This is a genomic window from Celeribacter halophilus (assembly GCF_018860305.1).
GTDB lineage: Bacteria > Pseudomonadota > Alphaproteobacteria > Rhodobacterales > Rhodobacteraceae > Celeribacter > Celeribacter halophilus_A.
This window is the reverse complement of the sequence record NZ_JAHKPE010000031.1, coordinates 562,764-677,200: the sequence shown is the minus strand read 5'-3', so window position 1 is coordinate 677,200 and position 114,437 is coordinate 562,764. Positions and strand designations below refer to the sequence as shown.

Genomic DNA, 114,437 nt, shown 5'->3' with positions numbered 1-114,437 from the left:
CCCCGACGCGTCGATTTGCGGGGGCTGCACGAGAACCTGCTCGGTCACGGTTTCGATGATGGCAGGGCTCACATGGCGGGAGAAACAGCTCTCCGGATCCGCACCGGGCGGTGCGCCGGGGGTCTCGGAGGCGCGTAAAATCTCTGTCTCCGGTGTGGTCATCTGACAGGCGGCCATGAGGCCTGTTGCCAGAAAAAGCGCGATTGGCCTGCGCGAAAGGGATCCTGTCATCTGCTCTCTCGTTGCTTTTTGTCCGGTGTTCTGTCGGTGTTCCGGAATTTTGCCGCCATGCTACCCTGATCTGCGGGATATGCCAAAGAAGAATGCGCATGCGAGCGGTTTGCGCCTTGTGATCTGTGCCACAAAATATGGCATTTGACGTTTGCGGGCCGGCGGGAAGGGAGACTTGCGGCGCAATGGCTCTTTTCTCCACCTGACTGTCAGGATAAGCCTGTTGCAAAGCAAGACGAGCGAAAAAGGATAAGCCAATGGTCAAAATCACCTATGTCGAATTCGACGGGACCGAACATGTCGTGGATGTGCCGGTGGGGCGCACAGTCATGGAAGGGGCGCGTGACAATGGTGTTCCGGGAATTGATGCGGATTGCGGCGGGGCCTGTGCCTGTTCCACCTGCCATGTCTATGTCGCGCCCGAATGGGTCGAGAAACTTCCGGCGATGGATGACATGGAAGAGGATATGCTGGATTTTGCCTATAAGCCCGATCCTGCGCGCTCGCGCCTGACCTGTCAGATCAAGGTGACCGAAGACATCGACGGTCTGGTGGTCAACCTGCCCGAAAAGCAGATTTGATGTTGTTGCGGCTGGCCACATGCGTTGCTTTGGCGGCCAGCCCGCTTGCCGCCGCCGAGATCACGGGCGCGCGCTATGTGGAGCCGACGCAGGTCTATGGCCACGGCGCGGTGCACAATGGCGAATATGCGCGAATGGTGGTCACGCTTGATGATGGCACCACGCGTGCGGCGGCGTTCAAGAAAAGCGTGTTCGAGGACACAGCCCCGAGGCTCCATGATCTCGACGGAGACAGTGCGCCGGAGGTCGTCACGGTTGTGAGCGGCTTTGTCACCGGCGCTTGGGTGCAGGTCTGGGCGCTTGATGAAAAAGACCGCCTCATCCCCGTCAAGGCCAGCGCGCCCATCGGTCAGCGTCACCGCTGGCTGGCCATTGCGGGCATTGCCGATTTCGATGGCGACGGGGTGGATGAGATCGCTTATGTGGACCGGCCGCATCTTGTGAAAGAGCTGGTGTTCATGCCTGTCGATCTGGCCCGAGAGGGGATGCTGGTGGCCTCGGCGCGGGTTGGGGGGCTGACCAATCACCATCTGGGAGCGGCGGAGATCGAGGGCGGCGTGCGCAGTTGTGCGGGAGAAGCTCCTGTGGTCGTGACGGCCAATGCCGGCTGGTCCTCGGTCATGGAGACCCGCTTTGTGAATGGCGTGCCACAGACTGTTGCCGTGGCTCCCTATGACGGGCCGCAGAGCTTTGCGCCCTATCTCGTCTGCGAGTGACGCCTTTCGGAAACCTCTGTTTCTGAAAGTGACCGAGCGGCACCGGTAAACCCGTTCAAGCCGCCGTTTCGCGCTGGCATTCGTGCGGGTTCAGGACAAAACTCCGGCAAAACTCAAGAAAGCCCGAGGTTCCAATGAGCTCCCATGTCCTGACCGTTTCTTGCCCGTCCAAACGCGGCATTGTAGCCGCCATTTCCGGTAAACTGGCCGAGCTTGGCTGCAACATTACCGACTCCGCGCAGTTCGATGACACGAACACGGGGCAGTTCTTCATGCGGGTGAGTTTCGTCTCGGAAAAGGGCATGACACGGGCCGAGGTTCGGGATCATTTCTCTGCGCTTGCCAGTGATTTCGATATGGAATGGGCCGTGCATGATGCCGACAAGAAGATGAAAGTCGTGATCATGGTCTCCCGCTTCGGGCATTGCCTGAACGATCTCTTGTATCGCTGGCGGATCGGGGCGCTTCCGATTGATATTGTGGCTGTGGTGTCCAACCACATGGATTACCAGAAGCTCGTGGTGAACCACGACATTCCCTTCTATCAGGTGCGTGTCACGAAAGAGAACAAGGCTGCTGCCGAAGCGCGGCTTTTGGAGATCGTCGAGGAGAGCGGCGCGGAACTGGTTGTTCTGGCGCGCTATATGCAAATCCTTTCCGATCAGCTTTGCCAGAAAATGTCGGGCCGGATCATCAATATCCACCACTCTTTCCTGCCGTCTTTCAAGGGGGCTAACCCTTACAAGCAGGCCTATGAGCGCGGGGTGAAGCTGATCGGGGCGACGGCGCATTATGTGACCGCCGATCTGGACGAAGGTCCGATCATCGAGCAGGACACCACCCGCGTGACCCATGCGCAAAGCCCGGAGGATTATGTGTCTCTTGGTCGCGATGTCGAAGCGCAAGTTCTGTCGCGGGCCATCCACGCGCATATTCACCATCGGGTGTTTATCAATGGCAACAAGACGGTGGTGTTTCCGGCCTCTCCGGGGTCTTATGCATCGGAGCGGATGGGGTGAGACAACTCACCCTGAATCTGCAATGTCGCGTGCCTTTTTCGTAAGAGGCGAGGCTCTCAATACTCCAGCGCGTCAAGCGTCTCTTTCAGCAGCCGCGCCGAAGCCCCGAGCGCCTCGTGTTCGCCGTCGTCCAGTTCCGGAAACAGGTCCGCGACCACACCTTGCGCGCCGACTATGCGGGGGATGGAGAGAGCGACGTCTTTCACCCCTTCGACTTTCGGCGCGACGATGGAGACCGACAGCACCGTTTGTTCGTCCCGCGCGATGGCCCGCACAAGCCGTTCCAGCCCTGCGCCGATCCCGTACCATGTCGCGCCTTTGCCGTTGATGATCGTATAGGCTGCGTTGCGCACCCCGTCATCAATCCGCGCCTTGGCCCCTTCGGTGAGGGGCACACGCATCTGGGCGGCGAAGTCTTTCACCGACAAGGCCCCTGCGCGTGCCGAGGACCAGCACAGCACTTCGCTATCGCCATGTTCGCCCAGCACATAGGCATGGACGGAGCGCGGGGACACGCCGAGATGCTCGCCGATCAGATGCCGGAACCGCGCGGTATCGAGAATGGTGCCCGATCCGATCACCCGTGACGGGGGCAGACCGGAAAGCCGTGTGGCGATCTGGGTCATGATGTCCACGGGGTTGGTGGCGACGAGCAGGATCGCATCCGGCGCGGCGTCAAGCACCTTGCCGATGATCTGGCGGAACACCTCTGCGTTGCGGGTCAGAAGCTCAAGGCGGCTCTCGCCGGGTTTCTGCCCGACACCCGCCGCGAGGATCACCACGCCCGCGCCCTCAAGGTCGCTGTAGTCGCCCGCCATGACCGCCGTCGAGGAGGCAAAGGGCACCGCGTGGGCAATGTCCTCGGCTTGTGCGCGGGCAAGGTCTGCGTTGTAATCGACAAAAACGACTTTGCTGGCCGTGCCTTTGAGCGCGATAGCGTAACCGGCGGCCGAGCCGACCATACCTGCGCCGACGATCCCGATTTTCATGTCATTCTCCAAATGTGGAAGGGGTTAAAGCCTCTTGCGAAACACTTTAGCGCTAGCATGTGGGGATTCCCTGTTTCGATCAATGACAGGGATCAATTCGAATTTTGCAATGTATTGGCGGAAGCCTTCGGCAAAACCCCGCTTTTCTGTGCGCCACAGGTCGGGGAAAGACAATCTGTAGTGGCGCAAAGCGAGAAAAACCGTTACTCTGGACAAATCAGATCCGGAAAACCGGACGAAAAATATGATAACGAGGCAGTAGGCGGTATCATGACAGAGATGGTGTATGGCTCGACGCCAGTGCGCGTGGGTGAGCCGATCTTGCCGCGTTGGTGGCGGACAATCGACAAATGGACTCTGTCCTGTGTCTTTATCCTGTTCGGGATCGGGCTGTTGCTCGGACTGGCCGCGTCACCGCCGCTGGCCGAGAAAAACGGCTTTGCCGATCTTTTCCACTATGTAAAACGTCAGGCTTTTTTCGGCTCTCTGGGCCTTATGGTGATGATTGGCGTGACCATGATGGACCCGGCACGGGTGCGGCGTCTGGCGGTTCTGGGCTTTGCCGCGACACTGATCTCGCTGTTCTTGCTACCCGCCTTCGGGACAGATTTCGGCAAGGGGGCGACGCGGTGGTTCTCCTTGGGCTTCGCCTCTGTCCAGCCCTCCGAATTTCTCAAACCCGCTTTCGTCATCACCTCCGCATGGCTCATGGCCGCAGGGCTTGAGATCGGTGGTCCTCCGGGGCGGCTCTATTCCTTCCTGATCACCGCGCTGGTTGTGATCCTTTTGGCATTGCAGCCAGACTTCGGGCAGGCTTCCCTTATCCTCTTTGCTTGGGGCGTGATGTATTTCGTCGCCGGTGCGCCTTTGACCCTGCTGGTCGGGATCGCAGGGCTTGTCGTCGCAGGTGGCACATTTGCCTACCATAATTCCGAACACTTCGCGCGGCGTATCGACGGGTTTCTGAACCCCTCGATCGACCCGACCACCCAGATCGGCTATGCCACGAACGCGATCCGCGAGGGCGGGTTCTTCGGCGTGGGCGTGGGCGAAGGGACTGTCAAATGGTCGCTGCCTGATGCGCATACCGACTTCATCATTGCGGTTGCGGCCGAAGAATACGGGCTGATCCTCGTGCTGATCATCATCGCGCTTTATGCCACGATCACCGTGCGCTCGCTCTGGCGTCTGCTCAAGGAGCGTGATCCGTTCATCCGCCTTGCGGGAACGGGGCTGGCCTGCGCGTTCGGCATTCAGGCCTTTATCAACATGGGTGTGGCTGTGAGGCTCTTGCCAGCCAAGGGCATGACCTTGCCTTTCGTGTCCTATGGCGGGTCTTCTGTGATCGCGTCGGGCATTGCGCTCGGGGCGCTTCTGGCCTTTACCCGCACCCGTCCGCAGGGCGAGATCGGTGACATCCTGATCCGCCGCGGTCGCTGAACCGGTCACGCGTCCGGCTGTTGACCCAAAAGAACAAGAGGTTCCAATGACCCACAAACTTCCCCTTCTCGTGATCGCTGCTGGCGGCACCGGCGGGCATATGTTTCCGGCGCAGGCGCTGGCCGAAGTGATGCTGGCACGGGGGTGGCGGGTGAAGCTGTCGACCGATGCCCGTGGCGCACGCTATACTGGCGCTTTCCCCGAGGCGGTCGAGATCGAAGTCATGCCATCGGCTACATTCGCCCGTGGAGGACTTGCGGCCAAGGCGATGGTTCTGCCGCGTATTATTGGCGGTGTGTTCAAGGCCATGTCGAAATTCCTGCGCGACAAGCCCTCGGTCGTGGTGGGGTTTGGCGGCTATCCGGCGATCCCTGCGGTGGCGGCGGCGACCTTGTTGAAACTGCCGCGCATGATCCACGAACAAAACGGTGTTCTGGGGCGGGTCAATGAGGTCTTTGCCAAACGGGTCGACAAGGTCGCCTGTGGCACATGGCCTACGACCCTGCCTGAAGGTGTCGAAGGTGTTTACACCGGCAATCCGGTGCGTGCCGCCGTCCTCGAAAAACACGGAGCGCCCTATATTCCGCCCGGCGATTATCCGATGGAAATTCTGGTCATGGGCGGCTCGCAAGGGGCACGCATCCTGTCGGATGTGGTGCCAGAAGCCATTGCGCGTCTGTCCGCACCGTTGCGGGCGAACCTGCGGATCAGCCAGCAGGCCCGCACCGAAGATCTTGATCGGGTGGTGGAGTTCTATCATGCGCGGGGCATTCAGGCCGATGTGCAGACCTTTATCCATGACGTGCCCAAGCGGATGAGCGAGAGCCAGCTGGTGATCACGCGTTCGGGGGCGTCATCGGTGGCGGATGTGTCCGTGATCGGGCGGCCTGCCATTTTCATCCCCTATGCTGCGGCCACGGCGGACCATCAAACGGCGAATGCACGCGGGTTGGTCGAAGCCAATGCGGCCATCATGATCCCCGAGAGCCAGTTGACGCCTGAAAGTCTGACCGAGCAGATCGAGAACGTGCTGGCGCATCCGCAAGGGGCCCTGATGATGGCCAATGCGGCGCTCTCTGTGGCGAAGCCGCAGGCCGCAGAAGAATTGGCGGCGCTGGTGGAAGATCTGGCGTTTAACAAGGTATAAGGTGGCCCGAACGGGTCCGGTAAAGAATAAAGAAAAGAAGAGACGAGTGAGATGAACGCGAGCGTAACCAAACTCCCCACCGAGATGGGACCAATCCATTTTGTCGGCATTGGCGGGATCGGCATGTCGGGCATTGCCGAGGTGCTGTTGAACCACGGCTATCGGGTGCAGGGATCGGATTTGAAAGCCTCGAAAATCACCGACCGGCTCAAGGAGCTGGGTGCGGTGATCTATGAGGGCCAGCGCGCGGAAAATCTCGAAGATGCCGAGGTCGTGGTGATCTCGTCGGCGATCAAACCGGGCAATCCGGAGCTTGACGCTGCGCGCGCCAAAGGTCTTCCGGTGGTGCGCCGCGCGGAGATGCTCGCGGAGCTTATGCGGTTGAAGTCCAACGTGGCGGTGGCCGGCACGCATGGCAAGACGACAACCACGACGCTGGTGGCCGAATTGCTGGTCGCGGGCGGGATTGATCCGACAGTGATCAACGGCGGTATCATCCATGCTTACGGCTCCAATGCCCGCATGGGGCAGGGCGACTGGATGGTGGTCGAGGCCGATGAGTCCGATGGCACCTTCAACCGTTTGCCGGCCACGATTGCGATTGTGACCAATATCGACCCCGAACATATGGAGCATTGGGGCTCTATCGAGAATCTGCGCCAAGGGTTTTACGACTTTGTCTCGGGCATTCCGTTTTACGGTCTTGCCGTGTGCTGCACCGATCATCCGGAAGTGCAAAGCCTTGTAGGCAAGATTACCGACCGCCGTGTTGTCACCTACGGGTTCAACGCGCAGGCCGATGTGCGTGCCGTGAACCTGACCTATAAGAAAGGTGTCGCGCATTTCGACATTATGCTGGCGGCCGAGGATATGGTGATCGAGGGCTGCACCCTGCCGATGCCGGGCGATCACAACGTCTCGAATGCTCTGGCCGCTGTGGCGGTTGCACGTCATCTCGGGATGAAGACCGAAGAGATCAAAGCAGCGCTGACGGCGTTTGGCGGTGTGAACCGCCGGTTTACCCGTGTGGGCGAGGTCAATGGCGTCACGATTATTGACGATTACGGTCACCATCCGGTGGAAATTGCCGCCGTGCTCAAAGCGGCGCGTCAGGCCACTGAAGGCCGTGTCATTGCCGTGCATCAGCCGCATCGCTACTCGCGCCTGCATTCCCTGTTCGAGGATTTCTGCACCTGTTTCAACGAGGCGGATGTCGTGGGCATTGCCGAGGTCTACGCCGCAGGCGAGGCGCCGATTGAGGGGGCGTCCCGCGATGATCTGGTGGCGGGGCTTATTCGTCACGGTCATCGCCATGCCCGCGCCGTGACCTCCGAGGATGATCTGGAGCGCCTTGTGCGCGAACAGGCCCGTCCGGGAGATATGGTGGTCTGCCTCGGGGCAGGGACGATCTCCGCTTGGGCGCATAACCTGCCGGAGCGCCTGTCAAAAGGGTGAGGTCATCGCCCGCTTTGTTCTGACGCAGAGACGGGCGCGGGTTAATGGTGTAAAGCGTCCTTCGAACACCTGAGCGACAGAGTTTCGGGACGCGCAGCGCAACGTCTTGACGCCGTATTTCTCCCGCAGTCTGTTTGTGATTCAGGTTCTGCGCGGAAGGCTTGCACCTGACCGCGCTCGCAATGGAGAGGCGCATGGCAGAGAAACTCAAACGCCGCATCGGCCCCGGATTGCTCACCGCTTACGGCGTGGGCGTGATGGTGGGCGCGGGGATCTATGTTCTGGTCGGAACGGTCGCGGCCCAAGCCGGACTTTACGCTCCCTTGGCCTTTCTGATTGCAGGTCTGATTGCGGCCCCGTCGGCGCTCTCCTATGCCGAGCTTTCCACCCGTATCCCCGAAGCGGCGGGGGAGGCGGCCTATGTCGAGGCGGGTCTCGGCTCGCGCCTCATGGGGTTGATCGTCGGTCTGGCCATTGTCGCAGGCGGCACGGTCTCGGCGGCGGCTGTGCTCAGAGGGGGCGCGGGCTATCTGACAAGCATCGTGGATATGCCGTTCAATCTCGCGGTGGTCGGCCTTGGTGTGATGCTTGTGGCCGTGGCGATTGTCGGGGTTCTCGAAAGCCTTGCTATGGCGGCGCTGTTCACCGTGATCGAGGTGACGGGGCTGGCGCTTGTGGTCTGGTCCGGTTGGCACGCGCCGGTTTCCCCCGATTTCGCAACCCCTGCGGCGCCCTATTTTCCGGGCATCGGGGTGGCCGCGACACTGGCGTTTTTTGCCTTTATCGGCTTCGAGGACATCGTGAACATGGCCGAGGAGGTCAAGCATCCCGAGCGCACGCTGCCCATTGCCATCATCGGCTCTCTCATCATCACCACGCTGCTCTATGCCGGTGTCACGGTGACGGCTGTGCGGGCGGTGCCGCTCGAAGATCTCGGCGCGTCGGAGCGCCCTTTGGCTCTGGTCTATGAAGCAGGGGGCGGGCATGTTGCTGTGCTTTCTGCCATCGCGGTGACTGCGGCGCTTAACGGGGTGCTGGCACAGGTTGTCATGGCCGCGCGCGTGATGTTCGGGCTGGGCAAGCGTGGCGGGGTTCTGGGTGTCTTCCGTCATGCGCATCCGCGTTTCGGCACGCCGGTGCTGGCGACCGTGCTGATCGGGGCGGTGGTGATCGGCGCGGCGTTGAGCCTGCCTGTGTCCAATCTGGCGGGGGTGACCTCGACCATCCTTCTGGTGGTCTTCACCTTGGTGAACGCCAGCCTCATCCTGCTCAAGCGTCGCTCCCCCCAAGCCCCCTTCAAGGTTGCGGGCTGGGTGCCTGTTGTGGGGCTGGTTTTCGCGCTTCTGGCGCTGGTCGCATTTACCTTGGGCGGGGTCTCTTGAATTTTATCGACAATCCTTTGACAGCATTAGCCATTTGGGCGCTTGCCACCATGGCGCTTGCTCCGTTACCTTTGCGCTACCAGATTCTCCCCGGTGTGGCGCTTTTGCTCGTGTTGCCCGTGTTGCTCGTCTGGGTCGGTCTGACCTATGGGGTCTGGCCGGTGTTAATCGGTTTAGCTGCTGCCGTGTCTTTGTTTCGCAAACCGCTGGGTGTGCTTTGGCGCCGCCTGATGCGGGGACTTCGATAAAGCCTTTCGGGATGGGTCTGTTTTACAGGCGGGTTTCGGGAGGTGCGCGATATCAATATGTTACACGGCGTTTCCTGACGATCTGCACCGCAGGTTGTCGTGAAACGCTTTCGGCTGACAGGAGAGCCCGATGACAGTTTCTCTCGCACTTGCTTGTGGCTGGGCGATATTGGCGAATGTGATCGCCATGTTCCCCTCCCGCCGCAACCATTGGCCCGCGGCCTATGTCCTGATCGCTCTGGGGGTTCCCCTTTTGGGCTATGTCACCTATGAGAACGGCCCGTGGGTGGGGCTTGCCGTCTTTGCGGCGGGCGTGTCCATCCTGCGCTGGCCTGTGGTGTATCTGGGCCGGTGGCTGAAGAGAACAATTATGCGAGGTTCTGCGGAATGATCTATCCCGACACACGCGGCAAGCTGACCGAGAACCGGCTGTTGTCCGAGTTGACATGGCTGCGTGTGGGCGGTCCGGCGGATGTACTGTTCCAGCCCGCCGATCTGGAAGATTTGCAGAGCGTCCTCGCCGCCCTTGATCCGTCTGTGGCGGTGTTCCCTATGGGGGTAGGCTCCAACCTCATCGTGCGGGATGGCGGCATCCGCGCCGTGGTGGTCCGCATGGGGCGCGGGTTCAACGGCATCGAGATCGCAGGCAATCGCGTGACTGCCGGTGTTGCGGCGCTGGACGCCCATGTGGCACGCAAGTCCGCTATGGCCGGACTTGACCTGACCTTCCTGCGCACCATTCCCGGCGCGATCGGCGGGGCAGTGCGGATGAATGCGGGCTGTTACGGCTCCTATGTGGCGGATCATTTTGTGTCGGCCAAGGCCGTGACGCGGACGGGAGAACTGGTGACGCTCACCGCCGATGATCTGAATTTTCAATACCGTCAGACCGATCTGCCCGAAGGGTGGGTGATCGTGGAGGCGACATTCGAGGCCGAAGCCGCCGATCCCGCCATGCTTGAGGCGCGGATGGAAGAACAGCTTGCCAAGCGCGACGCGACGCAGCCGGTCAAGGACCGCAGCGCAGGTTCGACCTTCCGCAATCCGGCGGGGTTTTCCTCCACCGGCAGGGCCGATGACACCCATGATCTCAAGGCATGGAAGGTGATTGACGATGCGGGGCTGCGCGGGTTTTCCATTGGTGGTGCGCAGATGAGCGAGAAACATTCGAACTTTATGATCAATACAGGTGAGGCTTCTGCGCACGATCTCGAACTTTTGGGAGAGACAGTGCGAAAAAAGGTATTTCAAAACGCGGGTCTCGCGTTACAATGGGAAATCAAACGCGTGGGCGAGTTTCTCGGGGATCCGATCCCTGACGGGCTTGCACAGGCGCAGACAACTGGCGCATAAGTCGGTATCCGGCTCACAAGACCGGAACTTGGCAAGGATTGGCCAGATCAACGTCCTGAGCAGGGCGTGACGACAGACCCCGAAAACGGGGCATTTTTCAAGGGATCGCAACAGACGGTCCCGAACATATTGAGGCGAGTGGACATGTCGAGCAGGCAGTCCCCGAAAATTGCGGTCCTCAAAGGCGGTCCCTCGGCTGAACGCGAGGTGTCTTTGTCTTCGGGACGTGAATGCGCCAAGGCGCTTCGGGGTGAAGGATTCGAAGTGATTGAAATCGACGCGGGCGAAGACCTTTGCGCGCAACTGGCCGCATGTCAGCCCGATGTCGTCTTCAATGCACTACATGGCCGGTTCGGCGAAGATGGCTGTGTGCAGGGCCTTCTCGAATGGCTGCGCCTCCCTTACACCCATTCCGGCGTTCTGGCCTCGGCCCTTGCGATGGACAAGGAAAAGACCAAAGAGGTCTACCGCGCAGCCGGGCTTCCGGTCGTGCCCTCGATTCTGGCGCCGCGCGAAGAGGTCGAAGCGGGTCATGTGATGGCCCCGCCCTATGTGGTGAAACCCTATAACGAAGGCTCCTCCGTCGGCGTCTATATTGTGCAAGAGAGGGCCAACGCCCCGCGCATGGCTGCGGACATGCCTGCCGTCGTGATGGTTGAAGCCTATGCACCGGGGCGGGAGTTGACCTGTTCCGTGATGGGCGACAAGGCCCTTTGTGTCACGGATATCGTCACGGATGGCTGGTATGATTACGAGGCGAAATATGCCGATGGCGGCTCCCGCCATGTCTGCCCCGCCGAGATTCCTGCCGAGATTGCTGCCGCGTGTCAGGACTATGCTTTGCGCGCCCACAAGGCATTGGGCTGCCGTGGCCTGTCGCGCACGGATTTCCGTTGGGACGAAGAGAAGGGTCTCGATGGCTTGGTGCTTTTGGAGACCAACACCCAGCCGGGTATGACGCCGACTTCTCTCTCGCCGGAACAGGCGCAGAAAAGCGGGCTCACTTTCGGTCAGTTCTGTAAATGGATGGTGGAGGACGCGTCATGCGACCGGTAGACCCGATCGAATTTGCCAAAGCGCCGACCGTTGGTGGCTCCGCCCGTGTGTCCGAGGCCGTAGCCCGTGCGATCCGCGCCCGCCGTGGCGAGAGCGATCCTGCGCCGCGCCCGCGTGATCCGGCACCGTCACGCGCCGCCTACCGGATGAACCGCCTCTGGCTGACACCTTCCTTTCGCTTTTGCCTGCGCCGCCTCGCTCCTGTCGCGGCGATTGTGGCCTGCATCGGGCTGTGGTTTGCGCAGCCGGAAAACCGCGAAGCCTTCACGGGGTATGTTCTGGCAATCAAGAACGAGGTGCAGAACCGTCCCGAGTTCATGGTCAAGCTGATGGCTATTGACGGAGCCTCGCCGGAACTCTCTGAAGACATCCGCGAAGTGATGGCGCAGGATTTTCCTGTCTCCTCCTTTGATCTCGATCTGCCCGGCCTTCTGGAACAAATCGAAAGCCTTGATGCGGTCGAAACCGCAGGGCTGCATGTGCGCGCGGGCGGGATCTTGCAGGTGGACATCACCGAACGCACCCCCGCCGTGGTCTGGCGTTCTGAACACGGGCTGGAAATGCTCGATGACGAGGGGCATCGCGTGGCGGCGCTCGACAGCCGGCTTGACCGTCCCGACCTGCCGCTTGTCGCAGGCGAAGGGGCGGATCGTGCTGTGGACGAGGCGCTTGCGATCCTGAGTGCTGCCCGTCCGCTGTTGCCGCGATTGCGCGGTCTGGTGCGTGTGGGCGAGCGGCGCTGGAACGTGGTTCTGGACCGCGATCAGGTGATTATGTTGCCGGAGCAGAAACCGCTGGGCGCCTTGGCACAGGTTCTGGCGCTCGATCAGGCCAAAGACCTGCTGGCCCGTGATATTGAAGTTGTAGATATGCGGCGGCCCACACGGCCGACGTTGCGATTGACCGAAGCTGCGCGAGAGGAAATGCGTCGGCTTCAAGGTGTGGAACTTGGAGTGTCTTATCAATGACCGATCTCTATGAAGCCCAACGGGCGATGCGGAACATGCGCCAAGCTGCGTTGCAACGCGGTGTGATCGCCATTCTGGATGTGGGCAGCTCGAAAATCGCCTGTCTGGTTCTGCGTTTTGATGGTGAACGCTTCATGGGCGGGGATGGTGTCGGCGCTTTGGCGGGGCAATCGTCCTTCCGTGTGATCGGTGCGGCAACGACACGCTCGCGTGGGGTGCGCTTTGGCGAGATCGACGCGATGGCGGAAACCGAACGCGCCATCCGGACCGCTGTTCAGGCGGCGCAGAAAATGGCCCAGACTCGTGTGGATCATGTGATCGCCTGTTTCTCCGGCGGGAGTCCACGCTCCTATGGCATCGCCGGTCAGGTCGATGTGGAATATGATACAGTGTCCGAACAGGATGTGGCCCGCGTTCTGGCCTCGTCTGATGTGCCGGATTACGGGGCGCATCGCGAAGTGCTCCATGCCCAGCCGGTGAATTTCCAGCTCGACCATCGCTCCGGTCTCAAAGACCCGCGTGGCCAGATCGGGCAGAGCCTGTCCGTTGATATGCACATGCTGACCGTGGACACGGCCGCGATCCAGAACCTTCTGTATTGTATCAAACGCTGTGACCTTGAAGTGGCGGGGCTGGCCTCCGGTGCCTATGTCTCCGGCATTTCGGCGCTTGTGGAAGACGAGCAGGAACTCGGCGCGGCCTGTGTTGATATGGGCGGCGGGGCGACGGATGTCTCGATCTTTATGAAAAAACACATGATCTATGCCGATAGCGTGCGCATGGGGGGAGAGCATGTGACCTCCGACATTGCGATGGGGCTGCAAATCCCGCTGTCGACCGCTGAACGGATCAAGACTTTTTATGGCGGCATTGTCGCGACCGGCATGGATGATCGCGAGATGATCGAAGTTGGGGGCGACAGCGGCGACTGGGACAAAGACCGCCGGACGGTGTCGCGGGCCGAACTCATCGGGATTATCCGCCCGCGTGTCGAGGAAATCCTCGAAGGCGTGCGCGATTGTCTGGATGCTGCCGGATTTGAACATATGCCTTCGCAACAGATCGTGCTCACCGGCGGGGCCTCACAAATTCCGGGGCTGGACACGCTGGCGCCGAAAATCCTCGGGCAGAATGTGCGGATCGGTCGGCCTTTGCGCGTGCAGGGTCTGCCGCAGGCCGCCACCGGCGCCGCTTTTGCCTCTGCTGTGGGGTTGTGCCTGTTTGCCGCCAACCCGCAAGACGAATGGTGGGATTTCGAGATTCCGGTCGACCGCTATCCAGCACGGTCACTCAAGCGTGCGATGCGGTGGTTCAAGGAGAACTGGTAAGATATTGCAGCCCACGCGCGGGCTGTGATAGGTTTCGTTCAGGCAGAAGACCTGAAGAAACGGGTTTCACGACACAGGCACGAGAGCAGTGCCCTGACATCGTTATATGGTTTGCGGCAGGTGATGCCGGTTTTGAGGTGATTCAGTGTCCTTCACCCCGCTCTGTAGGTGTGTCGGTGGTCTAACCCGCTAAATCTGGCCTTTTGCGCAAAATCCCGCCGAGTTTTGCCAATTTACCCCCTATATTTTGTGGCGAAACTCTGTTTTGGGGATGACGTGGCGATCGAAAACCCATAGAATTTAGGGTGAATAGGTAAAATTTGCCCCGATTCAGGGGCGGGGACATAAGGGCGACTTGGGCAGAATGTGCAATCGCCCCGGCACGAGAGAAAGCAGGCGGTACACTCATGGCTTTGAATCTGACGATGCCCGAGCGGGACGAGTTGAAACCGAAAATTACGGTGTTTGGTGTTGGTGGTGCAGGCGGCAACGCGGTCAACAACATGATCGAAAAGGCGCTTGAGGGCGTCGAATTCGTGGTCGCAAACACCGACGCGCAAGCGTTGCAACATGCAAAAGCACAAGCGCGCATCCAGATGGGTGTGAAAGTGACCGAGGGTCTGGGCGCAGGCGCACGGCCTTCCGTGGGCGCTGCGGCAGCTGAGGAAAGCATTGAGGCCATCGTGGACCAACTGGCGGGGGCGCACATGTGCTTCATCACCGCCGGTATGGGCGGCGGCACCGGCACGGGCGCGGCTCCGATCATCGCACAGGCAGCACGTGAATTGGGCGTTCTGACCGTGGGCGTGGTCACCAAGCCCTTCCAGTTCGAAGGCGCGAAACGGATGCGTCAGGCAGACGAGGGCGTCGAACAGCTTCAGAAGATGGTCGATACGCTGATCGTCATTCCGAACCAGAACCTGTTCCGCCTCGCCAACGAGAAAACCACATTTACCGAGGCCTTCTCAATGGCTGATGACGTGCTCTATCAGGGCGTCAAGGGCATTTCCGACCTGATGGTCCGTCCGGGCCTCATCAACCTCGACTTCGCAGATGTGCGTTCCGTGATGGACGAAATGGGCAAGGCGATGATGGGCACTGGCGAGGCCAATGGTGAGGATCGCGCCGTGCAGGCCGCCGAGAAAGCCATTGCCAACCCGCTTCTGGACGAGATTTCGCTCAAAGGCGCAAAAGGCGTGCTGATCAATATCACAGGCGGTCACGATCTGACCCTGTTCGAACTGGACGAAGCCGCCAACCGTATCCGCGAAGAGGTTGATCCCGACGCGAATATCATCGTCGGCTCCACGATGGACACGGATATGGAAGGCTCCATGCGCGTCTCCGTTGTCGCTACGGGTATTGATGCTACGGTATCCGTCTCCGAAGTGCCGGTGCCGCGCCGTCGTCTTTCCGAGCCGTTGCAAGCGCCGGAAGCTGTTGAAGAGAAGCTGGAACAGGCGGCACCTGCGGCTGTTGCTGCTGCGGCCTCTGTTGAAGCTGCGGCAGATGAACCGCGCCAGCCGACGCTGGATGTGTTCGATCCGCAGCGTTCGGCCGCACGTTCCGAAGCGTCTGATGATACGTTCCGCGCACTCGACGACGATCTGCCGCCGCCGGCCTATCAACCGCGTCCGCAGCCTACACCGCAACCGGCCATGCATGAGCCGCAAGCCGAGTCCTTCGTGGCGCCGCGTGCGTCCTCTGCGGGGAACCCGTCTCCGGAAGCGATGGCACGGCTTCAGGCCGCTGTCTCCAAGCAACCCCGCGCCGAGGCCCGTCAGGAACAACCTGCCGCCGATCCTCACGCTGGTAAGGGCGCACGTTTCGGCATCAACTCCCTGATCGGTCGCATGACCGGCCATGGCGGTGAAGAAGAAGCGCGCCCAGCGGCCCCGCAACCGCAAGCAGCCCAGCCGCAGGCCCGTTTCGGTGCCCAGCCGCAGGTCCGCCCGCAGGTGCATCAGGCCTATGACGAAGATCAGGATACCAATCCGGAAGCCGAAAAAATCGAAATTCCGGCCTTCCTGCGTCGTCAGGCAAACTGAAATAGTTTTGTGATCCTCGCAGTGGGGCAGAGGTTTTTGCCCGACTGCAGCGGATTACATCTACACGATATTACATATTTCAAAGGCCGCCTCGGGGCGGCCTTTTTCTTTTTGTTTCAGAGTGTTGCGTGGGCGGTTCGGCGCTGTGCGCGGGTTTTTGCCATTTGGTCAGGGAAGATGTTTCAAACGGTTACAAAGATTGAGTTGAGCCTTTAGGGGGGCATGGATTAATTATCTCTTAACACGTCCGGCATCGGTGCAATCCGATCTCGATGGACGGGACCAACAAAGATCAAACGATCAAAGAGGCAAATCGTGCAGAGCGCAGTCGCAAAACAAATTCGGTTCGATGGGGCAGGGCTTCACTCCGGTGCGCCCGTGCGTATGGTTCTCACACCTGCGCCGGTTGGTCATGGCATTGTGTTCCTGCGCTCTGATGTCGAAGCGGACGCCGCCGACACCCGTTCCGTGCGTATTCCGGCGCGCTGGGATGCGGTTGTGCCCTCGCAGCTTTGCACACTCATTCGCAACGAAGACGGGGTCGAGCTTTCGACCATTGAACATATCATGGCTGCTCTTGCAGGCTGTGGCGTGACCAACGTTCTGATCACTGTGGACGGGCCGGAAGTGCCGATCCTCGACGGATCTGCCGCGCCTTTCGTTGATGGTATCCTTGCGGCGGGCCTTGTGCGCCAGGAGGGGCCGACCCGCGCGCTCAAGATTCTTAAAACTGTCGAAGTGGAAACCGAGACTGCAAAAGCACGTCTTGAGCCTTCAGACACTATGGAGATCGATTTCCACATTGATTTCGCCGATCCGGCCATTGGCGTGCAGGACAAGCACCTCGTCATGGCCAACGGCGCTTTCGTGCGCGAACTCTCGAACTGCCGCACATTCTGTCGCAAGGCGGATGTGGATTATATGCGCGAACACGGGCTGGCTCTGGGCGGCACGTTTGAAAACGCCGTGGTTGTGGAAGGGGATGCCGTGCTGTCTCCGGGCGGGCTGCGTCATTCCGACGAACCTGTGCGTCACAAGATGCTCGACGCATTGGGCGATCTTTATCTTGCCGGTGCCCCGATTCTCGGCCGCTATGTCGGTGAGAAGTCCGGCCATGCGGTGACGAATGCGCTCTTGCGCAAACTTTTCGCAACGCCCGGCGCATGGGCGTATGTCACGGCGGATGCGAAAACCGCAAGCCGCCTGCCGGGAGCGGGCGTGAGCCATGCGGATCTGGCGGTTTGTGCGTGATCCGGCGTTTCTTTTGCCTGCTCTCCTGACCGTGACGACATTTCCCACGCAAAGGCGTTTTGCCTCGGATTTTTCTGTGCTAGGAGTGTGGTCACGTCCTATTGAGAAGGATGGTGAACGGTGAGGGTAGGGCCTTTCATGACGGCACGAAAAACAGGCAGTTTGGCGGTAACGCTCGGGTTTTCCATGGCTTTCTTGGTGGCCTGTGGGGATCATGCCCCGACACGCGATCTGGAAGGCTACCCGGCGGACGAGATTTACGCTCGCGCGGAATATGAGATCACGCAAAAAGACTACGACGATGCGGCACAGTATTTCGCAGAAGTCGAACGTCTTTACCCCTATTCCGACTGGGCCAAGCGCGCTTTGATCATGCAGGCATTCTCTTATCATCGCGCCCGCGATTATGAGAACGCCCGCGTTTCGGCGCAGAGATTCCTTGATTTCTATCCGGCGGATGAAGATGCGGCCTATGCGCAATATCTTCTGGCGCTGTCCTATTACGACCAGATCGACGATGTGGGCCGTGATCAGGGGCTGACCTTCCAGGCGCTTCAGGCGCTGCGGGTGGTGATCGAGCGCTATCCCGACACCGAATATGCGCGTTCGGCGATTCTCAAATTCGATCTCGCTTTCGACCATCTCGCGGCGAAGGAAATGGAGATCGGGCGCTACTATCTCAAGCACAAACATTACACTGCCGCGGCGAACCGCTTCCGCGTGGTGGTCGAGCAATTCCAGACCACGCAACACACCGCAGAGGCGCTGCACCGTTTGGTGGAAAGCTACCTCTCCTTGGGGCTCGTCGAAGAGGCGCAGACCGCAGGGGCGATCTTGGGTCATAACTACCGTTCTACCGAATGGTATGCGGACAGCTACAAGCTGTTGACCGGTCACGGGCTTGAGCCGAAAGCCTTTGAAAACAACTGGCTCGGTGCCGTGTATCGTCAGATGATCCGCGGCGAATGGCTCTGAGGCTCAGACACAGATGCTGAGAAGTCTCGACATCCGGGACATGCTTATCATTGACCGGTTGGAGCTTGAGTTCCAGCCGGGTCTCAATGTGTTGACCGGCGAGACCGGCGCAGGGAAATCCATCTTGCTCGACAGTCTGGGCTTTGTGCTTGGTTGGCGCGGGCGTGCCGATCTGGTGCGTGCAGGCGCGGCGCAAGGCGAAGTCACCGCCGTGTTCGACCTACCCAAAGGCCATGATGCCGAAGAGGTTCTGGCCGAGCTAGGCATGGACACGGACGATGGCGAGTTGATCCTACGGCGGGTCAATACGGCAGACGGGCGCAAGACCGCGTGGGTCAATGACCGCCGCGTGTCGGGCGATGTGCTGCGCCGTCTTTCTGAAGTTCTGGTCGAGTTGCACGGGCAGCATGATGATCGCGGGTTGTTGAACCCGCGCGGGCATCGGGTTTTGCTCGATACATTCGGCGGGCTTGAGCCGCAACTGGCGAAGACCCGTCGCCTCTGGAAAGAGCTGGCAGCGGCGCGCAAGGCGCTTGCGGCCGCCGAGGCGGAGCAGGCGGCCCTGAAAGACGAGGAAGAGTTCCTGCGCCATGCTGTAGGAGAATTTGACGCGCTGGCCCCAGAGCCGGGCGAAGAGGCTAGGCTCGACGCGGAACGCCGCCTGATGCAATCGGCGGAGAAGATCGCGGCAGATGTCGCCAAGGCACATCAGGCGATTTCCTATGACGGGGGCGAGGGGATGCTCTCCGACGCGCTCAAATGGCTCGAAGGGGCGGCGGAAAAGGCCGACGGACGGCTGGACAATGCGATCGAGGCTTTGGGGCGTGCGCTCAACGAGTTGGCCGAGGCGCAATCCGATGTCGAGGATTGTATCGAAGCCCTGCGGTTCAACCCGCATGAGTTGGAAGCGGTCGAGGAACGTCTTTTTGCCATTCGTGGACTGGCCCGCAAACACAATGTTCTGGCCGATGATCTGCCCGCGCTGGCCGATGATTTGCGCTGCAAGCTGGCTGCGCTCGATAGTGGTGCAGGTGACATTGCCGCCTTGGCCAAAGCTGTGGCAGAGGCCGAAGCTGCATATGATGCAGCGGCAGGGCGGCTGAGTGCGGCACGGGCGAAAGCGGCAAGCGAGCTTGATGCGCTCATGGCGCACGAACTGGCGCCGCTAAAAATGGAACGCGCGGTGTTTTCGACCGAGATCACAGAGGGCGAACCGGGCGCGGAGGGGCGCGATGCCGTGGCCTTTACCGTGGCAACCAATCCGGGCGCTCCGTCCGGCCCTCTGGGCAAGATCGCTTCCGGCGGGGAGCTGTCACGTTTTCTCTTGGCGCTCAAGGTGTGTCTGACCCGCGATCAGTCCGGTGTGACGATGATTTTCGACGAGATCGACCGCGGTGTCGGCGGCGCGACCGCCGATGCGGTGGGGCGTCGTCTCAAATCGCTTGCGGAAGAGGGGCAGGTCTTGGTCGTGACCCATAGCCCGCAGGTGGCGGCTCTGGGCGGGCATCATTGGCGCGTTGCGAAACGTGTGGAGAATGGTGTGACCCTCTCCGAAGTGATTTTGCTGGATGATGCGGCACGGGTCGATGAACTGGCGCGGATGCTCTCCGGCGACACGATTTCAGAAGCCGCAAGAGAAGCGGCGCGCTCCCTTCTGGCGGGATAATTCCTTCACCAATTCTTAACCCGCCCGCGCTAGGGTCAAGCTGTTGTGACTGCTCCAAGGTCTCGCGTTTGGCGCGAAAGGTGAAACTCTTTTGCGCCAAACGTTTTGCAAATTGCGTTTCGGAAAAGGCCTCAGCGGCGCTTCCCGCGTGGTTTACGGCACGAGTTTTCCGGGGTTGAGGATGTTTTTCGGATCCATCGCCGCTTTGATCTGTCCCATCAAGTCCCAAGCCGCGCCGTGTTCTTCGGGCATGAGGCTTTTCTTGCCCATTCCGATCCCGTGCTCGCCGGTAATGGTCCCGCCAAGCGCCAGCGCACGTTCGGCCATCCGGTGCGCGAGGCGTTTGCCCTCTTTGATTTCGGCTTCGTCATTGGGATCGACCAGCAAAATCGCGTGGAAATTGCCATCGCCCACATGGCCCAGAATCGGCCCGTGAAGCGGTGAGGCGGCAATGTCTGCGCGGGTTTGTTCGACAGCTTCGGCAAGTTTCGAGATCGGCACGCAAATGTCGGTGACAACGGCCTTTGTCCCTTTGCGGAGTGCCAGACAGGCCCAATAGGCGTGGTGGCGCATGGTCCAGAGCGCGGTGCGATCTTCGGATTTTGCGGCCCATTCGAAATCCGAGCCGCCGAAATCATGCACGATCTCGCCGAACATCTCGACCTGTTCCGCGACCGTGGCCTCCGAGCCGTGGAATTCCACGAACAGATGCGGTTTGAGCGGGAAGTTCGCGCCGGAATAGAGATTCACGGCATGGACGCTTTCGGCGTCGAGAAACTCGATCCGCGCCATCGGAAGCCCCACCTGAATCGTGGCAATCACCGCCTCGACCGCCGGACCGATCTCTTCAAAGGAACAGACCGCGGCGGAGATGGCTTCGGGCTGTCCGTGAAGGCGCACGGTCATTTCCGTGATCAGCCCCAACGTGCCTTCGGAGCCGACAAAGAGCGAGGTGAGGTCATATCCTGCGGCGGATTTGCGCGCGCGGCTTCCGGTGCGGATGATTTTGCCATCCGCGAGCACCACCTCAAGCCCTGTGACGTTTTCTTTCATCGTGCCGTATTTGACCGCAGTCGTCCCCGATGCCCGCGTCATCGCCATGCCGCCAAGGCTGGCATTGGCGCCCGGATCGACGGGGAACATCAGCCCCGTGTTGCGCAACTCGACATTGAGGGCCTCGCGCGTGATGCCGGGCTGTACCACGGCGTCCATATCCGCGTCATTGACGCGCAGCACCTGATTCATACGGCTGAAATCAACCACCAGCCCGCCGGATGTCGCAAGGGTTTGGCCCTCAAGCGAGGTGCCCGCGCCGAAAGCCGTGACGGGAATCCCGTGTGCATGACATATTTTCATGATTTCCGAAACTTCTGCCGTGGTTTCGGGATAGGCGACCGCCTCGGGCGGGGTGGGGGGAAACCATGTCTCGGACAGACCGTGTTGATCGAGTTCGGACTTGGATCGTGTGAGCCGACCCTCTAAAACGGAAGAAAGCTCGGCATAGGCTGTGTCAATCATGGGACTCACTCGTCTGTTCAGGTCCGATGACCATAATGGACGTGGGCAGGCAGGAAAAGCCGACAGGGCAACTACGCTGAAACACGAAGGGATCGCGCAAATGGCCGAGGAGAAGACGTCATATCCGGCAAAGGCTATGGCCGAGATTCGTGAAGGTCTCTCCGATGCGCTTGATCTGGTCCGCAGACGTGGTCCGAGTCAGATCCAGTTCTGGTTCATTGCGCTTTTGATCGGGATTGCCTCCGGCTTTGCCGCCTTGGGCTTCCGCAAGGGAATCGACCTTCTTCAGGGCATGTTGTACGGCACGCCCGACCTGCGCCATTTGCACACATTTGCCAGCGATTTGCCGTGGTATTGGGTCTTGTTCCTGCCGGTCTTTGGCGGGCTTGTGGTGGGCATCGTGTTGAACTGGTTCACGCCGGACGGGCGGGTGCGTTCGGTCGCGGATGTGATCGAGGGGGCCGCGCTCAATCAGGGGCGGGTGGAGAAACGTGCAGGTCTGGCCTCGGCCTTTGCCTCTTTGATCACGCTCTCGACGGGCGGGTCGTCGGGGCGCGAAGGGCCGGTGGTCCACCTCGCCGGTGTGATCTCCACATGGGTGTCGAACCGGCTTCATGCTGACGGGATCACGGGGCGCGACCTGTTAGGATGTGCGGTGGCGGCGGCGGTGTCCGCCTCGTTCAACGCGCCGATTGCGGGGGCATTGTTCGCGTTGGAAGTGGTGCTGCGCCATTTCGCGGTTCATGCTTTTGCCCCCATTGTCATTGCCTCTGCCGCAGGGACGGTGATCAACCGGCTGGAATTCGGGGGTGTGACGGAGTTCACGCTGGCCGCCGAAGGGGCGTTGAGTTTTTATGTCGAATTGCCCGCCTTCCTGATCCTCGGCCTGCTCAGTGGCCTCGTCGCCGTGTTGATGATGCGCTCGATTTTCATGGCGGATGATTTCGGCTCGTGGGTGCAGGAGAAACTGCACCTGCCGCCCGTGCTCAGACCGGCCTTCGCGGGGCTTTTGCTCGGCCTCATGGCCATCCAGTTTCCGCATATCATCGGGGTTGGCTATGAAACCACATCGGCGGCGCTGACGGGGCATCTGCTTTTGTGGCAGGCGGTGGTCTATACGGTGATCAAGGTGATTGCCGTTTCCATCACCATGGCGGGCCGGATGGGTGGCGGGGTGTTCTCGCCCGCGCTGATGGTGGGGGCTTTGACTGGGCTGTCTTTCGGCCTCGTGGCTACAGCGATTTTCCCGACCGTCTCCGGTACAGCCACGCTCTACGCTCTGGCCGGAATGGGGGCTGTCGCCGCCGCGGTTCTGGGCGCGCCGATTTCGACCACCTTGATTGTGTTTGAACTCACTGGCGACTGGCAAACAGGGCTTGCGGTGATGGTCGCCGTGTCTTTGTCCACGGCGCTTGCCTCGCGCCTTGTGGATCGCTCGTTCTTTCTCACGCTTCTGGAGCGGCGGGGCGTGCATCTGGCCGCAGGGCCGCAGGCCTATCTCTTGGCCACGGTGCGGGTGCATCAATGCTACCGCGCACCGGATGCGCCACGGGCAGCACCTGAGGCGGCCTGTCGCGAGTTGATTGCTCAGGGGATTTACCTGTCCCCCAATGCCACGCTTGAACGCGCCATGCCTTTGTTCGAGAAGAACAACCTGATCTTCATTCCGGTCGTGACGCTGCGCGAGGAGACGGGACCGGAACTGCATGGGGCGCTGTTTCACGTCGATGCGCTTCGGGTGTTTTCACGCAAACTGGCGGAAACGGCGGCAGAAGAACATTCCTGACATGACAAACGCGGGCCAGAGACCCGCGTTCATGTGTGTTTTTAAAGCGTTTTGTGCCAGCCCTGCGCCACGATTTCCACGAAGGCTTGAGGCTGTCGGACCAGCTCAGAGCTGTTCGACTGCGGCTTTCTGGGCATAAAAGGCGATGTGATCCTTGATCGCTGCGGCCACTTCATTGGGGGCCTCATAGGTCCAGGCCGCATTCTTGATCACCACGGATTTTGTGTGAATGTCGTAATGTTTGGCCGTGCCTTTGAACGGGCAGGCCGCGACCGTGTCGGTTTCTTCCAGAAATGCCATGGCAAGGTCTTCGCGCGGGAAATAGATCACCGGCGGGTAATCCCCTTCGGTCAGTTCCAGCGCTCTGGCGCTTTCACCAAGCACAGCGCCACCGGCGCGCACAACCCATTTTCCCGCGGCGGGGCGAATTGTAATATGGTCTCCCATGTCTTTGTCCTTCTTGTGTCATTATCGAGCACCCGAAGACGTTTTGCGAAAAATAAAATGGTTTTCGAAAAGCGTCCCGAGCGGGCGCCGATGGTGTGATCCTTTCAAAACGTGCGGTGCACGTTGATCTCGAAAGGGTTCTATCAGGGTTTTTGTATCAGGTATATGTCAGACGGGGGTCACGGCTTGTCGCAGCCAGATGCGGGCCTGTTCGGACACGCGGTCTTTGAGCTTTTCCCAGACGGTTTCGTGATAGTCGTTGATCCAGTCGCGCTCCCACGGGGCCAGTTCGTCCGCAAGGATCAGGTTGCGGTCGATGGGCACCCATGTCAGCGTTTCGAAGCTGAGCATGTCGCGCCCGTCCGCGCCTGCGATATCCGGCGCTTTTTGCGTGGCGATCAGGTTTTCGATCCGGATACCGAAGGCGCCTTCGCGGTAATACCCCGGCTCGTTGGAGAGGATCATCCCCTCTTGCAGAGGCAGCAGGGATGTCCGCGAAATCCGTTGCGGGCCTTCGTGGACCGAGAGGTAGGAGCCGACTCCGTGGCCTGTGCCGTGGTCATAGTCGCGCCCCATCCGCCATAGCGGCGCACGCGCCAGCGCATCAAGATGGCCACCAGCCACGCCACGCGGGAAAGCTGCGGTGGAGATGGCGATCATGCCCTGCAAAACGGCGGTAAAGGCCGCGCGTTCCTCAAAACCGGGATCACCCAGAGCAATGGTGCGGGTGATGTCTGTCGTGCCGTCCTGATATTGCGCACCGCTGTCGATGAGCAAAAGCTCCCCCTCACGCAGCGCGCGGTTGGTGTCTTCGGTCACGCGGTAATGCACGATGGCCCCGTTGGGGCCGGAGCCGCAAATCGTGTCGAAGGAAATCTCCTTGAGCTGATTGGTGGCGGCGCGGAAGGATTCGAGGGCTTTCACCACTTCGATTTCTGTCAGGTTCTCGGGCGGCTGTTCGGAGAGCCACGAAAGAAATTCGACCATCGCCGCTCCGTCACGCAGATGCGCCTCGCGGGTGCCTGCGATCTCTTCGGGTGTCTTGCAGGCTTTGGGTAGGATGCAAGGATCATCGCCTTCGACAATCTCGGCATTTTTCAGCATGGTTTTGACGGCGAAAGGTGCGGTGTTCGTGTCCACAAGCACGCGACAGGTCAGCTCTTCCAGAGCTGTGCCGAAGGCGGCGCGGGGCAGGATGGAGATGCGCGGGTCAGGGCCGAGATCGGCGTATTTCGCTGCATCATCAAAAAGCATCAGCCGCCCCGTGACGGTGAGGATGCCAAAGGCCTGCACCACCGGATTATGCGCAATGTCGGAGCCGCGTATGTTCAACAGCCACGACAGGCTGTCGGGCAGGGTGAGCACCGCGGCTTCGGCCCCTTGTGCGGCTACAGCGTCTCCGATCTCGGCGAACTTCTCCTCGGAGGTCTTGCCGGTCAGTTCCACAGGCTGCTTGCTCACCGGCGCACTGGGGCGTGCGGGGCGGTCGGTCCAGATACGGTCCACGAGATTGCTGGTGGCGATCATCTCCTTGCCCGTGCCGAGCAGGGTTTTACGCAGACCTTCCACCTCTCGAATGCTGTGCAGCCAAGGGTCGAAACCGATCTTCGCGGCATCGGTTTTCAAAAGCCATGTGCCCAGCAAGGTGGCGGGCCAGTCGATATAATCGAACAGTTTCGGGTCACATTGCGCCCGCACCTGTACCGTGTAGCGCCCGTCGGTGAAAATAGCGGCTTGGGAGGCGAGCATCACGGCAAACCCTGCCGATCCGGTGAACCCCGTCAACCATGCCAGACGTTCGTCACAGGGGGCCACATATTCGCCCTGATGGGCATCCGCACGAGGCACAAGAAACGCGTCCAGCCCCGCATCCAGCATCTCTTTGCGCAGCGCAGTCACGCGCGGGGCGGCCTGTTCGGGGCGGGTGGTCACATCAAAGCTTTGGAACATTTTGCAATGGTCCTTCCATGGTCATAATCGCGGATCATTCGACAGGCGCTCAGGAGGCGCGGCGCATTCCCATCACGCGGGCACGTGCCCGCGGGTCGCTGTCGAAAAGCGAGGCAAGTTGTTCTGTCATGGCGCCTGCCAGCTGTTCGGCATCGGTGATGGTCACGGCGCGATCATAGTAGCGCGTCACATCATGGCCGATCCCGATGGCCAGCAGTTCCACCTGTTTGCGTTTCTCGATCATGGCGATCACGTCACGCAGGTGTTTTTCGAGATAATTGGCGGGGTTGACGGACAGGGTGCTGTCATCCACGGGCGCGCCGTCCGAGATCACCATCAGGATCTTGCGCGCTTCGTGACGACCCACCATCCGGCGATGCGCCCATTCGAGCGCCTCCCCGTCGATATTCTCTTTGAGTAGCCCCTCTTTCATCATTAGACCCAGATTGGCCCGCGTCCGGCGCATGGGGGCATCGGCGGATTTGTAGATGATGTGGCGCAGATCATTCAGGCGTCCCGGCTGTTGCGGGCGGCCCTGTCCGAGCCACTCCTCGCGAGACAACCCGCCTTTCCATGCCCGTGTGGTGAAGCCCAGAACCTCGACCTTGACGTTGCACCGTTCCAGCGTGCGCGCCAGAACATCGGCGCAGATCGCGGCAATCGAAATCGGGCGTCCGCGCATGGAGCCGGAATTGTCCAGAAGAAGCGTCACCACAGTGTCGCGAAATTCCGTGTCTTTTTCGACCTTGAACGACAGGGGCGTTGTCGGGTTGGCCACCACACGCGCCAGACGTCCGGCGTCGAGAATACCCTCCTCGCGGTCAAATTCCCAAGACCTGTTCTGTTGCGCCTGAAGGCGGCGCTGCAATTTGTTGGCCAGCCGCGAAACGGCACCCTTGAGCGGTTCAAGCTGCTGGTCAAGATAGGCGCGCAGGCGTTCAAGCTCGGCCGGTTCGGCCAGTTCCTCGGCCATGATTTCTTCGTCATGGGCGGTGGAAAAGACCTGATAATTCGGGTCGGCATCGGACACAGGCGCGGGCTGGGGCGGTTCGACCTCGGCCTCGTCTTGCGGCAGCTCGACCTCTTCGGAGAATTCCTCGTCAGCCAGATCATCCGAAGACACTGTGGCCTCCTGCATGTCCTGTTGCTGCTCCTGCGTATCTTCCGCGCTGGCCTCGCTGTCGTCTTCCTGTTCCTGATCCTCGCCCTGATTTTCCGGCTCTTCGTCCTGCTCCTCGGTCTCGGCGGATTGATCCTCCTCGGGATCGGTCGCATCCGGATCATCGCCAAGCTGGTCCCCGTAACCCAGTTCCTCGATCACGCGACGGGCGAGGCGGGCAAAGCCTTGTTGGTCTTCCAGCAGGACGTCGAGATCCTCGAACGTGTCCTGTGTCTGCCCGTCGATAAAATCGCGCCAGAGATCGAGCACGTTTTCCGCCGCTTGCGGCAATTCGCGTCCGGTCGCCTTTTCGCGCAGGTAATAGCCCATCGCTTGCGCCAGAGGGGCGTCTTCGCGCTTGGTGATGCCGTCATATCCGCGCCGTGTGGCCTCATTGCCGATCTTGGCGTCGATATTCTTGCCGGTGCCGGGCATGTAGCGCGCACCTGCCGCTTCGCAGCGGGCGGTTTCCAGCGCGTCGTAGATTTCAAAGGCCATCTGCCCCGGAGGCGCATAGCGTTGGAAAGTGCTCTGGTCGTGAAACTTGTGGCGCAGAGCCAGCGCATCCGCCGTGCCGCGCGCGATCAGCACTTCCTCTTTCGACATCCTGCGCGAGACTTGTGGCAGGCGCACCGTGTCGCCGGAAATGCCCGCCGGATCCATAGAATAGGTGACAGTCAACTCGCCATCATCGGCGAGGACTTTCGTCGCTTCCGCGAGTGCTTTTTTGAATGGATCGGCCGGGTTGTCGCTGGGTTTGTTCATACCCTCGTTAAATCATGCGCGTGACAGTCGGGCAAGCGAAAGAGAAGCGCAGAAATGGAACAATGGCTGAGCGCGAGGTTGCACAGGTTCTGTGTTTTGGTGAACGTAAGTTGATCTTGAGTGTGCGATATGTGCGGAGTTAGGTTGCGAACAACAGCACAGACTACGTTTCCGACATTTGTCTGTGCGAAAATTGAAAAAGGAAATATGGTATGTCCAATCCGAAAATTGCTATTGTCATCGGCTCCACCCGTGACGCCCGTTTTGCTGACAAACCTGCCCAATGGCTTCTGGCCAAGGCGAAAGAGCTTTGCGCTGAGCTTGATTTCGATCTGGTCGATTTGAAAGACTTTGATCTGCCGATGTTCAACGAGATGGCGTCGAACCTCTATATGCCGTCCGCCGACCTCGCTGCGATCAAATGGCAGGAGAAAATGGCCGAATATGACGGTTATATCTTCGTGACGCCGGAATATAACTCGTCGATCCCGGCCTCGTTGAAAAACGCTCTGGATCAGGCCGGTAAGGAGTGGGTGCGGAAACCCGCTGCTGTGTTGGGGTATGGCTCCGTCGGGGCGGCTCGCGCGGTCGAGCATTTGCGTGCCGTGGCGGTGAATCTGCAAATGGTGCCGGTGCGCTCCGCCGTCTATATCTCCGGCTCCGATTTCTTCAAAGTCTCGCCGCTTGGGGCCAATGCGGCCATGTCCGAGATTGAAGCCGGCATCCTGCCGTCGCTTGAGGCCATGCTCAGTGATCTGACGTGGTGGACCAAGGCAACGAAAACCGCCCGCGAGGCATAAGCCCGCAGCGGATCACCCATTCAAAATAAACCCACGCACATTTCAGGTTAAGGGCCCGCCAGTTTGGTGGGCCTTTTCTGTGGGCTGTGTTCATCGTTTTCCTATCCGCCGAGCAACATCCCGCGACACTGGCGCATCTTTTCCTCGGCCAGTGCTTTGGCGCGTGTGGCTTCCTCTTCGTCAAAAGAGAAACGTGACACCGAGAGCAATGTGCTTTGCGCCACATGGCCCGCGATCCGCAGGTCTTCATAGGCGGGTGTGGCCTCTGGCGGGATCAACGCATCGAGCAAGGCCTGCATGGCCTGTTTGAGTGCGAAAATCTCCCGATCATCGTGATGTTGCGCCTCGGCGGACAGGCGTCCGGCGCAATAGGCGAACTGACGGGCGAGTGGATTGTCGGCGGGAAGTGGCGCTGCATGAAGCGGCAGAGGGGCGCACAGAGCAAGGCAAAAGACCGCAGCGGTGTAGGGGGCTGTGTCCTGTCGTCTCTCTTTGCGCGTCTGTTGTGTCATGGCCTTTGTCTGTCGCTGAACCAAAGCCGTTCGCGTGCCTGTGAGGCGGGATCAAGGTGAAAGACTCACGCGGTGAGAGCGGCTTGTTATAGTCAGGCTAGGCCGGTTTTCGGGTTCTGGCAATAAATTTGTATATACTGTGGATATACTTTGGCTATACCTTCCCGTGCGCAGGTCCGAGCCAATGACCTCTGCTGCTGATATTCAGGGCAGGGGCGTGCGGGAAACACACGCGCGCAAGAAAAAAGGCGGACCCGAAGGCCCGCCTTTGAATTCTCGGTCTTGAACAGTCTCAGCTTGCGACGGATGCCGCCGACTCGGGCAGTTCTTCGTCAAAGCAGCGCTGGTAGAACTCGGCGACGGTTTGCCGTTCCAGCTCGTCACATTTGTTCAGGAAGGTCAGGCGGAACGCATAGCCGATGTCGCGGAAGATCTCGGCGTTTTGCGCCCATGTGATCACGGTCCGCGGGCTCATCACGGTGGAGAGATCGCCATTCATGAAAGCGGTGCGGGTGAGATCGGCGACGGTGACCATCTGGCTGATCTGTTTGCGGCCTTTTTCGGTGTTGTAATGCGGTGCTTTGGACAGAACGATGTTCGATTCTGCATCATGGCTCAGATAGTTGAGCGTGGCCACGAGAGACCAACGGTCCATCTGCGCCTGGTTGATCTGTTGCGTGCCGTGGTAAAGACCGGTGGTGTCGCCCAGACCAACCGTGTTGGCGGTGGCGAAGAGGCGGAAATAGGGGTTCGGTGTGATGACCTCGTTCTGGTCCATCAGCGTCAGCTTGCCGTCATGCTCCAGCACGCGCTGGATCACGAACATCACATCGGCGCGACCCGCATCATATTCGTCGAACACGATCGCGCAGGGGTTGCGCAGTGCCCACGGCAGGATGCCTTCCTGAAACTCGGTGACCTGTTTGCCGTCTTTGAGCTTGATCGCGTCTTTGCCGATCAGGTCGATCCGCGAAATGTGGCTATCGAGGTTCACACGCACGGAGGGCCAGTTCAGGCGCGCGGCCACCTGTTCGATGTGGGTGGATTTGCCTGTGCCGTGATAGCCCTGGATCATCACACGGCGATTGTGGCTGAAGCCTGCAAGGATCGCCATGGTGGTGTCGGGATCGAATTTATAGGTGGGGTCGAGTTCAGGGACACGGTCGGTGGTTTCGGCAAAGCCTTTCACCGTCATGTCTGTGTCGATGCCGAACACGTCGCGCACGGAAATGGTTTCGGTCGGTTTTGCGTTCGCATCCATGATATTGCCCGCTCTATTCATCGCATTTCATTACTCACCTGACTTCGTGCCCTATCGCGCCGAGAGGTGCAAGAGGCAGAGCGCCGAGAAGACGTGCATTCTCTGTGTGCGGGCTGTGCACAAGATCACGCCAGCGTGAAGAGACGTGAGGACAAAAAGGTGATCCGCACCGTGATCCGGCCCGTAGACCTCATAACCTCGACACTGGGTTGAGGACCGAAAGGGAGATACACTTATGAAACGCACAATTTTTGCCGCAGCCACCGCCACGATCCTTGCGACCACGGCTTTTGCCGATGATTCCATGATGAAAAACCCGATGGTGGGCGGCGCTGAAATGTTCGCTGATAAAAATATCGTCGAGAACGCCGTGAACTCCGCCGACCACACCAAGCTTGTGGCCGCTGTGCAGGCTGCTGGTCTTGTCGAGACCCTGTCGGGCGAAGGTCCTTTCACCGTATTTGCCCCGACCAACGACGCCTTCGCCGCTCTGCCGGAAGGAACTGTCGAAACGCTTCTGAAACCTGAAAACAAAGATCAGCTGACCAAAATTCTGACCTGCCATGTGGTCGCCGCCGATGTGATGTCCGAAGCTCTTGTCGGTATGATCGAAGATGATGGCGGTATGCATGACGTGCCGACCGTGGGCGGGTGCACGCTCAAGGCGATGGTCAAGGACGGCATGGTGATGATCGAGGACGAGCAGGGCAATGCCGCCACGGTCACCATTGCGGATGTGGACCAGTCGAATGGCGTGATCCATGTGATCGACAAGGTTCTGCTTCCGGCGATGTAAGCCTTTCGGGCTTTCGCGTCTGTTAACGAGTGTTTTGGCGGGGTGTGCACAATGCATACCCCGCTTTTTTGTCGTCTTCACTTGGCCTCGGTAGGGGTTCGTGAGTAGATAGGGCCAGTGAAATTTAAGTGGGGACAACAGGATGAGTGGCCTTCTGGCGCTTTTGGACGACGTGGCAGGGATTGCGAAAGTGGCGGCGGCCAATGTGGATGATATTGCAGGGCAGGCGGCCAAGGCCTCGGCCAAGGCCGCGGGCGCTGTGATTGACGATGCGGCCGTGACACCGAAATATGTCCACGGTTTCGCGCCTGCGCGGGAATTGCCGATTGTGGGCAAGATCGCGCTTGGCTCTATTCGCAACAAACTGGTGATCCTGTTGCCACTTGCGCTGCTTCTGGCCAGCTTTGCGCCGTGGCTCATCACGCCTTTGCTGATGCTGGGCGGATCCTACCTTTGTTTTGAAGGGGCTGAAAAGGTTTATCACCTGTTCAAACCTCACGCGCCACATGCGGACGGACATATGCCGGAGGAAGGTGACCCGACCCACCTCGAAGAACAGAAGATTGCTGGGGCGGTGAAGACGGATTTCATTCTCTCGGCGGAGATCATGACCATCATTCTGGCCGCACTCGACGCCGATCAGTCGATCTGGTTTCAGGCGGGGGCTTTGGGGCTTGCCGGGATTATCATCACGGTCGTGGTCTATGGCAGCGTCGCGCTGATCGTCAAAGCCGATGACTTCGGCCTGTGGTTGGCGCGAGTCGGACAGCTTTCCGTGACCCGTGCTTTGGGGCGCGGGATTGTGAAATTCATGCCTGCACTGATGAAACTTCTGATGATTGTCGGCACGGCGGCCATGATCTGGGTCGGTGGCTCTATTGTAATCCACGGGCTGCATGAGTTGGGGATGCATCATCCTTATGAAGAAATTCATCACCTGGCCGAGCTTGCGACCGAGGTTGTGGCGCATTCCGTTGCAGATGCGGCCAGTTTTGCGGGCTGGTTCGTTACCGCCTTTTTCGATGGTATCTTCGGGCTGATCTATGGGCTGATCCTGATCCCCGTTGTGGGCAAGATCATCAACCCGCTGATCCGCGCCGTTCGGGGCAAACCTTCGGACGCCCACTGAACGGCAGGGCGCGCGCCTGAGTATTTGCGCCATTAGAAAGCCGGAGGCACAGACGCATGGCGGATGGCAGGGGCTGAAGGGCGAAAGTTTTTAGGATATGGTTTTCAACAAGTGAAAAGCCCCGCTGTTTGGCGGGGCTTTTTCTGTGTGACTGTATAGAGGAAGGCAAGGCGCTTACTTGAACCAGCGGCTTTCCTTGAGCTGGTCCCATGCCCAGACCACCTGTTGCAACTGTTCCTCTTGCGAGCGGTCGCCGCCGTTCACATCGGGGTGCAGCACCTTGATGAGCGCACGGTATTGCTTCTTGATCTCGGCCTTGGTCCAGTGGTCCTTGGCTTCCAGAATCTCGATAGCCTGACGCTCGACAGGGGGCAGTTTGCGGGTGGGAGCCCCCGGATCACCTTTGCCCGGATTGCGCGTGGCGTTTTCTCCCAGAACTTCATGAGCATCGTCGATGCCAAGGCGTTCCCACGCGCGTTGTTCGACCGACTTCTTGCCGAAAGGCTTGGTCGGACGGTCGCCGGTCTGCGACGATTTGTAGGCCGCATCCATTTCTTCTTCCGTAGCGGTGGCGAAGAAATTCCATTGCAGGTTATATTCGCGCACGTGGTCCTTGCAGAACCATTTATACTCGTCCAGATGGTCGGGCGAGCGCGGTGCGCGGTATTGGCCGGCCTCTTCACAGCCTTCCCATTCGCATTTGCGTTTGGAGGTTTCGAACGCGCCAGACATGCCTCTACGGCCGCCGCGTTTGTTCTTTTTTGCGGAAGATACCGAAATATCAAAACCGAAGGGGTCTTTCTTATCCATCTGCCTCAACCTTTTCGACTCGGACGCAGGACTTTAGATGAGAATGGCCGAATGGAAAAGGGTTGGATGATGACAATTGCCGATGAAATGCGCAAACGCCTGGAAAATGCCTTTGCGCCCAGTGAGTTGATCGTGGAGGATGACAGCGCCGCGCACGCCGGACATGCGGGCAATCCGGATGGGGGCGGGGAGACCCACTTCAATGTCAGGATTCGCAGCGCCGCGTTTGAGGGACAGTCGCGCATCGCCCGTCACCGGATGGTGCACAAGGCGCTGGGGGATCTGGTGCCACGCATTCACGCGCTTGCACTGGATTTGGATGTGTGACGCTCAGGATTCGCGGTCTTCGGCAATCTCCTCGGCCACGTCAGGGTCCAGCTTGCGCGCGTCAGCCCCTGCACCTTTTGCGGCTTGGGCCGGAAAGGGCACAGGCGGCGGCGGAGTATCCCGATCTGCGGCAAGGGATTTGCGGGCGGGGGCAGTGGTCTCCTCGGTCCGCAGGCTGGCTGCGATGAGGCGCGCCTCGTCCATTTCGCGGCGAAAGACGAGAACGGTGTGATAGTTCACGGTTTTCGAGGTGATCCCCGCACGTTCTTCCATCGGCAAAAGATCGGCGCGTAGATATTCCCATCCCTCTGCCCCTTTCGTATTCAGCAGGCTTTGCATGGCTTGTGCGATCCGGCCTTCGGAGGTTTTGATCCCTTTGGCTTTCTCACCTTTGCGCGGTGCGGGAATGGTCAGATATTCGTATCGGGGCATCGTGATCTCCTTGCGCTTTCGGGGATGGTGTAGCGCAGTGTCCGGTCGCGTCAATAGCATGCGCCGGAAGTGCGCGGGCATCGGCGGAGGATCACGCAGCTTTGTTCTTGAGCGAGATGGAGCGACCTGCTTGCGCGGGACAGGGCAGGTGGCTGTGTGCTTCTTTAAGTGCAGAGAGTTTTGCGGATATCTCTGGCGGAAAGGGCACGACGCACGGGCCTGACATATCGATATGCAAAAGGAGTTCTTCTGCCGTGGCCGCGATCCAACCGTTTTCGTGGTGGATTTCGTGGAACAGCACCATACGTTTGGTGTCGAAATCGAGTAGCCGGGTGTGGACCCGCACGCGGTCGCCCAGTTTCAACTCGCGTTTGTAGCAGATGTGCCCTTCCGCCGTGTAGGTCGTGTGGCGGGCGGTCTTGGCGTAGGTTTCGCCCAGACCGATATGCGGATAAATCTCGTCTCCGCCCTGATCCATGATAACGGCATAATAGGCCATGTTGATATGGCCATTGTAATCTACCCAGTCCGGGCGAACCTCTATGAGCGAGGAGATATGTGGCGCGGGTAGCGGCATGGACAAGCTCACATGAAAAAGCCGCCCCGTGGGGCGGCTTGATGGATCAATTTCGGCTCAAAGCCCGAGTTTTTCTTTCACCAGCGCGTCAACCGCTTTCGGGTTGGCCTTGCCTTGGGTGGCTTTCATCACCTGTCCCACGAACCAGCCCGCGAGTTTCGGGTTGGCTTTGGCCTTCTCGACCTGCGCGGGGTTGGCAGCGATGATTTCATCGACGGCGGCCTCGATTGCACCCGTATCCGTCACCTGTTTCATGCCGCGCTCTTCGACAATCTGCGCCGGATCGCCACCTTCGGTGTAGACGATCTCGAACAGGTCTTTCGCGATCTTGCCGGAAATCGTATCCGCCTTGATCAGCTTGACGATCTCGCCCAGTTGTTCAGGCGTCACGGGGCAGTCTTCGATGTCCTTGTCGTCTTTCTTCAGACGACCGAACAATTCGTTGATCACCCAGTTGGCAGAGAGCTTGCCATCTTCACCGGTGGCGACCACTTTTTCAAAATAGTCGGCATTCACCGTGTCAGCGGTCAACACGCCCGCGTCATATTCGGACAGGCCAAAGTCTTTGACGAACCGTGCCTTTTTCTCGTCAGGCAGTTCGGGCAGGCCCTTTTTGATCTCGTCCACCCATTCCTGTTCAATCTCCAGTGGCAGGAGGTCGGGGCAGGGGAAGTAGCGGTAGTCATGTGCTTCTTCTTTCGAGCGCATGGAACGGGTTTCGTTCTTGGCCGCGTCATACAGTCGGGTTTCTTGATCCACCTCGCCGCCATCTTCGAGAATGGCGATCTGGCGACGGGCCTCGTAGTCGATGGCCATCTGGATAAACCGCGTGGAGTTCATGTTCTTGATCTCGCAGCGCGTGCCGAGATGGGAGAAGTCCTGCGTTTCCTGATATTTCTCGTATTGGCCGGGACGGCAGACCGACACGTTCACGTCCGCCCGCAGGTTGCCGTTTTGCATGTTGCCGTCACAGGTGCCCAGATAACGCAGGATCTGGCGCAGTTTGAGGACATAGGCCGCGGCTTCTTCGGGGCCGCGGATGTCGGGGCGCGAGACGATCTCCATCAGCGCCACACCCGTGCGGTTGAGGTCGACAAAGGACATGTTGGGGTCCATGTCGTGAATCGATTTGCCCGCGTCCTGCTCAAGGTGGATGCGTTCGATCCGCACGAGACGCGCCACACCGGGTTCCATGTCCACAAGCACTTCACCCTCGCCCACGATCGGGTGGTAAAGCTGCGAAATCTGGTAGCCCTGCGGCAGGTCGGGGTAGAAATAGTTCTTGCGGTCAAAGGCGGAGAACAGGTTGATGTCGGCTTTCAGGCCCAACCCCGTGCGCACGGCTTGTTCGATGCAATATTCGTTGATGACCGGCAACATGCCCGGCATGGCCGCATCCACGAAAGACACGTTCGAGTTCGGCTCGCTGCCGAATTGTGTGGAGGCGCCGGAGAAAAGCTTTGCCTCGGAGGCAACCTGCGCGTGAATCTCCATCCCGATGACGAGTTCCCAATCCTCTTTCGCACCTGCAATGGTTTTTACCTTTGGTGCGGCATATTCGAGATGGTCGAGCATAGGCATGTCCCTGATCTGGTCGAACTTTCCCGCGTTCTAGGCGCTCTGTGGCCGATGGGCAAGAGGGCGGGCTTTGCAAAGACGGTGATGAACGGGCATATATAGGGAAATTATGAAGGGCTGTGTGCTGTGATAAGGTGTTCGAACGGGATCGTTGGTCTGGCTGCGGCTTTGGCATTGAGTGCAGGGCTGGGTACAGGCACAAAAGCCGCCGCCTCCGAAACCGCCTCCACCATGTCGGCTCCGGTCCCGCCCTTGACCGTCAGTGTGATTCCCAAGCCGCGCCCCTATGAAATCCGTATTCCGAAATTGCGCTGGAAGTCCCAGAACAAGGGGCCGGCATGGACCCGCGCGGCGATGAAAGCTGTGGCAGGTCACGGCCAGACCCTGATCAAAACCGTCCCTCACGACATCTCTTCGTGGTGTCCGGGCTATGCCACGCAGGACGAAAGCGGACGCGCGGCGTTCTGGGCGGGCTTGTTGTCCACCTTGTCCTATCACGAAAGCACATGGCGGGAGGCGGCGGTCGGTGGCGGCGGGCGCTGGTTCGGGTTGGTGCAGATATCCCCTGCAACCGCACGGCACTATAACTGTCGGGCAGGCACGGGCGAGGCGCTCAAGGACGGGGCGATGAACCTGTCCTGTGCGGTGCGGATCATGAACAAAACCGTGGCGCGGGATCAGGTGGTCAGTCAAGGCATGCGCGGCGTCGCGGCTGACTGGGGGCCGTTTCACTCCGCCCGCAAACGCGAAGACATGCGGCGCTGGCTCGCGGCCCAGCCCTTTTGCCGCCCCATGCTGAAAAGCTCTCCCCTGCCATTGCCGCGCCCTGTGTCGGCCAGCGGCGATCTGGCCTTTGATGTCGAGGCGGCACTTGAGCCGCAAAGCGTCACGAAAGAAAGCGTCACTATAGAGTGACAGGCCGAGTGAGGTGGGCAGGAAGTTTCCCGCAGCGCCCGCGCTGAAATTACGATTTTCGGGAGGCCCAGTCGCTCCGATATAACGCCTTGTTTTTTCGCACGTCCGGTGCTCTTTTGAGCCCGATACAGCCACGGCGCGCCCCGAAAACCTGCACTCGGGCTTTCGCGAAACGCTTTAAGGAGGACCCCATGACCGCATTGCGCACAGATATCGATCCCGACGGATTGCTCGAGTTTTCGGTGGTCTTCACCGACCGTTCCCTCAACCATATGTCGAAAACCTTTCAAAAGGTGATGACGGACATTCACGACACGCTTTGCGAGGTCTACGCGGCGGATACAGCCGTGGTGGTGCCCGGAGGCGGCACCTATGCGATGGAGGCCGTCGCGCGCCAGATCGCAGGGGGCGAGGATGTGATGGTGATCCGCAATGGCTTCTTTTCTTTCCGCTGGTCCCAGATTTTCGAGGCAGGCGATATTCCGGCCTCTCAGACCGTGCTGAAAGCCCGCCGCGTCGGCAATGAGCCGGATGCAGGGTTCCTGCCTGCGCCCTTGGAAGAAGCCATCGCCAAAATTCACGAAACCAAACCCGCCGCCGTTTTTGCCCCGCATGTGGAAACCGCCTCGGGGATGATCCTGCCCGACGCCTATATCCGCGCACTGGCCGAAGCGGTTCACGCCCATGGCGGTCTGATGGTGCTGGATTGTATTGCCTCGGGCTGTGCGTGGGTGGATATGAAAGACACCGGCGTTGATGTCCTGATTTCGGCCCCGCAAAAAGGCTGGTCCGCGCAACCTTCGGCGGGGCTCGTTATGCTGTCCGAACATGCGCGCGACGTGGTGAAAGCCCGCCAAAGCTCGTCCTTTGCCATTGATCTGGGGAAATGGCTGACGATCATGGAGGCCTATACGGGCGGGGGGCACGCCTATCACGCCACCATGCCGACAGATGCCCTGCGCGCCTTCCGCGATGCGATGCTTGAGACAAAAGCATACGGCTTTGCCAAGCTGTCGGACGCGCAGTGGGAGTTGGGACGCCGCGTGCGGGCGTTGCTGGCAGAGCGCGGCTTCAAATCGGTCGCAGCAGAGGGTGTGGAGGCTCCCGGTGTGGTGGTGTGCTACACGGATGACCCAGCGATCAAAACCGGCGCGGCCTTTGCCGCCCACGGCGTTCAGATCGCGGCGGGTGTGCCTCTGCAATGCGACGAGGGTGAGGGCTTCTCGACATTCCGGCTCGGGCTGTTCGGGCTCGATAAGCTCTATGACGTGGATGCAACCGTAGGTCGGCTTGAGACCGCTCTTGACGCGGTTCTGGGCTAAGCGTCCCTATTTCCTATGCTGCACATAAATACTCATAGGCGCGGGCCATTTGGCAGAACGTGTCTTTTGAGTATTTGGGGCAGCAAAGGAGACGGTCTTCCTTTGATGTGAAACCGGTCGGTGTCAGATCGGCCCCAGCCCCGCCTTCATCACCTTGCGTCGCACGGGGCGCAGGTCGTGGACGGCCTTGAGGCCCAAGAGGCGCACCGTGCGCAGGATTTCATCTTCGGAGCGCACAACCCGGTTGAACAGGTCCACCACTTTGGCCCGCGCGGCGATGTCGCGGTGGCGGGTTCTGGCAAAGGTGTCGAGCATCTCCTGCCCGCCCAGATCGCCGCGATGGTTTTCCGAGAGCGTCAGGAGTTCTGCGAGATCATTGAGCGAGGTGTTCAGCCCTTGCGCCCCGATGGGCGGCAAGACATGCGCGGCCTCGGCAATCACCGCCACGCGCTCGCCGGAGAGGCGGTCTGCCAGTTGTGTGATGATGGGGAAAATTCCCCGACCGGAGGCCAGTTTCAGTGAGCCATAGAGGCCAGCGGAACGGTCGGTCATGGCAGCGTTGAAGGCTTCGATATCCATGTTCAGCAATTCGGTCGCATAGGGGCCTTTGTTCATCCAGACGATGGCTGAGGCCGGTTTGCCGTCGATGTCGGGCAGGGGCACCATGGTGAAGGGACCGCCTTCGCGGTAAATTTCGGTGGAGACATTATGATGCGGCAATTCATGGGTGGCGGTGAAGGCCAGTGATTTCTGGCCGTAGCGTGTGGTTTTGACGCCGATGCCGGCTGCTTCGCGCACCGGTGAATTGCGCCCGTCGGCGGCGACCACAAGTTTTGCGCGGACCGTGGCACCATCGGAAAGGGTGACGCGCGCCTCGCTGGTGCGGGTCAGCATGGTTTTGAAGCCGACACCGTAGCGCAGTTCGACATTGGCAATATCCGGCACCGCGCGCGCCAGTTCGCGGCGGATGACCCAGTTGAGAAAGTTCCAGCCAAAGGGTTCGTCGGCGCTTTCTCGGCCCTCGAACTGACGTTCCGTGCGAATCTCGGGACCGGTCTCGCCGGACACGGTGTCCACAATGCGCAGGGCTTCCAAGGGGGTGGCATGAGGGGCAAGAGCTTCCCAGATGCCGATCTTTGCGAACAGGTCACGCGCGGGGCGCAAAAAAGCGGTGGAGCGCAGGTCCGAGCTGGCCTCGTGGCCCGTCACGACGGGCGGGGTGGGGTCGACCATTAGGGTTTTAAAACCTGAGGCCCCGAAAGCCGCAGCTGCGATCAGTCCGGCGATTCCGCCACCGGAGACCAGCACGTCGACGCTGTCATGTGGGAGAGAGGTTTCGGCCATGGGGGTCTCCTTTGCACCTCGGGTCGTGTCTGCTCGGCTCGTGTCCAAGAGATAGGTGCAAAAGAGAGGATTGTCCAAGGACAGTCTGTCTCATGTCGGAGACAGTGGGCCTTATTGCCCCATCGTGAGAAGGATCAGCACGACATAGATCACGGGAACTGTGGCCACGGCTGTTACGCCCAGAACCCACGGGCCAATGGCAAACATGCCGTAAATCACCGCCGCGATGACGACGACAACAGCGAGAAGAAACAGAACGACGCCACGGGTGGAGGCGATAAGCTCATCGTGCGAGGTATGGTCTGCGGCAGCTTCGGCCATGTGCGATCTCCGGATTTTGCGTGGTTGTTCCGGTCCTGATAGGAGGCGCGAGGCAACCGGTCACGGCGGCAGTTTGACGCAGGGGCGCGTTTAGGGGCAAGGCCGGGGCGGAAGAGGCGTGGTTCCGCTCAGGTGAGTGCGCGCAGGAATTTGGCCAGATCGCGGGTGTGATGTTGGATATGCGGCGCGGGCGGGTCCAGCGGGGCCGGTGCGACATGGACGGTTTTCATACCCAGACGGTGCGGCACTTCGAGATTGCGCGGGTCGTCTTCGAACATGGCGGCCACTTTGGGGGCAATCCCGTCACGGCTCAACACGGTGTCAAAAGCCAGCGGCTGCGGCTTCGGATGGAATTCGGCATGTTCGATTCCGTAGACCGCGTTGAAAATTCCGGTGAGACCGCGTGCCTCCAGAACCCGTTCGGCATAGGGGGCGGAACCGTTGGTATAGACGATCTTGCGCCCCGGAAGCGCGGTGATTGCGGCTTTCAGATCGGCATCGCGCGTCAGTCCGGAAAAGTCGATGTCATGCACATAGCTCAGATAGGGCAGCGGGTCGGTGCCGTGCTTGACCATCATGCCCGACAGGGTGGTGCCATAGTCGCGCCAGTATTCATGACGTAGCCTGTTGGCCTCTTCGGCTGTGACCTTGAGTTCGCGCGCGACCCAATCGGTCATCTTGACCTCGATCTGCGCAAACAGGGCCGCCTCAGGCGGGTAAAGCGTATTGTCGAGGTCGAAAACCCAGGTTTTCACATGCGAGAATTGATTGGCTACCATGGTCCCCGTGTTAGGCCTGCGCGACGCATTGTGCAAGCCGACAGACTGTCTGCGCTGATGTTAGCGCTTGATCGCAGGGGGATGCCCTGTCTATGGTTCGGGCCTGCGCCCGCGCACCCCTGTCGGTGCGTGACAGCCAGTCCGGAAACAGCCAGAGCGAGACATGAGGCCCGCGAGATGAATGACACGCGTATAAGTCAGAAAGATGCCTATCAGATGATCCTCGAGGCCATTGATACGGGCATTTACCGCCCCGGAGACCGGCTGGTCGAAAGCGAGCTGGCTGAACGGTTCGGGGTGTCCCGCACGCCCATTCGCGAGGCGTTGCAGCGGCTGGAAACCCAGTCGATGCTGACACGGGACGGACGTTCGTTGATCGTGGCATCGCTCGATCACAATCAAATGGCGGATCTCTATGTCGTGCGGACCGAGCTAGAAGGACTAGCGGCGCGACTGGCGGCGCGTCATGCGACGCCCGAAGAAGTGCGCGTGATGCGCGATATGGTGGAAGCCGACCGCACCCTCATCGGACAGCCCGAGGAAATGTCGCGGGCCAACCGCCGGTTTCACAAGCAGATCCACCTTGCCTCGCATAACAAATATCTCGTGCAGCAGCTTGATCTGGTGCACCGCTCTATGGCGCTGCTGGCGAGCACTTCTCTGGCGGCGGAGGGGCGTGGGGAAGAGGCGATCAAGGAGCATGATCTCATCGTGTCCGCCATTGAGGCGGGCGACGGGGAGGCGGCGCATAAGGCGCTGTCGGATCACATTTCGAAAGCCTTCGTCACCCGTTTGAAAATCGACGCCGAAAAGGTGCGATGAACCGCGAGCTATGCTTGCGCCATGTCGGGCCGTCAGGGATGCGCCGTCAGGTCCAGCCCGAAGGTCAGGCGTCTGCCCCGATAGAGGGGCAGGTCGTCGGCCTCTCTATCCTGAGTGTCAAAGGCATAGGGCTGTGCGGCTTCGGCTACTTCCCGCAAGTGTGGTCTGTCGCTCTTTGTATAGAGGATGAGCGGGGCGATGGCGCTTCGGGGTTGTTCGGGATGGTTTGCCGGTGTTTTGACCTCGACCTGTCCGGTTTGTGGAGTGCTTTGCGGAGCGGTGGCGTCCTGATCGTCATGAAAGCCCAGATCGTCGATCCCGTGCGCGGTCTTGTCCCAGTAATAGGGTTTCGACACCATTTCCCAGAGACCTTTGAGCGCGGCCAGCGTGGCAAGCGGATAGTAAAAATGCAGCGTCGGCACCCAAGGCCAGAGCCATTTGTGTTTGGGCGTTGAGGTCGCGACCATGCCCGCCGCAACGGTGATGGCTTCCGACAGAAGGAAAATCGCGCCGAGAACGATCACCAGTTCATGCGGCAATACGGCGCGCATCGGGTGCGGCAGTCCCAAGGGGAAGAGCCAGAAGGACCAGAGAAACGGCGCCAGAACGAATTGCGACAGGGCCCCCAGAAACAGGGCCTGCACGCCAAAGAACCGCCATGGCCCAAGATCGCGCAGGAGTTTGCGGGGGTGCTGCATATGCATTGCATAGGTCATCGCATAGCCCTTGAGCCAGCGTGAGCGTTGTTTGACCCACGGCCAGAGGCGGCAATTCGCTTCCTCCTCGGTCACCGTGTGCAAAAGCTCCGTGCGGTAGCCGTGACGGGCCAGACGAATGCCGAGGTCGGCGTCTTCGGTCACGTTATGGGCATCCCAGCCGCCGAGTTCCTCGATCGCATCGCGGCGGAAAAACAGAGTGGTGCCGCCCAAAGGCACGGTCAGCCCCATTCGCTCATATCCGGGCAGGATCACACGGAACCATGTTGCATATTCGACTGTGAAACAGCGCGACAGCCAGTTCGTGCGCGCATTGTAGAAGTCGAGAATCCCCTGAACACAGGCCACCTCCGGCCCCGCCTGCGCGAAATGCGCGGCGACCTTGTGAAGCTGTTCGGGCTCGGGCGCATCTTCGGCGTCATAAATGCCCACGATTGAGCCGCGGCAGAAATCGAGCGCGAAATTCAGGGCGCGGGGCTTGGTTTTGACCCCGCCGCGCGGCACGATGATCTGACGCATCCAACGCGGCAGTTCCGTGCCGGCGATGGCCTCTTGTGTCACGGTGTCATCCTCTTCGACGACCAGACAGACGTCGAGAAGCTCACGAGGGTAATTCAGGCGCGATATGCGTTTGATGAGACGAGTGGCGATCTCGCGCTCTTTGAACAGGGGCAGCATGACCGATATGGTGGGAAGGGACGTTTGCTTGCGGCTGCTAGCAAAGGTGGTCTGGCGGTGACGTGCGACTTTGGCCTGTGCGACGGCGGCGCTGATCTTGAGAGCGACGGAGATGACCAGAGTGATCACCGCCCATGACGTGAGCAGAATGCCTGCCGACAGGGGGGAGATCAGGGCGAGGATCACGCCGAGCACCGCCAGACCGGAGATCATGCGTGTCAGTTTGCGAATGTCCATCTCGCGGCAGCTTTCATGCGCGGCGACGCGGGTCTCTGCCTGTGTGGCCAGTTTGCGCTGGCGTGAGCGCAACAGGGCGTCATGCAGAGCGGTTTCCGATGTCACCGCCAGACGCACGGGGCCGAACAGCGCGGTTAAGCGCGGGCGCAGCTCGTCGAACTGTTCGGGACGGCAGGAGGCGATGAGAACGCTGCCTCCGACCTGCCGCCACGGCAAAATCCCGCGTCGCAAACATTCATCGGCCCCGATCCGGTCGATGAGGCGCACATCGGGCGGGAAACGGTCGAACTGCGCGATCTCGGCCTTGAACTGACGGGACAGGGCGGTGAAAAGCGCGTTTTCGCTGACCATATTATGAGCCAGAAGGATGTCCCCGATACGCGCATCCTCACGTTGGCGCATGGATGCGGCACGCAGCAGGTCGTCCGGATCAAGCGCGCCCATCTCCACCAGTATCTGGCCCACGGGTTTGCGTTTTGACCTTGCGGCGGGGCGAGGGGACACGCGCTGGGCCCTTGTCAGCACAAGCGGTGCGACAGGGGTGTCGAGGCTCTGCAACGCCGGTATCTGTTGGGGCATGTCAAAAGACATTCGTCACCTTGTTCTCGTCCGTGGGCCATGTTTCGGGGCGGATGCGCCGATGGCTGGACATTGGAACAGGCTTGGTTAACAGGACGTTAAAGTCTGACAATGAAAGTGCCGGATGATCGTAAAAGACAGCAAAAAGGCGGGAAACTTCCCGCCTTCTCGTATCCTCTGATCTGTGAACGCTGCGCGGCTCAGGCGTTTTCGCGTTCCGCCATTGCGGCTGCGAAGCGTTCGAACAGGTAGTAGCTGTCCATCGGACCCGGAGAGGCTTCGGGGTGGTATTGCACCGAGAAAACCGGTTTGCCTTCGACTGCGATACCACAGTTGGACCCGTCAAAGAGGGAGACATGGGTTTCCTTGACACCTGCGGGCAGACTTTGCGCATCCACCGTGAACCCGTGGTTCATGGAGGTGATTTCAACCTTGCCTGTGCCGAGGTCTTTGACCGGATGGTTCGCACCGTGGTGGCCGTGGTTCATCTTGATCGTTTTGGCCCCGAGTGCCAGCGCGAGCATCTGGTGGCCGAGACAAATCCCGAAGACGGGCAGGTCTTTGGCCAGCACCTCCTTGATCATCGGCACGGCATATTCACCCGTGGCCGCCGGATCGCCCGGACCGTTGGACAGGAACACGCCATCGGGATTGTGGGCCAGAACCTCTTCGGCGGTGGCGGTGGCCGGAAGCACGGTTACATCACAGCCCGCGCTTGCCAGACAACGCAGGATGTTGCGCTTTGCACCGAAGTCTACGGCGACAACCTTGAAGCCTTTTCCTTCGCGCTTGGGGAAGCCGTCGGGCCATGCCCACCGCATTTCGTCCCAATGATAGCTTTGCGCACAGGTGACGTCTTTCGCCAGATCAAGCCCGACAAGGCCGGAGAAGTCCCGCGCCTGTTTGACCAGAGCTTCGATATCGAAGTTGCCCTCGGGGTCGTGGGAAATTGCAACGTGGGGCGCGCCTTGCTGACGGATCGCGCGGGTGAGACGGCGGGTGTCGACGCCTCCCATGGCGATGCGGCCACGCTTGGCCAGCCACGGGCCAAGTTCTTCCTGCGCACGCCAGTTCGAGGGATCGGTCGGATCCCATTTGACCACCATGCCTGCGGCGACCGGATCGGCGGTTTCGTCATCCTCGGTATTCACACCGACATTGCCGATATGCGGGAAGGTGAAGGTGACGAGTTGGCCGGCATAGGAGGGATCGGTCATGATCTCCTGATAACCGGTCATTGCGGTGTTGAAGCACAGCTCTGCTGTGGTCGTTCCGGTGGCACCAAAGCCTCTTCCGTAGAAGATGGTGCCATCGGCCAAAGCCAGACAAGCGGTTGGATTTCCGGACTGTAGACCAGATGCCATGGCACGACTCTCCTGATAGGGGCAAAATTGGCCGGAACCTAAGGAATGGGACGCGCAGCGTCAAGGTTTCGTGTGTGTTTTTCCCGTGAAATATGAAGCCCTATTTTTTCAATGGGTTACGCGAAATGTTAGCGTCTGCGATGAGTGGTTGAGCTTGGGGGAGGCTTTCGCTATGTTGGCCTCTTGCAATGTGACCTAGGGGATGAGGCCCATATGGATATGCGAAGCCGGTTAAATGCCGCACTGAAAACGGCAATGAAGGAAAAGGACAGCGAACGCTTGACCACGCTGCGCCTGATCAACGCTGCCATAAAGGATCGTGAGATTGCGTCTCGTGGCGAGGGAGAAGAGGTGGTCGTCTCTGACGATGACGTTCTCGGAATTCTCGGCAAGATGGTCAAACAGCGTCAGGAAAGCGCGAAAGCCTTTGAAGAAGGTGCGCGTCTGGAACTGGCGGAAAAGGAACGCGCCGAGATCGCCGTGATCGAGGAATTCCTGCCGCGCCAGTTGAACGAAGAAGAAGTTGCGAAAGCGGTCGAAGAGGCAATCTCCGAGACCGGCGCGGAAAGCATCCGCGATATGGGCAAGGTGATGGGCGTCTTGAAAGCCAAATACACCGGCCAGATGGATTTCGGTGCTGCCGGCCCCTTGGTGAAGGCCAAGCTGGGCTGCTGAATACCTGCCGATTGAGACGATGAAAGGCGGCCTTTGGGTCGCCTTTTTCGCATTTAGGCTCGTGACAAGTGCCTTAGCCCTTCAACTGCCCGAGAACAAAGGCCAGATCATCGCGCAGTTTTTCGCGCTCCTCAGAGCTGAGAAACGCGCCAAGTTCGACTTCTCGCGCAGGCTCCGGCCCGCCGCCTTTCAGCGTCAGATATTGCTCGACCTTGCCGTGATCGGGATGCAGTGTGAGGCGCACCCAATAGGGGTTGGCTTCCCATGTTTTTGGTGCGCCCTTCGCGGGCCAGTGGGTGAGGCGAATGCGGTCCGGCCAGATTTGCATTTCTTCGCGCAACCTGTCGCGGTCGGAACGTCGCAAGGCGGTCCAGAGCGCGGCCAGCACGGTCATCATGAAGATCAGCAAGATCCAGAAAGCGATGGTGCCGATAAAGGGCACGACAGGGATCAGCCCGCCGAAGAACATGATCCAGATGGTTGCGGAAAACCCTTTGCCCTTGAGGCTGCGGTGCGGCCAGAGGTCAAGCCGCATCACGGGCGCAGCCGTGTCGGGCGCATCGGCATCTGGCATTGCGCGCGGCAGAGGTGTGGTATGTGCTGGCGTCCAGCGGTAGGGCATGGCTGTGCGTTTTCTGCGTTTGAAGCCTGTCGCAAGCCACTTGGGCCACAAGATGCCTGTGAAAGACCCGCTACATTTTGACGGTGCGCGGCACTTCCCGAAGATCTGTCGCGCAGGGCGCTCGCGAAAGGCTTTTGCTTAGTCTACGCAGAGGGCAGGTCGGCGCAAAGGAAAATCCGGATGTCTGTGCGTTGCCCTAGACCGTCAGACACATGTCGGCCTCGTTGTGATCCGCAATCATCCCGCGCGGCTCCAACCCCCCGATCCGTTTGCCGTCAAAAGCGTAATAGGCTTTGATCTGTTGGTTGCGGGTGGCATAGGAGCCGTTGCTGCCATGTTCCAGAATGGCCAGAAAGCCCTTCGAAGGATGTGCAGGAAAGAGAGATGCGGCTTGCGCGGCTTCCTGACTGGTCCATTTGTAGCGGGTGATCCGGTTGATCTCTGTCACCAAGGCGTCGATCCGGCGGTGGAAATCCTGTGCATCCGCGTCGAACAAAGGCTCCGGCGAGGTGATCAGCATCGCCACGCGGGTCTGACGGTCGTGTGGGTCGTAGATTTTCGAAAACTGCGGCGGGTGCCAGTGGTCCGACAGTTTCGTGGCCCGCGGAGGTTCACCCGTGTCCCGTAATTTGAAGAAAAACGCCATCATTTTTCTGCTCCTGCTCGTCTTGTGTGGTCAGGGTAAACCGGAAATCGGCGCAAAGCATGACGGCATAAGGGCAGGGGGTGCCCAATGTCTTAAAGGGTTAACGCAGGCGCATAAAAAAGGCCCCGCATCTCTGCGAGGCCTTTGATGGTTTAACTCGGGTCACTTAGTGCGAATGCTGGTGGTCCCAGTCTTCCTGCTTCGGAAGCGTCTCAAACGTATGTTCCGGCGGCGGGGAGGGGAGTGTCCACTCCAGCGTGTCGGCATATTCGTTCCAGTAGTTGTTCTCGGTCACGCGACGGCCCGCGAGGAGCGTGTAGAACACGATGCCGATGAACAGAACGAAGGACGCAAAGGACAGAAGCGCGCCGTAGGAGGAGACTTTGTTCCAGTAGGCAAAGGCTTCCGGATAGTCGATATAACGGCGCGGCATGCCCTGGCGGCCAAGGAAGTGCTGCGGGAAGAAGGTCAGGTTGACCCCGATGAAGAACATCCAGAAATGTAGCTTGCCTGCCCATTCGGGGTATTGGCGGCCCGACATCTTGCCGATGTAGAAATAGATACCGGCAAAGATGGTGAAGGCTGCCCCCATGGACATGGTGTAGTGGAAGTGGGCCACAACGTAGTAGGTGTCATGATAGGCGCGATCCACACCGGCTTGCGACAACACGATGCCGGTCACGCCGCCGATGGTGAAGAGGATCAGAAAGCCGAAGGCGAAAAGCATCGGCGTTTTGAACTCGATGGAGCCGCCCCACATGGTCGCGATCCAGCTGAAGATTTTCACACCGGTCGGAACGGCGATGACCATTGTGGCCATCATGAAGTAGCTTTGCTGTGTCAGCGACAGACCTACGGTATACATATGGTGCGCCCAGACGACAAAGCCCAGAACCCCGATTGCAATCAGCGCCCAGACCATCGGCAGGTAGCCGAAAACGGCCTTGCGCGAGAAGGTCGCGATGATGTGGGAGACAAGGCCAAAGCCCGGCAGAATCACGATGTAGACTTCGGGGTGACCGAAGAACCACAGGATGTGCTGGTAGAGGATCGGATCCCCGCCGCCACCCGGCTGGAAGAAGGACGTGCCGAAGTTGCGGTCGGTCAGCAGCATGGTGATCGCGCCGGCCAGAACCGGCAGGGACAGAAGGATCAGCCAGGATGTGACAAAGATCGACCATGCGAAGAGCGGCACTTTGAACATGGTCATGCCCGGAGCGCGCATGTTCAGCATCGTGGTGATCATATTGATCGCGCCGAGGATGGAGGACGCGCCCGAGACGTGAACGGCGAAAATCGCCAGATCCATCGAATAGCCGCCCTCAAGGGTCGACAGCGGCGGGTAAAGCACCCAGCCCACACCGGAGCCCATCTGGTTGTTGCCTCCCGGAGCAAGCAGGGACGCAACCCCGAGCGCCACACCACAGACATAGAGCCAGTAGGACAGGTTGTTCAGACGCGGAAACGCCATGTCCGGTGCGCCGATCTGGAGTGGCATGAAATAGTTGCCGAAACCGCCGAACAGGGCCGGAATCACGACGAAGAACATCATCAGCACACCGTGATAGGTGATCATGACGTTCCAGAGATGGCCGTTCGGGTCACAGTTTTCGGCACCAAAGCCCGAAATCAGACGGGCCGCAGATTCGCCTGCCTCGTTGAGACACATGAACTGCACACCCGGCTCCATAAGCTCAAGGCGCATGTAGACGGTGAAACAGACCGAGATGAAGCCCACGACTGCCGCCGTGAACAGGTATAAGATCCCGATATCTTTATGGTTTGTAGAGAGGAACCAACGGGTAAAGAAACCCCTGTTGTCCTCATGTTCGTGCCCATGAATGGCTGCGTCTGCCATGCTGTCCTCCCGACTAGTGCGTGGTCATGCGTGCTGTCTAAGCGCGTTTTCCGCCGCTCCCTTATCCGGGAGTCATATTGCGGAATACCCGTTTGTCTTAGAGGTTCACGAAGTCGAGAGCAATATTTTGGCGCATTTTGTCGCAATAAAAATGCGCGATGTGGGCTTGATGTTTCCGGTTTTGCTGTTCCACGGCATCAAGAGCGGTGGTTTGAGCCATCAAAAAACGCCCCACCTTTCGGTGAGGCGTCTGATTTTGTGCCGGTTTCCGGCGCTTATTCTGTGGCTGCGTCTTCGGCAGGGGCTTCGTCGGCAGCTTCTTCAGTTGCTGCTTCCGGTGCCGGTGCCACGGAGGCAAGGAAGGCGACGATGTTCGATGCGTCCTTGATCTTGAACGTCATCTTCGACCGACCGGAGCCGCCATGGGTGTCGATGAACTTGGTCGGGTCCATGGCATATTCGACGAGCAGCTCAGGCTCCCAAACCATGCCGGTCTCGCCCACGGCCAGAATACCGTCCCCGTATTTGAACCCTTCGACCGAAGCGACCGGACGACCGACAACACCATAGAGGTTCGGGCCGGTTTTGCCGCCTTTCACGATGGCATTGCCTTCATTATCCACAATCATGTGGCAGGCTTTGCACCGGTTAAATTCTTTTTCGCCCTTCTTCGGGTCGCCGTGGTGGCCATGGCCGTCAGCAAAGGCCGCAGCGGAGGTTGCCAACAGGGCGGCGGCTGTGAAGGCAAGAAATTTGGTCATAGGGTTCTCTCTCCCGAGTGTTTCATGTGTCCAATGCCCAGAATACTGAGTTTGCCCCGTGTTACCAGTCCATGCTTGTCGCACCTTGATTTTGCTCAAGTCGATGCAAAAATTTAGAACTGATATAAATCTATTTGTCGCCAAACGTCACGTCAAAGCTGCGCTTGAGTGCCATGTCCACATCATCCATCGTAACGGGCAGGCCCAGATCCACCAGAGACGTCACGCCGTGTTCCCGAATGCCGCAGGGCACGATTCCCTCGAAATGCGACAGGTCGGGATCGACGTTGATCGACAGTCCGTGAAACGACACCCATTTGCGAATGCGCAACCCGATGGCGGCGATCTTGTCTTCGGGTTTTTGCCCCAGAGCCGTCAGAGGCTTGTCCTCGCGGACGACCCAGACGCCGACACGCCCCTCGCGGATTTCTCCTTTGACATTGAATTCTTCCAAAGCGGCGATGACCCAGGCTTCCATATCCTGCACGAACTTGCGTACATCCTTGCCGCGCTTGCTCAGATCAAGCATGGCATAGGCCACCCGCTGTCCCGGACCATGATAGGTATACTGCCCGCCGCGCTTGCTCTCGTAGACCGGAAACCGGTCGGGATCGACGAGATCTTCGCGCTTGGCGGAGGTGCCGGCGGTGTAAAGGGGCGGGTGTTCCACAAGCCAGATCAACTCGTCGGCCTCACCCTTGGCAATGGCCTCCGCACGGGATTCCATCTCGGCCACGGCCGTGTCGTAATCGGTTAGCCCGTCAGTGATTCTCCATTCCACCATGCTGCGCCCTCCGCTGCGTTGTCGCCAGTTTCTCCTCTCTGCTCTATCCCTTGCACCCCCGCGCGAAAAGGGGGCGTTCCGTGTAGGCGCAGAAAATAAAATGATATTTCCTGATATTGTTCAGGATTTTTATCTTTCGACTTTAAAAAAACTAGGGGCGGGTCACAGAGCCGTGATAGCATGGGGTGTATTTAACGACGCAAGGGAGATCTCATGCAATTTAAACATTTCGTCTCCGCAGCTCTGGCCTCCGCCATGGTGCTCGGTACCTCGTCTCGTGTTCAGGCTGATGGCGGGGACTTCATTGCAGGGGCCGTAATCGGCGGTTTGCTTGGTGCAGCGAGCCAGCAGCAGAAAAAGAAAACGACGACGACGACCTCCTATCGTCCCCGCCTTCCGTCCACTCAGGAAGGCAAAGAAATTCAGGCGTCACTCAACTACTTCGGTTTCAACGCAGGCACAGTGGATGGTCAACTCGGCCAGAAAACCCGAAATGCCGTGTCCTCCTATCAGGCCTATCTTGGCTATCCGGTCACAGGGAAGCTTACGCCATTTGAGCAGGAGCTTTTGATCTCATCTTACACCCGTGCGCAAGCGGGCGGGGCGCAGACTGCGCAGCTTGCCGCGGCCAATCCGGAGGGGACGCGCGGATTGCTGAAACAATATCGCGCGGAAATGGCCTCCGGCGGGGCCACGATGGCGGGTGGTGCGGTGACCGCTGTTCCGGGGACCACTGTGGTGGTCAATCCGGCAGTGCCGCAAGGACAGACGACAGTAATGGCCGCAGCGCCCGCTGCGACGGCACCTGCGACAACGGGGTCTATGCCCGCATTTGCCGCAGCCCAACCGGACACAGGCGCGATGCCCAATTTCATGGGCAACGGAGCAACGGTCTCGCTGGCGTCGCATTGCAACAAGGTCTCTCTTTTGACGAACACCAATGGCGGGTTCGTGACAGAGGCATCCATGACCGATCCGAATCTGGCGTTGAACGAGCAGTTCTGCCTTGCACGCACCTATGCGATCAGCACCGGCGAGGATATGATCGCCAAGGTTCAGGGCTTTACGGCGGATCAGATCGCATCCCAATGTCAGGGCTTTGCTCCGACCATGTCCGCACAGGTGGCTGCGCTTTCGATCAAACCGCGTGATCAGGTGCTGACGGATACGTCCGCTTTTGTATTGAACTCCGGTATGTCGCCCGCACAGCTGGCTTCGACTGCGAAAATCTGTCTCTCCGTCGGCTACCGCACGGATGATATGGATGTGGCGCTTGCCTCGTCTCTTGTGTTGGTAGCTGTGGGGGAGCGGGCCTATGGCGAACTTTTGGGGCATCACTTGAGCCAAGGCGTTGGGGTGACCCGTCGTCCTGATCTGGCGCAGGACTGGTATGCGGATAGCCTGTCTGCAATCGACGCTGGAATGCCCGCTGTCTTTGCGCCGGGACAACCGGAACGTCAGGGGCTTTTGCGGAAGGCTTCCATGTCTTTGAACGGTGCGGTGATTCCGGAGCCTGCTCCGGTGGTGCCTGCCTCGACGTCCGCGCTTCCGAGTTTTTCTGTTTCGGAATAATTGGTTTTGAAATGCTTCGGGATTGGGCCGCCTTCGGGCGGCCTTTTTTATTTTGGCCTATAGGCGGGCGGAGCCGTTGGTGATCGCGCTTCTCGTCTTTTCTCCTTTTGACAGGGCCGGAAACCTTTTGTGAAAAAAAATGCAATTCGTGCGCAATTTCCTCTTTCCTTCCCCGAACCGCTTCGCTACATAGCCCCTCACCAAGCCTAGACAGTGCGGTCGTGGCGGAATTGGTAGACGCGCAGCGTTGAGGTCGCTGTGGGGTAACTCCCGTGGAAGTTCGAGTCTTCTCGACCGCACCATACTACTCTCCCGATAAGTTCCAGTGAGACCCAAGGTCCTGAAAAATAAGGGTTTTGTGTTTTCATGCGTCCCGATGTTTCCCCATGCTTCCCGTTGCTTTGACGGCATAGATTAAGGTATTTGCGATTCCATACCGTAAATCTCAAGGGATACTTGCGACGAGTATGCTCTTGATAATCTACAGGACCGTGAAGCCACATAGCATGGAATTTGAATAGAAATTTCTCGCATGGAATGTGTTGACTATCACATATAAAGTGACAATATCTTGGTTTAGGAGCTATTTGCTAAAGAGAAAATTTATGTCGACTGAAAAAATTACACACCCAGACTTTGCTGAACGTATGCAGCAAGCCTGTGACGGAAATCCTGACGTGCCTCCCCCGAATTACGGACGGCTTGGATGGTTCGTAAAACAGCTTGACGAGCGTTGCGGTTTGAATGTGACGGTTGAGACGGTTCGGAAATGGTTCGCTGGTGAATCTCGCCCCCGTCCCAAAATGATCGCCGGTTTGTCTTTGGTCTTGGGGGTTGACGAAGCATGGTTGTCACTCGGGCAGCAGCCTGAAATTAGCGATAAGGTGGTGAGGAAGCACACCCTCGCCAACGGGGGCGCTGTAAACGTGGTGGCAGGATTCATCCAGTTGCACGGCGGGCACCCGGCCTTCCCGACAGAAGGCGACAAGCGTGCCGAAGATGATAAGGTGGATCTTTATGCGATCATCAAGGGTGCGCAATATGCGTTCCATATCGCTGTGGCAGGACCCAAGGGGTTCATTGTCCCAACCGCTGCGGAAAAAACCGTGGTGATCGGCTTCGAACTCAAAGAGAATTTCGACTTCAATCTGGTAGAACTCGATTGGGAGCGCGTCACCGAGGTTGGACGCCGCATAGGTGGCGCTTACACAGTACCGCTTGAGGGTGATTGGAAGAAGATCGAGAATTTCAAAGAGAGGTTGTAATTTCACATTATGTGTTAAACGCTTCACTTTTTAAGTGAAAGTTTAAGACTCCTATACTAGGAGACCTTCATAACCTACTACGCGGAATTTCGACTATTCGACTGGCGCGTGGGTGCGCAAACACCCTGAGACTGACAAACTCGATAGCTTGTATCAGTTGATGTATGGGCAGCCGATGATAGGCCTCACCATGGCGGGGCATAGCTGTGAACACCTTGCCGCGCCATGCGCTCAGGTGAAAGCGGCTTTGCATGTGTTTTCAAGGGCTTGAGGCGGCTCTCTTGGCGTGTCATTTGAAAGGCATACAAGAACGAGAAACGGAATCCGAAAAATGTCAGACGCACATACGCCTGAAGGCATGGAACTTACTTTGCGCACTTTGGCGATGCCCGCCGATACCAATGCGTCGGGAGATATTTTTGGCGGTTGGGTTATGTCCCAGATGGACCTTGCCGCCGCAATCCGCGCCAATGAACGCTGCAACGGGCGCACTGTGACCATTGCGGCCAACGAGATTGTCTTCAAAAAGCCGGTGAAAGTGGGCGATACCTTGTGCGTCTATACGGCTGTGGATCAGGTCGGGCGCAGTTCTATGGTCATCCGGATCGAGGTTTGGGCGCGTCGGGCGTTTTCCGCACAGCGCGATCATGTGACCGAGGCGCGCTTTACCATGGTTGCCGTGGATGAAGCGGGCAAGCCGCGTCCGGTCGATGAGGCACCTGAGACAGGCGCTGCGGAGTAATCCGCAAGGCGTCCCAATCCTGCGCCGCAGGGCGGCAGGGGGCACAGTTCACCACATCTAACCACCACATCAAAAACGCCGCAGGGAGATCCCGTGCGGCGTTTTCGTGTTTAATCGCGTGATGCGGGGGGCTTGGGGCTCAGGCCACCAGAAGCTGCACCTCATGCGCTTTGAGGCATTGCCGCGCTGTGCTGCCATGCTGGTCCGGCATGGAACGCAGTTCGGGGAAGAGGGCGAAAAGCTCCTCGCGTGCGCCATCTGCCACACCCGTCAGCGAATAGTCGGAGACATGGAAGCTCTCCGAGGCGGCGCCTTCGGCAAAGATCACTTCATGCCGGTCGAACATCAGGTGGTAATAGGTCACAAATCCGCCCTGTGCCTCGCGGATCGTGGAGCCATTGACCAGATGTTTGGCCGCGGCAAAGACCTCTGATGTGTTGAACAGCATTTCCGAGCGCCAACCGTTCAACAACATACGGTGTTGCGGCGAGACGATAAGGTCGCGTTCGTTGCCCAAAGCGCCCTTGGTGATCTCGATGGGGGCGAAACGGCCCGTCGCCGGAACGGTGCGCGCGCCAACCCAGCGCAGCGGTTGCAGCCCGTTGTCCATGGTTAGAACCAGATCGCCGGGTTTGAGGTCTTCGACAGCCCGCGCGCCATAGGGGGTGGCGATCCGTGTGCCTTTGCCGAAGCAGATCACGGTTTCGATGCCGGAGAACGAGATGGTGGTGCCATCTGTGAGCGTCACCGTGCCGCTTTCGGGGTCGTCCTCGTTATAGGAGATGGGGTTACTTGACCAATCGAGGCCCACATTCGAAAGGTCGAGCACATCATTGTCCTCGCCGTCATCGTCCTCGGAGCCGGTGATGGTGATGGCATTGCCGTCGAGCAGGGAGGGATCAATGATGATCGTATCGCTGCCTTCGCCGCCTGTGACCGTATCGCCGCCCCCTGCGGTAATCGTATCATTCCCTGTGCCGCCGTCGATGTTATCCGCACCTGCGCCGCCGTCGATGGTATCGGCGCCCTGGCCGCCGAGCAGCGTGTCATTCCCTGCACCGCCATAGAGCGTATCATCGTCAATCCCGCCATCGAGCGTGTCATCGCCATCGCCACCGTAGAGCGTATCGGCATCGTCCTGACCGTAGATCGTATCGTCGCCGGCTCCGCCATAAATCACATCGGAGTTGTTCGCCGTATCAGTGTCGGCGGAGGTCGTCTCGCCGTGGTCATCTAGCTCGTAATAGCTGAAGGCCGCGTAGTCGTCACTGTCGGGGGACACGTCGCCGTAGATGATGTCGTTGTCATCTCCGCCATCAATGGTGTCGTTACCTTCACCCCCTTGAATCGTGTCATTACCAGCGCCACCGTAGACCTCGTCATCGTCAAAGCCCGCGTCGATGGTGTCGTTGCCATCCCCACCTTCGATATAGTCATTGTCGTCGCCGGTAAGAATCGTGTCATTGCCCGCGCCGCCATAGACCGTGTCCATGTCGTTGCTCGGGGCGCTGTCCGCGCTGTAGTCGAGGGCGGAACTGTCGGGATGGTCAAAGCCCGTGTCCGGTTGGCCCGTACCGGTCGAGGTGCGGGTGTTGATATAGTCGTCCCCGTCGCCGCCATCGACCGTGTCGGAGCCTTCGTAGCCATAGATCGTGTCGTCTCCATCACCGCCGAAGACGGTGTCGTTACCGGAGCCCGCGCTGATGTCGTCGGCGCCCGCGCCACCGTCGATCGTGTCGTCACCTGTGCCGCCGTCGATCGTGTCATCGCCATCGCCGCCGTAGATGGTATCGTTGCCGGCTTCGCCGTAAAGCTCGTCATCGCCGCCTGCGCCGTCGATATAGTCGTCGCCGTCACCGCCCCAGAACTGGTTCGTAAAGGCGTCGTCGCCCGTGCCCTCACTGTCAAAGCCGATCAGCGTGTCATTGAAATCGGAGCCGATGATCCCGTCGATGCCCGAACCGCTGTCGCCTTCGGCATCCCCGCCGGAGTAGCTGCCTGTGCTCAGATCGACCGACACCGCCTCATCAGATCCGGAGTAGTCGATTGTATCCTGACCGGAGCCGCCGGACATGCTGTCCGCGCCATCGCCGCCGATAAAGGTGTCGTCGCCCTCTTCGCCATAGAGCGTATCATCGCCAACACCGCCGTCGATGGTATCATCGCCCGTGCCGCCATAGACAATGTCGTCACCAAGGCCGGACGCAATCGTGTCATCCCCGTCGCCAGCTTCAACCGTGTCATCGTAATCGTTGTAAACCGCATCGAATTGGATGTCGGAGATATAGATTGCCTGCTCCGCTGCGCCATTATTGCCATAGTCGATGGTGACATTGGACACAGGCCCGGGAATCGTGACGAGCACCGCGCCATTCGCGTCATCAGCTTCAACGTACCGCGCATTTGAAGCTCCGGTTATCGCGTCTTCGGAAACGTCTACATTCCCTTCTGGGGTAATGGTGAGCGAGACCTTGTTTCCATCCGCGTCGGTTGCTGTGATGGTGACTGTGTCGGTGAAGGAATAATAGTCAATGTCGGAAATGCGGAAGGTGACGTTCTCCACCTCATCCGAGATTGTGCTGCTATCTGTCGAAGAAAAATCAATGCTGATCGAGGACGTCTTTCCAGAGTCTCCGGAGCCGTAAAGCTCCAGAGAGCTGTTGTCAGAGAAGTCATCGTTTTCGGTATAGATGGTCTCGTCAGAGATGGTTGCGGTGTTGTTGGTGTTGTTCTCTGTGTAGCTGACGTCAACTTGAACACCATTGATCACAGTGCTCGCGCCATCTTCGAGCGAACTACCGTCTTCGCCCAGATCTTCCCAGCTTAGCGTGCTTTCGACGGTGTATTCCTTATGGTCCACCATATCGCCATCGTCGTCACCCGTATAGCTGCTGTCGATTGTGTCATCACCTTCGGAGCCGGACACGATCCCGTCAGCGAGCGACGAACTGTCGACGTAGTCATCATAGGTGAAGGCTTCAGAAGCATTATTGCCCGTTCTTCCGGGTTTGTCATTATAGTCTGTCACTTCGTATTCGTGACCATCAATCAGGGGCTGTTCGGACAGGGTGTAAGTTCCAGCCGCCGAACCGCTGTCGACAACGAATTGTACGATCTCAAAGCTTTCTCCGGTATCCAGATCGGTGACGGTCCAGACGGCATTTGCATCGACGCTTGATCCGTAAGACGTGCCCTCGCCGATCGTGACATCTGCTGTGGCGGTTTCTGTTTTGCTGCTGTTCTTGAAATCGTCGTCTTTAAGCGTTCCATCCGAGTCGGTGACAGAGGCCGTGCCGCTAGGACCGCCTCCCGAATAAGTGACCGTGGTGCTGCTAGACGTTCCGAAGAGGTCTTCAGGGTCAAAATCATACAGTTCAAGATCGTAAACGGACATTTTGAATGGCTCTCGCTTTTATTCGGCATACTGCGAGTAACGGGCGCAGCATGTGGCTTGGGTCTTCTTTGTTAACCATGTGCCGTTCAATTGAGGCGGCAATGGGGCAAAAGCGGGCTAATCATGTGGAATGCTTCCCCTACGTCACTGACGCGGGGCTGTGTCGCGACAAGGCACTGACACTGTGGAGGTTTTCGGGGGAGGGCGACGGTCGAACCGGCTTTGTCAGGGCAGGATGGCGAGCCAGCACCAGATCGAGAGGATCGAAAGCCCTGTGCCCAGCAGCACGGAAGAGGCTGCCACGCGCTTGGCCACGCCATACATATTGGCAAAGAGATAGGCATTTACCCCCGGCGCCATGGCAGCGGTCAATGTGGCCGAGCGCAGCGAGCCTATGTCCAGCCCGAAGCCGAAATGCGCCAACCCGTAGGCAATCGCCGGATGCAGAACCAGAGAGGCAAAGACCGCCCATGCGATGATCCGCATGTCACCTTCCGGCTTGTAGCGCAGCAACACACCGCCCAGTCCGAACAGAGCCGCAGGAATGGCGGCGCGGGACATGAGCGAGACGGCGTCCCAGACGGGGACGGGCAGGGTGATCTGGGTGAGGTTCACGATCCAGCCCGCCGAGATGCCGAGGATCAGAGGATTGCGCAGCACCGAGCGCGCGATCTGGCCCATCAGGCCAAAGCCCGACAGGCCCAGCCCGCGTGTGCGCACGATTTCCATTGCGGCAATGCCGATGCCGTAGAGCAGGGGAGAGTGGATCGAGATGATCGCGAAATTCCCCGCCAGAGCCGCTTCGCCATAGGCGCGTTCGGTGATCGGAATGCCCAGCAGAAGCGAGTTGGAAAACAGGCCGATAAAGCCGATGGCCACTGCATCCGTCAGATCGCGGCCAAACAGGTAACGCGCCCCCAGAAAACAGAACAACCCGCCGGACAGGGCGCCTGCGTAAAAGGAGATCAGGATTGGCGGGTGGAAATTCTGCGCAAGATCCATCTTGGCAATGCCGGAAAAGAGCAGCAGGGGCACGGCGAAATTCTGCGCGAATTTCATGACGTTATCGACCAGTTCGTCGCTGACCCAGCCTTGTCTGCGGGCGATGTAGCCGTAGCCGATGACCAGAAACACCGGCAGAATGACTTCGATCAGCGCCTGCATCAGAGGTCTCCTGTGATCTCGAGCACCATGCCGTCATAGGCGGGACTGACATGATCCGGAGTCTCTGCGTCCACCGTCTCGTAGTCCATATCGATATGCATATTGGTCAGAACCGCACGGGTGGGCGCAGCGCGGTCGATCCACTCCATCGCTAGGTCCAGATGCGCGTGGCTCGGGTGTGGTTTGTAGCGCAGGGCATCGATCACAAAGGTGTCGAGCCCTTCCATCAGCGCCCATGTTTCTTCGTAGATTTCCAGCACATCGGGGATGTAGGCGAGATTTCCGACGCGAAAGCCCTTCGCCTCGATCTGTCCGTGATTGACCTGCAAAGGCGTCAGGGTCACAGGGCCACCGGGGCCGTGAATGGTGATCGGTCCGCGAATGGCATGAAGGTCGAGAATGGGCGGATAGTTCGAGCCCTTGGGCTGAACAAACGCATAGCCGAAGCGCGAGATCAGATCGTTTTCCGTCTCGCTATCGGCATAGACGTCGACGCGCTCACGCATGTTGAATACGATCTGGCGCAGGTCGTCGAGCCCGTGCATGTGGTCGGCGTGGGAATGAGTGAAGGCAACCCCGTCGAGCCGCGACACGCCCGCATTGAGCAATTGCTGGCGCATGTCCGGTCCGGTGTCGATCAGCACGGTCGTGGTGCCTTCGGGACCGTCGCGTTCGATCAGCGCCGAACAGCGCAGGCGTTGGTTTTTCGGGTTTTCGGGGTCGCACGCCCCCCAGATGCCGCCAATTCTAGGCACCCCGCCGGAAGAGCCGCAGCCCAATATGGTAAATCGCGCAGTCACAGCATGGCCTTTGTGAAAAGCCGTTCGAAATTGGCCTCTGTGAGCGCAGAAAATTCGGCATAGTCCATGCCAAAGGTTTCGGCGGCTTTCAGAGCGGTCTTTGCGGTATAGGCGGGTTCGTTGCGCTTGCCGCGATGGGGCGGGGGCGCGAGGTAGGGGCTGTCGGTCTCGACCAGAATGCGGTCTTTGGGCACCTCGCGGAAAATCTCGCGCAGGTCTTCGGATTTCGGGAAGGCCGTGATGCCCGACATGGACAGGTAGAACCCGAGATCAAGCGCGGCCAGCGCCAGTTCTTTCGACGAGGAAAAGCAATGCATGACGCAGGGATAGGCGCCGTTTTTGTATTCCTCGGTGAGGATCGAGGCCATGTCGTCGTCGGCGGCGCGGGCGTGGATGATCAGCGGCAACTGCGTCTCGCGCGCGGCGGCAATATGTATGCGTAGGCTCTCTTTTTGGATATCGGCGCTCTCGGCGGTGTAATGATAGTCCAGTCCGGTTTCGCCAATGGCGACGAATTTCGGGTGCTCGGCCAGAGCGACCAGCTCATCCACCGAGGTCAGCGGCTCTTCGGCGGCGGACATGGGATGGGTGCCTGCGGCCCAGAACACCGGATCGAAGCGTTCGGAAATTGCCTTGACCTGATCAACCTGCCGCAGCTTTGTGCAGATCGTCACCATCCGGTGCACCCCCGCCTGGACCGCGCGCGCGACCACTTCCGGCAGTTCTTCGGCAAAATCCGGAAAATCGAGGTGGCAGTGGCTGTCGGTGATGGGGGGAGGGAGGCTCATGGCAATACTGATCTGCTCTAATTTGGACGCTCCCGCACCTTAGCGCGTGATGCGGGTGGCCGTGTCGTTGATCTTGAATACCATATCAAGGATCAGCGCGGCAGGGTCAAGGTTGACGGCCCGCGCATGCTGGGCGCGTGCGGAAATCTCTTGTTGCAAAATGGCCCAGTCCCGTGCGGCAAAACTGTCGGGGGCCAGACGGGTCAAAAGCGCGGTCTCGCCGGGGGCTGCCTCGACAATCGGCGGACGGCCGGCTCCGGCGCGGGCCAGCCGGATCAGAAAGCGGTCGATCAGGCCCACGGTCAGATCAAAGCGATCGGCATTGGCCGCGCCGACACAGGCCTCGGCCAGTTTCAACGCGCGTCCACGATCCAGTTGCGGCAGGGTAGAGAACAGCCCTACCAGATCACGATAGGCATTCAGCCCGTCCAAATTTGTCAACCTGAGCGCCTCCCCCACTGATCCGGCGGAAAGTTCCGCCAATGCATCCGACTGATCTGCGGCATCGAACCCCGCCGCGTCAAGGGCGCGGGCCAGATCATCGGGGGCAAGCGCGCCGAGGCGCAACTCGCGGCAACGGCTGCGGATCGTCGGCAAAAGCCGCGAGGGCTGGTGCGAGATAAGCAGCAAAATGGCGTTCTTCGGCGGTTCTTCGAGCGTTTTCAAAAGCGCGTTGGCCGCAGACACATTCATCTCGTCGGCGCTGTCAACAATCACCACGCGCCGCCCACCGTCGGTGGCGGACATATGGAAGAAACTGTTGAGCTTGCGCACTTCTTCAACGGAAATCACCGTGCCGTGGCGGGACTTCTTGGCATCCCATTCGCGGCGGATAAGGCAGAGGCGCGGCTCGGCCAGTTGGGCGGAGCGGCGATAGACCGGATGGTCGTGGCCCAGTTCCAGCGTGTCGGGGGCAGGGGGTGTGTCTGCGAACATCCCGCCGTCGTCCTCGACCGGCTGGGCCAGCAAGAACCGTGCGATGCGCCATGCAAGCGTGGCTTTGCCGACACCACGCGGCCCCGTGATGAGCCACGCGTGATGCATCCGTTGCGAGTTGAACGCTTCGAGAAAATCCTGCTCGGCATGGGATTGACCGAACAGTGTTGCCGTCTGGCGCGGGTGCGGCGCACCTGGTGCGCAATCGGCCTCCGGTGCCATATCCATTTCGCCGAGACTGCTCATGATGCTAGCCGCTCTGTGACCAGAGCCAGCACATCTTTGGCGACAATCTCTATGTCGCGACCGGCGTCGATGATGGTGAACCGGTCATGATTTTGCGCCAGTTCCAGAAATGCCGCACGGCATTTCTCCTGAAACCCCTGTCCGAAATCCTCGAACCGCTCTTCGGAGGTCTGCCGCCCTTTGGCGCGTTTCAGGCCAATCTCGGGGTCCATGTCGAACAACAGCGTCAGATCGGGCTCAATGCCGATCATCTCTTCGTGGAGGCGGTTCACCTTGTCTTGCAAGTCGCCACGGGTGACGCCTTGAAACACGCGGGTGGAATCCGCAAACCGGTCACAGATCACGATTTTCCCGTCGGCCAATGCCGGTCGGATGGTCTTTTCAAGGTGATCACGGCGCGCAGCGGTGAAGAGGAGGATCTCGGTTTCTGCCGACCAGCGGTCAGGATCGCCTTCCAGCACGAGAGAGCGGATTTCCTCCGCTCCGGCAGAGCCGCCGGGCTCGCGGGTATGTACTACGTCATGACCCGCCTCGCGCAGTGCTGCGACCAGAAGCCGTGCCTGAGTGGATTTGCCGGACCCGTCAATGCCCTCGAAACTGATGAACATGGCGCTCCCGTGTTCGTAGTTGCCTATTCGGACACGGCCAGACCCGTTTGTCCTTCCAGTTTGTCCTTAAGCACCATGAAGGCCGTGCGCAACCGTGGAGCGAGACCTCCACGGTCGATAGAGCGGTCCGCAACCAGCGGAATGCGGGCTTCGGGCAGGTCTTCGCGCGGGATCACAAGCTCGGCGAGCGTGTCACCTTGCATGATCGGTGCTTCAAAAGGGCCGGTGTAAACCACCTCTCCCGTCAGCTTCTCCAGCTGGCTTCCCGGCAGCAGAATGGAGATATCTTCGGCGGCGACAAGCCCGACTTCGGTCTGATCACCCATCCACACTTCGGCGCGGGCGAACTCATGGCCTTTTTTGGCCACGGATTTCTCCGCGAACTGGCGGAAGGCCCAGTTGACGATGCGTTCGCTTTCCTGCGCGCGCTCGGCCTCGCTTTGCAGACCGGAGATCACAAAGACGATGCGCCGCGTGCCTTGGGTCGCCGATCCGACGAGGCCATAGCCGGCCTCCTGTGTGTGGCCGGTTTTCAGCCCGTCCGCCCCGATGCCGAGTTTCAGAAGCGGGTTGCGGTTGAACCGGTTCTGCGGTGCGCGGTTGTCATAGGGGAATTCATGTTGGCCGAAATAGCCGTAATATTCCGGAAATTCTTTTATAAAGCGGATCGCCAGTTTGCCCAGATCTTCCACGGACATGCGCTGGCCGGGGTTGGGCCAGCCCGAAGCATTGGCGAAGGTGGAGTTTTCCAGCCCCAGCACCTTTGCGCGGTCATTCATGAGGCGCGCGAAATTGTCCTCTGTGCCGGCAAGCCCCTCGGCCACAACGACGCAGGCGTCATTGCCGGAGAGCACGATGATGCCCTGAATGAGTTCTTCGACCGTGGGGCGGTCGGTCTCGTTGAGGAACATCGTCGAGCCACCCATGTTCTTGGCTCGGGTGGAGACCGAGAACTGTGTGTCCAGCGTGACGCGCCCGTCGCGCAGCGCCTCGAACAGCATGTTCAGCGTCATCAGCTTGGACATGGAGGCCGGTGGCAAGGGCGTCTGGGCTTCCTTTTCCATCAGCACGGTGTCGGTGGTCAGGTCATAGACCCATGCCGCGCGAGCGCGGGTTTCAAATGCACTGGCCGGCAGGGCAAGCGACAGGACAAGACATCCGGCGATGAGACTTTGGGCGATGAGGCGCAACATGGAAACGGGGGCATCCTTTCAGTCGAATCTTGAGGGGAATGGGTGAGGGCGGTCCCTCACCCCTGTCTTAATGCGTCACAGCATAGGCGTCCGTGAAGCCCGCCTTTTTCACTTTTTCGAGAAGTGAGCTGCGTTCCGCAGAGGAGGCCGCCGGACCGACGACCACGCGCCAGAAGGCTTTGCCGTTCGAGTTGCCCGGCTTGATCATGGCCACGATGCCCTGCGAACCGAGCATATCGACCGTGCGTTTGGCATTGGCTTCCACCGAGAAAATCCCGATTTGCAGGAAGGGTTTCGACAGGCTGGAAGCCGGTTTCGCAGCGGGTTTCGGCGCTGTAGCCGCAGGGGCGGCTGCCGGAGTGTCGAGCGCATCTAGGGTTGCTGCCGCATCGGCTATTGGATCGTCAAGCGGGGTGGCCTCGATCGCATCCGTTTCCGCGAGGGTTTCCACCGTCTCCGGCTCTTGCGGCACTTCTTCGCGGCGCAGGGCCGTGATGTTGAGTTCCGTCGGAGAGCCGGCCAACATGCCTAGCGCCTCTGCGGCGTCGGAGGACACCTGAATGCCCGGCCCCGGCGCGGTGACTTCGCGTTTGAACAAGGCCCCTATGACGAATTTGCCGTTCTTGGTGTTGCGGATGATGACACGTTCGGGATCGGTCACATCGGAATGCGCAACCCACACCCCACCCAACGAAGGACGTCCGTCCCATAGCCCGCTGTCGGTCACCTGAAATACATCCGGTGCCTCGACATCACGCTCCACCAGCTTGGTCGAGGTAGAGGCTGTCATGCCGCTGCCGCCTTCTGCGGATTTGAAACTGTTGAAAAAGGATTGCCCGTCCTCACACGCGCTCAGTGTGAGTGTGGCGGTCAGGAGGAGCGCAATCCGCGTCCCTTTCCCTGTCTGTCGCATGGTTTTTGCCCCTATATTGCCTCGGCCCCGGTTCGGGCGCGGGTTTTATCTTGCTCGCTCTTTTCTCATCCACATTGCACAGGGGCCATGATGCCAGCTTTTTATTTACAAACAGTCAACTGCCGGATGCTTTCACAACCCGTCGCCCAATGCGGCTTGGCGGCAGTCTAGCGGCTCGACCGCAAGCTGGAAAGCCCTGCGTTCTTCCGGTGGCGAAAAATGGCACGGGATCGCAAAAATGATGCAAAAGACGGGTTTCAGAATCAAGACGGGGAGGCTAATCGTGATCGAACCGCTTAGACGCGCTCAGGAGGAGTGGCAGAGTGGTCGAATGCACCGGTCTTGAAAACCGGCGTGCGTGAAAGCGTACCGTGGGTTCGAATCCCACCTCCTCCGCCACCATACAATTTTGTCGCTTTGATTGGGTCGCCTTGGGCGACCTTTTTCTTTGTTTTTCAAGAATTTCCTCAATTTTCTCTTTGTGTTGGGTTTCTTTCGATTTGCCTCATATGTTCTCGTTGAGTGGTATGATGCATGGCGGTGCTTTCCGGAAAACTTACGAAGAAGCTCGTAGAGAATCTTGGGCCAGGGCGTCATGGCGATGGGATCGGAAGAAGGTATCGACTTTACATCGCAACGCATACCACTCGAGCTTGTGGACAGCGTATGTAGGCGCGCGACGGGCGGGTTTGTGATCAGTTGCCAAATGATAGGTGCTCTGCCCCCGACGGGTTGCATTACCCGGCGTTGATGATCAGACGGTTCGGCTTCGGCCTGAAATACGAATTTGTTTATTTCTCGTCGGTGGAGCACATGAAGCCGAATTGCAGGATGCTGAGCGCGCGCCTGACGTGTTCGGTCCGGGTTTGGAGCGAGCCATGGCCGACCGCAGCACCGAGCATGCTCATGACCAGAAACAGGTCCTCTCGCCCGATATCGGTTTTGATCAACCTCGCCGTTTGAGCGCGTGAAAGCGGATCGACCAGGAGGTCGACCACACGATGCCGTAATCGATCGATATCGTTTTGATGTGTCGGATGTCGGGTCAGCCCCTCCACCATTCCCTGATTCTGAGCGAACAATTCCACCATCATATTCATGATTTCGACACATGCGTATGGGTCATCCTGAAGCGCTTCCACACGGAGCTCCAGTTCCGCCACATTGCGTTCGAGAACCGCGATGCAAAGCGTCTCACGATCCTTGAAATGTCGATAGAGGGTCATTCGGCTGACGCCTGCTTGCGTAGCAATGTGTTCCAGCGACGCATCGAACCCTTGCTCTGCAAAAATGGCTTCCGCAGTATCAAGAATGCGTTGTCGGTTTTTCCGACCGTCAGCGCGTAAGCTCATTTCGACTTTCCTCCGGTTCGTCAGATCACGTAATTATGGCTTCATTCTCGCAGGATGGGCTTGAATGCAATGGTATGTAGCCATAAATGTCATGTGATGTAACATTTCTGACTGCGGTTCGGCTGCAGTTCCGACCTTGTCTGGAAGAACAGAGCCATGATGTGTCTTCAATTAGAAAATACCGTAGCCGAGAATCCGGTCTGTCTGTCGGTGCAAAGGCGTCGAGGGGCGGGCGGAATGGGAGCGTCCGGCTCCGATGAGAGACAAGGCGGCCCTACCGCAGCATGTATTCACTAATATCTTAACCAAAGGAGTATTCGAGATGGGTAAGCTAGCTGGCAAGATTGTCGTAGTGACGGGGTCGGTTTCGGTCATCCCTGGGTTCGATTCTATCGGTTCGGCAACGGTTCGCGAAGCCTTGGCCGAAGGGGCCGATGGGGTTGTCATTTCCGACATCAACGATGAGCAGGGCGAGGCATTCGCCAAGAGCCTGAACGAGGAATATGGTGAGGGGCATGCGCTCTATGTGCATACCGACGTGACTGATCCGAAGGATGTCGAAAAACTTTTCGAGATCACTGAGAAGACCTATGGTCGGGTGGATGCTATCATGGCCAATGCCGGCGTGGCGACGGCTGAGGATTTCGATAAGGATCCCGAGGAGGTTCTGAAGTCGAAAAAAATCATCCAGAGCGTCAACGAGGACGGAGTGTTCAATACCGCGCTCTACGGCTCGCGGCTGATGATGAAGCACGGGACCAAGGGTTCGATCGTTCTGGTATCGAGCATCCACGGCGTCGCCGGTCGCCCGAAGGTGGTGAACACGGAGACGGGCGAGGTGCTGATTGAACGCTTCAATCTGGTCCAGTACACGATGGGGAAACACGGCGTTGTCGGCCTGTCGAAGGCCCTCGCGCTGCAGTTCGCGGAATACGGAATCCGGGTGAACACCGTGAATCCGGGATATATTATGACGCCGCTGTTCCAGGCTGCTGTCACGACTGACAAAGAGAAGTTGTCGCATGAGAAATCCTTGGAAACGGATGCCTTTGACTTCACCCAGCTGGCGGCGCTGCACCCATTGTGCAACGATCCGGTGAAGGATGCAGATATTGTCCCGCGCGGGAAATTTGGTGGCCGCATGGGTGTTCCGGCCGAAATCGCCAAGCCGGCGGTGTTCCTGATGTCCGACGAGTCTTCCTTTATGACCGGTCAGAAACTGGTTGTCGACGGCGGGTATACCGCATGCTGAGGATCGGCGGATAGATAGTGAGCCCCGCCCATTGTGTGGAGGGGCAAATGTGAAACGGGGCGCTTTTGCGCCCCGTTGCGGTTCTTGGCTCTGTGTTCGGACTTTACGCCGGGGTCAACCCCGGCGGGAAGGGCAGGGTCCCCTCGCAATGTGTCAGGCAGTCCTGAAGCGCCATCTGCAGCGTTTCTTCCAGAACGGGGTGATAGAAGGGCGCGGCGAGGCACTCGGCCACGGAAAGTCCCCGTTCGATCGCCAGCGCCAGCCAATGCCCCAAGTGTTCGGCATCGCCGATGGCCAGCGCTGCGCCCAGCACCCGGCCACTCGCCTTGTCGGCATAGAGGCGCACGAGCCCCTCGGTCTCGGCCCGGACATGTGATCGACCGTTATTCATTGCTGCACCGGTGCCGATTGCGATCGTCTCCGGATCCAGTTCATCCAGTTGCGCCCCGACCGCGACCACCTGCGGTCCGGTGAAGGCGATGGCCAGCGGCACGCGGCGGCGGAATGGCACCGGATGGCCGGCGAGAATGTTTGCCACGGCGATTTTGCCCTCCTCAATGGAGTCATGGAGCAACGGGCGAACACCATTGGCATCGCCAACGATATAGACCGGAAGGTCGCCTATTTGCAGGGTTTCCGGATCGCAGGGCGGCATGCCACGGGCGTCCAGTTCGACTCCGAGGTTCTCCAGCCCCAGATCGGTGATGTTCGGGCGCCGGCCGATGCTGGCGAGCACCCGGTCCACGGTGACACTGCGGTCGCCGGCCTCGATGGTGACCCGTCCGTCGGCCTCCAGCCGCGGTTCTACGGCAGTGCCCGTTGTGATCTCCATTTCCTTGCCGAAGAGTTCGAGCACCTTTTCTGCAATCACCGGGTCTTTGATGCCGGCCACCACTGGCGCCGCGTCGAAGCCATGCACTTCGACCCCGAGGCGCGCCATGGCCAGCCCGATCTCGCAGCCGATGGCTCCCAACCCGACGACCGCCAGGGATTTCGGCAGGTCGGGCTCCTCGAAGAGGGTGTCGGTGGTCAGCAGTGCATCTCCGAGCGCACGGAAGGCTGGCGGCAGGATCGGTGAGGAGCCGGTCGCGATGATGATCACGCCGGCCTGAATGCGTTCGCCGTTTACCTCGACGCAATCGGGAGCGACGATCCTGCCATGGCCGGCGATGAACTGGCTGTCGTCGATTTTTTGGTGGTAGCCAGTGATGAAGCGGTTCACGAGAAAGTCGCGTAGCGCCCGCACCCGGCCCATGACAGCCTGGCCATCCACGCTCAGCCCTTCAGCGCCGTTCAGCCCCAACATCTCCATCCGTGTTTTCTCATGATAGACATTCGCGGCCTCGATTAGTGCTTTGGAGGGCATGCACCCGACCCGGGCACAGGTTGTCCCCTCAGGCCCGGAATTGATGAGCACGACCGATTTGTCCGCGCGAAGCAGTGAGGTCATGGCGGTCACTCCCGCGCTCCCCGATCCGAGAATGGCTACGTCTACCTTGCGTGTCATGTAATATCCTTCCTGATTTTCTGAAGGGCGTGGTGACGCCGATGTTATGTCGGTGATTGGCTTCATGCGTCCTGATCATGGCGGTCGCATCTCTGCTTTCCACCGCCTTGATCCTTGGGACGTAACGCCCCGACAAAACGAGCCGGACACCGCGCATTGCATATGTTACATCATGTAAGGTTTAAGGTTGGATTTGGCAAGTTGCGGGCAAGGCGGCGGGCACCTTTTCTCGCAGGGGCTCTGATGGTGCATCTTCCGAGGGGGGCATTCGCTTGATGTCGTGTTTCCCGTCATCCTCACACGCAGGAGGGAACCTTTAGCAACACGGGGCGGTTATGCTGGTGTAGGAGGCGTACTATGACGCGAGAAAATACACACGCCCTGAGTGATGTGCTGGATCAACTGGAAGATGGACTGACAGACGAACAGGTTTGTGTCCGCGATATTGTCGATGCGAGCGGTCGTAGCTCGTTCGCCTCCCTTATATTGATTTTTGCTTTGATCTGCACGTCGCCCGCCAGCACAATCCCGGGGCTCACGACGGCGACGGCCCTGATTGTGTTCAGTCTGATAATCCAATTGATTTTGGGGAGAGAGGCCGTCTGGCTTCCGAATTTCATAATGCGCCGCAGTGTTCACTCTAAGACAATAATGGATGGCATTGCATGGTTGCGAAAACCGGTTCGCTTTGTTGAAAGGTTTCTTAAGGTGCGTTTCACAATAGTGTTTGAGCGGCCTTGGTTGTGGATCCCGCTGACCCTGATACTTTGCGTGACTTTGTTCATGCCATTTATGGAAGTTATACCGGCTTCGGGCTCTATTGCATCGGCTGTTATTGCGATGTTCGGGGCGGGATTGCTGGCACGGGACGGGGTACTCGTCGCGATTTCGCTTGTTGCGTTATCGATCGTGCCGGTCGTGATATGGCAGGTCGGCTTTGTGTAGGCGCGCCGTATGTGAGGTTTCGGAGCGCTTTAGCTTCAGCATCCACTCGTTTTACAGATGGGTGAAGTTGTATCCTGCGAATTGGTTCGAGAATATGATGAGCCTTGATGCCGCGTTAGCCTTGGGCGGAGCAATCGAGTATTGCCCCCCCAACACGCGAATGTGGAAGGGGGGCTGGTTGAACAATACGCTGCTGAAAAGCGTGGCGGGAGGCCTTGCGAGCGGGAATCTCAATCCATGCGGGAAACAAATCTTGTGTCGAGATAAGCTTCTATTGCGTTGGATCCGCCTTCCGTCCCTATGCCGGAATCTCCGATGCCGCCAAAAGGCACTTCGGGCAGGGCAAGCCCCAGATGGTTGATGGTCAGCATTCCGGCGCGGACTTCGTTTGGCAGGCGGGTCACTGTTTCTGAAGAGGTGGTGAATGCGTATGAAGCCAGACCGAAGGCTGGACGGTTTGCCTCCTGCAATGCGGCGTCAGTCGTATCAAAACGGTTGATCATCGCTACAGGTCCGAATTGTCTGATTACGCCCCAGGTTGCAGGGCGCACAGATGCCGAAACGGCGGCTCGCAATGTTGCGGAGAACCTGACGCGCCATCTCCAAGGTAAAGACCTTTTGTGGCAAGTGGATAGGGAGAAGGGGTACTGATATTTTTTCGCGGGTTAGCTGCATGATGTTCATCGCGATCTCGATCACGAAAGTAAAGATGGAAGACTATTTGCGCCACGCTATCCCGTTCTTTGTGGCATTGATCATAGCATTGCTTTTTCTGACGCTTGGGTCTGCTATCTCGCTGTAGTTTCTACAGTTGTTTCTCTAATCTTTGAGAAACGGAAAATATTGGCGTCGCGTGGCTCAATACTTCCGTGCAACGCCACCCCTTGCTTCGACAAAATCACTCCGAGAACGCTCCAGTGTAGCAGGAGGTTCAGGCGTGGCAGTGCCTTTCAGACCTAAGTGTCGCTTGCCGTGCCTCATCCGCATTGAGCCAAATCAATGCAATCCCCCCGATGGCCCCTTAACCTTTGTGTCGAAGACGATTAGGAGACCGGAATCATGGCAACAGAAGCTGAGGTCATCTTTTTTGATGCAATAGGACGCAATGACGTTGCGGTTGTCGGGGGGAAGAACGCATCCTTGGGGGAAATGGTGTGCGCGCTTGATGCGGAGGGCATCCGAGTGCCGCCCGGCTTTGCCACCACAGCCAACGCCTATCGTCGCTTTCTTTCAGAGAACGGTTTGGACAGTGTCCTTCGCGCCAAGTTGGCCGAATTTGCCGAGGGTCGGGCCACGTTGTACGACACGGGCGAGGCGATACGTACCGCAATTGTTGCCGGGCGTTGGCCCGCAGATACCGAGCGTGCGATACGAGACGCCTATCGCGCTTTGTCTGACCAGTCGGGCGGGGGGGCCATCTCTGTGGCAGTGCGTTCCAGCGCGACTGCTGAAGATCTTCCCGATGCCAGTTTCGCTGGCCAACAGGAAACGTTTTTAAACGTAGTTGGCGAGGATGATCTGCTCACGGCCTGCCGCAAATGCTATGCATCCCTTTTTACCGATCGGGCGATTTCCTACCGTGAGGCAAAGGGCTTTGACCATCTGAAGGTCGCGTTGTCGGTTGGCGTGCAGCTTATGGTGCGCTCGGACCTTGGTGGGTCTGGTGTCATGTTCTCGATCGATACCGAGACCGGGTTCGACAAGATCGTGCTCATCGACGCTGTTTGGGGGCTTGGTGAAAACATTGTGCAAGGCACGGTGACGCCGGACGAATATCAGGTCTACAAGCCGTTTCTCGACCGTCCGAACCTTCGTCCGATCATCGAAAAACGACTCGGCGCAAAAGAGAAGAAGATGATCTATGCGCAGGCCGGAAGTCCCTCGCCAGTGCGCAACGTGCCGACCTCAAAAGCCGAGCGCGCGGCATTTGTGTTAACCGACGAAGAGGTGCTCGACCTCGCACGCATGGCGACCAAGATCGAAGCGCACTACGGCATGCCAATGGACATAGAATGGGCCAAAGACGGGCTGTCCGGCGCGCTTTTCATCGTTCAGGCCAGACCCGAAACGGTGCAGTCCCAAAGTGACGTGGGCAAACTCCAACAATTCTCGGTCGGGGCGCATGGCAAAACCTTGATAACGGGGCTCTCGGTCGGGGAAAAAGTGGCCAGCGGGCCAGTTTGTCTGAATGGAAATTTTGAAGACATTGACCGTTTCGTTGACGGTGCAGTGCTCGTCACATCCAATACGGACCCCGACTGGGTCCCGATAATGAAACGGGCGTCGGCCATCGTGACGGATCACGGAGGCCGCACAAGCCACGCCGCGATTGTCAGCCGCGAACTTGGGGTTCCGGCGATCGTGGGCTGCGGGACCGCCACCTATGTTCTACACGACCAACAAGAGGTGACGGTTGATTGCGCGCAAGGCGATCAGGGATTTGTCTACGAGGGGTCGGCCGAAGTGCAGGTCAAAGACCTTGACCTGACCACTCTGCCCGAGACCCGGACAAAGGTGATGCTGCTCCTCGCGAACCCGGCGACCGCTGCTCGGTGGTGGCGACTTCCGGTGGATGGGATTGGACTGGCCCGGATGGAATTCGTTGTGGCCAACACGATACGGGTCCACCCGATGGCTTTGCTTCAGTTTGATCGGGTGACGGATGAAGCGGCCCGAAAAGAGATCGAGCTGATAACCAGCGGCTATCCGGACAAATCCACGTATTTCGTCGAACGTTTGGCAACGGGATTGGCCCGACTTGCCGCTGTCGCTTATCCCAACCCGATGATCCTGCGCACGAGCGACTTTAAGACGAACGAGTATGCCGACCTCTTGGGCGGTGCCGTCTTTGAGCCGGTCGAGGGCAATCCGATGATCGGATGGCGCGGGGCCTCTCGGTACTATGATCCGGCTTACATCGACGGCTTCAGGCTTGAATGTCGGGCCATCAAGCAGTTGCGAGAGGTCATCGGCTTTGACAATGTGCGGGTGATGATCCCGTTCTGCCGGACACCGGAAGAGGCCGATTTGGTCCTCAAGGTGATGGCGGAAGAGGGGCTGACCCGTGGACAAGACGGGTTGGAAATCTACGTCATGTGCGAGGTGCCATCGAATGTCATCCTTGCCGAAGAGTTTGCCAAACGTTTTGACGGCTTTTCCATCGGGTCGAACGATTTGACACAGCTCACCCTTGGGATCGACCGCGACAGCGATAAACTCGCGCCCTTGTTCAACGACCGCCACCCGGCAGTCGAATGGATGATCCGAACCGTCATTGAAAAGGCGCATGCTACGGACACCACAGTTGGTCTGTGCGGACAGGCCCCGTCGAACTACCCCGAGTTTGCGCAGGTTCTGGTCGATGCCGGCATAGATTCCATTTCCGTTGTGCCAGACAGCTTCGTGTCGGTGAAAACGAACGTGGCCTATGCCGAGAAGAAAGCCCGAAATCCGAAGTAAGATACATCTCAATCGGATTAGAAGCGAAGGCAGGAATCTGGGAATGGGTGACATTCTACAACCACCAACGCCCAGATTCCGCTTTTGGCGGCAGGCTGTTGGTCGTGGTCTATTGGTTGAAAAAGGACAAAGCCCAACCCGATTAGCAGGAACAAAGAGTAGCTTAAACTACGCCAGATCCTGTCCGACAAATGGGGAGTGGCTCAGATGCGGTCGCAACACCAATAGCGGAAATTGCGTAATACCGCAGCTTTTCAGGTCGCAAAATTGACTGCTGATCTGGAGAACGCTGCCATTTTCGACAATCATTTTGATGTTCGCTTTATTATCTGCCTTCTATTTGTGCGGTTTGTTTCAAAAAAAGCCGAAGCGTTCGGTTTGTGAGGCGTGATCCCGAATGGCCCATCCTATCTGTCGCCAAGACCCGTCAACGGTGGTTATTGATACCTCGTGATGAGTGACCTTAAAATCATTGTTGTCGAACCGGACCCGGACCGCGCACGCGATATCATCGATGCGTTGATGGATGGGGGCTGGAGCGATGTCAAAATGATCGGCGCGGCGTCGCAACTGGATCGCGCGGTTCAGTCCGAAAATCCTGACATCATTCTGATCGGTCTCGCAAACCCGGATCGCGATACCCTCGAACATCTGAGCCTTGTATCTGACGCCAAGGCCCGTCCGGTGGCAATGTTTGTCGATTATAGCGATGAGGGCATGACGCAGGCGGCGATTGCGGCGGGGCTAAGCGCCTATGTCGTGAACGGGCTACAGAAGGATCGTATCAAACCTGTGCTGGAAACCGCGATCGCACGGTTTCGGATGCTGTCGAAGATGCAAAGCGAGTTGAATGCAGCAAAACAGGCGCTGCAGGATCGCAAGACGATTGATCGCGCCAAGGGGCTTTTGATGCAAGCACGCAGCATTTCCGAAGACGAAGCCTACGTGCTGTTGCGCAAGACAGCGATGGATCAGGGGCGCAAGGTGGTCGAGGTGGCCACGGCCCTTGTGACAGCTGCGGATTTGCTGCGATGAGCAACGTGCTGGTGCAATGCGGGTATCTGCCCTTGGTGGACAGCGCGCCCTTGATTATCGCCCATGAACTTGGTTTCGCGAATGACGAGGGGCTGGATTTGTCACTCGTGCGACAGCCGTCGTGGTCGGCGCTGCGCGATATGTTGGCGCTGGGGCATCTCGACGTGGCGCATATGTTGTCGCCGATGCCGGTTGCGATGTCTCTGGGATTGGGCGGCATGCCTGCCAAGGTGGACGCCCTTATGGTGATGTCGTTGAACGGGTCGGTCATTGGCGTGTCGCGTGAAATCGGCGCGGCGATGACGACCGGCGGTTGGGTCAATACCTTTGGCGATCCGCGTGGCACGGCGGCGGCGCTGTTTGCTGCCACGGACCAGCGTCTGCGCATCGGTGTCCCGTTCCCGTTCTCGATGCATCGTATTTTGCTGGAATACTGGCTGATGCGCGACCCGATGTTCCGTGCGGACCGGATCGAGATTATTACGGTGCCGCCACCGCGCATGGCGGACGCGGTCGCGGACGGGGCCCTTGATGTGTTTTGCGTAGGCGAGCCATGGGGCAGTGTCGCCGTACAAAACAGCCGGGCGGAGTTGGTTCTTCCAAGTCGGTCCATCTGGCAGGCCGCCCCCGAAAAAGTTCTGGGAGCGCGGCATTCTTGGGTGCAGGACAACCACAACACCTCTGCCAAGGTTATTCGGGCCGTGTACAAGGCGGCGAAATGGCTGGATCAACCCGCGAACACGCCACTTGCCACCGAGATCCTTACCCGCAGTCAACACCTCGATCTTCCCGATCATGCAATTGATCCTGCGCTGAGCGGCCATATCACACTCCGTCAGGGTGACGGGCCGAAGCGGGTAGAGCCGTTGGTGACCTTTAATACCAAATCCGCGAATTTTCCGTGGCGCAGTCAGGCGGCATGGATCGCGACGCGTCTGGCGCAATGGCACGAGCTTGATCTCGACGCCGCCTGCGAGGCCGCAGCCGCCTGTTTCAGGAGTGATCTTTATCGTGCTGCGCTATCCCCGTTAGGGGTCGATTTGCCGGGCGCGTCGGAGAAGATCGAAGGCGCATTGGAACATGAGACGTTGGTCGCATCCAGCCGTGGGCAGATGATTCTGGGCCCTGATCAATTTTTTGACGGCGCGAAATTCGACATCAGCACCGGAACGCCGCGTAGTTTTTAGGCAACCGATGCATCGCAGCATTAATTGTCGCATCGCAATGGGGCATCGGTTGTGTGGTTGCTGCGCTTCTGCAATTTTAAATTGAGGACAATGGCGTCCTACCGAATTTCTGAGCAAAGCCGCTCGATTGTGCATGCACCTCTTCCCGCATGCAGCAATCGTGCGGCTTTTTTTCGTTTCCACAGGGAAAATGACATGACCGGATTGAAATTGCTTTTGGCGTCGACCGCCATACTTACCAGCCCTGCATACGCGGACATGCTGGATCTTGAAAAAGACGAGTTGACCTTTGGCTTTATCAAGCTGACCGATATGGCCCCCTTGGCCGTGGCATACGAGCTTGGCTATTTCGAGGACGAAGGCCTCTTCGTGACATTGCAGGCCCAGGCAAACTGGAAGGTGCTGCTGGACGGCGTGATCGACGGGCAGCTTGACGGCGCACATATGTTGGCGGGCCAACCTTTGGCCGCGACCATCGGTTATGGCACCGAAGCCCACATCATCACCCCATTCTCAATGGACCTGAACGGCAATGCGATCACCGTATCTAACGAGATCTGGGAGGCCATGCGCCCGAACGTCCCCCTGATGGACGACGGTCGCCCTCAACACCCGATTTCAGCCGAAGCATTGGCCCCCGTGGTCGAAGAATATGCGGATCAGGGAATGCCCTTTAATATGGGCATGGTGTTCCCCGTGTCCACGCATAACTATGAAATTCGCTACTGGTTGGCAGCAGGCGGGCTTGAGCCGGGATACTATTCACCTGACGATATTTCCGGCCAGATCGGCGCAGATGTGATGTTGTCCGTTACGCCACCCCCACAGATGCCCGCCACGATGGAGGCCGGTACGATTTACGGCTACGCCGTGGGTGAGCCTTGGAACCAGCAAGCGGTGTTCAAGGGCATCGGTGTGCCGGTCATCACCGACTATGACATGTGGAACAACAATCCAGAAAAGGTCTTCGGCATCACCGCCGAATTCGCCGAGGAAAACCCGAACACGACCATTGCGTTGACCAAGGCACTGATCCGTGCGGCGGTCTGGCTGGATGAAAACGACAACGCCAACCGCGAAGAAGCGGTGCAGATGTTGTCGCGCTCCGAATACGTCGGTGCAGATGCAGAGGTGATCGCAAACTCCATGACCGGTTTCTTTGAATTCGAGAAAGGCGACATTCGTCCGGCCCCCGATTTCAACGTATTCTTCCGCTATAACGCGACCTATCCGTTCTATTCCGACGCCATTTGGTATCTGACGCAGATGCGCCGCTGGGGGCAGATCGCGGAACCGGTGACCGACGAGTGGTTCATCGAGACAGCCGAAAGCGTTTATCGCCCCGACATCTATCTTGAGGCCGCGCGCCTTCTGGTTGACGAAGGCATGGCGGATGAGGCCGATTTTCCGTGGGACAGTGATGGGTTCAAAGCCCCCACGCCGCCCGAGGATATCATCGACGGGATCGGCTTCGATGGCCGCACGCCCAACGCATACCTCGACAGTCTGCCGATCGGTTTGAAAAGCGATCAAACCGTCGCGGATGTGACGATCCAGAACTGATCTTGCGCAGGCTCCGCCAAGATGCGCGGTGCCTGCCTCCCTTTGTTGCAAACCGTACATGAACGAGGCACCCCATGACCGCCATCGACCCGTCCAACGCAGAGCAGATCGCGCAGAACAAAGAGGCCCGCAAAGCCCGCACGTTCACGCGGATCAACAAGGCTGATGCCTGGTTTCAGGTATTTGGCCTTGCCTGGCTCACCCCGATCCTGAAGGCCGCGGCTGGCGATAACCCGCGCGCCCAGATGGGCGAGATCTGGCGGCTTTTGGGTGTGCCACTGTTGGCCATCGCGATTTTTATCGCGGGCTGGGCGGCGCTTGCGCCAACCGTGCAAACCTCGCTCGGAGCTGTGCCGGGGCCTGCCCAGGTTTGGGAACAGGTCGGCACGTTGAACGCCGATGCCGTGCGTGAAGGCGAACGCGAGGCTGCGTTCTATGAGCGCCAAGAGGCCCGCAACGCCGAGCTGATCGCCAATGATCGTGCCGAAGACGTGAAAGAGCGCGTTTATACTGGCCAGCCGACGTATTACGATCAAATTTGGACGTCGATCAAAACTGTCTTCTTCGGCTTTCTGATCGCAAGCGTCATCGCCATTCCGCTGGGCATCGCCGCAGGGCTTTCGGCCACGGCGAACGCGGCGCTCAACCCGCTTATTCAGATTTTTAAACCCGTCTCGCCACTGGCATGGTTGCCGATTGTCACGATGATCGTGTCGGCCGTCTACGCCACCAACGACGGAATGTTTTCGAAATCCTTCCTGATTTCGGCGATCACGGTAACGCTGTGTTCGCTTTGGCCGACGCTGATCAACACCGCTCTTGGTGTTGCCTCCATCGACAAAGACCTCGTGAGTGTAAGCCGCGTGTTGAAGATGAACACATGGACCAAGATCACCAAGCTGGTGTTGCCCTCTGCCTTGCCGTTGATCTTCACCGGATTGCGTCTGTCCCTCGGTGTAGGCTGGATGGTTCTTATCGCGGCAGAAATGCTCGCCCAGAACCCCGGCTTGGGTAAGTTTGTCTGGGATGAATTCCAGAACGGCAGCTCGCAATCGCTCGCTCGGATCATGGTCGCTGTGTTCACCATCGGGATCATCGGCTTCCTGCTGGATCGGGTGATGTTCGCGCTGCAATCCATGTTCACATTCACGAATAATCGGTGATCCCCGCGCTCAAGCAGCAAAGCGGTAGCGCAAAAAGGAAAAACCATGGCAATTCTTGAACTCAAAAACGTCTCGAAGTCCTACGGCGAAACGCCGGTTCTAAAAGGCATCGACCTCAGCGTGGCGACCGGCGAATTCGTTGTCATCCTCGGGTTTTCGGGCACGGGCAAAACCACGCTGATCAACCTCATGGCAGGGCTTGAGCAGCCTACGCAAGGGAGCGTCACCTTCAAGGGTGCCCCTGTAAAAGAGCCGGGCCGCGAGCGCGGTGTGATCTTTCAAAGCTATTCGTTGATGCCGTGGTTGACGGTCAGTGGCAATGTGGCACTGGCGGTGGACACAACGTTTCCCGACATGCCCAAAGCTGACCGTGTTGCAAAGGTCGACCACTACGTCAACATGGTCGGGCTGTCCCACGCGGCGAGCCGCCGCCCTGCGGAACTGTCTGGCGGCATGCGTCAGCGGGTCAACGTGGCGCGCGCCTTGGCGATGGACCCCGAAATGCTGTTGCTCGACGAGCCGCTTTCGGCGCTTGATGCGCTGACCCGTGCCAACCTCGCCGACGAGATTGAATCGATCTGGGAAGCTGACAAAAAGACCTGCGTGCTGATCACCAATGATGTGGACGAAGCGATTATTCTGGCCGACCGCATCATCGCCCTGAATCCCGACGGGACGCTGGGCGAGGAATTCAAGGTCGATATTCCGCGCCCGCGCGACCGCATCGCCATGAACAATGATGAGACGTTCAAATCCCTGCGGATGCAGGTCACCAAATACCTGATGGATGTGGGCATTGCGTCAAAGGTCGAGGAAACCAAACTGCTGCCCAATGTGACGCCGATCCACGCCGTTCCTGCAGCCGTCGCAAAGGCGCAGGAGGGCGGTCTTGAAGAACGCTATCTGACCTTCTCGCAATTGCACAAAGTCTACCCGACCCCCAAAGGCCCGCTGACCGTCGTTGAAGACTTCGACCTCAAGGTCAACAAGGGCGAATTTATCAGCCTGATCGGGCATTCCGGCTGCGGTAAATCCACGGTTCTGACAATGGCCGCAGGCCTCAACCCGATCTCAAAGGGGGCGATACGGTTGGATGGTTGGAACGTCGAAGGGGCCGATCCCGAACGCGCGGTCGTGTTCCAATCGCCCAACCTGTTTCCGTGGCTGACCGCTAAGGAAAACGTCGCGATCGGGGTCGACAAAGTCTACCCCAGAGCATCGCGCGCCGAGCGACAGGACGTGATCGAATATTACCTTGAACGGGTCGGTCTGGCTGACAGCATGGACAAGAACGCCGCGTCCCTGTCCAACGGGATGAAGCAGCGCGTCGGCATCGCACGCGCCTTTGCGCTGTCCCCGAAATTGCTTCTGCTGGACGAGCCATTTGGGATGCTGGATTCCCTCACGCGGTGGGAGCTTCAGGAAGTGTTGATGGAGGTCTGGTCGCGCACGAAGGTGACTGCGATCTGTGTCACCCATGACGTGGACGAGGCGATCCTGCTGGCGGACCGTGTGGTGATGATGACCAACGGCCCACAAGCGACCATCGGGCGGATCGTTGATGTTGACCTGCCGCGTCCGCGCACGCGCAAGGCGCTGCTCGAACATCCTGATTACTATCGCTACCGCCAACAAGTGCTCGATTTTCTTGAAGAATACGAACACGGGGCAACACCCAAACTGAAACCCGCCGCCAAAGTCATCGCCGCCGAATAGCGCCCCGATAGGAGATTTTCGATATGGACGGACAATCTGAAACGCAGATCGACACCTTCATTCAGGTGGCCGAAGTCTGGGTGCCCAAAGACGGCGCGCTCGTTTACGCGGATGGTGATTACAATGGTCTTGACGGCTTTGAAGAGGCCTCGCGTCAGACACAGTTCGCCAAGGGCGAGGGGCTGCCGGGCAAGGCCTGGGCTGACGGTCGGCCCGTGGTGCTCAAGGCTTTTGACGGATCATATTTCAAACGGATCGAGGCCGCGAAAGCGGCAGGTTTGACGTCTGCCGTGGCCATTCCGGTCTTCGACGGCACAGACATAAAGGCCGTGCTTGTCGTGCTGTGTTCCGACGATGAAGCCCGTATAGGCGCGATAGAGGCCTGGAGTGATGATGGTGAGGGCATGCTCAATCTGGCCGATGGGTATTACGGCGCGGCTGAGGAGTTTGAGTTCGTCTCGAAGCACACACATTTCCCACGCGGGCAGGGCTTGCCTGGCGCGGCCTGGGCGGCGCAGGCACCAATCCTGATGCGTGATCTTGGATCGGGCTACAAATTTATCCGCGCCTCCGCCGCAGGAAAGGCAGGGTTGACCACGGGCCTTGGCCTGCCGGTGCCAGTGCCCGGCGACACGTCCTACATTGTGACGCTTTTGTCTGCTCTGGGGACGCCGATCGCCCGTCGGTTCGAGATTTGGGACGCGCGCACGGCCCGCATGGGGCAAAGCGGCAAAGCGGCGTTGATCGACGGGATTTGCGAGCGTGAAGGTGCGCTGTGGCGCGACGATGGCGATGGCTTAAACGACGAAGCCCCTACTGTCAGCGCGTGGAAAGGTGTCGTCGGTAAGGTGCTCGGGTCCGGATTGCCGGTGGTCACGCGGTCCGGCGGAGGGCTGCCTGCCGGCTACACCACATTCATAGGTCTGCCGATTTACGCCAAAGGCGAGGTGTCACACATCATCGCCTGCTACAACTGAGAGGACTGAACCATGGAAAAGCAAAGACTGGTTGTTATCGGTGCAGGCATGGCGTCAGGCCGCGTGTTGGAGCATCTGTTCGAGGCTGACCCCGATGCCTACGACGTCACACTGTTTAACGCCGAGGCACGGGGCAACTACAACCGCATTATGCTTTCGCCGGTTCTGTCGGGTGAGAAGACTTACGCGGAAATCGTCACCCATGACGATGACTGGTATGCGCAAAACAACGTCACCTGTCGGTTCGGGGAAAAGGTGGTCAGGATTGATCGGGAGTTGAAGGTTGTCGAAGGCGAGAACGGCCATGTCCCCTATGACAAGCTTCTGATCGCCACAGGATCGGCCCCGTTTATCATTCCGGTGCCGGGAAAAGACCTGCCCGGCGTCATCAGCTACCGTGATCTGGATGACACCAATGCGATGATCAATGCTTGTGCAAAGGGTGGCAGTGCGGTCGTCATTGGTGGCGGGCTGCTGGGGCTGGAGGCTGCCGCAGGCCTCGCAATGCGCGGCATGAGTGTCACGGTGTTGCACCTGATGGGGCACCTGATGGATCGCCAGCTCGATCCGGCGGCAGGGTATTTGTTGCGCAAGGATCTGGAGCGGCGCGGGATTACAGTAAAAACGCAGGCCTCGACCAAGGCCATAATCGGCGAGGACAAAGTCGAAGGTGTGGTGCTTGAAAGCGGCGAAACGCTGCCCACCGATCTGGTGGTTATGGCTGTAGGCATTCGTCCAGAAACAAGACTGGCAAGCGACGCACAGATTGAGGTGAAGCGCGGGATCGACGTGGACGCGCAGATGCAAACCTCTGATCCTGACATCTTTGCAGTGGGCGAATGTTTGGAATTTAACGGCATGCTGTTTGGCCTTGTGGCCCCGCTTTACGATCAGGCCAAAGTGGTCGCATCCGGCTTGTTAGGTGATCCGGGCGTCTTCGTGCCCAAGGAGCTTTCGACAAAGCTGAAGGTAACCGGTTGCGATCTTTTTAGCGCGGGCGATTTTGATGAGGGGGAAGGGCGCGAAGATATCGTGTTCCGCGATCCGGCCCGTGGCGTCTACCGCCGTCTGGTGATCGAGGATGACACGCTGATCGGGGCCGTCATGTATGGCGACACAGCCGACAGCAACTGGTTCTTTGGCCTGATCCGCGACAAGACCGACATCGCGGATATGCGAGACACGCTCATTTTCGGCCCTGCGTTTCGAGGGGGTGCTGCGCCGGACCCGCTCTCAGCCGTTGCAGCCTTACCGCGTGATGCGGAAATCTGTGGCTGCAACGGCATTTGCAAAGGGCAGATCGAAGACGCGATTGCAGCAGGCGCAACAGACCTTGGCATGATTAAGGCGACGACAAAGGCCTCCGCGTCTTGTGGCACCTGCACGGGGTTGGTGGAACAGGTGTTGGCCGTCGCATTGGGCGATGATTTCGTTGTCCCCGCCGCTGCGTCGATCTGCGGCTGCACCGACATGACCCACGAAGATGTGCGGCGCATGATCAAATCCCAAAAACTGACGTCGATGCCTGCCGTCTGGCAGGAATGTGGCTGGAAAACATCCTGCGGCTGCCATGTGTGCCGCCCTGCGTTGAATTTCTATCTGCTGGCCGATTGGCCGCTGGAATACCAAGACGATCCTCAGTCGCGCTTCATCAACGAACGCAAGCACGCCAATATCCAGAAGGACGGGACGTTTTCGGTCGTGCCGCGCATGTGGGGCGGGATCACCACCCCAGACGAGTTGCGCGCTATCGCTGACGCTGCCGACAAGTTCATGGTGCCGACGGTCAAGGTGACGGGCGGCCAGCGGATCGATCTACTGGGTGTGAAAGGAGAAGATCTGCCTGCGATTTGGGATGATCTGAACAAGGCTGGCATGGTGTCGGGCCACGCCTATTCCAAGGGCCTGCGCACGGTCAAAACCTGCGTTGGCACGGACCACTGCAGGTTTGGCACACAAGACAGCACGGGCCTCGGTATCAAACTGGAAAAGACGCTGTGGGGCTCATGGACGCCGCACAAACTCAAACTCGCCGTGTCGGGCTGCCCACGCAATTGCGCCGAAGCGACCTGCAAGGACATCGGCGTCATTTGCGTGGACTCGGGCTACCAGATCAGCATCGGCGGCGCGGCTGGCATGGACGTGCGTGAGACCGAGTTGCTGCTGCAGGTCGCAAGCGAAGTCGAAGCGATTGCAGTGATCAAAGCGGTCACGCAGCTGTATCGCGAAAACGCAAAATATCTGGATCGCATCTACAAGTGGATGGCCAAGGTCGGCCTCGATTGGATCAGTGATCAGATCGGGGATTTGGACAATCGCACCGCACTGGTCGAACGTTTTGAGCTCTCGCAAACCATCTATCGCAAAGACCCGTGGGCAGAGCACGTCGCGAAAGCGGAAACTTATCAACCGGTCGCAGATTTAACATTGGAGGCAGCGCAATGAGCTCGACATGGATTGATATTGCGGCACTCGACGACGTTCCACAACGCGGCGCGCGGCTTGTCAAAACAGCGCACGGCTGTGTCGCGGTGTTTCGCACCGGCACCGACGACATCTACGCGCTCGATAATGCTTGCCCGCACAAGAGCGGCCCCCTTGCCGACGGGATCGTGCATGGCGCCTCGGTGACATGTCCGCTGCACAATTGGGTGATTTCACTGGAAACCGGCATGGTTCAGGGGCCCGATGAAGGGCAGGTCGCGACTTATCCGGCACGGGTCGAAGACGGGCGTATCCTGCTTGACGCCGTCTTCTTGCGAACACGGGCCGTGGCATGACGCTGACCCGCACAACCTGTCCCTATTGCGGGGTCGGCTGCGGCGTTCTGGCAGGGGCCGACGGCACTATTCAGGGCGATCCGGACCATCCTGCCAACTTCGGGAGGCTGTGTTCCAAGGGATCGGCCTTGGGCGAAACGATTGATCTGGACGGACGTTTGCTGACGCCACGCATTGACGGAAAGGACGCGGGCTGGGACGCCGCACTTGACCGGGTTGCGGGGGCATTCCAGCAGTCGGTCCGCGATTATGGCCCTGATAGTGTTGCCTTCTACGTGTCGGGCCAGCTTCTGACAGAGGATTACTACGTCGCCAACAAACTGATGAAGGGCTTTGTCGGTTCGGCGAATATCGACACGAATTCAAGACTTTGCATGGCGTCCAGTGTGGCGGGGCACAAACGTGCGTTCGGCGCTGATACAGTCCCCGGCACCTACGAGGACCTTGAGCAGGCCGACCTGATCGTGCTGGTCGGATCAAACCTCGCGTGGTGTCATCCGGTGCTGCACCAACGGATCGCTGCGGCCAAAGCGGCGCGGCCCGACCTGCGCCTTGTGAACATTGATCCGCGTGAAACCGCAACGAGCGAAATGGCGGACATGCATTTGCGGATTGCGCCGGACGGAGATGTCGCCTTGTTCAACGGATTGCTGTCGCATCTGGTCGATGTGGGTGCCGTTGATCTGGATTACGTCCGAAAGCACGTCAGCGGGTGTTTTGATGCCGCCACATCGGCGCGCTTGTCTGACCCGGCCGATAGCGGGTTGAGTGCGCGGGAATTGGTGGCGTTCTATCAGCTTTGGGCAAACACAAAAAAGGTCGTCACAGTCTATTCACAAGGCGTGAACCAGTCAGCGTGCGGAACCGATAAGGTCAACGCGATTTTGAATTGCCACCTTGCTACGGGCCGCATCGGCAAGGCTGGCGCAGGGCCTTTTTCGGTTACCGGACAGCCCAACGCGATGGGCGGGCGCGAGGTCGGCGGGCTGGCAAACATGCTGGCAAATCACCTTGATATAGAGAACGCGGGTCATCGGGCGCGCGTTCAGGCCTTCTGGCAAAGCCCGACCATTTGCAAGACCGCGGGCCTAAAAGCGGTGGACCTGTTTGATGCCTGTGCCGCCGGCAAGATCAAGGCGCTTTGGATCATGTCGACCAACCCCGCTGTCAGCATGCCCGATACGAACGCGGTTGCCGCAGCCATCAAAAATGTGCCCTTTGTTGCGGTCTCCGACATCATGGCGCGGACCGACACGAATGATCTGGCAGACGTTCTTTTGCCTGCAACGGGGTGGGGCGAAAAAGACGGCACTGTCACCAACTCCGAACGTCGTATTTCGCGGCAGCGGGCATTCTTGCCGCCTCCGGGCGAAGCGAGGGCGGATTGGCGGATCATCTGCGATGTCGCAGACCGCATGGGATGGAAAGACGCCTTTGATTATGCCGGCCCCGCTGATGTTTTCGCGGAATATGTGGCGCTTTCAGCGGCAGCAACAGACTTTGGCCGCGACCTTGATCTGAGCATCTTTGCTGACGCAGATTACGCTAACCTGATACCAACCCAATGGCCGCGTAACGACATGCGGTTCTTTGCTGACGGGCGTTTTTACCACCCGGATGGCAAGGCGAAAATGGTGCCGATCTGCGCACCAGCGCCGCAAACAGGCGATACGTTCACCCTGAATACCGGTCGCAATCGGGACCAATGGCATACGATGACACGCACGGGAAAATCGGCGAAACTGGGGTCCCACCTTGCAGAACCTTATGTCGAAATGCACCCCGATGATGCTTGCGATATCGGGGTGGTCAGTGGGGATCTTGTCACCGCGCAAAGCAATCAGGGCAAAGCGATTTTACGAGTACGCATCACTGATCGGGTCCGGCGGCGCAGTATGTTTGCACCGATGCACTGGACCGCTCAACGCAGCGTCAACGGTCGCACAAATGCCCTGACCTCGGGGCTGTCTGACCCGATTTCAGGCCAACCCGCATTAAAATCCGGTCGCGTCACGGCCCATAGATTTGATGCGGCGTGGTATGGATTTGCAGCGACGGCAGCCCCGCTGGAACTGACGGGTGATTATGCCGCTGTTGTGCGAACCCCCACGGGATGGCAGGCCGAGTTTGCAGCCGTTGATACGCCAGATGACTGGGACCACCTTGTGCGGTACATCTTCGGATCGGACCGTGAGCTGACCGTCGCACTGGACGCCAAAAACCGAACACGGCGCTATGCGCTTTACGATGGCAAGCGTCTGGCAGGGCTGTTCTTTGCCAGCGCGACACCTGTGGTCTTGTCGCGCAGCTATGCGGCATCCCTGATCGGGTCTGATACCCCGCCACTGCTGGCACTGGCAGGGCGCGCCGGGGGTGGCCAGCCTGACCCCGGGGTTACGTTGTGCGCTTGCATGAATGTCGGGGTTAATACCGTGCGCTGCGCGATCAACGATGGCGCGGATAGCGTGGACAAAGTCGGCACGGTGACATGCGCGGGCACAAGCTGCGGGTCGTGCAAGCCTGAAATTGCCGCGCTGATCGCGCAAATGCCAACCCGATTGGCTGGAGAATGACGCTGGCCACTTACGTTCGGATCGTCGCACAGTGCAAGGGCCGCGCACGCAGCCTGACGCTGGGCGAGGTGAATGCCACCATGTCAATCATCCTGTCCGGCAAAGCGGCGTCCGAAGCCGTCGGCGCACTTTTTAGGTGTTGCGATTGCGCGGCGAAACTGACGCCGAGATTGCCGGATTTACACGGGCACTACGCCGGTCTACGGCGCACATCCCCATCCGGCTGATCTGGATTGGCCGTGCTACGCGGCAGAGTGCACGCGCAGCGCACCGTTGTTCGTGCTGACTGCGCGGTTGGTTGCGAATGAAGTATAGCGTGTATCTTTGCACGGCTGGAACTCCCATCAAAGGGCTGCCGTTGATCCGCGATCGGCTATAAAGGCGTTGAATATTGGCGGGCAGGGCTGTCTTGCGCGCCGCTGGAAACGCTGAGCCAATGCGGCTTCGACCTCTTGGCGTTGCGCGACGTCTTCGGTTTGCGGTCCTGCATCAAGACAGTGTTGCGCATGTGGAATCCGTCAACTGCGCCCGCATCTGTGCAAGGCGTGTTTCACCCTTCCTACAGGGGGCTGCAATCTCGTGCGGCGGCTGTGTTGGGGGATCAATCTCTGACAGACATCAAAAGCGGGGGCGGAGAATTCGAGCACAATCTCGCCAAAGACATAGTGATGTTCGGCTTGCGCAACAGCACGGACATTGACGTAAATGCACCTGCGCCGCTCGACGCAAACCGTTGTCTGCACGACGTGGAGCACCCCATTGATTGTGGACCGCTCTCCGGTGGTTGTGCGATTGGGACCGAAGGCACGGCACCGGTGCTTGTGCGTCAGGTCAAGACACGGGTCGAAGAAATGCTGGAGCCACGACTGGCGACCTTGCCGCGTTGGCGGGGCGCCTGTGCGAGCGCGCGGCAATGCGTCTGGGACCATGGGAGCGGCGCGATCCGTGGCGGTGGGTGTTTGCAGGTCCGGTGCGGCGAACCCATAGCGGTGCTGGGGATACCATACGCCTTTTGTGTTTGCGGAAGTGTTTGATGTTATGGTGCTGGTTTCAAGTGCGTACAGCGCTAAGAACGTATGTTTGATAACTGGTTTTCCAGATCAAAAGGGGGCTAGGGACTCCTCCGCGGATCTACGCAGCTTACTTCGCTGCAAGTTATGTTCAGCCGGCTGGTTTGGGAAAGGTGTGCCCGCGTCCTATAGGGGGTCTAGATCGCGAAGTCGTGGCGTTGCTTTGCCCAATCCACAGGGAATGGATTTAATAAATCGCTTAGCGTTAGGGCCTGAGCTCGGTTGTTGAGGATATCCTCAACGATATCCGGAGCAAGCAATGTGAGGCGCATAACGCGGGTCATGTAAGAGGGCGAAATGTTTTCGTGGGCGGCAAGTTCTTTGAGGGTTTGAAACTCGCCGCTGTCTAACATGCGTTTCCATCTGAACGCGCGGCCCAGCGCTTTGATGATCGTTTGGTTGTCTTCGGGTGCGCTGGGCGTCGTTGTTGTGTCGTCTTGAGGCGGAATAATCGTTTTGCGACCGCCGCGTTTTTCGATCCGAAACGGCACATGCAGATTGAGTGTTTGCCGCGTGGAGTACGCAGGCCGTTCTTTGCAGCTTCTCGTGCCAGAACTGTCGTGGAGCCGATTTCCGCGAACAGCTGAAATATCCAGCGAACGTGCCCCGCGCGCTCCTCGTCGATTATGAGGTTTCGGTTTTGTACGCGATAGCCATAGGGAGGAACGCCACCCATCCACATCCCTTTGCGGTGGCTGGCAGCGAATTTGTCCCGAATGCGTTCTGCTGTTATCTCCCGTTCGAATTGGGCGAAAGAAAGTAGCATATTCAACGTGTTCCCGTGATTTCGTGCGCAATGGGCGAAAGCGTTTTGTCGAGGCGGCCTTCATATTCAAAGCCGTCTGTTTTTACGGTCACGATGTGCTCGACACCTTTCTACTCTCGGAGCAAACGTGTGCCGACAATAGGGCGCAGCCCGACACGTTTGGCACTTTTGCTACGGTCCCCGCCGTCGAGTTCAGCCGCCATCAAAGCCGCACTCATCGTGCAACCGTTTAAAGATGTGCTTCGCGGTATGACGCTGCTTGCGCGGTCGAGCCTTGTCTTCGGCAAGCCATTGGTTGATCTGGCCGGTGAACGCATCCAGCTTCGAGCGCCTGATCGGCGCAGTTCGCCGATATCCGAGCGGCTCTGAATACGCCAACATCATCGCAATGCTGTCCCGGATAATCCCAAAATCCCGGGCAATCTGGCGTCCACTCAAGCCATCCTGAAAATGAGCCTGACGCACCTTCAAATACAAATCCACAGTGTACATCCCCAAACCTTTCCGAAGACCGAAAGGGTAAAAGTGGCCGACTTTTAAGCCGCCTGCGACAGCACAATGCCGCCGCTACTGTGGCCGAGTATTGCTCCGCCGCTTACACGCGACAGTAGAGTTTCACGCCTTCTGAGGCGGAGTATGATCGGCGGCTATTCTGGCAGGAAGCGGCTTAAGGCAATGGCTTCCTGATCCCCCATGAGTGCCCAAGCTGTTTCCATATGTGCTGTCATGATTGCCTTGGCTGCGCCTGCATCGCCCTCTTTGATCGCTGCGAGAAGGCGTTTTTGATAGTCGGAGCCTCTTTTGCGCAGTTCGGGATTCACGGGCGTATAGAGTTGACGGTAAACGGTGATATCAGCCAGCAGCTTCACCATGAAATCGATTATGAAACCCAAAAGCGGGTTGTGTGACTGTTCGGCAAGAAGCGCGTGGAAACGCAGAGAAGCGAGGTGTTGTTCGCGTTCCTCTTCTGCTGATTGCGCCGGTTTGTCATAAGAGGTCGTGATCTCCTCAAGCTGTCTCAATACCGTTGCGGGAAGTTTTCCTGCGAGAAAGGCGGCATTGACGGGTTCCAGCGCCCGCCGCATCTGGTAGATGTCCCCGATCGTCAGGTTTTTGAAATAGAAGTAATTTCCGAGCAATGCCTTGGCGCGATCCCGACTGACTTCGTGGACAAATGCGCCACCGCCTGGACCAGTGCGCGTCTTGATCAGCCCTTGGGCTTCCAGAATGCGCATTGCCTCCCTGATCGTCCCTTTTGACATTGAGAAACGCGCCATCATGTCTGTCTCCGAGGGCAGGCGGTCCCCCGGTTGCATGGCCTCTTCGACGACCAATGCTTTGATCGCCTCGGCGACGCGCACAGGCCGCGAGGGCTTTGCCTCTTTCGATTTCTCTACATCAGATAGGGTGGTGACATGCGGCAAGTTGGTTTTCTCCCATAACGCGCAATTCCGGTTCTGTACTGCGGCACAGATCGCTAGCATATATACAACGCCCTGCAAAAGCGCAGCCCTTGGGTGGATTGAGCGGATCGGGCAACTCGCTGTCCTTTTGTTCCGGCGCCTTGAGGGGGCGACCTACCACTGGTGCGCTGTTGGCGAGGAGCTGTGTATAGGGATGTTTGGGGCTGTTGAAAATATCCTCTGCCTTGCCAATCTCGACCACCGCTCCGAAATATAGCACGATCACACGGTCCGAGACCGCCTCCACAACGGCAAGGTCATGGGAAATAAACAGATATGTGAGGTCGAACTTCGATTTCAGGTCGGCGAGAAGGTTTAGCACCTGTGCTTGAATCGAGACATCCAGTGCCGATACCGGTTCGTCGAGAACCATGATTTTGGGATGTGCGGCCAGCGCTCGTGCGATACCTATCCGTTGGGCCTGACCTCCGGAAAATTCATGTGGGTAGCGGTCAAGGAATTCCTCGCGCAGATTGACCGAGGCGAAAATTTTCCCAATCCTTGCCGAGCGTTCGCCTCGATCCATCCCGTGCAACTGTTTGAGCGGGGTTTCCATGATCTGACGAATGGTTTTGCGCGGGTTGAGCGAGGAAATCGGGTCTTGGAATACATATTGGATGAGGCGTCCAAAGGCTGCCGGATCGGCGGTATCGAGTGCTTTTCCTGCAATCTCTATCTGGCCGCTGCTCGGCTCCAGAAGTCCCACAAGCATCCGCGCGAGGGTGGATTTCCCACAGCCGGATTCTCCCACGATACCAAGTGTTTCTCCCGTCTCAACGGTCAGGGACATCGGGCGCACGGCGCGGACGCCTGCGCGGGCCTTGCCAAAGAGTGGTTTGGCGCGCGGGAAGGTTTTTGACAGGTTGGTGAATTTGAGCGCGGGCATCAGACGACCTCCTCGGGAAACAGGCAGCGGACTGCGCGGGGCGCATGTCCGGTCAAGGGAATATCGCCACGGCGGCAAGCATCTTGCGCCTTGTCGCAACGCGCGGCGAAAGCGCATCCTTCGGGCAGGCGGTCGACCACCGGCGGCAGTCCGGGGATCGCGGCCAGTTCGCGCCGCCCGCCGCCCAGTTCGGGCACGCAGGCAATCAGGCGCTTGGTATAAGGATGGGCGGGGGCATCAAGCACGGCTTTGGTTGGCCCTTCTTCGACAATCCGCCCCGCATACATCACAGCGACCCGATCACATAGCTGGGCGACCACGCCGAAGTCATGGGTGATGAAAATGATCGCCAGCCCGCGTTCGCGTCGCAGGTCGTCCAGCAGGGCAAGGATTTGCGCCTGCACCGTGACATCCAGCGCGGTTGTGGGTTCGTCGGCGATAATCACCTGTGGATCATTGGCGAGCGCCATGGCAATGCCGACGCGCTGCCGCATCCCGCCCGACATCTCGTGGGGGTAGCTGTCCAGCCGTTCCTGCGCATTCGGGATACGCACCGATTTCAGCAGTTCGAGCGCCTTGGCGCGGGCCTCTTTGGTTGATGTATTGTTATGGGACTGGATGGCCTCTATCAACTGATCCCCGATCTTGTAGAGCGGGTGGAGCGTCGCGAGGGGGTCTTGGAAAATATAGGCGACGTTGTTGCCGCGCTTTTGGCGCAGACGTTCATAGGAGGCATCGAGCAGGTCCTCTCCGTCGTAGCGCACCGCACCGCCGGTAATGACACCGGGGGGAGAGGCGACGAGCCCCATGACGGAGAGCGCCGTCACGGATTTGCCAGAGCCGGACTCGCCGATGATGCCCAGACATTCCCCCGCAGACACATGGAGCGAGACCTCGTTGACAGCGCGATAGACGCGCGGGCCGACATGGAATTGGGTTTCCAGTGACTGGATATTCAAAAGCCCTTTCTGGTCGGCTTGTGGGACAGGGCCCTTGCGGTCCACCCGTGTTGTCGCGCGGGGTCGTGTCAGCGCGCCGGATTTGAGCCGCGGGTCCAGCGCGTCGCGCACCCCGTCGCCCAGAAGATTGATCGACATGACGATGAGGAAAATCATGATGCCGGGAATGATGGAGGTATGTGGCGCGGTAATGAGCGCCGCACGGGCCTCGCCCAGCATGGAGCCGAGGTCGGCATTGGGTGGCTGGCTTCCGAGACCAAGAAAGCTCAGACCCGCCGTTTCCAGTATCATCCAGCCCACAGTGGTCGAGATGCCGATCACGATGACCGGCAGCACATTTGGCAGAAGTTCCGAGAGGATGATCCGTGTGTGTCCAAGACCTGCCAGACGTGCCGCGTCGATAAACTCGCGACCCGCCAAAGACACGGTGATGCCCCTGATATTGCGGGCGAAGAAGGGGACGTTCACGGCGGCCACCGCGATAAGCGCATTCATCAATCCCGGACCGAGCGCTGCCACGATCGCAAGTGCCAGAAGGATATAGGGAAAGGCCATGAGCATATCGATCAGCCGCATGATTACGTTGTCTATGCGACCGCCGAAGTAGCCTGCGATAATGCCGATGGCGGAGCCGAAGAAGGCGGCAAGGAAGGCAGAGACAAGACCGATGGCAAGGGAGACGCGGGTGCCATAGAGCAGGCGGGCAAGGATGTCGCGGCCAAGGTGGTCTGTACCCAGAAGATGGCCCTCCGAGAAAGGGCGCAGAAAACGGTCCGCCGTGGCGGTGGCATTCGGATCGGGCAGGGGCAAAAGCGGCGTGATGGTGACAAGAATGATGATCATCCCGAGGATCACGGCACCAAGACCTGCGAGACGGTTGCGAAAGAGAAGCCGAAGAAATGTCATGCGTCCAATCCCTTACGTCTTGATGCGCGGGTCAAGCAGGCTCTGTGCCACATCGACTGCGATATTGAACAGCACGTAACAGGCGGCAACGAAAACAACGCCGCCCTGCACAAGGAGGAGGTCGCGTTTGAGAATGGCATCAACCAGCATCCGCCCCACGCCCGGCCATTGAAAGACCATCTCGATATAGACCGCGCCGGAGAGGACAAAGCCCGCCTGAATGCCCAGCACGGGGATGATGGAAACCATCGCAGCCCGCAAGGCATGGCCCATCAGAACGCGGCGTTCACGCACGCCTTTGGCGCGGGCGGTGCGAATATAGTCCTGCCGCAGCACTTCGAGCATGGCGGAGCGCGACATGCGTGCGATCACGCCAGTGGCCACGGCGGCCAGCGCAGATGCGGGCATGATCAGGTGGTTGATGAGATCGGGCAGATCTCCGCCGCCATAGATCGCATACATGCCGGAGACGGGGAGCCATTTGAGTTTCACCGCGAAGATGAGGATCATCATCATGCCCAGAAAAAAACTGGGGATGGAGATGCCGATCAGGACAACGAGGGTGATCAGCTTGTCGGCCAGCCCGTATTGACGCGCGGCGGAGATGGCGCCTGCGAGGATGCCGAGAATGGCGCACAGGACAAAGGAGGTTCCTGCCAGAACCAACGTCGCGCTGAAGCGTTCCAGTATCTCGTCGAGCACAGGGCGGTTGAGCGAGAACGACCGTCCGAAATCGCCGGTCAGCAGATTGCCAAGCCAGATAAAATACCGTTGCACCAAAGGTTTATCGAGGCCGAGGTCGCGGTTCAGCTTTTCGACATTTTCGGGCGTGGCGTAGCTGCCCAAAATCGCTGTGGCCGGATCGCCCGGGATCATCGACATGATCAGAAACACAATCACGGTGATCCCGAACAGCACGGGAACGGCGGAAATGAGACGTTTCAGGATGTAGCTGCCCACGGGTGCTCTCCCCTCTGGCTGGCGTCAAAACAGGTGTCGGCTAAGCGTCGGCTTCCCGTCGGACTTTTGTCGGGCACGGGAAGCCGGAAGGGACCAAGAAGAGTCCGCAACGGGGTTTTAGAAGATCACTCTTTGGTCACGTTTTGCAGTTGCAACAGGAAGGAGGGTTCGAGTGAAAAATTCCCGACCCGATCCGTCGTCACGGCATTCTGTTTCCAGTTGGCGACAAAGACCCACGGGGCGTCCTCTTGCACAATCGCCTGCATCTCTTTGTAAAGCGCGGCACGTTCTTCCTGATCGGTGGAGACACGGGCTTTCTCCAGAAGCGCATCGACTTCGGGATTGGAATAATAGCCGGAGTTGAAGCCGCCCTTGTCGGGCCATGCTTCGGTGCGCAGCGCGAGGAAGGGCAGCGTGTCGGGGTCATTGGTCATCCACGCCATTTCGGCCATATCGGCCTTGCCCTCAAGACCGGGATTCACCTCGCCAAGGAAGGTATTCCATTCATAGGTTTCGATCTTCACATCAAACCCGACCGCATTGAGATCGGCCTGAATGGCCGTGCCCATCGGGATCGGGTCCAACATGCCCGAACCGCCTTCGGTCACATAGAAGGTGATCTCGGGAGACTCGACGCCTGCTTCGGCCAGAAGGGCCTTGGCCTTTTCCGGATCATAGGGATAGGGCGAGAGATCGTCATTATAGGCCCATGCAAATGCGGGCGGGGTCGGACCGGCAGCGACGTCGGCAGTGCCTTCGAGCACGTCGTTGACCAGAGCCTCTTTGTTGATTGCGTAATTGGCGGCCTGACGCACGCGCACATCGGCAAAGGGGCCTTCCTTGGCATTGAGGATCAGGAACCACAGATGCGGACCTGCCTGTTCCACGATGTTGAAACCTTCTCCCTGAAATTGTGACAGGGCGGTGGGCGGCACTTCGACCATCATGTCGATTCCGCCTGCGAGCATTTCGGCCACGCGGGTGTTGGCATCGGTGATGGGGCGGAAAACGACCGCTTCGGTGCCCGCTGGATCGCCCCAGTAGTCGGGGTTCTTCTCGATCACCACCGCTTCGTTGGAACGCCATTCAGCGAACTTGAAAGGGCCGGTGCCTGTGGGGTGGCGACCGACATCCGCTCCATATTGCGCGACTGCGGCGGGGGAGATCATCAGCCCCGTGGGATAGGCGAGGTTCGAGAGGAACGGCGCATAGGGGCCGTTCAGTTTGAACGTTACGGTGAGATCATCCACCACCACGGTTTCTTCAATGGCCGAGAAAAAGAAGGCCAGCGGGAAGGGCCCCGTGTTGTGATGGGGGTGGTTCTCGTCAAGCATCCGGTCGAAATTGAATTTGACCGCCTCCGCGTTGAACGGCGTGCCGTCATGGAAGGTCACACCTTCGCGCAGGTGGAAGGTATATTCCGTGCCATCCTCGGAAATCTCCCAGCTTTCGGCCAGCCCCGGCGCAACTTCCAGCGTGCCGGGGGCATATTTTACTAGGCCCTCGTAAAGGTTCACCAGAATGCGGAAATCGTTCACTGCCGTGACCGCTGCCGGATCAAGCGATTTGGGTTCGGCGATCTGGCCGACGATCAACACGCCTTCGGGGGTTTGGGCCATGGCTGGAGCCGTGGTCATGAATGTGCCGGTCAACAATGAGGCGGCTGCCGTCGCTATCAGGCCGCGGCGTGTCCAGTTTATGAGGTCCATCTGTTGCACTCCCTGCTTGTCGGATGGGGTATTATTGGAATCAAATTTATCACGATAATTTAATTCGTCAATTTATCATGATAATTATTGAAGCTTTATCCGGTTTGTGCCGAAATAGGCGGCACAACCATCGTGAAGGATGACGACATGACTTTTTCCCTGCTTGTAAGAGACCCCGAAACCGGCGCACTTGCGGGAGCGGCGGCAACGGGAAGCCTGTGTGTCGGGGGCTGGGTGCTGCGCGGTGATCTGCGTGCAGGCATGTCAGCCTCGCAGGGTGCGTCGCCTTCAAGTTTTTGGGGAGAGGATGTTCTGCGGTGTATGGCGGAAGGACTTCCGGCAAGACGTGCTGTTGCAGAGGTCGTCGAACGGGATCGCAATCGGGAGGACCGGCAGCTCTCCGCGCTGGATGTTGGCGGGCAGGGGGCGGCGTTTACCGGCGCGAACAACGGTGACGAAAAGGGCGCCTTGATTTTTCCCAACGGAATTGTGGCCGGTAATATTCTTGCAGATGCCAAGGTGCTTGTGGCCATTCGGGACGGCTACCTTGACGCGCAGGGGCCCTTGGGGCGCCGGATGATTGCCGCGCTGGAGGCTGGACGTGCTGCCGGTGGAGACAGTCGCGGGTTGATGTCTGCAGCACTGCTGGAGTTGCGCAGGGATACGGCTCCGCTGACGCTGCGTGTGGACTTTCATGAGAGCGATCCGCTGGGTGCTTTGGTCGATCTCTACGCGCACGCGACCTCTGGTGAATATGCCTACTGGGCGCGACAGGTTCCCTCTCTTGACGATCCTGAACGTGGGCTGGATTGAGATATCCTTTCTCTACCTGCCCGTCTCCAAAAGTTGGCAGGCTGCCCGTGGGCGGTGTTTCGCGGGCACGGACGCAGCGGAGCCTTGGCATCTTTGAGGCTGCGCGGCATAGTGGCGGGGCAATTGACTGACGAGTGGCCCATTTGACCCATCCCTATCAAGATAGTCCGGCACGGAGTTTCTGGCGCAGTGGCGTGGTTGAGGCGGATCGTTGCAATTGGCCGGAGATTTACACGCCGAAGGTGCGGATCACGCGGGATACTTCGGTGGCCACGGCAGGAAGCTGTTTTGCCAAGCATATCGGCCGGTCTTTGCGCCTTGCGGGGGGCAATGTGCTGGATGCCGAACCCAAGCCGGAAGGTATGAGCACGGCTTTGGCGCGGCGCTTTGGATATGGGGTTTATTCGGCGCGTTACGGTGATATCCATACGGCGCGGCAGTTGCGTGAACTGCTGGAGGATGCGCAGAGCCTGCATGTGGACGAGCGCCTGTTTCAGTGCCATGCGGGGAAGTGGTTCGATGCGCTGCGCCCTGATGTAGAGCCGGAAGGTTGCGTGACCTTGCAAGAGGCGGTGGAACTCCGGCGGGAGCATCTGGTGCAGGTGGCCGCGCTTGCGCAGGTGGCGGATGTGTTTGTTTTCACGCTGGGGGCGAGTGAAGGGTGGGTGGATCGCGAGAGCGGGCGCACGCTTGCCTTCGGGCCGGATGTGGTCGCGGGGAGCTATGATCCGGCGCGCACCGTATTTCACAACTTCACCTATGACGAGATCCACGCCGATCTGTTGCAAATCCTGCGGCTCTTGCGCGGGATGAACAAGGAGGCGCGGCTGTTGCTCACCGTGTCCCCCGCGCCTTTGGGGGCCACGGCTTCGGGTCAGCATGTTCTGGCGGCGAACAGCCATTCGAAAGCGCTGTTGCGTGCGGCGGCGGGTGCGATGGCGGACAAGTATAAGGCGGTGGATTATTTTCCCGCTTTCGAGATTGTCACCACTTGGGCCGCCCCCGAGGCGGCATATGCGCCGGACCTGCGCTCTGAGCGGCCCGAGATGGTCGAGACGGTGATGCGTGTTTTCCTGACGGCACATGGTCTTGCGGCGGAGGCCGGACCTGTGGGCGAGGGGGAGGGCGTGGAGAGATGAGCAAGCGTCTTTGTGTCCTCGGAGATGACCGGTTGTTCGCCTGTGAGGCCGCGCAGCGTGCGGCGCGCTGGCCGGACCTGTCGTTCGAGCGGGTGCAGGAGGATATGGGTGCCGACCTGATGACTGGCTATGATGGTTTTGTGATTTCTGGGCTTGGGATTGCGCCGATCGTGGAGATATTTGGGGAGCTGTCCTGTCTGGATATGCCCTCTGTCGAAGATGCCATGTCTGCACTGGATGCGGAGCGGCCCTTGGCCTCCACCGCCATGCTGCGGGCCTATACGCGTGAGCGGCTGGAGGCGACGCAGGCGGTCGCTGTGGCGCGACAGTTGCGTGTACAGACCGAAGCGCCGATCTTCCTTGCCAGCCTGCCGCGCCCTTCGACGCAGGCCCGCCAAACCGGCGGGAGGGAGACGGAGCTTGCGCAACTGGCGGCGCGGGGTGACGGGCCTTTTGTCTCTGCGTGGTTTGACCGGATGGCGGGGGAGCTCTGCGCCGACATCGGTGTGCATTTCCTGCCGCAACCAAGGATGAGCCTGACGGCGGACGGGATGTTCACCAAAGAGGATTATGTCAGTCCCCGCAGCACGACGGGCGCGGGGGAGAACGCTGCGCAGGTCAATGCGGAGTTTGCCTGTTTGGTGATCGATCAAGTGGCACATGCCCTGAAAACGTGCAGTCCTGCGTGAGCCTCGGGCGAATCTCTTGCAAATTTGATCAAAATATTTTCAGGATCATTCTCAGGCTTTTCACGATAGGCTCGGGTTATCCGTTGGTTGTGAAAGGACCACGACCACAATACGTTGCGCGGCGTTTTGCGGGGTCTCTGGCTTGGGCCTTTCAGGAAATGCCTTAAACACCCCGGCCAGAGGGCCGGTCCGGGAAGGGAAGACAGTATGGCCGCGAGCGACAGGCTCCGTCGATTTTTCCGCTCTGAGCGAGGCGTTGGCGTCCTGCTCGTTTCACCGACCGCGCTCTATGCGCTTCTGCTGCTGGCCATTCCTTTGGCGGCGGTGGTTCTGATTTCGTTCTGGACCCAGACGGGCGTGCGCGATTTCGACACGACCTTTACGCTGGCCAATTACAAGGAGGCGCTGACCGATCCGCTTTACCGCCAGTTGATGCTGCGCTCCCTGATGGTCTCGGGACTTGTGACGCTGATCACGGTGCTTCTGGCCTTTCCGATTGCCTATTTCGTCTCCTTCGGGGTGAAACCGGAGCATAAGTCCCTGTGGATTTTCCTCATCACCATCCCGTTCTGGACCTCCTACCTGATCCGTGTGTTCCTCTGGAAAGTCATTCTCGGCTATAACGGGGTTCTGAACTCCGGCCTGAAAGTCGTTGGTTTGATTGAAGAACCTCTGTCTTTCATTCTCTACAACGTCAATGCGGTGATCCTGACTCTGGCCCATGCCTATGCGCCTTTCGCGATCCTGCCGATTTTCGTGGCCCTCGAAAAGATCGACCGCTCGCTTCTGGAAGCTTCGCGTGATCTGGGAGAGAGCCGGACCATGACATTCCTGCGCGTGACCCTGCCTCTGGCGGCCCCCGGTGTTGTGGCGGCTGTGTTGATCGTCTTTATCCCGACCATTGGCGACTATGTAACGCCGCGGCTTGTCGGCGGGCCGGGAGGTCTGATGATCGCGAATATGATCCAGACCCAGTTCCTGCGCCTCAACAACGCACCATTGGGGGCGACTTTGGCGGTGATCGCCATGCTGATTGTGGCGGTGATTGCCGTTGTGTTCCTGATCCTCGGCAATCGTGCCGCAGGTGGCAAAAAAGGAGGTCGGACATGAAAACGCTCAAGGTCTATGCGATCTTCTACCTGATCTTCCTTTACGCCCCGATCTTCCTTTTGCCGCTCTTTGCGTTCAACAGCTCGACGATCATCGCCTTTCCGCTGGAGAGTTTCACGACCGAATGGTTCACCCAGCTTCTGACGCTGTCCGAGATGCATGGCGCTTTGCTCAACTCGCTCAAGATCGCCGTGATCTCCGCACTTCTGGCTACCACCTTGGGCATTTTCGCGGCGATGGCCGTGTCGCGCTACAGTTTCCCCGGACAGAAAGGCATCATGGGATTTATCATGCTGCCGCTGGTCCTGCCGGAGATCATCGTTGCCGTGTCGCTTTTGATCGTGATCCTGCGCATCGGGCTGGACACCGGCGCATGGTCGGTGATTGCGGGACACACGCTCATTTGCACGCCCTTTGCCATTGCGATTCTGCAATCGGCCTTCGCGGCGCTTGATCCCGCGCTTGAAGAGGCGGCCTATGATCTGGGCGAAACACCTGTCTCGACCTTTCGTCTTGTGACCCTGCCGCTGGTGATGCCGGGGATTATTTCCGCGCTGTTGATCTCGTTCACCATTTCCATGGACGAATTCATCATCGCCTTTTTCCTCACCGGCGCAGATCCGACGCTGCCGGTCTATCTGTTCTCCATGCTGCGGTTCCCGAAGCTGCTGCCTGCGGTGATGGCTCTAGGCACCATCCTGGTGGTGTTGTCGATCCTGCTCATCACCATCGCCGAATATTTCCGCCGCCGGGGCGCCAAGCGCACGGGCAATGACACCGGGGGCTTTCTTTGAAAATGGCTGACATGACTGCTGATACACCGCTGATTTCGCTGCAAAACATCAACAAACATTACGGCGATTACCATGCTCTGCGAAATATCAATCTCGACATCCGCCAAGGCGAGTTCTTTTCGCTTCTGGGGCCGTCCGGTTGCGGCAAGACCACGCTTTTGCGCACCATTGCGGGGTTTGAGGACTACGATAGTGGCTATGTGACGATCACGGGACGCGACATGCGGGGGGTGCCTGCGAACAAGCGCCCGACCAATATGGTGTTCCAGAGCTACGCGATCTTTCCGCATCTCTCGGTGATTGAAAACGTGGCTTTCGGGCTGCGCAAGGCGCGTATGTCCAAGGCGGACAAGACACAGGCCGCAGAGGCGGCTTTGGAAATGGTTGGGCTCAAAGGCTACGGCCACCGCGCGGCCCATGCGCTCTCTGGCGGGCAGCGCCAAAGGGTGGCTCTGGCGCGCGCGCTGGTGTTGAAGCCCAAGGTGCTTTTGCTTGATGAGCCGCTCTCTGCGCTGGATCGCAAGATGCGCGAACAGATGCAGGTGGAACTGATCAAGCTGCAACGCGAGGTGGGTATTACCTTTATCCTTGTGACCCACGATCAGGAAGAGGCGCTGGTGATGTCCGACCGGATCGCCGTGATGTTCGAGGGCGAGATCGCGCAATGCGATGATCCCGAAGTGCTCTACCGCAATCCCAAATCGAAACGGGTGGCCGATTTCATCGGGGTGATGAACTTCCTGCCCGCCACGGTGCGCGAGGAGGGCGGGCGCTATATCGCCACAATCGCAGGGCTTGGCGAGACGGAGATTTCAGAGGCGCAATGTCCCGGCGGCGTGCCTGTCGGTGCGGCAACGGTCGGGTTTCGACCCGAGACGCTCACGCTGCTTTATGAGGGCCAGAGCGCGACCCACCGCGAAGCGCCGGCCATGATTGATGAAGTGGTCTATTACGGCGATATGACCTATTACGACGTGCGCTTTGACGGGGTGGACCATCCTGCGCGGATTTCCATGCGCAACATCTTTGGTCGTGATGTTCTGGCGGTCGGGACACAGGCGCGGGTGAACTGGTCGCCCGGTGCTCTGGTGGTGTTCGAGCAAAGCGCATAACGCGATGTGAAGGCATGAGCGGGCAGGGGTGAGGCGGGATCGCCTCTACCGTTGCAGCGCCTTTGTCACAAAGCCGGTGACAGCCCGTTCCAGATCGGGGATTTTGCCGGTGCCCAAGCTGCGATTGACCTCTGCATGGCGATAGGCGGACCCGTCGAAAACCGTGACCTCCGTCCCGTTCCCGCGTGCCAGAGTGGCGAAATTCGACATGGCCATGCCGTGACCGCGCACCTTGGAATAGATCGCCAGAACGGGCGGCAGGTTGCGGGCAAGGCTATAGGCCGGTGAGAGCGTGCCCCATTGCGAGCGGTCCTTGAAGGCGTGGCGTGTGCCCGTTGGCAGGTGGCCATCATGGGCGCGGGACAGGGTGACGAGATCGACCGCGCCGGTGTCATTGACGATCACGCCCGCAGGTCGCGGCATCCAGCCGGTAAGCGTCGCCATCGCCGCCAGATGTGCGCCCGCCGAGTGGCCCATGATAATCGTGCGCTCGGGCGCCGCGACATTTTTAAACGCCCAATCAATCGCTTGCCGCACGGCCCTGATCTGACCGGAGACGGGCGTTTTCGGTAGCAGCGGATAATCGAGAGAGATGAAATCCAGATTCATGGAATTGAACCAAGCGGGTTTCGCCCCCACCGCCTTGCGCGAACCGGAGCGCCACGCGCCGCCGTGGACATAGATCACCGCACCGCGGGCTTGGGTGGCAGGATAGATGTCGAGCTTGTCCGCGCCGTAGCTGTGCGTTCGGGATTTTGGCGCGGCCCTTGCCCCCAATGGCAAGGCGGAAGCAAGGCTACCGGCGACAAAGGTTCTGCGGCTTATGGTCATGAAGGCACCTCATTTGTCTTGCGGGATCAGTCCCAATCCGCGCAAGTATATGCCGATTCCACTTTCCAAAAGGTCTTCAGGCGGAAACGGACAGCGCGCGCCGGGGGTGCCTCGGGCGAAGAGTTCCACCACCCCGTGCGACATGGCCCAGATATGGGCCGCGACCATCTGCGGCGGGGGGCGGTGTGCTTCGGGGATTTGTTTCGACAGATCCTCTGCGGCGCGTTCCAGCACGCCTAAAGCGCGGTCGGCCACGGCGTGCAATTCCGGTGTGCGCTGCATCGAGATGCCGGATTCGAACATGGCCACATAATGCCCCGGATATTTGCGGGCAAAGGCCAGATAGGCGCGTCCCACTGCCTCGAACGAGGCCAGAGCAGAGGGTTGACCGCTGTCATAGGCATAGGCGAGCAGGTCTGCAAAAACCGCGAAGCCCTGCAGGGCAATCTCGGCAATCAGATCCTCGCGCCCCTCGAAATGGCGATAGACGGCCGCAGGGGTCACGCCCGCCGTTTTAGCCGCCTCGGAGAGGGTGAACCCTGTCGGACCCTTTGCTTCGATCAACACCAAGGCGGCGTCGATCAGAGCCTGTCTCAGATTGCCGTGATGGTAGCCGCGTTTGCTCATAGGCGTGCACCGTCTCGTTTATTCGTCTTCATCACCGGTGATCAAAAGCGCAGGCCCGTCGACGATCTTGTCGTCGATCTCGCCAAGGTTGTCCTTGTTCTTGCCCTTGTAGTCGATCTTGGTCAGCACGGAACGGATCGCATTGAGCCGCGCACGGTATTTGTCATCTGAGCGGATCACGGTCCAGGGCGCAAAATCGGTGTGGCTGCGCTCCATCGTCTCTGCGATGGCTACGGTATATTCGTCCCAGCGCTTGAGCCCCTCGACATCAATGGCGGAGAGTTTCCACTGTTTGAGAATGTCCTGTTCGCGCGCGAGAAAGCGTTTGAGCTGTTCTGCACGACCGACATTGAGCCAGATCTTGAAAAGCTGGATGCCTTCGGAGACGAGCATATCCTCGAACTCGGGCAGTTGGTGAAAGAATTTCTCGCGCTCCTCGTCGGTGCAAAAGCCGAAGACCTTTTCCACCACGGCGCGGTTATACCACGACCGGTCGAAAAGCACGATTTCGCCCTTGGTCGGCAGGTGGTCGATATAGCGCTGGAAATACCATTGCCCCTGTTCGCGTTCGGTCGGTTTCGACAAAGCCACCACGCGGGCCGAGCGCGGGTTCAGATTTTCGCGGAAACGCTTGATCGTGCCGCCTTTGCCCGCCGCATCGCGCCCTTCAAAGACCACGACGATCCGTTTGCCGGTCTTGCGCACATCGGCGAGCATCTTGACCAACTCGCGTTGCAGCGATTCGAGTTCGTCCTTGTAGTCGTCCTTTTTCATCCACCGGTCATAGGGGAAGGAGGGCGACAGGATTTCTTTCTTGCCACCGTCTTCCACGGCTTTGCGGATGGATTTCGGGGCGTCCTTCTCGAAGAAACGGGAAATGGCACCGTCGAACGGCAGATCGGAGGGCTTGTCGGGCATGGCACGTCGCTTTCCGTGTTAATCTGTTTAACACTATGGGGTTTTTCAGCCGAGGTTGCAACGTGCGGCGGCGCGCTGCACGGCACCGACCACCGCATCTGTCGCAACGTGATGGGGCATGTGGCCGATCCCCTCAAGGCGGGTGAGGTGGTTACTCGCCACTTTCGCGTCAAAGGGCAGGGCGTGGATGACATCGGGGACGATCTCGTCCTTGGTGCCGTGCAGGCTTTCGACGGGCAGGGTGAGCTGCGCATATTTGGGCACCATAGCGGCCATTTCGGCTTTGAGCGCGATGCGTTGGCGTGCGTTGAGGCGATGGCGGACGGGATAGATGGCCTTGCGCGGCTGGAAGTGGTCGGCATAGCCTTCGGGCACGTCCTGAGGCGCGAACACGCCGGCCAGTTGTCGCTCGATGATCCATTGTGGTGTGAAGGCGTTGACAAACTCCGCCGCCCACCAGCCGATCACGGGTTTGGCCAAGGTGCGATGCAACAGGGGATGGCCGGTTTCCCAGTCGTGACTGGGCGCGGAGACCAGCACCAGTGCTGCGACCTCATTGGATTGCAACGCCCATTCCAGCGCTACCGCCCCGCCATAGGACTGCCCCAGAACAATCGGGCGGCGGCTGTCGAGTTGCTGCACCGCCTGACGGAGCACGCGGGCTTGGGCACTCAGAGTTTCGTCCTTCATCCGCGGGCTGTGGCCGAAGCCGGGGCGGTCGACCACATAGACGCGGAACTGTGCGGCCAGCGCGGGAGCAAGGCGGAAATTCATGTCATAGGTCGAACCTGACGCACCATGAACAAGCACCACGGACGGCGCGTCTTTTTCACCATAGCTCTCGACATGTATCACCGCGCCGGAGGGGGTCTTGACCAGATCCCCTCTGCGACGGGTTTTCATCGCCCGCACAAAGGCGCGGTTGCTTGTAAGATGGGGAACCTCTGCCTTCTGTCCGGCGTTGCGGGGGAAACCCATCCGGCTCAACTCCCGATCTTGTCCAGATCGTAATAGGTGGTCTGGTAAATTTCGTTGATCCAGTTGCCATACAAAAGATGCGCGTGGGACCGCCAGCGGTTGATCGGGCGCAGCGCCGGATTGTCATCGGGGAAATAGTGTTTCGGCAGGATGATCTCTTTTCCCGCCTCCACATCCCGTTGATATTCCTCAAGCAAGGTGCCCGTGTCATATTCGAAATGGTTGAAGATATAGAGCGCGCGATGCTTGGGGTCCTGCACAAGGCAGGGACCGGTCTCGTCGGAACCCAGAAGCGGAATGAGGTCCGGCACGGCGTCTATCTCGGACTGGCGCATCTCGGTCCAGCGGCTCACAGGGATGTAGCACTGATCGGAGAACCCGCGCAGATAGGGGGAGTTCGGCGCAAGATTGTCCTGCTGGAACAGGCCGAAAGCCTTGTGCTCCAACGGATATTTCTGCACGCCGTGGAAATGGTTGATCATCGCCATGCCGCCCCAGCACACGCCGAAGGTGGAATGCACATGGGTCTGGGTCCATGCGAAGACCTCTTTGAGTTCTTCCCAATAGGTGACCTCGTCGAAGGGCAGATGCTCGATCGGGGCGCCGGTGATGATCAGCCCGTCGAATTTCTCGCCGGAGGCTTTGACCGCGTTAAAGGGGCGGTAGAACTGCTCCATATGTTCGGCGGCGGTGTTCTTTGTCTGGTGCTCGCTCATGCGGATCAGCTGGAAATCGATCTGCAAGGGCGTGGCGCCGATCAGGCGGGCGAACTGGTTCTCCGTCTGGATTTTCTTCGGCATGAGGTTCAAAAGCGCGATCCTCAAAGGCCGGATTTCCTGCGATTTTGCCCGACCTTCGCCCATGACCATGACGCCCTCGGCGGAGAGCACGTCAAAGGCGGGAAGGGTTTCGGGCAAGGTGATGGGCATTTGCAGGGTCCTTTTGGCAGAGGGGGTTTGATTTAGGTCTGTTGCGGGCGTTTATCAAGCGCGGCAGCAATCAGGGCGGAGAAATCCTCGGGGCCTTTGATCTGTTTGACATCCTCGTAGTCCAAGGTGATGCCCCAGTTGCGTGCCATAGCCTCATAGCGCGGCTGGCGATGGTTGAGCGCGCGCGCATAGGTGTAGCGGATGAAATCATCAGGGTTGACCGCATCCTCGGCAACGCCCTTCTCTGCGAGATATTCCTGCCAGATCGCGGCGAGAAACTCCGGCTGGTAGGCCATGGGTTTCGGGGCCTTGTCGAAACGGCGGATCAACTCTTCGGTATGGGCCTCGGTGCCCTTGAGCCACACGAGAAGCGAGTCCTTGGCAAGCGATGTCAGGATCGGGTCGTCGGGATTCTCGGGGTCCACCCATTCACAGATTGAGCCGCCCGTGTCGCAGACAAAATGCGGGTAGCCGTAGAGAGACTGGGCGCGGGTGATGAAGTGCCCCGTGTCCAGAAGTGCGGCAATTTCGGCCTCTTGGAACAGGCTCTGGCGGCGCTGGAATTCGGCAATGGGAATGCCGCCCTGCGCCTCTGCGCCGGGTTTGCCGAGGAAATAGGAGACAGGGGCGAGATTGTCGAAGCTGATGTTCGACTTGATATAGATGCTGTCCGAGAGGAATTGCTCGCGCAGGAACGGTTCGCGCATGGCGACTTTTTTCAGATTGTCATCAATGGCTTCGCCCAGATACCGCGTGCCGATACGGTAGTCGATGGAGTAGTGATACCATGTGCCCGTGTCGCGCAGCATGTTGGAAATGACGGTCTTTCCCAGCCCCGACATGCCGAAAAGAATGAGGCGCTTGTGCGCCGCGCCCTGCCAATCCTTGGCTGTTTCGTATTTCATTGGTCTTGTCCTGTTCATCGGGCCTGCTGGTCGGGCAAAGTGGTGCCACGGCGCGCCGGTTCTCGCAAGCGTTAAAGCCTTTTGCAAAGCTCTACCTTACCGGTTTTCGGGCTAGGCTTATGCGGCGTTCCGGCTCTTCAGGCGGCGCAAAACACGTCCGTCGATGACCAGAAGCCCCAGCGCTATGAGGCCGAAACCGAGATAGGCCTGCGCAGACAGGCTCTCGCCCAGCACAAGCGCGCCCAGTGCGATGGAGACCGGCGCGACGATCAGCGTGGTCAGTGACGTGTTCCCCGCGCCTGCGACTTTGATCACCTTGTAATAGATGATGTAGGTGAGGCTTGTGGACATAACCGCAAGGTATAGTAGCGCGCCGAGGGTTTCCGGTTGGAGCGACACGGGCGGAAGGCCGGAGCCGATCAGCGCCACGGGCAAGGCGAGAAGTGCCGCACCTGTGAGCATCCCCGCGGCGGCCACTTCGGGGCGCAGATCGGAGAGCAGAATCCGCCCGACGGAGTTCGACAGCCCGTAACACATGGTCGCGGCGATCATGGCAAGCTGGCCCAAAGAGGTCAGATTAAAGCTCTTGAGCGCCTCGGGCCCGATCACCGCGATGATGCCCGAAACGCCCAAAGCCACGCCCGTGCCCTTGCGCAATCCGAGTTTTTCATCGGCAAAAACCAGTGCGGCAAAGAGCACGCCGAAGATGGCTGTGGAGGCGTTGAGAATGCCTGCAAGCCCCGAGGGGATGTGGTGTTGTGCCCATGAAATCAATAGGAAAGGCACGGCGGAGGTGATGCTGCCCACAAGGACAAATCGCCAGATATAGCGCGACAGAGGCGGCACGGGCAGCCCTTTGAGCAGGACATAGACCCATAGCACAAGGGCCGCGATGCTGACACGGCCCGCGACGATCCATGTGACCGGAAGCTCGCGGATCAATATGGCAACCGCGAGAAAGGAACAGCCCCAGAGAAAGCCCATAACAAACAGGCCGACCCAAGCGGCGGGGGTGATGGTCTTTTGTGGGGCCATGATGTCGTCCTCCTGCATGTGGCGGCAATCTCTCCCGAACGCGGTGGCGAGGCAAACCGGAATTTGTGCAAAGCCACATCACGGTTCCTGATCTATGGGACGAAATCGCTGTCGGAATGCTGTCGGAAAAGTGTCGGACTTCTGTCGGGCCACATGAAAAAGGCCCCGCGCGAGGGCAGGGCCTTTCGAGATCTGTGTGAAACCTGACGGATCAGAACGTGTGCGACAGTTTCAGGCCGAAGCCGACAGCGGTGTTGTCTTCGAATTCCCCGCCGAGTGAAGTGGTGGCATCGCCAACCCAGACATAGGAGACACCACCGGAAATCGCGGTCTGTTCGGTGACGTTATATTTCAGACCTGCGGTGATGGATTTGTAGCCGTCACGCGGGGACAGATTGCCCGCGGTGTCAGTCGAGCCCAAATAGGACTTTTCATAGCCAACGGAAAGCGAACCGGACCATTTGTCATTAAATCGACGACCGACACCGAGGCTGTAGGAAATCGTGTCGTTATCGTGATCAACAAGATTGTCGCCGACGATCAGCAAGTAATCATCAGGTGCAATTTCGGTTTCGGTCCATTCCGCCCAACGCGCCGAGAACATCAGCAGCGTATCAGCGGCGATTCCGGTCTGGAAATTGAAATTGACAGACTTTGGCATCGTCACGGGCAGGTCAGATGAGTTTGCGCCTAGAGCGGAAACTTCGTCGGCGGTAAAGTCGATGTCGATTTCGGAACTATAGGTCAGGCTTGCACGCAGGGCGATGTCTGGAATTTCATAGGCCGCGCCGACAATATAGCCCCAATCCGTCTCAGAGCTCGTGTTCATTTCATAGAACTTCGTGCCGCTGCTGTAGAGTTCAACCTCCCCCTCGGAGCGCAGAACCCTTGCGCCACCGTAAACCGAGAAATTTTCGTTAAATTTGTAGCGCAGCAACGCTGTGATCGATGAGGTGGTTACTGAGGCATATGAACCTGCAATCGGGTAGGATGCATCCGATCCGTAGTCGATGTCAGCGCCATAAGGCTGGTCGATGATGAGGGCCATCGAGAGTTGGTCTGACAGATCGCGCTTATAGGCACCGGAAATCTGTGTATAGGAGGGGGTCACATCTCCGGATGGTAACTCACCCGCGAGTGGATGATTAAAGGCCCCCGACACATCCGGACTGACCGAGCCAAAGCTCAGTTCGACATAGGTGCCGTCTTCGAACAGTGGTGAAATAGACATGCCGGAGCGATCCATGCCGCCTGCATATGCGCCTGTTGCGCCAACCGCGAGACTCGCGGCCAGTAGTGTTGTGTTTTTCATGATCTCCATCCCTGACGGGCACCGGGCCCGCTTCTCCTAGATCTGTTTATTGTCTTGGTGAGCGAATTTTTGCTCTTATTGTCCAATCAGCCTAAGCTGCGACAAGATTTCAAGCAATTCTGACGCCGCGTCATGGTTGCAAGGAGGAGATCATGGTTTTTCTGCATCACTAGGGGCGTGCGACGCGGGACATGCGGCGATTTTCAGCCAATATGTTGATGTAATTGGCAGAAAAAATAATCGCCGCGCCGAGGAACACCCAGATGTCGAGGCTCTCGCCATAAAAGACCATACCGATGACGGCGATGACCGGAAGGCGCAAAAAGTCGATTGGCGTGACAATCGAGGCGGGCGCGAGCGACAGCGCTGTGGTCAGACAGAAATGCGCGCCAAGCCCTGAAACGGCCACGACCGTCACCCACGGCAGGTCGATCCAGCGCGGCAACACCGCATGTCCGTCCGCCAGCGCGCAGATGAGGCCGAAGCCCAGTTGCAGCGTGACCATCCAGAACATGATGCCGAGGATCGAGACATGGGCGGTCAGGGTCAGCCGCTTGGTGAACAGCGCAGAGGCGGCAAAGCCCAGAGCGCAGAGCATGGCGGCGACCAACCCGACCGAGAGCGCCCCGCCGAAGGGACGCGCGACGATCAGGATGCCGATGAAGCCGAGCGCCGAGGTCATGGCGCGGGTCGGGGTCATTTTCTCGCCCAGAAAGACCGTGGCACCGAGGCCCACGAGGATCGGATAGGAAAACTCCAGCGCGAAGAGTTGCGCCATCGGGATGAGCGTGAGTGCATAGAGCCAGAGGTTTTGACCTGCGAAATGCCCGAGGTTGCGCCCGACATGCAGAGCCATGGCCTTGGGGCGGAACTCTTTGAGGCGGCGCTGGGCAATCCCGATGGCCAGCACGATCAGCAGGCCGATGAACGAGCGGTAGCCGAGGATCTCGAACGTGTCGAGATGATCCGCCAGTTGCCGCCCCGCCACGGCCATAGAGGAAAACCCCAAGAGCGCACCGCTCATCCAGAGCGCGGCTTTGATCGGCTGGCTTTGCGTGCTCATGCAGAACTCTTGCGAAAATCACGGGCCATATGACCGGTTACGCGAAACCAGTCGGAGCTTTGCGTGCGCTCCTGATGGGCCTGAAAGGCGGCCTCGCTGCGGAACACTTCGGTGACGTGGAATTCGGTGGGGCGCACCTCGTCCTGCCACAGGTCGAATTGCAGGCATCCGGGTTCGGCGCGCGACAGGCGGATATGCGTGGGCAATAGCGAAAGCACCCCGTCCACCTCGGACGGCGCACAGGTCATGGTGCCTGTCAGCAGAATTTTACTCACCGGATGCTCCTCCTTCATCGGTTTCTGTGCATAGCGTTTCGGGGCCCGTCTTGGCAAAAGAAAAGGCGATCTCACGGAGGAGACCGCCTTTGCGATTTTGTGGGAGGGACCCCCGCGAGTAGGGAGGGCTTACTCCAACTCGATCGTGCCCGGCGGTTTCGAGGTGCAGTCGTAGAACACGCGGTTCACGCCTTTGACCTCGTTGATGATGCGGGTGGAGGTTTCGCCCAGGAATTCGTGGGTGAACGGGTAGTAATCCGCCGTCATCCCGTCCACGGAGGTCACCGCGCGCAGGGCCACGGCAAAGTCATAGGTCCGCCCGTCGCCCATCACGCCCACGGTGCGCATGGGGAGGATGGCGGCGAAGGCCTGCCAGATTTCATCGTAAAGCCCGTGTTTGCGAATCTGGTCGATATAGACCGCATCCGCCTTGCGCAGGATTTCGAGTTTCTCGCGGGTGATTTCTCCGGGGCAGCGGATGGCCAGACCCGGACCGGGGAAGGGGTGACGCCCGATGAAGCTGGCGGGCAGGCCCAATTCGTGACCAAGCTCGCGCACTTCGTCCTTGAACAATTCGCGCAGCGGTTCGACCAGTTTGAGGCCCATTTTCTCGGGTAGACCGCCGACATTGTGGTGCGATTTGATCGTCACAGAAGGGCCGCCGGAGAAGGAGACCGATTCGATCACATCGGGGTAGAGCGTGCCTTGGGCGAGGAATTCCGCACCTTCGATCTGGTCGGCGTATTTCTGGAATACGTCGATGAACAGTTTGCCGATAATCTTGCGCTTTGTTTCCGGATCGGAAACGCCTTCCAACTCACCGAGGAAGAGATCGCTCTCGTCGGCATGGATCAGGTTCAGATTGTAATTGTCGCGGAACATGGCCACGACCTGCTCGGCCTCGTTGAGGCGCAACAGCCCGTGGTCAACAAAGACACAGGTGAGCTGATCGCCGATGGCTTCGTGCAGCAGGATGCCGGTCACGGAACTGTCCACGCCACCCGACAGCGCACAGATGACTTTCTTGTCGCCCACCTGCTCGCGGATTTTCGCAATCATTTCCTCGCGGTAGGCGCCCATCGTCCAGTCGCCCTTGAAGCCTGCGAGTTTGACGAAATTCTCATAGAGCGTCGCGCCGTTGGGCGTGTGGTGCACTTCGGGGTGGAATTGCACGGCGTAGAAATTGCGTGCCAGATCGGCGGTGATGGCGAAGGGCGCACCCGGAGAGGTGCCGTAGACTTCAAAGCCCGGCGCGATTTCGGCAACGTGGTCGCCGTGGCTCATCCAGACCTGTTCGCGGCCGGTGCCGTCCATGAACCAGCCGTTGAGGAAATCGGCCTGTTTGTCGGTGGGCGTGACGTAGGCGCGCCCGAATTCGGCGGTGGCATGTTCGCCCGCTTCCACGCGGCCGCCCAGATCATGCATCATGACCTGTTGTCCGTAGCAGATGCCAAGGATCGGCACGCCCATCTCATAGGCGGCTTTCGGCGGGCGGGGGCTGCCCTCGCGCATCACCGAGTCGGGGCCGCCGGAAAAGATGATCGCTTTGGGATCAAAGGCTTTCAGGCTGTCGTCGGTGACTTTCTGATAGGGGTGGATTTCGCAATAGACGTTCAACTCGCGCAGACGCCGCGCGATGAGCTGCGTCACCTGAGAGCCGAAGTCGATGATGAGGAGGCGGTCATGGGATGTCTGGGTCATGTTCCAGCGTTTATGCGGGAGTGCGCGTTCAGGCAAGATGGATTCCCACCTCGGAGGGCCGCAAAAGTGCAATAAAAAGGAAAAGCCCCCGTTTGCGGAGGCTTTGGGCAGGGCTGTGTGCCTGTTTGCGCTCTGTTGCGTGGGGAAGCACGGCGGCAGGCGCGGGACCGGCGCGGGGATTTGCGCGACTGTTTCGGGCTCAGGCCGTGCGCTGTTTTGGCGGCAGAAGGCGTGCCTCGCCCATCACGGCGATCAGCAGTTCCACATGGCGTTTGACACTATAGCTGGCATCGCCCGCGCGGCGGGTTTCTTCGAGACGGGCCTCCTCCTCGATCAGCGTGGAGAGGGCGCGTTCCGGTGAAGGCGTGGTCAGGCTGCGCGTCAGCCGTTTGAGATCACGGTTGCGATTGTAGTCATTCAGCCCGAACCGCGCGGCGCGGATCAAAAGGCGGGGGCGGCGCAGGGTGTTCAGCAGTGTCGTGATGTCCGTCATGGCAAGGTCTCCTATTTGGGCCTGATCCGGTCCTGAGGCGCCTGTGTCCCGCGTGGGGATGTGTGGCGCGTTCGGAGCGGTGGGCGTCGTTACAGGATCACTTTTGCACGGCACAAACCCCTGTTGCGTCGCGGCTTTGTCCGGCGCACGGCGGGATGTTTGGTTGTTTATAATTTGGAAACAATAATGACCAAATGATGGCGCGGTTAACGAATGAGTAACCACATCAACTCAAGGTTGTTGCAGGGATTCGCGGTTAAATACGGCAAAAGCCTGCAAAAATCCGGGGGATGAGTGATCTTTTGCGGAAGCTGCCAAATCTTAACCGTGTCCTGAATGGAAACAATGAAGTGAGTGATCCGGGGGAAATATGTTGGAAACGATGAAGGGAACGGGCGGCAGGTCAGAGGCTTTGCCGCGCTGGGTGCCGCAAGAGGCAAAACGCTATCTGGCCCATACCGAATGCGGAGATTCGATCCGTGAACTGGCCCGCAGGGGCGGCTGTGCGCCCTCTACGGTCATGCGACAGGTGCGCAAGCTGGAACAGAAACGCGACGATCCCTTGGTGGACGAGGCGCTGGAGGCATTGCGGGGGCTGGCTCCGGATGACGCCCGCGCCGAACGCTCTTTGAAGCCTGAAAGCGAGGACACGGATATGATGAGCAAGCACACCGATTTTGACATGCCGAATGGACCGGCCCCTGTGGATGACGCCACCATCGCGCGCGAAGCTCGCCGTATCCTGCGCCGCCTGTCGGAGCGGGGGGCCTGTCTCGCCGTGGCCAAGGATATGGAGAAAGCCGTGGTGGTGCGCGATTTGCCGGACGGGCGGACGAGTCGCACGGCGGTGCTGGACCGGTCTGTGGCACAGGCGATGGCGCTCAAGGACTGGATCGCGGCCCATGCCAAGGGCAAGATCACGCGCTATACCATCACAGCGGCGGGGCGGGCGGCGTTGCGGCGTTTTCTGGCCGAAGAGGAAAGCGCGCGGGCCGGATTTGCCGAGGCCCCTGCACGGTTTGGCGATCTGGACCCTGCCTATGATTTTCGCGCCGGACTGTCGCAAAACGCACGCGGGTCAAAGCGCATCCGCTATGCGGCGGCGGAAAGTCCGATTCTGGTGCTGGCGCGGCATCGGGAGAAGGACGGCAAGCCCTTTTTATCCGCAGAACTCGTCGCGGCGGCAGAGCGGCTGCGCGAGGATTTTGAACTGGCGCAACTGGGGAAGGGGGCCGCGCCGGAGTGGGAACACTACCTGACAGGCAAGGCGCAGAAAACGGTTGATGCCGATGTGAACGGCTTCGGACCGGAGGCGGCACGGGCGCGGGTGGCGGCGGTGTTGCTGGACCTCGGGCCGGGGCTTGGCGATGTGGTTTTGCGCTGTTGCTGTTATCTCGACGGGATGGAGCAGGCGGAAAAGCGGCTTGGCTGGTCGGCGCGTTCGGGCAAGATCGTGCTGCGGATCGCCTTGCAACGGCTCAAGACCCATTATGACAGGGCAGGGTATTCGACTCTGATCGGTTGACTGTGTCATTATATGAAGTTGTCGGGTGCGGGCTTTCTGATTAGATAACATGATCGAACAGGAGGCCCGCCGATGCTCACACTCAGACAGATGACCTATTTTGTGGCCTTGGCCGAGCAGCGCAGTTTTTCGGCGGCGGCCGAGGTTGTGCATGTGACCCAACCGGCCTTGTCCCAGCAGATCAAGGAGATGGAAGCCACGCTTGGCACGCGCCTTGTGGAACGTCTGCCCCGTGACATCCGGCTGACGCGGGCGGGGCAGGTGGTGTTGGAACGCTGCCACGAGATTCTCGCCATGACCCGCAATCTGGAGGCGGAAATCCGGCTGTCCAAAGGGCTGACGGGGCGGCTCACGCTGGGGGTGATTCCGACCATTGCGCCCTATCTTCTGCCGCGGGCGCTGACGCGGATCAAATCCGCAGCGATTGATCTCGACATGCGGGTGCGCGAGGCGCAGACGGCGGAGCTTGTGTCCTCGGTGCAAAACGGAAAGCTGGACGCGGCGGTGATTGCTTTGCCTCATGACACCGGCGGGCTGATGGCCCAGCCGCTGTTCACCGATCATTTCCTTTTGGCCGGATCGCAATCGCGGATCGAGGCGCTGACCGCCCAAAGCGCACCGCGCCCGACGGACCTGTCGCCGGATGCGCTGTTGCTCTTGGACGAGGGGCATTGCCTTGCCGATCAGGCGCTGGATGTCTGCGGGCTGAAACGGACGCGGCAGACGGTGGATCTCGGGGCCTCTTCGCTGGCCACGCTGTGCGGGTTGGTGGCGCAGGGATTCGGCCTGACCTTCCTGCCGGAGATTGCGCTGTGTTCGGAGATGGCCGCCAGCCCCGATATGGCCGTGCTGCGATTCCCCGAACCGCAGCCGGAACGCACGGTGGCCTTGGTGCGCCGCCAGTCGACGGAGGTGAAGACGTGGTTCAACGAGCTGGCCGTGCTGCTCACCGAGGCGGGCGAGGAACTGATGGTCGCGGCGCGTGCGCGGGCGTAAGACGCGCGTGGCTGGGGCTGTGACGGGCGGCGCAGCTATGCGTCCTGCGTAGTGCCGGTATGCGGTGGTATTCCGAAATCCTGAAATGCTGCACATGCAAAAGGCCCGCAGGATGTCCCGCGGGCCTTTCACTGTCTCGGATGCAGGCGCGGTTTACGCGACGGCTTCGGCTTCTTCGCCTTTGAGCCACTTCATCACGTTTTCCGGCGAGGACACACCATAGGGATCTTCGGGGTGGTTGTCGCTCAGGCCCGGCTCTTCGAACCATGCTTCGATCACACCGTCCTTGACGACAGCGGCATAGCGCCAGGAACGCAGACCGAAGCCGAGGTTGTCCTTGCGCACCAGCATGCCCATGCGGCGGGTGAATTCGCCGGACCCGTCCGGGATCACCTGAACATTCTCAAGCTCTTGATTCTGCGCCCATTTGTTCATCACAAAGCTGTCGTTCACGGACATGCAGTAGATCGCGTCGATGCCTTGTTCCTTGAATTCCGGAAAGCCTTTTTCAAAGCCCGGAAGCTGGTAGGTGGAGCATGTGGGCGTGAAAGCCCCCGGCAGGGAGAAGAGCACAACGCGTTTGCCCGCGAAGTAGTCGGAGGTGGTTTTGTCTTCCCATTTGAACGGGTTGTCGCCGCCGATGCTTTCGTCGCGCACGCGGGTGTGGAAGGTCACTTCAGGCAGTTTGAAACCGGCTTTCATCATATTGCTCCTTGGATTTCGCCCCCCGAACGGACGGGGGCTTCATTCTGTCCGCGCATCTTCTAGAGCGATTCTAAACAGAGCATCAATGCAGTTGCGGCGAAACAGACGGGCAGGGCGGATTTTGCGGATTTTTCGAGACATTCGCGGGCAGGTTGCCTATATCGTAACCCAGATTTAACAGAAGGCCCCGCCATGCGTGATCTCAAGATCCCCGACCAGCGTCATCCGGAAAAGGCGCATCGTCCCGACAACGCCCAGCCGAAAAAGCCTGACTGGATCAGGGTGAAAGCCCCGACCTCCAAAGGATATATGGACACGCACAAGATCATGCGTGAGCATAATCTGACCACGGTCTGCGAAGAGGCGGGCTGTCCCAATGCGGGCGAATGCTGGTCTCAGGGCCATGCCACCATGATGATTATGGGCGAGATCTGCACCCGTGGCTGCACCTTCTGCAACGTGGCCACAGGGCGGCCGGATACGCTTGATGTGTTCGAACCGGGCCGTGTGGCCGA

At 59.2% G+C, this 114,437-nt stretch carries 107 protein-coding genes, 2 tRNA genes and 1 pseudogene (2 of these 110 cut by a window edge); 54 read left to right on the top strand and 56 right to left on the bottom strand.

From position 1 onward, the window contains the following. A protein-coding gene (locus KO492_RS15125; protein ID WP_216045704.1) for a peptidoglycan-binding domain-containing protein crosses the window boundary here: on the bottom strand, positions 1–231 show its beginning. It extends 297 nt beyond the left edge of the window; the window shows 231 of its 528 coding nt (coding positions 1–231); the start codon lies at positions 229–231; its stop codon lies beyond the left edge, outside the window. A 257-nt stretch (positions 232–488) separates the two neighbouring features. On the opposite strand from KO492_RS15125, the gene KO492_RS15120 reads away from it, so the two are divergent. From KO492_RS15120 to purU, 3 genes are all read left to right on the top strand, one after another. Beyond that, the gene (locus KO492_RS15120) at positions 489–812 is read left to right on the top strand and encodes a 2Fe-2S iron-sulfur cluster-binding protein (protein WP_216045703.1); all 324 of its coding nucleotides are present in this window, start codon (positions 489–491) and stop codon (positions 810–812) included. Continuing rightward, entirely contained in the window at positions 812–1,528 is a 717-nt protein-coding gene (locus KO492_RS15115; protein ID WP_252735541.1) for an FG-GAP repeat domain-containing protein, read from the top strand. The genes KO492_RS15120 and KO492_RS15115 overlap by 1 nt, the downstream gene beginning before the upstream one ends. A 134-nt stretch (positions 1,529–1,662) precedes the next feature. Continuing rightward, positions 1,663–2,547: a formyltetrahydrofolate deformylase gene (gene purU / locus KO492_RS15110; RefSeq protein ID WP_216045702.1), complete on the top strand. Its 885-nt coding sequence runs from the start codon at positions 1,663–1,665 to the stop codon at positions 2,545–2,547. Positions 2,548–2,603: 56 nt separating this feature from the next. Here the strand turns inward: purU and KO492_RS15105 are convergent, their stop codons facing one another. After that, the gene (locus KO492_RS15105) at positions 2,604–3,536 is read right to left on the bottom strand and encodes an L-lactate dehydrogenase (protein ID WP_066600760.1); all 933 of its coding nucleotides are present in this window, start codon (positions 3,534–3,536) and stop codon (positions 2,604–2,606) included. A 270-nt stretch (positions 3,537–3,806) separates the two neighbouring features. Here KO492_RS15105 and KO492_RS15100 point away from each other — a divergent pair, with 270 nt between their 5' ends. From KO492_RS15100 to recN, 14 genes are all read left to right on the top strand, one after another. Continuing rightward, positions 3,807–4,976, top strand: a complete 1,170-nt coding sequence (locus KO492_RS15100) for a peptidoglycan glycosyltransferase FtsW (protein WP_066600908.1) — start codon at positions 3,807–3,809, stop codon at positions 4,974–4,976. 46 nt (positions 4,977–5,022) lie between these two features. Further along, a complete protein-coding gene (murG, locus tag KO492_RS15095) occupies positions 5,023–6,123 on the top strand; it encodes an undecaprenyldiphospho-muramoylpentapeptide beta-N-acetylglucosaminyltransferase (protein ID WP_216045701.1) in 1,101 nt (366 codons plus the stop codon). A gap of 51 nt (positions 6,124–6,174) precedes the next feature. Further along, positions 6,175–7,578: a UDP-N-acetylmuramate--L-alanine ligase gene (gene murC / locus KO492_RS15090; protein ID WP_216045700.1), complete on the top strand. Its 1,404-nt coding sequence runs from the start codon at positions 6,175–6,177 to the stop codon at positions 7,576–7,578. Positions 7,579–7,772: 194 nt separating this feature from the next. After that, entirely contained in the window at positions 7,773–8,960 is a 1,188-nt protein-coding gene (locus tag KO492_RS15085; RefSeq protein ID WP_216045699.1) for an APC family permease, read from the top strand. After that, entirely contained in the window at positions 8,957–9,208 is a 252-nt protein-coding gene (locus KO492_RS15080; RefSeq protein WP_332937023.1) for a DUF2484 family protein, read from the top strand. Before KO492_RS15085 ends, KO492_RS15080 begins: the two co-directional genes overlap by 4 nt. Positions 9,209–9,338: 130 nt before the next feature. Further along, complete coding sequence (locus KO492_RS15075; RefSeq protein WP_216045698.1) at positions 9,339–9,599, top strand: DUF2484 family protein; 261 nt, start codon at positions 9,339–9,341, stop codon at positions 9,597–9,599. After that, a complete protein-coding gene (gene murB / locus KO492_RS15070; protein WP_216045697.1) occupies positions 9,596–10,561 on the top strand; it encodes a UDP-N-acetylmuramate dehydrogenase in 966 nt (321 codons plus the stop codon). The genes KO492_RS15075 and murB overlap by 4 nt, the downstream gene beginning before the upstream one ends. Before the next feature lie 144 nt (positions 10,562–10,705). Further along, the gene (locus KO492_RS15065; RefSeq protein WP_216045696.1) at positions 10,706–11,617 is read left to right on the top strand and encodes a D-alanine--D-alanine ligase; all 912 of its coding nucleotides are present in this window, start codon (positions 10,706–10,708) and stop codon (positions 11,615–11,617) included. Beyond that, a complete protein-coding gene (locus tag KO492_RS15060; protein WP_216045695.1) occupies positions 11,605–12,585 on the top strand; it encodes a cell division protein FtsQ/DivIB in 981 nt (326 codons plus the stop codon). Before KO492_RS15065 ends, KO492_RS15060 begins: the two co-directional genes overlap by 13 nt. After that, positions 12,582–13,913, top strand: coding sequence for a cell division protein FtsA (gene ftsA, locus KO492_RS15055; RefSeq protein ID WP_066600731.1), 1,332 nt, complete (start codon positions 12,582–12,584; stop codon positions 13,911–13,913). Before KO492_RS15060 ends, ftsA begins: the two co-directional genes overlap by 4 nt. A gap of 407 nt (positions 13,914–14,320) precedes the next feature. Continuing rightward, positions 14,321–15,961 (top strand): cell division protein FtsZ, encoded by a 1,641-nt coding sequence (gene ftsZ, locus KO492_RS15050; protein ID WP_216045694.1) that lies wholly within the window; start codon positions 14,321–14,323, stop codon positions 15,959–15,961. Positions 15,962–16,276: 315 nt separating this feature from the next. Continuing rightward, complete coding sequence (gene lpxC / locus KO492_RS15045) at positions 16,277–17,212, top strand: UDP-3-O-acyl-N-acetylglucosamine deacetylase (protein ID WP_216045693.1); 936 nt, start codon at positions 16,277–16,279, stop codon at positions 17,210–17,212. 138 nt (positions 17,213–17,350) lie between these two features. Beyond that, complete coding sequence (locus KO492_RS15040; protein WP_216045692.1) at positions 17,351–18,187, top strand: outer membrane protein assembly factor BamD; 837 nt, start codon at positions 17,351–17,353, stop codon at positions 18,185–18,187. Between the two features lie 13 nt (positions 18,188–18,200). Beyond that, positions 18,201–19,853 carry a DNA repair protein RecN gene (gene recN, locus KO492_RS15035; RefSeq protein ID WP_216045691.1) on the top strand — a complete coding sequence of 551 codons (1,653 nt, stop codon included), beginning with the start codon at positions 18,201–18,203 and terminating at the stop codon, positions 19,851–19,853. Positions 19,854–20,006: 153 nt separating this feature from the next. On the opposite strand, the gene KO492_RS15030 is transcribed toward recN, so the two are convergent. Then, complete coding sequence (locus tag KO492_RS15030) at positions 20,007–21,371, bottom strand: FAD-binding oxidoreductase (protein ID WP_216045690.1); 1,365 nt, start codon at positions 21,369–21,371, stop codon at positions 20,007–20,009. A 100-nt stretch (positions 21,372–21,471) separates the two neighbouring features. On the opposite strand from KO492_RS15030, the gene KO492_RS15025 reads away from it, so the two are divergent. Next, a complete protein-coding gene (locus tag KO492_RS15025) occupies positions 21,472–23,157 on the top strand; it encodes a chloride channel protein (protein WP_216045689.1) in 1,686 nt (561 codons plus the stop codon). A gap of 105 nt (positions 23,158–23,262) precedes the next feature. On the opposite strand, the gene KO492_RS15020 is transcribed toward KO492_RS15025, so the two are convergent. From KO492_RS15020 to cobT, 3 genes are all read right to left on the bottom strand, one after another. Further along, positions 23,263–23,604, bottom strand: a complete 342-nt coding sequence (locus tag KO492_RS15020) for a DUF427 domain-containing protein (protein ID WP_216045688.1) — start codon at positions 23,602–23,604, stop codon at positions 23,263–23,265. Between the two features lie 168 nt (positions 23,605–23,772). Beyond that, a complete protein-coding gene (locus KO492_RS15015) occupies positions 23,773–25,554 on the bottom strand; it encodes an aminopeptidase P family protein (protein WP_216045687.1) in 1,782 nt (593 codons plus the stop codon). A gap of 49 nt (positions 25,555–25,603) precedes the next feature. Continuing rightward, positions 25,604–27,478, bottom strand: a complete 1,875-nt coding sequence (gene cobT / locus KO492_RS15010) for a cobaltochelatase subunit CobT (protein WP_216045686.1) — start codon at positions 27,476–27,478, stop codon at positions 25,604–25,606. Positions 27,479–27,690: 212 nt separating this feature from the next. Here cobT and KO492_RS15005 point away from each other — a divergent pair, with 212 nt between their 5' ends. Beyond that, complete coding sequence (locus KO492_RS15005) at positions 27,691–28,278, top strand: NADPH-dependent FMN reductase (protein WP_216045685.1); 588 nt, start codon at positions 27,691–27,693, stop codon at positions 28,276–28,278. A gap of 101 nt (positions 28,279–28,379) precedes the next feature. Here KO492_RS15005 and KO492_RS15000 read toward each other — a convergent pair whose 3' ends face one another. After that, the gene (locus tag KO492_RS15000) at positions 28,380–28,790 is read right to left on the bottom strand and encodes a hypothetical protein (protein ID WP_216045684.1); all 411 of its coding nucleotides are present in this window, start codon (positions 28,788–28,790) and stop codon (positions 28,380–28,382) included. A gap of 292 nt (positions 28,791–29,082) precedes the next feature. Then, a complete protein-coding gene (gene cobS / locus KO492_RS14995) occupies positions 29,083–30,051 on the bottom strand; it encodes a cobaltochelatase subunit CobS (RefSeq protein ID WP_231730542.1) in 969 nt (322 codons plus the stop codon). 235 nt (positions 30,052–30,286) lie between these two features. Here cobS and KO492_RS14990 point away from each other — a divergent pair, with 235 nt between their 5' ends. Both KO492_RS14990 and KO492_RS14985 read left to right on the top strand, forming a co-directional pair. Then, a complete protein-coding gene (locus KO492_RS14990) occupies positions 30,287–30,847 on the top strand; it encodes a fasciclin domain-containing protein (protein WP_216045683.1) in 561 nt (186 codons plus the stop codon). A gap of 142 nt (positions 30,848–30,989) precedes the next feature. Beyond that, the gene (locus KO492_RS14985) at positions 30,990–31,976 is read left to right on the top strand and encodes a DUF808 domain-containing protein (protein ID WP_216045682.1); all 987 of its coding nucleotides are present in this window, start codon (positions 30,990–30,992) and stop codon (positions 31,974–31,976) included. Between the two features lie 174 nt (positions 31,977–32,150). Here the strand turns inward: KO492_RS14985 and KO492_RS14980 are convergent, their stop codons facing one another. Beyond that, the gene (locus tag KO492_RS14980) at positions 32,151–32,786 is read right to left on the bottom strand and encodes a J domain-containing protein (RefSeq protein ID WP_216045681.1); all 636 of its coding nucleotides are present in this window, start codon (positions 32,784–32,786) and stop codon (positions 32,151–32,153) included. Positions 32,787–32,855: 69 nt separating this feature from the next. Between KO492_RS14980 and KO492_RS14975 the strand changes: the two genes are divergently transcribed. After that, positions 32,856–33,113 carry a BolA family protein gene (locus KO492_RS14975; RefSeq protein WP_216045680.1) on the top strand — a complete coding sequence of 86 codons (258 nt, stop codon included), beginning with the start codon at positions 32,856–32,858 and terminating at the stop codon, positions 33,111–33,113. Positions 33,114–33,116: 3 nt separating this feature from the next. Here the strand turns inward: KO492_RS14975 and KO492_RS14970 are convergent, their stop codons facing one another. From KO492_RS14970 to gatB, 3 genes are all read right to left on the bottom strand, one after another. After that, entirely contained in the window at positions 33,117–33,545 is a 429-nt protein-coding gene (locus KO492_RS14970; protein ID WP_216045679.1) for a DUF4177 domain-containing protein, read from the bottom strand. A gap of 91 nt (positions 33,546–33,636) precedes the next feature. Next, positions 33,637–34,122 carry a thioesterase family protein gene (locus KO492_RS14965; protein WP_216045678.1) on the bottom strand — a complete coding sequence of 162 codons (486 nt, stop codon included), beginning with the start codon at positions 34,120–34,122 and terminating at the stop codon, positions 33,637–33,639. Positions 34,123–34,179: 57 nt separating this feature from the next. Next, positions 34,180–35,697, bottom strand: coding sequence for an Asp-tRNA(Asn)/Glu-tRNA(Gln) amidotransferase subunit GatB (gene gatB, locus KO492_RS14960; RefSeq protein WP_216045677.1), 1,518 nt, complete (start codon positions 35,695–35,697; stop codon positions 34,180–34,182). Between the two features lie 129 nt (positions 35,698–35,826). Here gatB and KO492_RS14955 point away from each other — a divergent pair, with 129 nt between their 5' ends. Then, positions 35,827–36,615, top strand: coding sequence for a transglycosylase SLT domain-containing protein (locus KO492_RS14955; protein ID WP_303578315.1), 789 nt, complete (start codon positions 35,827–35,829; stop codon positions 36,613–36,615). A gap of 191 nt (positions 36,616–36,806) precedes the next feature. Beyond that, entirely contained in the window at positions 36,807–37,937 is a 1,131-nt protein-coding gene (locus tag KO492_RS14950; protein ID WP_216045676.1) for an aminotransferase class V-fold PLP-dependent enzyme, read from the top strand. Between the two features lie 123 nt (positions 37,938–38,060). Here KO492_RS14950 and KO492_RS14945 read toward each other — a convergent pair whose 3' ends face one another. The 3 genes from KO492_RS14945 to KO492_RS14935 form a co-directional block, all read right to left on the bottom strand. Beyond that, a complete protein-coding gene (locus KO492_RS14945; protein WP_216045675.1) occupies positions 38,061–39,281 on the bottom strand; it encodes an FAD-dependent monooxygenase in 1,221 nt (406 codons plus the stop codon). A 111-nt stretch (positions 39,282–39,392) separates the two neighbouring features. After that, positions 39,393–39,602 carry a hypothetical protein gene (locus KO492_RS14940; protein WP_216045674.1) on the bottom strand — a complete coding sequence of 70 codons (210 nt, stop codon included), beginning with the start codon at positions 39,600–39,602 and terminating at the stop codon, positions 39,393–39,395. 128 nt (positions 39,603–39,730) lie between these two features. After that, positions 39,731–40,381 carry a pyrimidine 5'-nucleotidase gene (locus tag KO492_RS14935; RefSeq protein WP_216045673.1) on the bottom strand — a complete coding sequence of 217 codons (651 nt, stop codon included), beginning with the start codon at positions 40,379–40,381 and terminating at the stop codon, positions 39,731–39,733. 177 nt (positions 40,382–40,558) lie between these two features. Between KO492_RS14935 and KO492_RS14930 the strand changes: the two genes are divergently transcribed. Further along, positions 40,559–41,203 carry a GntR family transcriptional regulator gene (locus KO492_RS14930; RefSeq protein WP_216045672.1) on the top strand — a complete coding sequence of 215 codons (645 nt, stop codon included), beginning with the start codon at positions 40,559–40,561 and terminating at the stop codon, positions 41,201–41,203. Positions 41,204–41,235: 32 nt separating this feature from the next. Here KO492_RS14930 and KO492_RS14925 read toward each other — a convergent pair whose 3' ends face one another. After that, positions 41,236–43,413, bottom strand: a complete 2,178-nt coding sequence (locus KO492_RS14925; protein ID WP_216045671.1) for a glycosyltransferase family 2 protein — start codon at positions 43,411–43,413, stop codon at positions 41,236–41,238. Between the two features lie 200 nt (positions 43,414–43,613). Further along, a complete protein-coding gene (carA, locus tag KO492_RS14920; RefSeq protein WP_216045670.1) occupies positions 43,614–44,777 on the bottom strand; it encodes a glutamine-hydrolyzing carbamoyl-phosphate synthase small subunit in 1,164 nt (387 codons plus the stop codon). Between the two features lie 213 nt (positions 44,778–44,990). Between carA and KO492_RS14915 the strand changes: the two genes are divergently transcribed. Further along, a complete protein-coding gene (locus tag KO492_RS14915) occupies positions 44,991–45,452 on the top strand; it encodes a GatB/YqeY domain-containing protein (RefSeq protein ID WP_216045669.1) in 462 nt (153 codons plus the stop codon). Between the two features lie 73 nt (positions 45,453–45,525). Here the strand turns inward: KO492_RS14915 and KO492_RS14910 are convergent, their stop codons facing one another. The 6 genes from KO492_RS14910 to lipB form a co-directional block, all read right to left on the bottom strand. Beyond that, entirely contained in the window at positions 45,526–46,074 is a 549-nt protein-coding gene (locus tag KO492_RS14910) for a DUF2244 domain-containing protein (protein ID WP_216045668.1), read from the bottom strand. 196 nt (positions 46,075–46,270) lie between these two features. Next, positions 46,271–46,723 carry a hypothetical protein gene (locus KO492_RS14905; protein WP_216045667.1) on the bottom strand — a complete coding sequence of 151 codons (453 nt, stop codon included), beginning with the start codon at positions 46,721–46,723 and terminating at the stop codon, positions 46,271–46,273. 163 nt (positions 46,724–46,886) lie between these two features. Beyond that, a complete protein-coding gene (locus KO492_RS14900; RefSeq protein ID WP_216045666.1) occupies positions 46,887–48,578 on the bottom strand; it encodes a cytochrome c oxidase subunit I in 1,692 nt (563 codons plus the stop codon). A gap of 97 nt (positions 48,579–48,675) precedes the next feature. Then, positions 48,676–48,798 carry a hypothetical protein gene (locus KO492_RS18825; RefSeq protein WP_289847590.1) on the bottom strand — a complete coding sequence of 41 codons (123 nt, stop codon included), beginning with the start codon at positions 48,796–48,798 and terminating at the stop codon, positions 48,676–48,678. 55 nt (positions 48,799–48,853) lie between these two features. Next, positions 48,854–49,339 carry a c-type cytochrome gene (locus KO492_RS14895; RefSeq protein ID WP_216045665.1) on the bottom strand — a complete coding sequence of 162 codons (486 nt, stop codon included), beginning with the start codon at positions 49,337–49,339 and terminating at the stop codon, positions 48,854–48,856. Positions 49,340–49,469: 130 nt separating this feature from the next. Then, entirely contained in the window at positions 49,470–50,225 is a 756-nt protein-coding gene (gene lipB / locus KO492_RS14890; protein ID WP_303578323.1) for a lipoyl(octanoyl) transferase LipB, read from the bottom strand. Between the two features lie 111 nt (positions 50,226–50,336). On the opposite strand from lipB, the gene KO492_RS14885 reads away from it, so the two are divergent. From KO492_RS14885 to KO492_RS14870, 4 genes are all read left to right on the top strand, one after another. Then, positions 50,337–51,695, top strand: coding sequence for a peptidoglycan-binding domain-containing protein (locus KO492_RS14885; RefSeq protein ID WP_252735540.1), 1,359 nt, complete (start codon positions 50,337–50,339; stop codon positions 51,693–51,695). A 215-nt stretch (positions 51,696–51,910) separates the two neighbouring features. Next, positions 51,911–51,997: transfer RNA gene (locus KO492_RS14880), tRNA-Leu, on the top strand. 303 nt (positions 51,998–52,300) lie between these two features. Continuing rightward, entirely contained in the window at positions 52,301–52,960 is a 660-nt protein-coding gene (locus tag KO492_RS14875; RefSeq protein WP_216045663.1) for a helix-turn-helix domain-containing protein, read from the top strand. A 331-nt stretch (positions 52,961–53,291) separates the two neighbouring features. Beyond that, entirely contained in the window at positions 53,292–53,702 is a 411-nt protein-coding gene (locus KO492_RS14870) for an acyl-CoA thioesterase (RefSeq protein ID WP_216045662.1), read from the top strand. Between the two features lie 139 nt (positions 53,703–53,841). Here KO492_RS14870 and KO492_RS14865 read toward each other — a convergent pair whose 3' ends face one another. From KO492_RS14865 to KO492_RS14830, 8 genes are all read right to left on the bottom strand, one after another. Further along, positions 53,842–57,096 (bottom strand): Hint domain-containing protein, encoded by a 3,255-nt coding sequence (locus tag KO492_RS14865; protein WP_216045661.1) that lies wholly within the window; start codon positions 57,094–57,096, stop codon positions 53,842–53,844. 225 nt (positions 57,097–57,321) lie between these two features. Further along, a complete protein-coding gene (locus KO492_RS14860; protein ID WP_216045660.1) occupies positions 57,322–58,260 on the bottom strand; it encodes an AEC family transporter in 939 nt (312 codons plus the stop codon). Beyond that, positions 58,260–59,060: an MBL fold metallo-hydrolase gene (locus KO492_RS14855; RefSeq protein ID WP_216045659.1), complete on the bottom strand. Its 801-nt coding sequence runs from the start codon at positions 59,058–59,060 to the stop codon at positions 58,260–58,262. Before KO492_RS14855 ends, KO492_RS14860 begins: the two co-directional genes overlap by 1 nt. Next, positions 59,057–59,848, bottom strand: coding sequence for a TatD family hydrolase (locus KO492_RS14850; RefSeq protein WP_216045658.1), 792 nt, complete (start codon positions 59,846–59,848; stop codon positions 59,057–59,059). Before KO492_RS14850 ends, KO492_RS14855 begins: the two co-directional genes overlap by 4 nt. A 39-nt stretch (positions 59,849–59,887) precedes the next feature. Then, positions 59,888–61,030, bottom strand: coding sequence for a DNA polymerase III subunit delta' (locus tag KO492_RS14845; protein WP_252735539.1), 1,143 nt, complete (start codon positions 61,028–61,030; stop codon positions 59,888–59,890). After that, positions 61,027–61,638 carry a dTMP kinase gene (gene tmk / locus KO492_RS14840; RefSeq protein ID WP_216045657.1) on the bottom strand — a complete coding sequence of 204 codons (612 nt, stop codon included), beginning with the start codon at positions 61,636–61,638 and terminating at the stop codon, positions 61,027–61,029. Before tmk ends, KO492_RS14845 begins: the two co-directional genes overlap by 4 nt. A gap of 23 nt (positions 61,639–61,661) precedes the next feature. After that, positions 61,662–62,831 carry a D-alanyl-D-alanine carboxypeptidase family protein gene (locus tag KO492_RS14835; RefSeq protein WP_216045656.1) on the bottom strand — a complete coding sequence of 390 codons (1,170 nt, stop codon included), beginning with the start codon at positions 62,829–62,831 and terminating at the stop codon, positions 61,662–61,664. Between the two features lie 67 nt (positions 62,832–62,898). Further along, positions 62,899–63,744, bottom strand: a complete 846-nt coding sequence (locus KO492_RS14830; RefSeq protein WP_216045655.1) for an SPOR domain-containing protein — start codon at positions 63,742–63,744, stop codon at positions 62,899–62,901. Between the two features lie 309 nt (positions 63,745–64,053). Between KO492_RS14830 and KO492_RS14825 the strand changes: the two genes are divergently transcribed. Next, positions 64,054–64,143, top strand: a tRNA-Ser gene (locus tag KO492_RS14825). A gap of 392 nt (positions 64,144–64,535) precedes the next feature. On the opposite strand, the gene KO492_RS14820 is transcribed toward KO492_RS14825, so the two are convergent. Continuing rightward, on the bottom strand, positions 64,536–65,096 hold the full coding sequence (locus tag KO492_RS14820; RefSeq protein WP_216045654.1) for a TetR/AcrR family transcriptional regulator: 561 nt from the start codon (positions 65,094–65,096) through the stop codon (positions 64,536–64,538). A 322-nt stretch (positions 65,097–65,418) separates the two neighbouring features. Here KO492_RS14820 and KO492_RS14815 point away from each other — a divergent pair, with 322 nt between their 5' ends. Then, on the top strand, positions 65,419–66,348 hold the full coding sequence (locus tag KO492_RS14815; protein WP_216045653.1) for an SDR family NAD(P)-dependent oxidoreductase: 930 nt from the start codon (positions 65,419–65,421) through the stop codon (positions 66,346–66,348). A gap of 103 nt (positions 66,349–66,451) precedes the next feature. Here the strand turns inward: KO492_RS14815 and KO492_RS14810 are convergent, their stop codons facing one another. Further along, on the bottom strand, positions 66,452–67,855 hold the full coding sequence (locus KO492_RS14810; protein WP_216045652.1) for a dihydrolipoyl dehydrogenase: 1,404 nt from the start codon (positions 67,853–67,855) through the stop codon (positions 66,452–66,454). A gap of 357 nt (positions 67,856–68,212) precedes the next feature. On the opposite strand from KO492_RS14810, the gene KO492_RS14805 reads away from it, so the two are divergent. Then, a complete protein-coding gene (locus KO492_RS14805) occupies positions 68,213–68,800 on the top strand; it encodes an exopolysaccharide biosynthesis protein (RefSeq protein WP_216045651.1) in 588 nt (195 codons plus the stop codon). 230 nt (positions 68,801–69,030) lie between these two features. Here KO492_RS14805 and KO492_RS14800 read toward each other — a convergent pair whose 3' ends face one another. Beyond that, positions 69,031–69,351 (bottom strand): aldehyde dehydrogenase family protein, encoded by a 321-nt coding sequence (locus tag KO492_RS14800; RefSeq protein ID WP_303578316.1) that lies wholly within the window; start codon positions 69,349–69,351, stop codon positions 69,031–69,033. A gap of 508 nt (positions 69,352–69,859) precedes the next feature. On the opposite strand from KO492_RS14800, the gene ppsA reads away from it, so the two are divergent. The 12 genes from ppsA to KO492_RS18945 all read left to right on the top strand — a co-directional run bounded on the left by ppsA (position 69,860) and on the right by KO492_RS18945 (position 86,287). Then, on the top strand, positions 69,860–72,259 hold the full coding sequence (gene ppsA, locus KO492_RS14795) for a phosphoenolpyruvate synthase (protein WP_216045649.1): 2,400 nt from the start codon (positions 69,860–69,862) through the stop codon (positions 72,257–72,259). 453 nt (positions 72,260–72,712) lie between these two features. Next, on the top strand, positions 72,713–73,294 hold the full coding sequence (locus KO492_RS14790; protein WP_252735538.1) for an ANTAR domain-containing response regulator: 582 nt from the start codon (positions 72,713–72,715) through the stop codon (positions 73,292–73,294). Beyond that, positions 73,291–74,481 carry an ABC transporter substrate-binding protein gene (locus KO492_RS14785; RefSeq protein ID WP_216045647.1) on the top strand — a complete coding sequence of 397 codons (1,191 nt, stop codon included), beginning with the start codon at positions 73,291–73,293 and terminating at the stop codon, positions 74,479–74,481. Before KO492_RS14790 ends, KO492_RS14785 begins: the two co-directional genes overlap by 4 nt. A 195-nt stretch (positions 74,482–74,676) precedes the next feature. Continuing rightward, on the top strand, positions 74,677–76,044 hold the full coding sequence (locus tag KO492_RS14780) for a CmpA/NrtA family ABC transporter substrate-binding protein (protein ID WP_216045646.1): 1,368 nt from the start codon (positions 74,677–74,679) through the stop codon (positions 76,042–76,044). Positions 76,045–76,118: 74 nt separating this feature from the next. After that, positions 76,119–77,207 (top strand): ABC transporter permease, encoded by a 1,089-nt coding sequence (locus tag KO492_RS14775; protein ID WP_216045645.1) that lies wholly within the window; start codon positions 76,119–76,121, stop codon positions 77,205–77,207. Between the two features lie 45 nt (positions 77,208–77,252). Beyond that, positions 77,253–78,923 carry an ABC transporter ATP-binding protein gene (locus KO492_RS14770; RefSeq protein WP_216045644.1) on the top strand — a complete coding sequence of 557 codons (1,671 nt, stop codon included), beginning with the start codon at positions 77,253–77,255 and terminating at the stop codon, positions 78,921–78,923. 23 nt (positions 78,924–78,946) lie between these two features. After that, positions 78,947–79,900, top strand: coding sequence for a GAF domain-containing protein (locus KO492_RS14765; RefSeq protein ID WP_216045643.1), 954 nt, complete (start codon positions 78,947–78,949; stop codon positions 79,898–79,900). Between the two features lie 12 nt (positions 79,901–79,912). Next, a complete protein-coding gene (nirB, locus tag KO492_RS14760; RefSeq protein ID WP_216045642.1) occupies positions 79,913–82,345 on the top strand; it encodes a nitrite reductase large subunit NirB in 2,433 nt (810 codons plus the stop codon). Then, entirely contained in the window at positions 82,342–82,680 is a 339-nt protein-coding gene (gene nirD, locus KO492_RS14755; RefSeq protein ID WP_216045641.1) for a nitrite reductase small subunit NirD, read from the top strand. Before nirB ends, nirD begins: the two co-directional genes overlap by 4 nt. Further along, entirely contained in the window at positions 82,677–85,253 is a 2,577-nt protein-coding gene (locus KO492_RS14750; protein WP_216045640.1) for a nitrate reductase, read from the top strand. Before nirD ends, KO492_RS14750 begins: the two co-directional genes overlap by 4 nt. Then, the gene (locus KO492_RS18725) at positions 85,250–85,480 is read left to right on the top strand and encodes a hypothetical protein (RefSeq protein ID WP_252735537.1); all 231 of its coding nucleotides are present in this window, start codon (positions 85,250–85,252) and stop codon (positions 85,478–85,480) included. Before KO492_RS14750 ends, KO492_RS18725 begins: the two co-directional genes overlap by 4 nt. A 279-nt stretch (positions 85,481–85,759) precedes the next feature. Beyond that, entirely contained in the window at positions 85,760–86,287 is a 528-nt protein-coding gene (locus KO492_RS18945) for a hypothetical protein (RefSeq protein ID WP_436835703.1), read from the top strand. Between the two features lie 173 nt (positions 86,288–86,460). On the opposite strand, the gene KO492_RS14735 is transcribed toward KO492_RS18945, so the two are convergent. The 9 genes and pseudogenes from KO492_RS14735 to KO492_RS14705 all read right to left on the bottom strand — a co-directional run bounded on the left by KO492_RS14735 (position 86,461) and on the right by KO492_RS14705 (position 93,972). Beyond that, entirely contained in the window at positions 86,461–86,814 is a 354-nt protein-coding gene (locus KO492_RS14735; RefSeq protein ID WP_354668246.1) for a hypothetical protein, read from the bottom strand. A gap of 17 nt (positions 86,815–86,831) precedes the next feature. Continuing rightward, a pseudogene (locus tag KO492_RS18715) lies at positions 86,832–87,098 on the bottom strand (recombinase family protein); the annotation flags it as partial. Beyond that, positions 87,092–87,181, bottom strand: coding sequence for a hypothetical protein (locus tag KO492_RS18895; RefSeq protein WP_354668245.1), 90 nt, complete (start codon positions 87,179–87,181; stop codon positions 87,092–87,094). The pseudogene KO492_RS18715 and the gene KO492_RS18895, both read right to left, overlap by 7 nt. Before the next feature lie 100 nt (positions 87,182–87,281). Next, the gene (locus KO492_RS18705; protein ID WP_252735536.1) at positions 87,282–87,581 is read right to left on the bottom strand and encodes a hypothetical protein; all 300 of its coding nucleotides are present in this window, start codon (positions 87,579–87,581) and stop codon (positions 87,282–87,284) included. 155 nt (positions 87,582–87,736) lie between these two features. After that, positions 87,737–88,513 (bottom strand): FadR/GntR family transcriptional regulator, encoded by a 777-nt coding sequence (locus KO492_RS14725; protein WP_252735535.1) that lies wholly within the window; start codon positions 88,511–88,513, stop codon positions 87,737–87,739. After that, on the bottom strand, positions 88,488–89,441 hold the full coding sequence (locus KO492_RS14720; protein ID WP_216045942.1) for an ABC transporter ATP-binding protein: 954 nt from the start codon (positions 89,439–89,441) through the stop codon (positions 88,488–88,490). The genes KO492_RS14725 and KO492_RS14720 overlap by 26 nt, the downstream gene beginning before the upstream one ends. After that, positions 89,438–91,303: a dipeptide/oligopeptide/nickel ABC transporter permease/ATP-binding protein gene (locus KO492_RS14715; RefSeq protein ID WP_216045638.1), complete on the bottom strand. Its 1,866-nt coding sequence runs from the start codon at positions 91,301–91,303 to the stop codon at positions 89,438–89,440. Before KO492_RS14715 ends, KO492_RS14720 begins: the two co-directional genes overlap by 4 nt. 12 nt (positions 91,304–91,315) lie before the next feature. Further along, a complete protein-coding gene (locus tag KO492_RS14710; protein ID WP_216045637.1) occupies positions 91,316–92,263 on the bottom strand; it encodes an ABC transporter permease in 948 nt (315 codons plus the stop codon). A gap of 125 nt (positions 92,264–92,388) precedes the next feature. Continuing rightward, complete coding sequence (locus tag KO492_RS14705; protein WP_216045636.1) at positions 92,389–93,972, bottom strand: ABC transporter substrate-binding protein; 1,584 nt, start codon at positions 93,970–93,972, stop codon at positions 92,389–92,391. Between the two features lie 147 nt (positions 93,973–94,119). Between KO492_RS14705 and KO492_RS14700 the strand changes: the two genes are divergently transcribed. The 6 genes from KO492_RS14700 to KO492_RS14675 all read left to right on the top strand — a co-directional run bounded on the left by KO492_RS14700 (position 94,120) and on the right by KO492_RS14675 (position 99,629). Continuing rightward, positions 94,120–94,785 (top strand): DUF1028 domain-containing protein, encoded by a 666-nt coding sequence (locus KO492_RS14700; protein WP_216045635.1) that lies wholly within the window; start codon positions 94,120–94,122, stop codon positions 94,783–94,785. Positions 94,786–94,919: 134 nt separating this feature from the next. Continuing rightward, on the top strand, positions 94,920–95,924 hold the full coding sequence (locus tag KO492_RS14695) for a GSCFA domain-containing protein (RefSeq protein WP_216045634.1): 1,005 nt from the start codon (positions 94,920–94,922) through the stop codon (positions 95,922–95,924). Further along, a complete protein-coding gene (locus KO492_RS14690; protein WP_216045633.1) occupies positions 95,921–96,613 on the top strand; it encodes a hypothetical protein in 693 nt (230 codons plus the stop codon). The genes KO492_RS14695 and KO492_RS14690 overlap by 4 nt, the downstream gene beginning before the upstream one ends. Positions 96,614–96,820: 207 nt before the next feature. Next, positions 96,821–97,723, top strand: a complete 903-nt coding sequence (locus KO492_RS14685; protein ID WP_216045632.1) for an ABC transporter permease — start codon at positions 96,821–96,823, stop codon at positions 97,721–97,723. After that, positions 97,720–98,517, top strand: a complete 798-nt coding sequence (locus KO492_RS14680) for an ABC transporter permease (RefSeq protein ID WP_066599186.1) — start codon at positions 97,720–97,722, stop codon at positions 98,515–98,517. Before KO492_RS14685 ends, KO492_RS14680 begins: the two co-directional genes overlap by 4 nt. Positions 98,518–98,519: 2 nt before the next feature. Beyond that, entirely contained in the window at positions 98,520–99,629 is a 1,110-nt protein-coding gene (locus tag KO492_RS14675; protein ID WP_252735534.1) for an ABC transporter ATP-binding protein, read from the top strand. Between the two features lie 45 nt (positions 99,630–99,674). Here the strand turns inward: KO492_RS14675 and KO492_RS14670 are convergent, their stop codons facing one another. From KO492_RS14670 to KO492_RS14615, 12 genes are all read right to left on the bottom strand, one after another. Beyond that, positions 99,675–100,460, bottom strand: coding sequence for an alpha/beta hydrolase (locus KO492_RS14670; RefSeq protein WP_216045631.1), 786 nt, complete (start codon positions 100,458–100,460; stop codon positions 99,675–99,677). A gap of 9 nt (positions 100,461–100,469) precedes the next feature. Then, the gene (locus KO492_RS14665) at positions 100,470–101,087 is read right to left on the bottom strand and encodes a TetR/AcrR family transcriptional regulator (RefSeq protein ID WP_216045630.1); all 618 of its coding nucleotides are present in this window, start codon (positions 101,085–101,087) and stop codon (positions 100,470–100,472) included. A gap of 18 nt (positions 101,088–101,105) precedes the next feature. Continuing rightward, positions 101,106–102,005 carry a polyphosphate kinase 2 gene (gene ppk2 / locus KO492_RS14660; protein WP_216045629.1) on the bottom strand — a complete coding sequence of 300 codons (900 nt, stop codon included), beginning with the start codon at positions 102,003–102,005 and terminating at the stop codon, positions 101,106–101,108. Between the two features lie 45 nt (positions 102,006–102,050). Next, positions 102,051–102,983, bottom strand: coding sequence for an alpha/beta fold hydrolase (locus tag KO492_RS14655; protein ID WP_216045628.1), 933 nt, complete (start codon positions 102,981–102,983; stop codon positions 102,051–102,053). 5 nt (positions 102,984–102,988) lie between these two features. Beyond that, complete coding sequence (locus tag KO492_RS14650) at positions 102,989–103,912, bottom strand: homoserine O-succinyltransferase (protein ID WP_216045627.1); 924 nt, start codon at positions 103,910–103,912, stop codon at positions 102,989–102,991. Positions 103,913–103,944: 32 nt separating this feature from the next. Beyond that, complete coding sequence (locus tag KO492_RS14645) at positions 103,945–104,817, bottom strand: ATPase (protein ID WP_216045626.1); 873 nt, start codon at positions 104,815–104,817, stop codon at positions 103,945–103,947. A 117-nt stretch (positions 104,818–104,934) separates the two neighbouring features. Further along, complete coding sequence (locus KO492_RS14640) at positions 104,935–105,852, bottom strand: DMT family transporter (RefSeq protein WP_216045625.1); 918 nt, start codon at positions 105,850–105,852, stop codon at positions 104,935–104,937. A 211-nt stretch (positions 105,853–106,063) separates the two neighbouring features. Continuing rightward, the gene (locus KO492_RS14635; protein WP_216045624.1) at positions 106,064–107,164 is read right to left on the bottom strand and encodes an OmpP1/FadL family transporter; all 1,101 of its coding nucleotides are present in this window, start codon (positions 107,162–107,164) and stop codon (positions 106,064–106,066) included. Positions 107,165–107,333: 169 nt separating this feature from the next. Next, positions 107,334–108,227 (bottom strand): DMT family transporter, encoded by an 894-nt coding sequence (locus tag KO492_RS14630; protein WP_216045623.1) that lies wholly within the window; start codon positions 108,225–108,227, stop codon positions 107,334–107,336. After that, positions 108,224–108,502: a putative quinol monooxygenase gene (locus KO492_RS14625; protein ID WP_231730462.1), complete on the bottom strand. Its 279-nt coding sequence runs from the start codon at positions 108,500–108,502 to the stop codon at positions 108,224–108,226. Before KO492_RS14625 ends, KO492_RS14630 begins: the two co-directional genes overlap by 4 nt. 129 nt (positions 108,503–108,631) lie before the next feature. Beyond that, positions 108,632–110,203 carry a glutamine-hydrolyzing GMP synthase gene (gene guaA / locus KO492_RS14620; RefSeq protein WP_216045622.1) on the bottom strand — a complete coding sequence of 524 codons (1,572 nt, stop codon included), beginning with the start codon at positions 110,201–110,203 and terminating at the stop codon, positions 108,632–108,634. Between the two features lie 199 nt (positions 110,204–110,402). Next, positions 110,403–110,696: a DUF6477 family protein gene (locus KO492_RS14615; protein ID WP_216045621.1), complete on the bottom strand. Its 294-nt coding sequence runs from the start codon at positions 110,694–110,696 to the stop codon at positions 110,403–110,405. A gap of 370 nt (positions 110,697–111,066) precedes the next feature. Between KO492_RS14615 and KO492_RS14610 the strand changes: the two genes are divergently transcribed. Together KO492_RS14610 and KO492_RS14605 are read left to right on the top strand one after the other, a co-directional pair. Beyond that, positions 111,067–112,221 carry a DUF6456 domain-containing protein gene (locus KO492_RS14610; RefSeq protein WP_252735533.1) on the top strand — a complete coding sequence of 385 codons (1,155 nt, stop codon included), beginning with the start codon at positions 111,067–111,069 and terminating at the stop codon, positions 112,219–112,221. Between the two features lie 72 nt (positions 112,222–112,293). Then, a complete protein-coding gene (locus tag KO492_RS14605; RefSeq protein ID WP_216045620.1) occupies positions 112,294–113,217 on the top strand; it encodes a hydrogen peroxide-inducible genes activator in 924 nt (307 codons plus the stop codon). Between the two features lie 153 nt (positions 113,218–113,370). On the opposite strand, the gene KO492_RS14600 is transcribed toward KO492_RS14605, so the two are convergent. Further along, the gene (locus KO492_RS14600) at positions 113,371–113,919 is read right to left on the bottom strand and encodes a peroxiredoxin (RefSeq protein ID WP_216045619.1); all 549 of its coding nucleotides are present in this window, start codon (positions 113,917–113,919) and stop codon (positions 113,371–113,373) included. A gap of 195 nt (positions 113,920–114,114) precedes the next feature. Here KO492_RS14600 and lipA point away from each other — a divergent pair, with 195 nt between their 5' ends. Then, positions 114,115–114,437, top strand: the 5' portion of a protein-coding gene (gene lipA, locus KO492_RS14595; RefSeq protein WP_216045618.1) for a lipoyl synthase. It continues 628 nt past the right edge of the window; only the first 323 of its 951 coding nucleotides appear in the window; its start codon is at positions 114,115–114,117; the stop codon falls past the right edge of the window.

What these genes read in the sequence shown, in the direction of transcription:
- KO492_RS15120 (WP_216045703.1), top strand. Translation starts at nt 489, where the DNA reads ATGGTCAAAATCACCTATGTCGAATTCGACGGGACCGAACATGTCGTG.
- KO492_RS15115 (WP_252735541.1), top strand. Translation starts at nt 812, where the DNA reads ATGTTGTTGCGGCTGGCCACATGCGTTGCTTTGGCGGCCAGCCCGCTT.
- purU (WP_216045702.1), top strand. Translation starts at nt 1,663, where the DNA reads ATGAGCTCCCATGTCCTGACCGTTTCTTGCCCGTCCAAACGCGGCATT.
- KO492_RS15105 (WP_066600760.1), bottom strand. Translation starts at nt 3,536, where the DNA reads ATGAAAATCGGGATCGTCGGCGCAGGTATGGTCGGCTCGGCCGCCGGT.
- KO492_RS15100 (WP_066600908.1), top strand. Translation starts at nt 3,807, where the DNA reads ATGACAGAGATGGTGTATGGCTCGACGCCAGTGCGCGTGGGTGAGCCG.
- murG (WP_216045701.1), top strand. Translation starts at nt 5,023, where the DNA reads ATGACCCACAAACTTCCCCTTCTCGTGATCGCTGCTGGCGGCACCGGC.
- murC (WP_216045700.1), top strand. Translation starts at nt 6,175, where the DNA reads ATGAACGCGAGCGTAACCAAACTCCCCACCGAGATGGGACCAATCCAT.
- KO492_RS15085 (WP_216045699.1), top strand. Translation starts at nt 7,773, where the DNA reads ATGGCAGAGAAACTCAAACGCCGCATCGGCCCCGGATTGCTCACCGCT.
- KO492_RS15075 (WP_216045698.1), top strand. Translation starts at nt 9,339, where the DNA reads ATGACAGTTTCTCTCGCACTTGCTTGTGGCTGGGCGATATTGGCGAAT.
- murB (WP_216045697.1), top strand. Translation starts at nt 9,596, where the DNA reads ATGATCTATCCCGACACACGCGGCAAGCTGACCGAGAACCGGCTGTTG.
- KO492_RS15065 (WP_216045696.1), top strand. Translation starts at nt 10,706, where the DNA reads ATGTCGAGCAGGCAGTCCCCGAAAATTGCGGTCCTCAAAGGCGGTCCC.
- KO492_RS15060 (WP_216045695.1), top strand. Translation starts at nt 11,605, where the DNA reads ATGCGACCGGTAGACCCGATCGAATTTGCCAAAGCGCCGACCGTTGGT.
- ftsA (WP_066600731.1), top strand. Translation starts at nt 12,582, where the DNA reads ATGACCGATCTCTATGAAGCCCAACGGGCGATGCGGAACATGCGCCAA.
- ftsZ (WP_216045694.1), top strand. Translation starts at nt 14,321, where the DNA reads ATGGCTTTGAATCTGACGATGCCCGAGCGGGACGAGTTGAAACCGAAA.
- KO492_RS15040 (WP_216045692.1), top strand. Translation starts at nt 17,351, where the DNA reads ATGACGGCACGAAAAACAGGCAGTTTGGCGGTAACGCTCGGGTTTTCC.
- recN (WP_216045691.1), top strand. Translation starts at nt 18,201, where the DNA reads ATGCTGAGAAGTCTCGACATCCGGGACATGCTTATCATTGACCGGTTG.
- KO492_RS15030 (WP_216045690.1), bottom strand. Translation starts at nt 21,371, where the DNA reads ATGATTGACACAGCCTATGCCGAGCTTTCTTCCGTTTTAGAGGGTCGG.
- KO492_RS15025 (WP_216045689.1), top strand. Translation starts at nt 21,472, where the DNA reads ATGGCCGAGGAGAAGACGTCATATCCGGCAAAGGCTATGGCCGAGATT.
- KO492_RS15020 (WP_216045688.1), bottom strand. Translation starts at nt 23,604, where the DNA reads ATGGGAGACCATATTACAATTCGCCCCGCCGCGGGAAAATGGGTTGTG.
- KO492_RS15015 (WP_216045687.1), bottom strand. Translation starts at nt 25,554, where the DNA reads ATGTTCCAAAGCTTTGATGTGACCACCCGCCCCGAACAGGCCGCCCCG.
- cobT (WP_216045686.1), bottom strand. Translation starts at nt 27,478, where the DNA reads ATGAACAAACCCAGCGACAACCCGGCCGATCCATTCAAAAAAGCACTC.
- KO492_RS15005 (WP_216045685.1), top strand. Translation starts at nt 27,691, where the DNA reads ATGTCCAATCCGAAAATTGCTATTGTCATCGGCTCCACCCGTGACGCC.
- KO492_RS15000 (WP_216045684.1), bottom strand. Translation starts at nt 28,790, where the DNA reads ATGACACAACAGACGCGCAAAGAGAGACGACAGGACACAGCCCCCTAC.
- cobS (WP_231730542.1), bottom strand. Translation starts at nt 30,051, where the DNA reads ATGGATGCGAACGCAAAACCGACCGAAACCATTTCCGTGCGCGACGTG.
- KO492_RS14990 (WP_216045683.1), top strand. Translation starts at nt 30,287, where the DNA reads ATGAAACGCACAATTTTTGCCGCAGCCACCGCCACGATCCTTGCGACC.
- KO492_RS14985 (WP_216045682.1), top strand. Translation starts at nt 30,990, where the DNA reads ATGAGTGGCCTTCTGGCGCTTTTGGACGACGTGGCAGGGATTGCGAAA.
- KO492_RS14980 (WP_216045681.1), bottom strand. Translation starts at nt 32,786, where the DNA reads ATGGATAAGAAAGACCCCTTCGGTTTTGATATTTCGGTATCTTCCGCA.
- KO492_RS14975 (WP_216045680.1), top strand. Translation starts at nt 32,856, where the DNA reads ATGACAATTGCCGATGAAATGCGCAAACGCCTGGAAAATGCCTTTGCG.
- KO492_RS14970 (WP_216045679.1), bottom strand. Translation starts at nt 33,545, where the DNA reads ATGCCCCGATACGAATATCTGACCATTCCCGCACCGCGCAAAGGTGAG.
- KO492_RS14965 (WP_216045678.1), bottom strand. Translation starts at nt 34,122, where the DNA reads ATGCCGCTACCCGCGCCACATATCTCCTCGCTCATAGAGGTTCGCCCG.
- gatB (WP_216045677.1), bottom strand. Translation starts at nt 35,697, where the DNA reads ATGCTCGACCATCTCGAATATGCCGCACCAAAGGTAAAAACCATTGCA.
- KO492_RS14950 (WP_216045676.1), top strand. Translation starts at nt 36,807, where the DNA reads ATGACCGCATTGCGCACAGATATCGATCCCGACGGATTGCTCGAGTTT.
- KO492_RS14945 (WP_216045675.1), bottom strand. Translation starts at nt 39,281, where the DNA reads ATGGCCGAAACCTCTCTCCCACATGACAGCGTCGACGTGCTGGTCTCC.
- KO492_RS14940 (WP_216045674.1), bottom strand. Translation starts at nt 39,602, where the DNA reads ATGGCCGAAGCTGCCGCAGACCATACCTCGCACGATGAGCTTATCGCC.
- KO492_RS14935 (WP_216045673.1), bottom strand. Translation starts at nt 40,381, where the DNA reads ATGGTAGCCAATCAATTCTCGCATGTGAAAACCTGGGTTTTCGACCTC.
- KO492_RS14930 (WP_216045672.1), top strand. Translation starts at nt 40,559, where the DNA reads ATGAATGACACGCGTATAAGTCAGAAAGATGCCTATCAGATGATCCTC.
- KO492_RS14925 (WP_216045671.1), bottom strand. Translation starts at nt 43,413, where the DNA reads ATGCCCCAACAGATACCGGCGTTGCAGAGCCTCGACACCCCTGTCGCA.
- carA (WP_216045670.1), bottom strand. Translation starts at nt 44,777, where the DNA reads ATGGCATCTGGTCTACAGTCCGGAAATCCAACCGCTTGTCTGGCTTTG.
- KO492_RS14915 (WP_216045669.1), top strand. Translation starts at nt 44,991, where the DNA reads ATGGATATGCGAAGCCGGTTAAATGCCGCACTGAAAACGGCAATGAAG.
- KO492_RS14910 (WP_216045668.1), bottom strand. Translation starts at nt 46,074, where the DNA reads ATGCCCTACCGCTGGACGCCAGCACATACCACACCTCTGCCGCGCGCA.
- KO492_RS14905 (WP_216045667.1), bottom strand. Translation starts at nt 46,723, where the DNA reads ATGATGGCGTTTTTCTTCAAATTACGGGACACGGGTGAACCTCCGCGG.
- KO492_RS14900 (WP_216045666.1), bottom strand. Translation starts at nt 48,578, where the DNA reads ATGGCAGACGCAGCCATTCATGGGCACGAACATGAGGACAACAGGGGT.
- KO492_RS18825 (WP_289847590.1), bottom strand. Translation starts at nt 48,798, where the DNA reads ATGGCTCAAACCACCGCTCTTGATGCCGTGGAACAGCAAAACCGGAAA.
- KO492_RS14895 (WP_216045665.1), bottom strand. Translation starts at nt 49,339, where the DNA reads ATGACCAAATTTCTTGCCTTCACAGCCGCCGCCCTGTTGGCAACCTCC.
- KO492_RS14885 (WP_252735540.1), top strand. Translation starts at nt 50,337, where the DNA reads ATGCAATTTAAACATTTCGTCTCCGCAGCTCTGGCCTCCGCCATGGTG.
- KO492_RS14875 (WP_216045663.1), top strand. Translation starts at nt 52,301, where the DNA reads ATGTCGACTGAAAAAATTACACACCCAGACTTTGCTGAACGTATGCAG.
- KO492_RS14870 (WP_216045662.1), top strand. Translation starts at nt 53,292, where the DNA reads ATGTCAGACGCACATACGCCTGAAGGCATGGAACTTACTTTGCGCACT.
- KO492_RS14865 (WP_216045661.1), bottom strand. Translation starts at nt 57,096, where the DNA reads ATGTCCGTTTACGATCTTGAACTGTATGATTTTGACCCTGAAGACCTC.
- KO492_RS14860 (WP_216045660.1), bottom strand. Translation starts at nt 58,260, where the DNA reads ATGCAGGCGCTGATCGAAGTCATTCTGCCGGTGTTTCTGGTCATCGGC.
- KO492_RS14850 (WP_216045658.1), bottom strand. Translation starts at nt 59,848, where the DNA reads ATGAGCCTCCCTCCCCCCATCACCGACAGCCACTGCCACCTCGATTTT.
- KO492_RS14845 (WP_252735539.1), bottom strand. Translation starts at nt 61,030, where the DNA reads ATGAGCAGTCTCGGCGAAATGGATATGGCACCGGAGGCCGATTGCGCA.
- tmk (WP_216045657.1), bottom strand. Translation starts at nt 61,638, where the DNA reads ATGTTCATCAGTTTCGAGGGCATTGACGGGTCCGGCAAATCCACTCAG.
- KO492_RS14835 (WP_216045656.1), bottom strand. Translation starts at nt 62,831, where the DNA reads ATGTTGCGCCTCATCGCCCAAAGTCTCATCGCCGGATGTCTTGTCCTG.
- KO492_RS14830 (WP_216045655.1), bottom strand. Translation starts at nt 63,744, where the DNA reads ATGCGACAGACAGGGAAAGGGACGCGGATTGCGCTCCTCCTGACCGCC.
- KO492_RS14820 (WP_216045654.1), bottom strand. Translation starts at nt 65,096, where the DNA reads ATGAGCTTACGCGCTGACGGTCGGAAAAACCGACAACGCATTCTTGAT.
- KO492_RS14815 (WP_216045653.1), top strand. Translation starts at nt 65,419, where the DNA reads ATGGGTAAGCTAGCTGGCAAGATTGTCGTAGTGACGGGGTCGGTTTCG.
- KO492_RS14810 (WP_216045652.1), bottom strand. Translation starts at nt 67,855, where the DNA reads ATGACACGCAAGGTAGACGTAGCCATTCTCGGATCGGGGAGCGCGGGA.
- KO492_RS14805 (WP_216045651.1), top strand. Translation starts at nt 68,213, where the DNA reads ATGACGCGAGAAAATACACACGCCCTGAGTGATGTGCTGGATCAACTG.
- ppsA (WP_216045649.1), top strand. Translation starts at nt 69,860, where the DNA reads ATGGCAACAGAAGCTGAGGTCATCTTTTTTGATGCAATAGGACGCAAT.
- KO492_RS14790 (WP_252735538.1), top strand. Translation starts at nt 72,713, where the DNA reads ATGAGTGACCTTAAAATCATTGTTGTCGAACCGGACCCGGACCGCGCA.
- KO492_RS14785 (WP_216045647.1), top strand. Translation starts at nt 73,291, where the DNA reads ATGAGCAACGTGCTGGTGCAATGCGGGTATCTGCCCTTGGTGGACAGC.
- KO492_RS14780 (WP_216045646.1), top strand. Translation starts at nt 74,677, where the DNA reads ATGACCGGATTGAAATTGCTTTTGGCGTCGACCGCCATACTTACCAGC.
- KO492_RS14775 (WP_216045645.1), top strand. Translation starts at nt 76,119, where the DNA reads ATGACCGCCATCGACCCGTCCAACGCAGAGCAGATCGCGCAGAACAAA.
- KO492_RS14770 (WP_216045644.1), top strand. Translation starts at nt 77,253, where the DNA reads ATGGCAATTCTTGAACTCAAAAACGTCTCGAAGTCCTACGGCGAAACG.
- KO492_RS14765 (WP_216045643.1), top strand. Translation starts at nt 78,947, where the DNA reads ATGGACGGACAATCTGAAACGCAGATCGACACCTTCATTCAGGTGGCC.
- nirB (WP_216045642.1), top strand. Translation starts at nt 79,913, where the DNA reads ATGGAAAAGCAAAGACTGGTTGTTATCGGTGCAGGCATGGCGTCAGGC.
- nirD (WP_216045641.1), top strand. Translation starts at nt 82,342, where the DNA reads ATGAGCTCGACATGGATTGATATTGCGGCACTCGACGACGTTCCACAA.
- KO492_RS14750 (WP_216045640.1), top strand. Translation starts at nt 82,677, where the DNA reads ATGACGCTGACCCGCACAACCTGTCCCTATTGCGGGGTCGGCTGCGGC.
- KO492_RS18725 (WP_252735537.1), top strand. Translation starts at nt 85,250, where the DNA reads ATGACGCTGGCCACTTACGTTCGGATCGTCGCACAGTGCAAGGGCCGC.
- KO492_RS18945 (WP_436835703.1), top strand. Translation starts at nt 85,760, where the DNA reads ATGTGGAATCCGTCAACTGCGCCCGCATCTGTGCAAGGCGTGTTTCAC.
- KO492_RS18705 (WP_252735536.1), bottom strand. Translation starts at nt 87,581, where the DNA reads ATGTACACTGTGGATTTGTATTTGAAGGTGCGTCAGGCTCATTTTCAG.
- KO492_RS14715 (WP_216045638.1), bottom strand. Translation starts at nt 91,303, where the DNA reads ATGACATTTCTTCGGCTTCTCTTTCGCAACCGTCTCGCAGGTCTTGGT.
- KO492_RS14705 (WP_216045636.1), bottom strand. Translation starts at nt 93,972, where the DNA reads ATGGACCTCATAAACTGGACACGCCGCGGCCTGATAGCGACGGCAGCC.
- KO492_RS14700 (WP_216045635.1), top strand. Translation starts at nt 94,120, where the DNA reads ATGACTTTTTCCCTGCTTGTAAGAGACCCCGAAACCGGCGCACTTGCG.
- KO492_RS14690 (WP_216045633.1), top strand. Translation starts at nt 95,921, where the DNA reads ATGAGCAAGCGTCTTTGTGTCCTCGGAGATGACCGGTTGTTCGCCTGT.
- KO492_RS14685 (WP_216045632.1), top strand. Translation starts at nt 96,821, where the DNA reads ATGGCCGCGAGCGACAGGCTCCGTCGATTTTTCCGCTCTGAGCGAGGC.
- KO492_RS14680 (WP_066599186.1), top strand. Translation starts at nt 97,720, where the DNA reads ATGAAAACGCTCAAGGTCTATGCGATCTTCTACCTGATCTTCCTTTAC.
- KO492_RS14675 (WP_252735534.1), top strand. Translation starts at nt 98,520, where the DNA reads ATGGCTGACATGACTGCTGATACACCGCTGATTTCGCTGCAAAACATC.
- KO492_RS14670 (WP_216045631.1), bottom strand. Translation starts at nt 100,460, where the DNA reads ATGACCATAAGCCGCAGAACCTTTGTCGCCGGTAGCCTTGCTTCCGCC.
- KO492_RS14665 (WP_216045630.1), bottom strand. Translation starts at nt 101,087, where the DNA reads ATGAGCAAACGCGGCTACCATCACGGCAATCTGAGACAGGCTCTGATC.
- ppk2 (WP_216045629.1), bottom strand. Translation starts at nt 102,005, where the DNA reads ATGCCCGACAAGCCCTCCGATCTGCCGTTCGACGGTGCCATTTCCCGT.
- KO492_RS14655 (WP_216045628.1), bottom strand. Translation starts at nt 102,983, where the DNA reads ATGGGTTTCCCCCGCAACGCCGGACAGAAGGCAGAGGTTCCCCATCTT.
- KO492_RS14650 (WP_216045627.1), bottom strand. Translation starts at nt 103,912, where the DNA reads ATGCCCATCACCTTGCCCGAAACCCTTCCCGCCTTTGACGTGCTCTCC.
- KO492_RS14645 (WP_216045626.1), bottom strand. Translation starts at nt 104,817, where the DNA reads ATGAAATACGAAACAGCCAAGGATTGGCAGGGCGCGGCGCACAAGCGC.
- KO492_RS14640 (WP_216045625.1), bottom strand. Translation starts at nt 105,852, where the DNA reads ATGGCCCCACAAAAGACCATCACCCCCGCCGCTTGGGTCGGCCTGTTT.
- KO492_RS14635 (WP_216045624.1), bottom strand. Translation starts at nt 107,164, where the DNA reads ATGAAAAACACAACACTACTGGCCGCGAGTCTCGCGGTTGGCGCAACA.
- KO492_RS14630 (WP_216045623.1), bottom strand. Translation starts at nt 108,227, where the DNA reads ATGAGCACGCAAAGCCAGCCGATCAAAGCCGCGCTCTGGATGAGCGGT.
- guaA (WP_216045622.1), bottom strand. Translation starts at nt 110,203, where the DNA reads ATGACCCAGACATCCCATGACCGCCTCCTCATCATCGACTTCGGCTCT.
- KO492_RS14615 (WP_216045621.1), bottom strand. Translation starts at nt 110,696, where the DNA reads ATGACGGACATCACGACACTGCTGAACACCCTGCGCCGCCCCCGCCTT.
- KO492_RS14610 (WP_252735533.1), top strand. Translation starts at nt 111,067, where the DNA reads ATGTTGGAAACGATGAAGGGAACGGGCGGCAGGTCAGAGGCTTTGCCG.
- KO492_RS14605 (WP_216045620.1), top strand. Translation starts at nt 112,294, where the DNA reads ATGCTCACACTCAGACAGATGACCTATTTTGTGGCCTTGGCCGAGCAG.
- KO492_RS14600 (WP_216045619.1), bottom strand. Translation starts at nt 113,919, where the DNA reads ATGAAAGCCGGTTTCAAACTGCCTGAAGTGACCTTCCACACCCGCGTG.